This window comes from Bhargavaea cecembensis, assembly GCF_001619585.1.
Taxonomy (GTDB): domain Bacteria; phylum Bacillota; class Bacilli; order Bacillales_A; family Planococcaceae; genus Bhargavaea; species Bhargavaea cecembensis_A.
The window spans coordinates 921,017-1,036,359 of the sequence record NZ_LQNT01000009.1; the positions used below are offsets into that span (position 1 = coordinate 921,017).

The 115,343-nt window shown below is 48.9% G+C and carries 108 protein-coding genes and 1 riboswitch (2 of these 109 running past the window's edge); of the genes, 34 read left to right on the forward strand and 74 right to left on the reverse strand.

The annotated features are described in order from the left end of the window. The 3 genes from AV656_RS08075 to AV656_RS08085 form a co-directional block, all read right to left on the reverse strand. Positions 1-1,351, reverse strand: partial view of a sodium:solute symporter family protein gene (locus AV656_RS08075; RefSeq protein ID WP_063180665.1) — the 5' portion only. 164 nt of this gene lie to the left of the window's left edge; only the first 1,351 of its 1,515 coding nucleotides appear in the window; it begins with the start codon at positions 1,349-1,351; its stop codon lies beyond the left edge, outside the window. Further along, entirely contained in the window at positions 1,348-1,611 is a 264-nt protein-coding gene (locus tag AV656_RS08080) for a hypothetical protein (RefSeq protein WP_063180667.1), read from the reverse strand. Before AV656_RS08080 ends, AV656_RS08075 begins: the two co-directional genes overlap by 4 nt. Positions 1,612-1,695: 84 nt before the next feature. Beyond that, positions 1,696-2,934, reverse strand: a complete 1,239-nt coding sequence (locus AV656_RS08085; protein ID WP_063181317.1) for a CaiB/BaiF CoA transferase family protein — start codon at positions 2,932-2,934, stop codon at positions 1,696-1,698. Positions 2,935-3,181: 247 nt separating this feature from the next. Here AV656_RS08085 and AV656_RS08090 point away from each other — a divergent pair, with 247 nt between their 5' ends. Then, the gene (locus tag AV656_RS08090) at positions 3,182-3,841 is read left to right on the forward strand and encodes a GntR family transcriptional regulator (protein ID WP_063180669.1); all 660 of its coding nucleotides are present in this window, start codon (positions 3,182-3,184) and stop codon (positions 3,839-3,841) included. 83 nt (positions 3,842-3,924) lie between these two features. Here the strand turns inward: AV656_RS08090 and AV656_RS16340 are convergent, their stop codons facing one another. Continuing rightward, positions 3,925-4,152, reverse strand: coding sequence for a hypothetical protein (locus AV656_RS16340; protein WP_156484818.1), 228 nt, complete (start codon positions 4,150-4,152; stop codon positions 3,925-3,927). A gap of 621 nt (positions 4,153-4,773) precedes the next feature. On the opposite strand from AV656_RS16340, the gene AV656_RS08100 reads away from it, so the two are divergent. The 3 genes from AV656_RS08100 to AV656_RS08115 all read left to right on the forward strand — a co-directional run bounded on the left by AV656_RS08100 (position 4,774) and on the right by AV656_RS08115 (position 9,736). Next, positions 4,774-6,783 carry an N-acetylmuramoyl-L-alanine amidase gene (locus AV656_RS08100; RefSeq protein ID WP_063180673.1) on the forward strand — a complete coding sequence of 670 codons (2,010 nt, stop codon included), beginning with the start codon at positions 4,774-4,776 and terminating at the stop codon, positions 6,781-6,783. A 354-nt stretch (positions 6,784-7,137) separates the two neighbouring features. Continuing rightward, positions 7,138-8,265 carry a LysM peptidoglycan-binding domain-containing protein gene (locus AV656_RS08105; RefSeq protein ID WP_063180675.1) on the forward strand — a complete coding sequence of 376 codons (1,128 nt, stop codon included), beginning with the start codon at positions 7,138-7,140 and terminating at the stop codon, positions 8,263-8,265. A 214-nt stretch (positions 8,266-8,479) separates the two neighbouring features. Beyond that, on the forward strand, positions 8,480-9,736 hold the full coding sequence (locus AV656_RS08115; protein ID WP_063180679.1) for a cysteine desulfurase-like protein: 1,257 nt from the start codon (positions 8,480-8,482) through the stop codon (positions 9,734-9,736). A 194-nt stretch (positions 9,737-9,930) separates the two neighbouring features. Here the strand turns inward: AV656_RS08115 and AV656_RS08120 are convergent, their stop codons facing one another. From AV656_RS08120 to AV656_RS08130, 3 genes are read right to left on the reverse strand one after another with little or no spacing between them, the layout of a single operon-like run. Further along, positions 9,931-11,190: an exo-beta-N-acetylmuramidase NamZ domain-containing protein gene (locus AV656_RS08120; RefSeq protein WP_063180681.1), complete on the reverse strand. Its 1,260-nt coding sequence runs from the start codon at positions 11,188-11,190 to the stop codon at positions 9,931-9,933. Positions 11,191-11,203: 13 nt separating this feature from the next. Further along, positions 11,204-13,303, reverse strand: a complete 2,100-nt coding sequence (locus AV656_RS08125) for a glycoside hydrolase family 3 protein (RefSeq protein ID WP_063180683.1) — start codon at positions 13,301-13,303, stop codon at positions 11,204-11,206. A 16-nt stretch (positions 13,304-13,319) separates the two neighbouring features. Then, on the reverse strand, positions 13,320-14,963 hold the full coding sequence (locus AV656_RS08130; RefSeq protein WP_063180685.1) for a serine hydrolase: 1,644 nt from the start codon (positions 14,961-14,963) through the stop codon (positions 13,320-13,322). Positions 14,964-15,521: 558 nt separating this feature from the next. Between AV656_RS08130 and AV656_RS08135 the strand changes: the two genes are divergently transcribed. Together AV656_RS08135 and AV656_RS08140 are read left to right on the forward strand one after the other, a co-directional pair. Then, a complete protein-coding gene (locus AV656_RS08135) occupies positions 15,522-16,694 on the forward strand; it encodes a hypothetical protein (RefSeq protein WP_197462221.1) in 1,173 nt (390 codons plus the stop codon). A gap of 15 nt (positions 16,695-16,709) precedes the next feature. After that, a complete protein-coding gene (locus AV656_RS08140) occupies positions 16,710-17,945 on the forward strand; it encodes a metal-dependent hydrolase family protein (protein ID WP_063180686.1) in 1,236 nt (411 codons plus the stop codon). Positions 17,946-18,045: 100 nt separating this feature from the next. Here the strand turns inward: AV656_RS08140 and AV656_RS08145 are convergent, their stop codons facing one another. The 13 genes from AV656_RS08145 to AV656_RS08205 all read right to left on the reverse strand — a co-directional run bounded on the left by AV656_RS08145 (position 18,046) and on the right by AV656_RS08205 (position 31,252). Next, positions 18,046-18,411: a hypothetical protein gene (locus AV656_RS08145; RefSeq protein WP_156484819.1), complete on the reverse strand. Its 366-nt coding sequence runs from the start codon at positions 18,409-18,411 to the stop codon at positions 18,046-18,048. Between the two features lie 36 nt (positions 18,412-18,447). Further along, on the reverse strand, positions 18,448-18,990 hold the full coding sequence (locus AV656_RS08150; RefSeq protein WP_063180691.1) for a DUF1643 domain-containing protein: 543 nt from the start codon (positions 18,988-18,990) through the stop codon (positions 18,448-18,450). Between the two features lie 182 nt (positions 18,991-19,172). Beyond that, on the reverse strand, positions 19,173-20,069 hold the full coding sequence (locus AV656_RS08155) for a serine hydrolase (RefSeq protein ID WP_063180693.1): 897 nt from the start codon (positions 20,067-20,069) through the stop codon (positions 19,173-19,175). A 142-nt stretch (positions 20,070-20,211) separates the two neighbouring features. Further along, the gene (locus AV656_RS08160; RefSeq protein ID WP_063180695.1) at positions 20,212-21,393 is read right to left on the reverse strand and encodes a thiolase family protein; all 1,182 of its coding nucleotides are present in this window, start codon (positions 21,391-21,393) and stop codon (positions 20,212-20,214) included. A 43-nt stretch (positions 21,394-21,436) separates the two neighbouring features. After that, positions 21,437-21,979, reverse strand: coding sequence for a TRAP transporter small permease (locus AV656_RS08165; protein WP_063180697.1), 543 nt, complete (start codon positions 21,977-21,979; stop codon positions 21,437-21,439). Positions 21,980-22,004: 25 nt separating this feature from the next. Continuing rightward, entirely contained in the window at positions 22,005-23,324 is a 1,320-nt protein-coding gene (locus tag AV656_RS08170) for a TRAP transporter large permease (protein WP_063180699.1), read from the reverse strand. Positions 23,325-23,396: 72 nt separating this feature from the next. Then, positions 23,397-24,530, reverse strand: coding sequence for a TRAP transporter substrate-binding protein DctP (dctP, locus tag AV656_RS08175; protein WP_156484820.1), 1,134 nt, complete (start codon positions 24,528-24,530; stop codon positions 23,397-23,399). Positions 24,531-24,562: 32 nt separating this feature from the next. Continuing rightward, positions 24,563-26,059, reverse strand: a complete 1,497-nt coding sequence (locus AV656_RS08180; RefSeq protein ID WP_063180702.1) for a class I adenylate-forming enzyme family protein — start codon at positions 26,057-26,059, stop codon at positions 24,563-24,565. A 27-nt stretch (positions 26,060-26,086) separates the two neighbouring features. Then, complete coding sequence (locus tag AV656_RS08185; protein WP_063180703.1) at positions 26,087-26,863, reverse strand: enoyl-CoA hydratase/isomerase family protein; 777 nt, start codon at positions 26,861-26,863, stop codon at positions 26,087-26,089. Further along, the gene (locus AV656_RS08190) at positions 26,841-27,716 is read right to left on the reverse strand and encodes a 3-hydroxyacyl-CoA dehydrogenase family protein (RefSeq protein ID WP_063180704.1); all 876 of its coding nucleotides are present in this window, start codon (positions 27,714-27,716) and stop codon (positions 26,841-26,843) included. The genes AV656_RS08185 and AV656_RS08190 overlap by 23 nt, the downstream gene beginning before the upstream one ends. Before the next feature lie 31 nt (positions 27,717-27,747). Beyond that, on the reverse strand, positions 27,748-28,881 hold the full coding sequence (locus AV656_RS08195) for an acyl-CoA dehydrogenase family protein (RefSeq protein ID WP_063180705.1): 1,134 nt from the start codon (positions 28,879-28,881) through the stop codon (positions 27,748-27,750). Positions 28,882-28,897: 16 nt separating this feature from the next. Continuing rightward, entirely contained in the window at positions 28,898-29,686 is a 789-nt protein-coding gene (locus AV656_RS08200) for an enoyl-CoA hydratase/isomerase family protein (protein ID WP_063180707.1), read from the reverse strand. 204 nt (positions 29,687-29,890) lie between these two features. Continuing rightward, positions 29,891-31,252 (reverse strand): sigma-54 interaction domain-containing protein, encoded by a 1,362-nt coding sequence (locus tag AV656_RS08205; RefSeq protein ID WP_063180709.1) that lies wholly within the window; start codon positions 31,250-31,252, stop codon positions 29,891-29,893. A 140-nt stretch (positions 31,253-31,392) separates the two neighbouring features. Between AV656_RS08205 and rpoN the strand changes: the two genes are divergently transcribed. Beyond that, a complete protein-coding gene (gene rpoN, locus AV656_RS08210; protein WP_063180711.1) occupies positions 31,393-32,670 on the forward strand; it encodes an RNA polymerase factor sigma-54 in 1,278 nt (425 codons plus the stop codon). 67 nt (positions 32,671-32,737) lie between these two features. Here rpoN and AV656_RS08215 read toward each other — a convergent pair whose 3' ends face one another. Next, entirely contained in the window at positions 32,738-33,985 is a 1,248-nt protein-coding gene (locus tag AV656_RS08215) for an MFS transporter (RefSeq protein WP_063180713.1), read from the reverse strand. A 324-nt stretch (positions 33,986-34,309) separates the two neighbouring features. Here AV656_RS08215 and AV656_RS08220 point away from each other — a divergent pair, with 324 nt between their 5' ends. Further along, a complete protein-coding gene (locus tag AV656_RS08220; protein ID WP_063180715.1) occupies positions 34,310-34,555 on the forward strand; it encodes a hypothetical protein in 246 nt (81 codons plus the stop codon). Between the two features lie 79 nt (positions 34,556-34,634). Here the strand turns inward: AV656_RS08220 and AV656_RS08225 are convergent, their stop codons facing one another. From AV656_RS08225 to AV656_RS08285, 13 genes are all read right to left on the reverse strand, one after another. Then, positions 34,635-35,576 carry a hydroxymethylglutaryl-CoA lyase gene (locus AV656_RS08225; RefSeq protein WP_063180717.1) on the reverse strand — a complete coding sequence of 314 codons (942 nt, stop codon included), beginning with the start codon at positions 35,574-35,576 and terminating at the stop codon, positions 34,635-34,637. A 2-nt stretch (positions 35,577-35,578) separates the two neighbouring features. Then, positions 35,579-36,793, reverse strand: coding sequence for a CaiB/BaiF CoA transferase family protein (locus AV656_RS08230; RefSeq protein WP_063180719.1), 1,215 nt, complete (start codon positions 36,791-36,793; stop codon positions 35,579-35,581). Between the two features lie 62 nt (positions 36,794-36,855). Further along, the gene (locus AV656_RS08235) at positions 36,856-38,193 is read right to left on the reverse strand and encodes an MmgE/PrpD family protein (protein ID WP_063180721.1); all 1,338 of its coding nucleotides are present in this window, start codon (positions 38,191-38,193) and stop codon (positions 36,856-36,858) included. Positions 38,194-38,208: 15 nt separating this feature from the next. After that, positions 38,209-38,949 (reverse strand): IclR family transcriptional regulator, encoded by a 741-nt coding sequence (locus AV656_RS08240; protein ID WP_063180723.1) that lies wholly within the window; start codon positions 38,947-38,949, stop codon positions 38,209-38,211. A gap of 20 nt (positions 38,950-38,969) precedes the next feature. Then, the gene (locus AV656_RS08245; protein WP_063180725.1) at positions 38,970-39,680 is read right to left on the reverse strand and encodes an ABC transporter ATP-binding protein; all 711 of its coding nucleotides are present in this window, start codon (positions 39,678-39,680) and stop codon (positions 38,970-38,972) included. Beyond that, positions 39,677-40,396, reverse strand: a complete 720-nt coding sequence (locus AV656_RS08250; protein WP_063180727.1) for an ABC transporter ATP-binding protein — start codon at positions 40,394-40,396, stop codon at positions 39,677-39,679. Before AV656_RS08250 ends, AV656_RS08245 begins: the two co-directional genes overlap by 4 nt. Further along, positions 40,374-41,396, reverse strand: coding sequence for a branched-chain amino acid ABC transporter permease (locus tag AV656_RS08255; protein WP_063180729.1), 1,023 nt, complete (start codon positions 41,394-41,396; stop codon positions 40,374-40,376). Before AV656_RS08255 ends, AV656_RS08250 begins: the two co-directional genes overlap by 23 nt. Further along, positions 41,393-42,256: a branched-chain amino acid ABC transporter permease gene (locus tag AV656_RS08260; RefSeq protein WP_063180731.1), complete on the reverse strand. Its 864-nt coding sequence runs from the start codon at positions 42,254-42,256 to the stop codon at positions 41,393-41,395. Before AV656_RS08260 ends, AV656_RS08255 begins: the two co-directional genes overlap by 4 nt. A gap of 58 nt (positions 42,257-42,314) precedes the next feature. After that, positions 42,315-43,520, reverse strand: coding sequence for an ABC transporter substrate-binding protein (locus tag AV656_RS08265; protein ID WP_063180733.1), 1,206 nt, complete (start codon positions 43,518-43,520; stop codon positions 42,315-42,317). A 25-nt stretch (positions 43,521-43,545) separates the two neighbouring features. Continuing rightward, a complete protein-coding gene (locus AV656_RS08270; RefSeq protein WP_063180735.1) occupies positions 43,546-44,925 on the reverse strand; it encodes a dihydroorotase in 1,380 nt (459 codons plus the stop codon). Beyond that, the gene (locus AV656_RS08275; protein ID WP_063180737.1) at positions 44,900-45,616 is read right to left on the reverse strand and encodes an isochorismatase family protein; all 717 of its coding nucleotides are present in this window, start codon (positions 45,614-45,616) and stop codon (positions 44,900-44,902) included. Before AV656_RS08275 ends, AV656_RS08270 begins: the two co-directional genes overlap by 26 nt. Further along, positions 45,609-46,991: a flavocytochrome c gene (locus AV656_RS08280; RefSeq protein WP_063180740.1), complete on the reverse strand. Its 1,383-nt coding sequence runs from the start codon at positions 46,989-46,991 to the stop codon at positions 45,609-45,611. Before AV656_RS08280 ends, AV656_RS08275 begins: the two co-directional genes overlap by 8 nt. Then, positions 46,978-48,276, reverse strand: coding sequence for an MmgE/PrpD family protein (locus AV656_RS08285; RefSeq protein ID WP_063180742.1), 1,299 nt, complete (start codon positions 48,274-48,276; stop codon positions 46,978-46,980). The genes AV656_RS08280 and AV656_RS08285 overlap by 14 nt, the downstream gene beginning before the upstream one ends. Before the next feature lie 236 nt (positions 48,277-48,512). Between AV656_RS08285 and AV656_RS08290 the strand changes: the two genes are divergently transcribed. From AV656_RS08290 to AV656_RS08300, 3 genes are read left to right on the forward strand one after another with little or no spacing between them, the layout of a single operon-like run. Next, positions 48,513-49,235: an IclR family transcriptional regulator gene (locus tag AV656_RS08290; protein ID WP_063180744.1), complete on the forward strand. Its 723-nt coding sequence runs from the start codon at positions 48,513-48,515 to the stop codon at positions 49,233-49,235. 18 nt (positions 49,236-49,253) lie between these two features. Then, positions 49,254-50,504 carry a 3-isopropylmalate dehydratase large subunit gene (locus AV656_RS08295; protein WP_063180746.1) on the forward strand — a complete coding sequence of 417 codons (1,251 nt, stop codon included), beginning with the start codon at positions 49,254-49,256 and terminating at the stop codon, positions 50,502-50,504. Next, entirely contained in the window at positions 50,501-50,998 is a 498-nt protein-coding gene (locus tag AV656_RS08300; RefSeq protein ID WP_063180748.1) for a 3-isopropylmalate dehydratase small subunit, read from the forward strand. The genes AV656_RS08295 and AV656_RS08300 overlap by 4 nt, the downstream gene beginning before the upstream one ends. A gap of 376 nt (positions 50,999-51,374) precedes the next feature. Here the strand turns inward: AV656_RS08300 and AV656_RS16680 are convergent, their stop codons facing one another. From AV656_RS16680 to AV656_RS08315, 4 genes are all read right to left on the reverse strand, one after another. Continuing rightward, complete coding sequence (locus tag AV656_RS16680; RefSeq protein WP_269447382.1) at positions 51,375-51,497, reverse strand: hypothetical protein; 123 nt, start codon at positions 51,495-51,497, stop codon at positions 51,375-51,377. Positions 51,498-51,625: 128 nt separating this feature from the next. Then, entirely contained in the window at positions 51,626-52,621 is a 996-nt protein-coding gene (locus tag AV656_RS08305; RefSeq protein ID WP_063180751.1) for a DUF1672 family protein, read from the reverse strand. 201 nt (positions 52,622-52,822) lie between these two features. Continuing rightward, positions 52,823-54,811 (reverse strand): acetoacetate--CoA ligase, encoded by a 1,989-nt coding sequence (locus AV656_RS08310; protein ID WP_063180753.1) that lies wholly within the window; start codon positions 54,809-54,811, stop codon positions 52,823-52,825. After that, positions 54,808-56,148 carry an MFS transporter gene (locus tag AV656_RS08315; RefSeq protein ID WP_063180755.1) on the reverse strand — a complete coding sequence of 447 codons (1,341 nt, stop codon included), beginning with the start codon at positions 56,146-56,148 and terminating at the stop codon, positions 54,808-54,810. Before AV656_RS08315 ends, AV656_RS08310 begins: the two co-directional genes overlap by 4 nt. 212 nt (positions 56,149-56,360) lie before the next feature. Between AV656_RS08315 and AV656_RS08320 the strand changes: the two genes are divergently transcribed. The 10 genes from AV656_RS08320 to AV656_RS08365 all read left to right on the forward strand — a co-directional run bounded on the left by AV656_RS08320 (position 56,361) and on the right by AV656_RS08365 (position 66,410). Continuing rightward, the gene (locus AV656_RS08320) at positions 56,361-56,960 is read left to right on the forward strand and encodes a TetR/AcrR family transcriptional regulator (RefSeq protein ID WP_063180757.1); all 600 of its coding nucleotides are present in this window, start codon (positions 56,361-56,363) and stop codon (positions 56,958-56,960) included. A 177-nt stretch (positions 56,961-57,137) separates the two neighbouring features. Then, positions 57,138-57,791, forward strand: coding sequence for a GntR family transcriptional regulator (locus AV656_RS08325; RefSeq protein ID WP_063180759.1), 654 nt, complete (start codon positions 57,138-57,140; stop codon positions 57,789-57,791). Positions 57,792-57,796: 5 nt separating this feature from the next. Next, entirely contained in the window at positions 57,797-58,825 is a 1,029-nt protein-coding gene (locus AV656_RS08330; RefSeq protein ID WP_331711549.1) for a DctP family TRAP transporter solute-binding subunit, read from the forward strand. Between the two features lie 69 nt (positions 58,826-58,894). Then, a complete protein-coding gene (locus AV656_RS08335; RefSeq protein ID WP_063180763.1) occupies positions 58,895-59,389 on the forward strand; it encodes a TRAP transporter small permease in 495 nt (164 codons plus the stop codon). Continuing rightward, positions 59,386-60,669 carry a TRAP transporter large permease gene (locus AV656_RS08340; protein WP_063180766.1) on the forward strand — a complete coding sequence of 428 codons (1,284 nt, stop codon included), beginning with the start codon at positions 59,386-59,388 and terminating at the stop codon, positions 60,667-60,669. Before AV656_RS08335 ends, AV656_RS08340 begins: the two co-directional genes overlap by 4 nt. A 75-nt stretch (positions 60,670-60,744) precedes the next feature. Continuing rightward, a complete protein-coding gene (locus AV656_RS08345) occupies positions 60,745-61,914 on the forward strand; it encodes an aminotransferase class I/II-fold pyridoxal phosphate-dependent enzyme (protein ID WP_063180768.1) in 1,170 nt (389 codons plus the stop codon). Positions 61,915-62,118: 204 nt separating this feature from the next. Next, positions 62,119-62,850 carry a FadR/GntR family transcriptional regulator gene (locus AV656_RS08350; protein WP_156484821.1) on the forward strand — a complete coding sequence of 244 codons (732 nt, stop codon included), beginning with the start codon at positions 62,119-62,121 and terminating at the stop codon, positions 62,848-62,850. A 14-nt stretch (positions 62,851-62,864) separates the two neighbouring features. Then, a complete protein-coding gene (locus AV656_RS08355) occupies positions 62,865-63,848 on the forward strand; it encodes a fumarylacetoacetate hydrolase family protein (RefSeq protein WP_063180773.1) in 984 nt (327 codons plus the stop codon). 69 nt (positions 63,849-63,917) lie between these two features. Continuing rightward, positions 63,918-65,501, forward strand: coding sequence for a bifunctional 3-(3-hydroxy-phenyl)propionate/3-hydroxycinnamic acid hydroxylase (locus AV656_RS08360; RefSeq protein WP_063180775.1), 1,584 nt, complete (start codon positions 63,918-63,920; stop codon positions 65,499-65,501). A gap of 18 nt (positions 65,502-65,519) precedes the next feature. Then, entirely contained in the window at positions 65,520-66,410 is an 891-nt protein-coding gene (locus AV656_RS08365; RefSeq protein WP_063180777.1) for a VOC family protein, read from the forward strand. A 137-nt stretch (positions 66,411-66,547) separates the two neighbouring features. Here the strand turns inward: AV656_RS08365 and AV656_RS08370 are convergent, their stop codons facing one another. Further along, the gene (locus tag AV656_RS08370; RefSeq protein WP_082818663.1) at positions 66,548-67,177 is read right to left on the reverse strand and encodes a TetR/AcrR family transcriptional regulator; all 630 of its coding nucleotides are present in this window, start codon (positions 67,175-67,177) and stop codon (positions 66,548-66,550) included. 139 nt (positions 67,178-67,316) lie between these two features. Between AV656_RS08370 and AV656_RS08375 the strand changes: the two genes are divergently transcribed. Continuing rightward, on the forward strand, positions 67,317-68,873 hold the full coding sequence (locus AV656_RS08375) for an AMP-binding protein (protein WP_063180779.1): 1,557 nt from the start codon (positions 67,317-67,319) through the stop codon (positions 68,871-68,873). Between the two features lie 34 nt (positions 68,874-68,907). Continuing rightward, on the forward strand, positions 68,908-70,248 hold the full coding sequence (locus AV656_RS08380) for an MFS transporter (protein WP_063180784.1): 1,341 nt from the start codon (positions 68,908-68,910) through the stop codon (positions 70,246-70,248). Positions 70,249-70,306: 58 nt separating this feature from the next. Here AV656_RS08380 and AV656_RS08385 read toward each other — a convergent pair whose 3' ends face one another. From AV656_RS08385 to AV656_RS08440, 13 genes are all read right to left on the reverse strand, one after another. Next, positions 70,307-70,879: a hypothetical protein gene (locus AV656_RS08385; RefSeq protein ID WP_063180786.1), complete on the reverse strand. Its 573-nt coding sequence runs from the start codon at positions 70,877-70,879 to the stop codon at positions 70,307-70,309. A 133-nt stretch (positions 70,880-71,012) separates the two neighbouring features. Then, positions 71,013-71,366 carry a hypothetical protein gene (locus AV656_RS08390; protein WP_063180788.1) on the reverse strand — a complete coding sequence of 118 codons (354 nt, stop codon included), beginning with the start codon at positions 71,364-71,366 and terminating at the stop codon, positions 71,013-71,015. A 26-nt stretch (positions 71,367-71,392) separates the two neighbouring features. Continuing rightward, positions 71,393-71,734 (reverse strand): hypothetical protein, encoded by a 342-nt coding sequence (locus AV656_RS08395; protein ID WP_156484823.1) that lies wholly within the window; start codon positions 71,732-71,734, stop codon positions 71,393-71,395. 22 nt (positions 71,735-71,756) lie between these two features. Continuing rightward, complete coding sequence (locus tag AV656_RS08400; RefSeq protein ID WP_063180792.1) at positions 71,757-72,185, reverse strand: hypothetical protein; 429 nt, start codon at positions 72,183-72,185, stop codon at positions 71,757-71,759. Positions 72,186-72,230: 45 nt separating this feature from the next. Beyond that, positions 72,231-72,449 carry a hypothetical protein gene (locus AV656_RS16345; protein ID WP_156484824.1) on the reverse strand — a complete coding sequence of 73 codons (219 nt, stop codon included), beginning with the start codon at positions 72,447-72,449 and terminating at the stop codon, positions 72,231-72,233. Between the two features lie 310 nt (positions 72,450-72,759). Further along, positions 72,760-73,953, reverse strand: a complete 1,194-nt coding sequence (locus AV656_RS08405; protein ID WP_063180794.1) for an iron-containing alcohol dehydrogenase — start codon at positions 73,951-73,953, stop codon at positions 72,760-72,762. 207 nt (positions 73,954-74,160) lie between these two features. Continuing rightward, positions 74,161-74,379 (reverse strand): hypothetical protein, encoded by a 219-nt coding sequence (locus tag AV656_RS08410; RefSeq protein ID WP_063180796.1) that lies wholly within the window; start codon positions 74,377-74,379, stop codon positions 74,161-74,163. Beyond that, positions 74,372-75,364, reverse strand: a complete 993-nt coding sequence (locus tag AV656_RS08415; protein WP_063180798.1) for a TIR domain-containing protein — start codon at positions 75,362-75,364, stop codon at positions 74,372-74,374. The genes AV656_RS08410 and AV656_RS08415 overlap by 8 nt, the downstream gene beginning before the upstream one ends. A gap of 270 nt (positions 75,365-75,634) precedes the next feature. Then, positions 75,635-76,945: a TRAP transporter large permease gene (locus tag AV656_RS08420; RefSeq protein ID WP_082818664.1), complete on the reverse strand. Its 1,311-nt coding sequence runs from the start codon at positions 76,943-76,945 to the stop codon at positions 75,635-75,637. After that, positions 76,935-77,411, reverse strand: a complete 477-nt coding sequence (locus AV656_RS08425) for a TRAP transporter small permease (RefSeq protein ID WP_063180800.1) — start codon at positions 77,409-77,411, stop codon at positions 76,935-76,937. Before AV656_RS08425 ends, AV656_RS08420 begins: the two co-directional genes overlap by 11 nt. Before the next feature lie 34 nt (positions 77,412-77,445). Next, positions 77,446-78,504, reverse strand: a complete 1,059-nt coding sequence (dctP, locus tag AV656_RS08430; protein ID WP_063180802.1) for a TRAP transporter substrate-binding protein DctP — start codon at positions 78,502-78,504, stop codon at positions 77,446-77,448. A 13-nt stretch (positions 78,505-78,517) separates the two neighbouring features. Next, complete coding sequence (locus tag AV656_RS08435) at positions 78,518-79,297, reverse strand: enoyl-CoA hydratase/isomerase family protein (protein ID WP_063180804.1); 780 nt, start codon at positions 79,295-79,297, stop codon at positions 78,518-78,520. 182 nt (positions 79,298-79,479) lie between these two features. Continuing rightward, entirely contained in the window at positions 79,480-81,036 is a 1,557-nt protein-coding gene (locus AV656_RS08440; protein ID WP_063180806.1) for a long-chain-fatty-acid--CoA ligase, read from the reverse strand. 147 nt (positions 81,037-81,183) lie between these two features. On the opposite strand from AV656_RS08440, the gene AV656_RS08445 reads away from it, so the two are divergent. Continuing rightward, the gene (locus AV656_RS08445; protein ID WP_063180808.1) at positions 81,184-82,077 is read left to right on the forward strand and encodes a LysR family transcriptional regulator; all 894 of its coding nucleotides are present in this window, start codon (positions 81,184-81,186) and stop codon (positions 82,075-82,077) included. Positions 82,078-82,124: 47 nt separating this feature from the next. Beyond that, positions 82,125-82,231: riboswitch (SAM riboswitch) on the reverse strand. 229 nt (positions 82,232-82,460) lie between these two features. On the opposite strand, the gene AV656_RS08450 is transcribed toward AV656_RS08445, so the two are convergent. Continuing rightward, positions 82,461-82,913 carry an SMI1/KNR4 family protein gene (locus AV656_RS08450; protein WP_063180810.1) on the reverse strand — a complete coding sequence of 151 codons (453 nt, stop codon included), beginning with the start codon at positions 82,911-82,913 and terminating at the stop codon, positions 82,461-82,463. A 236-nt stretch (positions 82,914-83,149) separates the two neighbouring features. On the opposite strand from AV656_RS08450, the gene AV656_RS08455 reads away from it, so the two are divergent. Both AV656_RS08455 and AV656_RS08460 read left to right on the forward strand, forming a co-directional pair. Then, complete coding sequence (locus tag AV656_RS08455) at positions 83,150-83,734, forward strand: hypothetical protein (RefSeq protein ID WP_063180812.1); 585 nt, start codon at positions 83,150-83,152, stop codon at positions 83,732-83,734. 205 nt (positions 83,735-83,939) lie between these two features. After that, positions 83,940-84,215 carry a LysR substrate-binding domain-containing protein gene (locus AV656_RS08460; RefSeq protein WP_063180814.1) on the forward strand — a complete coding sequence of 92 codons (276 nt, stop codon included), beginning with the start codon at positions 83,940-83,942 and terminating at the stop codon, positions 84,213-84,215. A 762-nt stretch (positions 84,216-84,977) separates the two neighbouring features. On the opposite strand, the gene AV656_RS08470 is transcribed toward AV656_RS08460, so the two are convergent. From AV656_RS08470 to AV656_RS08480, 3 genes are all read right to left on the reverse strand, one after another. Beyond that, a complete protein-coding gene (locus AV656_RS08470) occupies positions 84,978-86,429 on the reverse strand; it encodes a lipase/acyltransferase domain-containing protein (protein ID WP_063180818.1) in 1,452 nt (483 codons plus the stop codon). A 404-nt stretch (positions 86,430-86,833) separates the two neighbouring features. After that, positions 86,834-88,438, reverse strand: a complete 1,605-nt coding sequence (locus AV656_RS08475; RefSeq protein ID WP_063180820.1) for an FAD-dependent monooxygenase — start codon at positions 88,436-88,438, stop codon at positions 86,834-86,836. Between the two features lie 25 nt (positions 88,439-88,463). After that, positions 88,464-89,123 (reverse strand): aspartate/glutamate racemase family protein, encoded by a 660-nt coding sequence (locus AV656_RS08480; protein WP_063180822.1) that lies wholly within the window; start codon positions 89,121-89,123, stop codon positions 88,464-88,466. A gap of 145 nt (positions 89,124-89,268) precedes the next feature. On the opposite strand from AV656_RS08480, the gene AV656_RS08485 reads away from it, so the two are divergent. From AV656_RS08485 to AV656_RS08510, 6 genes are read left to right on the forward strand one after another with little or no spacing between them, the layout of a single operon-like run. Next, positions 89,269-90,156, forward strand: a complete 888-nt coding sequence (locus AV656_RS08485; protein WP_063180824.1) for a fumarylacetoacetate hydrolase family protein — start codon at positions 89,269-89,271, stop codon at positions 90,154-90,156. Positions 90,157-90,186: 30 nt separating this feature from the next. Continuing rightward, positions 90,187-91,206 carry a TRAP transporter substrate-binding protein gene (locus AV656_RS08490; RefSeq protein ID WP_063180825.1) on the forward strand — a complete coding sequence of 340 codons (1,020 nt, stop codon included), beginning with the start codon at positions 90,187-90,189 and terminating at the stop codon, positions 91,204-91,206. A 22-nt stretch (positions 91,207-91,228) separates the two neighbouring features. Further along, positions 91,229-91,804: a TRAP transporter small permease gene (locus AV656_RS08495; RefSeq protein ID WP_063180826.1), complete on the forward strand. Its 576-nt coding sequence runs from the start codon at positions 91,229-91,231 to the stop codon at positions 91,802-91,804. Then, positions 91,801-93,108 carry a TRAP transporter large permease gene (locus AV656_RS08500; protein ID WP_063180827.1) on the forward strand — a complete coding sequence of 436 codons (1,308 nt, stop codon included), beginning with the start codon at positions 91,801-91,803 and terminating at the stop codon, positions 93,106-93,108. Before AV656_RS08495 ends, AV656_RS08500 begins: the two co-directional genes overlap by 4 nt. 28 nt (positions 93,109-93,136) lie before the next feature. Continuing rightward, complete coding sequence (locus tag AV656_RS08505; RefSeq protein WP_063180829.1) at positions 93,137-93,925, forward strand: IclR family transcriptional regulator; 789 nt, start codon at positions 93,137-93,139, stop codon at positions 93,923-93,925. Next, the gene (locus AV656_RS08510) at positions 93,918-94,823 is read left to right on the forward strand and encodes a VOC family protein (protein ID WP_063180831.1); all 906 of its coding nucleotides are present in this window, start codon (positions 93,918-93,920) and stop codon (positions 94,821-94,823) included. Before AV656_RS08505 ends, AV656_RS08510 begins: the two co-directional genes overlap by 8 nt. Positions 94,824-95,162: 339 nt before the next feature. On the opposite strand, the gene AV656_RS08515 is transcribed toward AV656_RS08510, so the two are convergent. The 8 genes from AV656_RS08515 to AV656_RS08545 all read right to left on the reverse strand — a co-directional run bounded on the left by AV656_RS08515 (position 95,163) and on the right by AV656_RS08545 (position 103,132). Next, a complete protein-coding gene (locus AV656_RS08515; protein ID WP_063180833.1) occupies positions 95,163-95,642 on the reverse strand; it encodes a hypothetical protein in 480 nt (159 codons plus the stop codon). Next, positions 95,642-95,791 carry a hypothetical protein gene (locus AV656_RS16350; RefSeq protein WP_156484826.1) on the reverse strand — a complete coding sequence of 50 codons (150 nt, stop codon included), beginning with the start codon at positions 95,789-95,791 and terminating at the stop codon, positions 95,642-95,644. The genes AV656_RS08515 and AV656_RS16350 overlap by 1 nt, the downstream gene beginning before the upstream one ends. Positions 95,792-95,985: 194 nt before the next feature. Continuing rightward, positions 95,986-97,353, reverse strand: a complete 1,368-nt coding sequence (locus AV656_RS08520; protein WP_063180835.1) for a YjiH family protein — start codon at positions 97,351-97,353, stop codon at positions 95,986-95,988. Positions 97,354-97,375: 22 nt separating this feature from the next. Beyond that, on the reverse strand, positions 97,376-98,701 hold the full coding sequence (locus tag AV656_RS08525) for an aspartate aminotransferase family protein (RefSeq protein ID WP_197462223.1): 1,326 nt from the start codon (positions 98,699-98,701) through the stop codon (positions 97,376-97,378). 70 nt (positions 98,702-98,771) lie between these two features. After that, positions 98,772-100,124 (reverse strand): sigma 54-interacting transcriptional regulator, encoded by a 1,353-nt coding sequence (locus AV656_RS08530; RefSeq protein ID WP_063180837.1) that lies wholly within the window; start codon positions 100,122-100,124, stop codon positions 98,772-98,774. Between the two features lie 258 nt (positions 100,125-100,382). After that, positions 100,383-100,955 (reverse strand): GGDEF domain-containing protein, encoded by a 573-nt coding sequence (locus AV656_RS08535; RefSeq protein ID WP_063180839.1) that lies wholly within the window; start codon positions 100,953-100,955, stop codon positions 100,383-100,385. A gap of 544 nt (positions 100,956-101,499) precedes the next feature. Next, positions 101,500-102,411, reverse strand: a complete 912-nt coding sequence (locus AV656_RS08540) for a fumarylacetoacetate hydrolase family protein (RefSeq protein ID WP_063180841.1) — start codon at positions 102,409-102,411, stop codon at positions 101,500-101,502. 244 nt (positions 102,412-102,655) lie between these two features. Continuing rightward, on the reverse strand, positions 102,656-103,132 hold the full coding sequence (locus AV656_RS08545; RefSeq protein ID WP_063180843.1) for a pyridoxamine 5'-phosphate oxidase family protein: 477 nt from the start codon (positions 103,130-103,132) through the stop codon (positions 102,656-102,658). A 157-nt stretch (positions 103,133-103,289) separates the two neighbouring features. Here AV656_RS08545 and AV656_RS08550 point away from each other — a divergent pair, with 157 nt between their 5' ends. Continuing rightward, positions 103,290-104,063, forward strand: a complete 774-nt coding sequence (locus AV656_RS08550; protein ID WP_063180845.1) for a DUF2935 domain-containing protein — start codon at positions 103,290-103,292, stop codon at positions 104,061-104,063. Positions 104,064-104,269: 206 nt separating this feature from the next. Here AV656_RS08550 and AV656_RS08555 read toward each other — a convergent pair whose 3' ends face one another. The 3 genes from AV656_RS08555 to AV656_RS08565 all read right to left on the reverse strand — a co-directional run bounded on the left by AV656_RS08555 (position 104,270) and on the right by AV656_RS08565 (position 105,745). Further along, positions 104,270-104,707 (reverse strand): hypothetical protein, encoded by a 438-nt coding sequence (locus tag AV656_RS08555; protein WP_156484827.1) that lies wholly within the window; start codon positions 104,705-104,707, stop codon positions 104,270-104,272. Between the two features lie 32 nt (positions 104,708-104,739). Further along, positions 104,740-105,180: a VanZ family protein gene (locus tag AV656_RS08560; RefSeq protein WP_156484828.1), complete on the reverse strand. Its 441-nt coding sequence runs from the start codon at positions 105,178-105,180 to the stop codon at positions 104,740-104,742. 277 nt (positions 105,181-105,457) lie between these two features. Beyond that, the gene (locus AV656_RS08565; protein WP_063180849.1) at positions 105,458-105,745 is read right to left on the reverse strand and encodes a hypothetical protein; all 288 of its coding nucleotides are present in this window, start codon (positions 105,743-105,745) and stop codon (positions 105,458-105,460) included. Between the two features lie 462 nt (positions 105,746-106,207). Between AV656_RS08565 and AV656_RS08570 the strand changes: the two genes are divergently transcribed. Beyond that, positions 106,208-106,747 carry a DUF6241 domain-containing protein gene (locus AV656_RS08570; protein WP_063180851.1) on the forward strand — a complete coding sequence of 180 codons (540 nt, stop codon included), beginning with the start codon at positions 106,208-106,210 and terminating at the stop codon, positions 106,745-106,747. Between the two features lie 841 nt (positions 106,748-107,588). Here the strand turns inward: AV656_RS08570 and AV656_RS08575 are convergent. The 7 genes from AV656_RS08575 to AV656_RS08610 all read right to left on the reverse strand — a co-directional run. Further along, the gene (locus tag AV656_RS08575; RefSeq protein WP_063180853.1) at positions 107,589-108,152 is read right to left on the reverse strand and encodes a serine O-acetyltransferase; all 564 of its coding nucleotides are present in this window, start codon (positions 108,150-108,152) and stop codon (positions 107,589-107,591) included. A 609-nt stretch (positions 108,153-108,761) separates the two neighbouring features. Beyond that, entirely contained in the window at positions 108,762-109,757 is a 996-nt protein-coding gene (gene galE / locus AV656_RS08585) for a UDP-glucose 4-epimerase GalE (protein WP_063180857.1), read from the reverse strand. Positions 109,758-109,837: 80 nt separating this feature from the next. Beyond that, the gene (locus AV656_RS08590; RefSeq protein ID WP_063180859.1) at positions 109,838-110,914 is read right to left on the reverse strand and encodes an N-acetylneuraminate synthase family protein; all 1,077 of its coding nucleotides are present in this window, start codon (positions 110,912-110,914) and stop codon (positions 109,838-109,840) included. 15 nt (positions 110,915-110,929) lie between these two features. After that, complete coding sequence (locus AV656_RS08595) at positions 110,930-112,564, reverse strand: cytidylyltransferase domain-containing protein (RefSeq protein ID WP_197462224.1); 1,635 nt, start codon at positions 112,562-112,564, stop codon at positions 110,930-110,932. Between the two features lie 14 nt (positions 112,565-112,578). Continuing rightward, positions 112,579-113,859, reverse strand: a complete 1,281-nt coding sequence (locus AV656_RS08600) for a flippase (RefSeq protein WP_063180864.1) — start codon at positions 113,857-113,859, stop codon at positions 112,579-112,581. A gap of 35 nt (positions 113,860-113,894) precedes the next feature. After that, on the reverse strand, positions 113,895-115,157 hold the full coding sequence (locus AV656_RS08605) for an O-antigen ligase family protein (RefSeq protein WP_063180866.1): 1,263 nt from the start codon (positions 115,155-115,157) through the stop codon (positions 113,895-113,897). A gap of 125 nt (positions 115,158-115,282) precedes the next feature. Further along, positions 115,283-115,343 carry the 3' end of a polysialyltransferase family glycosyltransferase gene (locus AV656_RS08610; RefSeq protein ID WP_063180868.1) on the reverse strand. 1,097 nt of this gene lie beyond the right edge of the window, so the window shows 61 of its 1,158 coding nt (coding positions 1,098-1,158); its start codon lies beyond the right edge, outside the window — the gene reads right to left on this strand; the stop codon is at positions 115,283-115,285.

Consider the following 115,343-nt stretch of genomic DNA (forward strand, 5'->3'; position numbering starts at 1 on the left):
TCATGAGTCCGGCGACGACCGCGCCGAGAAGCATCCCCCAGAACACGGGCTTCGCGGACATCTTCTTCCAATAGATGCCGAGAACAAATGCAGGGAAGACCTGTACGAGCAACTCGAACTTCAGAACGAATATTTCATAGAGAGTCCCCGGAGGATTCCAGGCAATCCAGAGAAGGAGCGAGATGACCGCTACCCCTGCGATTTTTCCGGCCATCAGCTTTTTCTTTTCAGGTGCATCCGGGTTTATATACTTTCCATATAAATCATTGGAAACGATGGATGAGAAGCTCAGGAGCACCGAGTCCGCCGTAGAGATAATGGCCGCGACAATCGCACCGAAGAAGATGATCATGACCCAATAGAAGAAACCATTGATTCCGGCAATCTCGTTTGCCAGAAGTCCGACCAACTGTTCAGACCCTGCTGTATCCAGACCAGGAATAACGACGATCCCGATCAGACCGATGAACAAGACGAGACCCGTTGTGATCGGCGGCATCCAGGCCATGCGGGCAAACGACTTCTTCAGTGTCCGCTCGCTCTTCGAAGCGAATATCCTCTGCACCGCATGCGGATAGATCGCCGCTCCAAACCCGACCAGAAGCAACATACTGAACCAGTTGATCGATGTAGTCAGATCCGGCACACCGACGAGCCCCGGATCAACGTCCGCAATGCTTTCAGTGATCGTCCCGATCTTGCCGCCGGCCAGATAAATGGCACCGATCAGGAAGATGACAATCCCGACCATGAGGACAATTCCCTGCATGACGTCGGTAAAGGCCACCGCACGCATGCCGCCCATCCACTCATAGGCCAGCATGACAAGGATGAAACCGACAACCGCCACCTGATAAGGAATCGTGCCGCCTGTCAGGCTGGTGACCGCATGGCCGATCGCGACAAGCTGTTCCAGGAGGTAGTTGCCCAGCCCCCACAGCATAAGGAAAATCGCGAGGATCGTGACCCTTTTGGACTTAAACCGATGGCTCAGCCAGTCGGAAGGCGTGATGAAATTATGCTTCTTGCCCAGTACATACATCCTGGGCGCAAAGAGGAGATAGATCCCGATGATGATGGTCATGAAGGAAATCGACTGCAGCCAGGTCAGCCCGGTCCGGTAAGCCGACGGGGCATAGCCGACAATCGTGTTACCGCTGTACTGCGTGGCATATAAGGTGAAGAACAACGCAACGAATCCGAGATTACGGCCGGCCAGATAGTAGTTGCTGAGACTGTTGTTGACCGTTTTATCCGAGCGTCCGGCTAACCAGCCGATTCCCAGCATAATGACCGCATAGGCAATGAGGATGATGACCCCGTCCAAACCTGCAAATTTGAGATCTGTCATTCTGCGGTCCCCCCTTCCCGCTGCTCCTGCTCTTCTTCCTCTTCAACAAGGTTCCACTGAGTAAGCGTGACCCAGTACAAATAACCGCTCAAGACAAGTGATGAAATTAGGATGATCAATGCCCAATATGGCAATCCGAACACCAACGGATAGATGTCCCCTTCCGGAAAATACCACGGAACATTCGCCAGAACGATCAGCACCAGGCCGATCCAGATCCATTTCTTCCGGATCGGCTCTTTAATAGTTTTGGAATTCATATTCTCTCCCCCATCAAAATTTTCCCCTGTGCATTCGGTCCATTTCATGATGCGGATCTGGCTGAAGATCGACCGATTGTGCGGTCAGATAATATTCTTTTGTTTTAGTTCATCCAGTTTCTCTTCGTCATACTCCAGAAGTTTTCCGTAGACGGCCAGATTGTCTTTGCCGACGGACTCGGCCCCGGCATGCTTGACTCCCCCAGGCGTGCGGCTAAGTTTCGGCACGATGCCAGGCATCGGGAACTCACCCAAGGTCGGGTGCTCGGTCTTGATGATCATCTCCCGCGCCGCGTAATGCGGATCTTCCACGATATCCTTCGCAGAATAAATCAGACCGGACGGAACACCGTGCTCTTCAAGAAGTGACAGGATCTCTTTGGCTTCAAGGCTCTTCGTCCATTCCTCGATCAGAGCATCCAGCTGCTTCTGGTTTTCACCGCGCGCCAAGTGGGTCGCGTATCGCTCGTCTCCCGCCAGCTCAGGCTGCCCCATCGCATCGCACAGACGCCTGAACACTCCATCCGCATTCGCCCCGATCACGACATAGGTCTTGTCTTTGGTGAAATAGATGTTGGACGGAGCCACTCCCGGCAGAACGTTCCCCATCCGCTCCCGGATATAGCCTGCCAGCAGATAATCAGGGATAAGACTTTCCATGACGGCAAATACAGATTCATAGATGGCCGTATCGACAACTTGCCCCTTGCCCGACTGATGACGCTCCTGGAGGGCGACGAGAGTTCCGATTGTGGCGAAAAGCGCTGCCAGCGTATCGCCGATGGAAATCCCGATCCGGGAAGGCGCCCTGTCTTCAAAGCCGGTTACATAACGGATCCCGCCCATCGCTTCCCCGACACTGCCGAAACCGGCTTTTTTGTGGTAGGGTCCCGTCTGCCCAAACCCTGAAGTCCGGGTCATGATCAGCTTCGGGTTGATCTCGGAAAGCGTTTCGTAGGAAAGTCCCCACTTTTCGAATGTCCCCGGCCTGAAGTTCTCGATCAGGATATCGGACTCCGCCACAAGCTCTTTCAAAATCTCCTGCCCTTCAGGCGTCCGGAGATTCAGCGTGATCGACTTTTTATTTCTGGATTGGATCGGCCACCAGAGGCCGACGCCTTCCTTTGACTTGCCCCAATTCCTCAGCGGATCGGAAACATCCGGTGCCTCAATCTTGATCACCTCTGCCCCAAAATCCCCGAGCAAACGCCCTGTAAATGGCCCGGCCAGCAAGGTGCCCAGTTCCAGGACACGGATTCCTTCAAGCGGCAGTTTCTGCTCCTCTGCAGTTGAACTTCCTTCCTGTGCGGAATCCGTGTTAATCGGTTTTTCTTGAAAATGAACCAAAATGCATCCCCCATTCAGATTTATTTAATTTATCAAAAAAATATCATACGGTATACAATAGGTCAATAACATCCGTAAAATTAAACAAATTAATCTGATAATAACTCGTACTGTATACAGTAAGGGGTGAGATCGGTTTTCAGGTCTTATTTCCTTTATGTTGAAGTTCAGCTAAACTGGTGGAAAGACATTCACCAAGAAAACACCATAGAAAGGAACCGCCATGAACCCTTACAAGTACATGAAAAACGCCATCATCGTCGGCCAGTATAAACCGGGAACGCGACTTACTGAAAAAGCGTTGGCAGATGAACTGCAGGTGAGCCGGACCCCGATTCGCGAAGCGATCAAGCAACTGGAAGTTGACGGGCTGATCACGCCATACAAAAAACGCGGGTATGTCGTCAAGTCCTTCTCGATAGAAGATATCCGCCAAATTTACAACGTCCGTGCACTCCTGGAAGGATACGCAACCGGGGAAGCTGCGGTCATGAGAACCGAAGAAGACCTTGAACGGATTGCCGCCAAGAACACGGCTTACCGCCAAGCCATCGAGGCGGTTGACCGTGAAAATATTGAAACCATTCAGTACATCCAACAAATCAACCAGCAATTCCACAGCGAAATTCTGTTCGCCGCGCGAAACGATCATTTAAAGGCTCTCATTGAACGGGTGGTCGTTGTGCCGATCATCTTCCGTTCCTTCTACTGGTATGACGAAAGACAACTGATGCGCTCACTCCAGGTACACGAAACCATACTGCAAGCCATCCGCCACCGGGAAAGCGACAGGGCCCGTGTTGCCATGCAGGAACACATCTACCAGGGACGGGATGATGTCATTGAGGCTCTGCAGAAGCAAAATATCCTTCAGGATGAATAACCGGAATAGAAAATCCCGCCTCTAAAATGAGGCGGGATGATTTTTTAATCCTTATATAGTGTGTGGCCATCTTCCCGGGATCCCTACTCCACGTCTTCCTCATAATCCTTTGGTTCCAGATCGTCAGGATTCGGATCGTATGGGTCGGATGGTTGGGTGTCGTGAGGGTCCTCGACATAGGTGCTCGGCCCGCCGGTCGGGTTAACTTCCTCGTCCGGTGTAATGCAGTCTGCACAGCGATCGGGTTCAGAAGATTGGGCGGGGTCAAACTCTTTTCCGCATTCGACGCAGACCTGATGTGGTTCGGTCATGAACTTCTCGCCTCCATCTTGTCATTCTGGCTTTATTATGCGGATTATTTGTTGTTTCCATCCGGATTTCTAAACAGAAAGCAAACCATTGTTTAACGGCGGAAAATAAAAAAGATCGTTCTAAAACGATCATTGTAAGGCGCTAATAGCGCGTTCCAGCAAGTCGATGTCCTCAGCAATCTGCAGTTGCATGTCTTTCTCCTTGCATTCTATTAAGTCTATGTATAAACGTAAGATCTCGTACGAAAACATTTGGTATTCGGCGGAATTCTCCAATCTTCGCGTTACCTCCATTGCGGTACTTTAACTATTTATTCCCAACTCCATATTAGTCGAAACTATGTTTTTTCCCTAATAACCGCAAAACCTCCAATAAACACAGGATGGAAAACTCCCTCAAAAACAGCGGCTTTCTATGATTTCAGGCTTCTCAAGGAAGAATCCTCCTTTTTTATGGATGACTATTACTGTGACACTAATTTTTATCAATAAAATTATGCTATAATATTCCGGAATTCTCCTCGTTGCAGATAATTCTCTGTTATTCGTCAAAACCCGCAGCAAGGAGAACGGATCGTCCATTATGGCACTGTCTCCAAAATCTATTCAAAGGTGGATGAAATGAAAAAAAACAAACTGTCCAAGAAAATCCTCGCCGTTACCGTTGCCCTCTCCCTGTCTGCTCCATTTGCCGTTCTGGCTGAATCACCTGCCAAGGTTGTCGTTGACCCTGGTCATGGCGGACATGACGCCGGGGCTCTCGGAAATGGGCTGCTGGAAAAGAATCTGAACCTGAAGCTATCACTGATGATTAACCAGAAACTCAATGCTTCTTACATAGTGAACACAAGGATGACCCGTGACTCGGACATTTTCCTCTCCCTTCGGGAAAGAACGGATCTGGCCAATGACTGGGGCGCCGATTTGCTTGTGTCTGTCCACCATAACGCTTCTGGTGGTTCCGGATATGAAGATTATATCCACTCCGGAAATGCCACAGCAAAAGACCGTGAAGTCCAGAATGAGATCAACAAAGAAGTTCAAAAGGTACTGAATCGCTACGGGCTGAATAACCGCGGAAAGAAAAGCGCCAATTTCCATGTACTTAGGGAATCCGGCATGACTTCCATCCTTCTCGAAATCCTGTTTGTCGATAACCCGACAGATGCAGCACATCTCCGGAACAACAACTTCATGAACGACATGGCTTCTGCCATAACACTCGGAATTGCTCAAGCAATGGATCTTCCGCTTAAAGAAAACGCATCTGCCCCTTCGACGGGAAGCGGAGGTGCTGAGCACGCTTCAGGAATCAATGTCCAGCAATTAAACGGCACGTTTGAATCAACGGCGAATAACCTGAATGTCAGAACCGGCAACACGACCCAATACCGGTCACTGGGAAAACTCAATCAAGGGGACAAGATTCAAGTCACCGGCGTAACGTCAAACGGCTGGTACCGATTCAGCTTCAATGGGACAACTGCTTATGTCAGCGGAGATTATCTGAAGCAAATTGCTGCGGCCCCGTCCACCCCGTCTAACGGCATGATTTACGGCAAGACGCTGTCGCTTGGCTCGACCGGTTCAGCCGTTAAAGACTGGCAGCGCGACATGAACACGGTCGGCTTCAAGATGGGCATCGATGGAAGCTTCGGCTATGGATCCCGTACAGCGGCCATCGCTTTCCAAAAAAAGTACGGACTCACGCCGGACGGCTACTTCGGACCGTCTTCCCAGCAGAAAATGGCGAGCCTGCTCAACGGCTCTTCCAAGCCGGCAAAGCCAGCCAAACCGGCTGAACCCGAAAAAACCGAGAAGCCCGCAACGTCAGGCGGCATGATCTACGGCAAGACGCTGTCGCTTGGCGCGACCGGATCAGCCGTTAAAGACTGGCAGCGCGATATGAACACGGTCGGTTTCAAGATGGCGATCGACGGAAGCTTCGGCTACGGCTCCCGTACAGCGGCCATCGCTTTCCAGAAAAAGTACGGACTCACGCCGGACGGCTACTTCGGTCCGTCTTCCCAGCAGAAAATGGCGAGCCTGCTCAACGGTTCTTCCAAGCCGGCAAAGCCAGCCAAACCGGCTGAACCCGAAAAAACTGAGAAACCGGCAACGTCCGGCGGCATGATCTACGGCAAAACGCTGTCGCTCGGCGCGACCGGATCAGCCGTTAAAGAATGGCAGCGCGACATGAACATGGTCGGCTTCAAGATGGCGATCGACGGAAGCTTCGGCTATGGATCCCGCACTGCGGCCATCGCTTTCCAGAAAAAGTATGGACTCACGCCGGACGGCTACTTTGGTCCGTCTTCCCAGCAGAAGATGGCGAGCCTGCTCAACGGTTCTTCCAAGTCGGCCAAACCGGCTGAACCCGAAAAAACCGAGAAGCCGGCAACGTCAGGCGGCATGATTTACGGCAAGACGCTGTCGCTTGGCGCGACCGGATCAGCCGTTAAAGATTGGCAACGCGATATGAACACCGTCGGCTTCAAGATGGCGATCGACGGAAGCTTTGGCTATGGCTCCCGCACAGCGGCCATCGCCTTCCAGAAGAAGCACGGACTCACGCCGGACGGTTATTTCGGACCGGCGTCCCAGCAGAAGATGGCAAGCCTCCTGAGATAATACATGACCCGACCTGTTCGGATAACTAAGCTCCCTCCCATACCACCTGCCTCTGGCGGTGACGGGAGGGAGTTTTGTCATATGCAAACCGCTTCTGTTGTCCAAAAGGTCCGTACTCTGTCTCCTCTCCGGAATCGAGCTTTTTCTCGCAAAAGCAATCTTTTATTAATACGTTTGTAAGATTTGGTAGCAATTATTACAAACGTGAAGCATTTTGTAATCTAACTGTAATCTATTAATCTCTATGACTCTGCTAAAATGAGCAATAGATTATATACACGGGTAGAAATCTCTAAACTTATGATTAATAACAGTGCCATATAAAAACAACTCTAAAACCAGGGGGAAATAACGTTGAAAAAAATCGTATTCTCGGCTTTGACCACTGCAGCACTTGCTACGTTTATCGCCACTGGCGACGCAGAAGCTTCATCTGACACATATCAAGTCAAATCCGGTGACACCCTTTGGAAAATCGCTTCCCAAAACAATGTCAGCGTTTCATCCCTGAAAAGCTATAACAACCTCAGCGGTGACCTAATCCTCCCGGGTCAGGTACTGAAACTTGCCGCTTCGAACAACGCTCAACCAACATCCTCCACCAAGGTTGCTTCCAAGCCCGTCAGCCAATCTTCGGCCTCAACCTACACCGTCAAGCGCGGTGATACACTGAGCAAGATTGCGTCTGTGCATAGGACAAGCGTATCCAATATTAAGTCGCTCAATGGCCTTCGCAGTGACCTGATCCTCGTCGGACAAGTTCTGAAAGTCAGCGGTACTGCAACTACTGCTTCTGCGCCATCGAAGACCACATCCACATCCACAACCAAGACCACGTCAGCTTCGACGACTTCTTCCAATACTTCGTCCTATACCGTTAAGTCGGGAGATACCCTTGGCGGAATCGCCAGAAAGCACGGCACCACTTATCGCAAGATTATGGACCTGAACGGCCTTAAGTCGACTATGATCTATCCGGGACAAAAGCTTAAGGTAAGCGGAACGCCTGTCAAGACAACACAAAAAGTATCCGGATCGTCGGATTCTTCAAAAGTCGTCCAGGCATCTGCTTCCAAAACTGAAGCTTCGACTTCCGCTTCCCCTTCACTCTCCAAGTTTGTTTCGATTGCCCAAGGTCTAAAGGGCATCCCATACAAGTGGGGCGGCACGACAACCGCCGGTTTTGACTGCAGCGGGTACATTTACTATGTACTGAAGCAAGCAGGCGTCAGCCATTCCCGTACATCGGCTGCCGGCTACTACGACCGTTCCTTCGACATCAGCAACCCGCAGCCAGGCGACTTCGTATTCTTCCGCGGTACTTACGGCGGTGCGAATCACGTCTCGCACATGGGCTTCTACCTGGGCAACGGCAAGTTCATCCACGCCAGCTCTTCACAGGGCATTACGGTCAGCAGCGTGAACGACAGCTACTGGGGCAAATTCAAGCGTGAGTACAAGCGTCACTACTCCGCACTATAAAATTTTCTCTAATCGGGTAAAACCCTTGGACTCTTCTTTCCGGAAGGTCCAAGGGTTTTTGTATTCTCTAATAACTTTATTACAGGACTTCCCCCTCCCCTTCTCGAAAAGAAACTGTAACCGGCAAGCGGTACGATCTGTCGCTTCACCATGACCCGCCTCTGCAACCGCGCCGCTCCTACCGGTCATCTCGTAACAAACAGGAGGCACAATCATGTCAGCATATCCGATTGATGAGATCCGAAAGCAGTTTCCGGCCCTTGGGCGCACGTATCACGGAAAGCCGGTCGTGTTCCTGGATGGGCCCGGCGGTTCCCAGGTGGTACAGGGCGCAATCGATGCGATGGTTGCGTATATGTCCAACGGCAATGCCAACCTGCACGGACAGTTCCCGACAAGCCGTGAGACAGAGGCGATGATCCGGGATAGCCGGGAGGCCGTGGCAGACCTGGTGAATGCGCACCCGGACGAGGTGGCTTTCGGGCAGAATGCGACGTCACTGGCCTTTTCAATTGCCCGTGCATTGAGCAGAGACTGGAAGCCAGGCGATGAAATCGTCCTGACCGAAATGGACCATCCGGCGAACATCGATCCGTGGCTATCGGCAGCGGAGGACAAAGGGGTCAAGGTGAACTGGATTCCGGTGGACAGCGGGACACTGACGCTGGATCTGTCCAATCTGGACAGCCTCATCAGCAGCCGTACACGCCTCGTGGCGGTAACACTTGCATCGAACGCCGTCGGAACCATTCCGGATCTCCGGCCAATCATCAGGAAGGCCCGGGAAGCTGGCGCGCTAACCGCGGTCGATGCCGTCCATGCGGTGCCGCACTTTGCGATCGACCGCGAGGAGCTGGACGCCGATTTTCTGCTGTTCTCCGCCTACAAGTTTTTCGGGCCGCATATCGGTATGGCGGTCATCCGCTCCTCTGTTTTCAAGGAGCTGAAGCCGTATAAGGTCGCGCCGTCCGATGCGGACTATCCGGATAATCTCCAGACCGGCACCCAGAACTTCGCCGGCATCGCCGGGGTCAAGGAATCGATCGGGTTTATTGAAAGTCTTGGGAATGGGGAGACCCGCCGCGAGCGCATCCTTGACGGTTATGGCAGAATTGAGGCGCATGAAAATGCTTTGGCCGATAAGATCCGGGCTGAGTTGGGTGCCATTGAGGGCATCCGCCTCTATCAGGCACCCCATACGATCGAAAAAACTCCGACGTTCGCGTTCACGGCAGACGGGCTATCCCCTGCAGAATTCAGCCGGCGGATGGCCGATGAGCATTCCATCTTTGTGGCAGACGGTCACTTTTACGCAACCCGTCTCGCCGAGCGGGCCGGCGTGCATGAGTCCGGTTGCTGGATCCGTGCGGGGCTTGCTCCGTACAACACCGAATTCGAAATCGACCGCTTCCTCGAGGCGACCAGGGAAATCGTCCGCACCCCCGCACTGCAGGCAGGAGGCCGTGTGTGATCGTGACCGGGGACACGAGCGTTTCAAGAGTTGATTGAGTGGCACCGATACCAGAGGGTCATTTGAATGAGAAAAGGGATTGGAGCCTGCGCTCCAATCCCTTTCTATTGGCTGAAATTCATCTCCCATGTTTGCTTCACATTCGGCTAGGCTTGCTTCACATTCGACAATCCGCTGCAGAAGCGCCATTCATTTTAATACAACAGGTAGTTCTCTCTGACTTCCTTAAACGCTTCCAGTTCCTCTTCCCACTGTGCTTTCATCTCTTCGACAGTCATGCCGTTCTCGATGCCCTGACGGATCCAGCCGTTTCCGATCAGGTTGTCGAAGAAGGACGTCAGGGTAACGTTTTCCGGATACAGGTCGTGGATCGTTTTGACGATGTGGAGTCCGGTTTCTACCGGCTGGTAGTCTTCACGGTCCGTGACGTGAACCTGGATGCCGTGGGACAGTTTGCCCGAATGCTTGGAGAACATCGGCGTAAAGGACGCCGCGCGGAAGGTGACGCCCGGGAGTTCCAGGGCGTTCAGTTCAGCCGCGAGTTCTGTGCTGTTGATGAACGGTGCGCCGATCAGTTCGAACGGCTTGGTCGTGCCTCTTCCTTCAGAGACGTTCGTCCCTTCAATGAGCGCGGTGCCCGGATAGACAAGGGCCGTGTCCAGTGTCGGCATATTCGGGGACGGCAGGACGAATGGAAGTCCGGTCTCGTCGAAGTACGATTTGCGTTTCCATTTCTTCATTTCCACGACAGTCAGGTCCGCACCGATGCCGAATTCTGCATTAAAGAGTTTGGCGAGCTCGCCTACGGTCATGCCGTGGCGGAGCGGGATGGCGTACTGTCCGACGAATGAGGCGAATTTCGGATCCAGCACCGGTCCTTCGACTTTCTCCCCGCCAAGCGGATTCGGACGGTCGAGGACGATGAACGGAATGCCCTTTTCTTCTGCCGCTTCCATCGCCAGCGCCATTGTGTAGATGTACGTGTAGAAGCGAGTGCCGACGTCCTGGATGTCAAAGACGAGGACATCGACATTCTCGAGCATCTCCGGTGTCGGCTTGCGCGTCTTGCCGTACAGGCTGTAGACCGGAAGGCCGGTCACTTCATCGATATAGTACTCGACATACTGGCCTGCCTGAGCGTCGCCGCGGACACCGTGCTCAGGGCCATACAGCGCCGTCAGTTCGACTTCCGGATCATTGTGGAGGAGGTCGACGATGCTGCTCAGATCCTTGTCGACGCCGGTCGGGTTCGTGATGAGCCCGACACGCTTGCCTTCAATCAGCTCTTTTTGTTCGTCCAGCAGCACATCCACCCCAAGGGAGATTTCATTCCCTTTCCGGTGTTTGTTATGGTCCTGTGACTTGCCGTTGCCCTTGTCATGGTCGGCGAATGCGACCGTCAGTGTGGACAGAACGAGCAGGGCGGTCAGCAGGGCGATCAGTCGTTTTTTCAATGAACTTCCCTCCTCAGTATGTCAATCCATGGCCGTAATCGTACAGGACACCGCCGTCAGCACCAGGAATGGTGATCGGGAGCTTCCCGGTTGGTGCAACTTCACCGAACAGGATCGAAGCAGTCGCCTTGAAGCTCGCGGTCCGGAAGCTATACTGCGCAAGGTAAGCATCCGTATTCGGGTAAGCCATGATGTCGTAAGGATTACGGATGCCGACACCGATCACCGGCGTTTCGGTTTCCGTGATCAGCTGGTTGACCATCCGCATCTGAGCGCTTGTCGCGGAGCGCTGCGAGACAGTGGAAGTGACTGTTCCCGCGATGACCGCCTTCGCTTCCCTCACCTGATCCAGCTGTGCCTTTGTCAAAGGAGCGCTGGCCTTGATCAGCACTGTATTGGCATGCTTGGCCTTCACTGCATTGTACAGGTCGTCAATATACGTGTTTCCGACGACGACAATCCGGTCATCTGCATTTGGAGCGAGCGGCAGGACATCTTCGTTTTTCACGAGTGTTACGGACCGCTCCGCCACTTCCCGTTCCACTGCCTTATGCTCTTCAGAGCCGACCACCTCAAGGGCGTTGGCGATCTTTTCTTCGACCGGTTGCGGGTTTTCTTCCTTGATGATGCCGCGTTTCAGTTTCAGCGTCAGGATCCGTTTGACGGAAGCTTCGATGCGTTCTTCGGAAATATCTCCGGAGCGGACCGCGCCGTACACCCCTTCCGCGACGGTTTCCAGACCTACCGGCATGAGCACGATGTCAGTGCCTGCCTGGATTGACTTGATGACTGCCTCGACCGGGCCGAAGTGGTCGGCGATCGCCTGCATGTTCAGGGCGTCTGTGAAGATGAGCCCGTCATACCCCATTTCCTCTCTCATGAGACCGGTCAGCACTTTGTGCGAAAGTGTAGCCGGAAGATGGATCTCCGTGCCGTCTTTTCGGGAAATCACTTTCGTGTCATCAATCTTCGGGAAAGTGACGTGAGCCGTCATGATGGCATCGATCCCGTGGTTCATCGCCTGCTGGAACGGATACAGTTCGACTTCCATCAGGCGTTCCTTGTCATATGGTACCTCCGGCAGTCCAAGGTGGGAATCGACCGCCGTGTCCCCGTGGCCCGGGAAATGCTTGGCTGTTGCCGCAGTTCCGGTGTCCTGGAGACCCTGCACATATGCGGTGCCAAGATTCGCGACCAGCTCAGGATCTTCCCCGAATGACCGGACGCCGATCACCGGGTTGTCCGGGTTGTTGTTCACGTCCAGCACCGGTGCCAGGTTGAAATTGATGCCGAGGGAAGCCAGCTCCTCGCCGATCACACGGCCGGTATCATAGGCCAGTTCCTCGGAACCGGTCGCACCGAGTGCCATATTGCCCGGCATGTCGGTTCCCGACTGCAGGCGCGTCACAATGCCGCCTTCCTGGTCGATCGTCAGGAACATCCCGTACTTTTCGGAGGCCGCCTGATAGGCGTCCGCGAGGCGCGTCGTCTGCTCGGTCGTCACGACGTTTTCACGGAACAGGATCACGCCGCCGAGATGATAGTCCTTCACGAGGCGCTCAATCTCCGGAAGCATCTCCGTCACGTTTTTCCCTTTCCAGTTGCGGAAGTCCGGCATGAGCATCTGCCCGACCTTTTCCTCCATCGTCATCTGGCCGATGGCGTTATCCACGATATGGTAGCGGTCGCCTTCTTCCTTCACGACCGTGACCTTTACAGGTGGCTTGCCTTTAGATTCTCTTGCATCCGGATCGGGCTTTGCCTGGATGGCAATTCGGTCGGAATACGTTCCGTCCGTTACGCTGATCCACGTTTTCCCCGGCTTTCCGGTGACGGTCACCTTGCCCGAAGCATCCACTGACGCCACTGTTTTATTGGAAGAAGACCATGTCTGGTCAGCCGTTTTCTTAAAATGTCCGTCCTGATACACATGGAGTGCCGTCAGCTGCAGCTCCCCGTTTTCCGCTTCATGGTCAATCTCCGGGACGTTCTGGAGAATCACCAGATCTTTGACATCCGGCCCCTCCGCAGCGCTTGCCCCCGACATGATTGGTGTCGCAATCAGTACCGCGATCAGAAACGGCAGCAGCAACACCTTCCGCATACTTGGCATTCCTCATTCCTCCCTTTTAATAGTCTCTCAAAGCCCAGCCGTCGGTATCTCCGGCAGGCTCGACAGATTCCCCATCTGCCAGCACGTTCCCTACATACCAGCCCCGGCCGTTCACCGATGCGTCAGTGTCATAGCGGAAGCGGACAAATTCGGTTCCTTCCGGCAGGTCCGCCCTCACCCGCTCCATATCCCCGCCGTTTCCGGTCAGAGCCGCGAGTTCCGTCCAATTCACCCCGTCTGATGAAACCTCCATCCGGCCATAGTCCGATCCGTCTTCCAGGCGGTGCCAGGAATCAAACGACAGCTCTGTTGCCGCTCCGTTCAGCTCAAACGTCATTGTCCGGTCAAGCCGGTCCCCGTAACCCGAGAACCACATCTCTTCATGTTTCGGGAGCGGTGCCGGAATGGCGTCCGCCACATGGCGCGCGACCGTCCGCCTGATTGTGTTCAGCGAAATCGTATTCCTGGAAGGATGGACCCGGTTCGTGAGCAGGATGGCAACCGTATGGTTTTTCTTGCTGACGGCGATGCTTGTACCCGTGTAGCCGGTATGTCCTGCAGTACCCGAGTCAGCCAGTGCATCCATATACCAGCCTTGGTTCAGCTCCCATCCAAGCCCGTGGTCATTGCCCGGGAATCCCGGAATCTGGTTTTCCTCAAGCAGCCGGACCGTTTCCGGCTTCAGGATCCGCTTGCCGCCGTAACGGCCATCGTTCAGGAACATGTGCGCGAACTTGGCGAGATCAGTTGCAGTCGAGAACACGCCCGCATGCCCTGCCACGCCGTCCAGCGACCAGGCATTTTCGTCATGGACACTGCCCCACACGATGCCCCGGCCCAATGCCGGCTGGTATTCAGTTGCGGCAATCCGGTGCTTCAGCTTTGCCGGCGGATTGTACATCGTATCCTTCATGCCGAGCGGCCCCGTGATTTCATCCTGGATGAACTGGTCCAGACGCTTTCCGGAAAGCCGTTCCACCAGGGAACCGAGCGTGATCATGTTCAGGTCGCTGTAGGTATACTTCGTACCCGGAGGATTGGCGAGCGGATAGCGGTGGGCAATGTCCAGACGGTCTTCCCGGCTCTCTCCCCGGCTGTAAAGCGGCACCCACGCAGTGAACCCGGACGTATGCGTCATCAGCTGGCGGATCGTCACGTCTTCCTTGCCGTTGTCGGCGAATTCCGGGATGTACTCGGCCACCGGATCATCCAGCGAGAAAAGCCCTTGCTCATACAGCTTCATCGCAGCGGTCGTCGTGAAGATCTTACTGATGGAAGCCAGGTCGAAAATCGTCTCCTCCGTCATGGCGACGGGCTCGTCCATTTTCGTGAACCGGTCATCGGTGTAAAGCGCCGAATGCCCGTATGCCTCATGCTTCACGACATGGCCGTTCCTCGCCACGAAAACCACGGCACCCGGGAAGGTCCGGTCCGCGATGCTTTGGCGGATTGCCCCATCAATTGAATCCAATGGCGCCTGGACCATTCCGGCCCCCTTCACAGAACCCGGATGCAGCACCGGCGACATCGGCCCCGGCCGGTCCCAATCTTTGTTGACCGCTCCCCCTGCTGCCATAACCGGCATTGCAAAGACGGTTCCGAGTGCCATTGTGCCCGCCAAGGCTGCGGCCACCCCAGCTTTTTTCGTTACTTTCAGCATGCTTTCCCCTTCTCCCCTTCTGAATTGACAGTACTTTCAAACAGTTTATCGGAGATGCCAAAATGTGCCTATCATACAGAAGTACTTGAACGGGAAAACGCTTTCCCGAAATCGGGGCGATAGCACCATTTCTTTTTAATCATTTTGTGGGCGGGAAGAATACGTCGGTAATGCAGGTAATCCCCTCGACATAAAAAATGGACCCCATTCGGTTATCCTTCACGGAGCAGAACGATCATCTATTCAGAAAAACAGAAAGGCCTTCCCCATCCATTTGAACACTCCAAAATTGGAATCTATTGTCACAACAATTCATTGGAAGCGCCTCCATTGAAACATAAGAAAAAGAACAATATTTTCCACAAATGACACCTCCAATTAGTGAATGGCCTTTATTTGCAAGGTTTCTCACTATCCAAAGGAAAAACTGAATATATAGAATCTGATATATTTCTAAAAATTCCATTGACTCTTCTTCTTTATTTTCTGTAGAATCAGTGCATTGCATCAGCTAACTTGGTTGCCGCAATGAATCAGCTTGGAAGGAAGGCCTCTATTATGTCAGAAATCATTCACAATCCTCTTGTTGCCACTGTGCTAGTTTTTGCACTGCTCGCATTCGGGGAATGGTTATCCATTGTGTCACGCGCCCGTGTTCCGATGCTTTTGACCGCCATGGTCGGCTTCATGATCCTTACCTGGACAGGCATCTTCCCGGACAATATTCTGGAAAGCTCGCAGTTCGCAGCGCTCGGGGCCATTCTGATCGGGCCTGCCATTGTCCATATGGGGACACTCATTCCGATGAAGGTGCTCCGGGAGCAGTATCGCGCAGTCATCATCTCGTTGGCCGGCGTTGTTGTAGCAGCCATCTTGATTTTCACGATCATTCCGTTTGTCTTTAATTTCGAAACGGCGGTAGCGGGCATGGGTCCGATCAGCGGCGGCGTGGTGGCGATGATCATCACGACCGAAAAACTGCAGGAATTGGATCTGGGTACGATTGCCCTGATCCCCGCACTGATTGTCGCGTTCCAGGGCCTGATCGGCATGCCGCTCGCCCTGAACTTCATGCGCTCCTATGCCAAGCGGTTGATCAGCAAAATCGATGCCGGCACCTTTACACCGATGAACAGCCAGCTTGCTGAAGAACTGGAGGAAACGAAGAAACTCGGGCCGGTGCGCTCCAGCATGACCATCCGGCTGTTCCTCGTCTTCGTTGTCGGTGCGCTCGGCGTCGTCCTCGGTTCTGTTACACCGATCAACTACAGCATCTGGTGCCTCGTATTCGGGATCATCGGTGCAAAAATCGGCTTCCTCGAGCAGGAATCCCTCGTGAAGGCGAACTCGTTCACACTGACCTTGGTCGGCATCATGTTCGTCGTCATCGGATCCATGGCAGGCGTCTCCCCTCAGGATGTCATGACGCAGCTTCCGGCCGTTGCCGCAATCATCATCCTTGGAACTGCGGGCATCGCGCTCGGCGGATACGTGGGAGCCAAACTCGTCAAATGGGATCCGCTGAAAGGGATGCCGGTCGCGCTCACCGCCCTGTTCGGCTTCCCGGCAGATTACCTGCTATGTGAAGAGGTGGCACGAAGCACGGCCCGTACAAAAGAAGAAGAAAAAACGATCTTCAACGAATTGCTGACTCCGATGCTGATCGGCGGATTTACGACGGTCACCATCGCTTCGGTCTTTATCGCAGGAATACTCGTTTCATTCTTGTAATTGGAGGAATTGCTGATGACCACGACCATCATTGAAAACGGACAGATCATCGACGGCACCGGCAGCGAACCGCGCCAGGGAATTGTCGTTGTAAAGGACAGCAAGATTGAATATATCGGGGACGATCCGGGCTATTCGAGAACCGGTAAAGAAGCCGTGATCGATGCGGGCGGAAACACGGTCCTCCCCGGATTCATCGACACGCATGTCCATATGATGTTTGAATACGCGCCGCTCCAGCAGCGGCTGACGACGCCGTTCAGCTACATGTATTATCAGGCGATGTCTTACATGAAAGCAACGCTTGACGCGGGTGTGACCTCTGTCCGGGACGCACTCGGAACCGACCTTGGCGTCAAGCGGGCCATTGAAGACGGGCTGATCCAGGGGCCGCGCATCCAGCTCAGCATCAATGCCCTCACCATCACCGGCGGCCACGGGGACGGAATGCAGATCAACGGAGATGTGTTCGACATCTCCCCTTCCGGATACCGCGGCATGCCGAACGGAATTGCGGACGGTGTGGATGAAGTCAGGAAGAAAACCCGTGAGATGCTTCGCGCAGGAGCGGAAGTCATCAAAGTCCACGCTACGGGCGGCGTCCTCAGCCCGACCGACCACCCTGAGTTCACCCAGTACTCGTTCGAAGAGCTATCGGCGATCGTGGAAGAAGCCCGTTTCCGCAAGGGCGTCAAAGTAATGGCACACGCCCAGGGCGCGGAAGGCATCAAGAACGCAGTCCGTGCGGGCGTCCACTCGATTGAACACGGCATCTACCTGGATGACGAAGCGATCGAACTGATGAAAGAAAACGGCACGTATCTGGTACCGACCCTCCTTGCGCCTGTTTCCGTCCTGGAAACCGCAGAAGAAGTCGGCATGCCCCAATCGGCTGTCGATAAATCCATCGAAGTCATCGAAGACCACAAAGCCAGCTTCACAAAGGCCTACCGGGCAGGCGTGAACATCGCGATGGGCACCGATGCCGGCGTATTCCGGCACGGCACCAACCTTCGCGAACTCGGCCTCATGGTCGACAGCGGCATGACCCCGATGGATGCGATCGTCGCCTCCACCAAGTCCGCCGCAGCATGCATGGGCTGGGAAGACAAAGTGGGGACGCTGGAACAAGGCAAGCTTGCAGATATCATCATCGTCAAAGGCAACCCGCTCGATGACATCCATTCCCTGGCGAATCCTGACCAGATCCTCACCGTCATCAAGGACGGAGAATTGGTAAAGGGACAGTAAGTTTCTGAATAAGAAATAAGCGCATCTTATGGGAGACGCGCTCCTGGCTGCAGATGAGGCGAAGAAATTCGCTTTGTCTGCGGTTTTTTCGATGTCCCGCTTACAACCACGCGTCCCCCTCCCACTCCTCATCCTCCACTTCCCGGATCACCGTGACTTTCCCCTCGTGCCTGTAATAAGTTGACCAGATGGAGACGGCCTGATCAATGTGGAGGTAAACGGATTCCTGGACGTGGTCGGCATCCGGGTCGCGCTTCCAGGAGATGATGAAGTCATGGCCATTTCTCCGTTTATAAATGTTGATGTAACAGATTCTGTAGAGCCGCTTAGCCTCGTCGCTGTCGACCCAGATCCAGTCTTCTTCCCAGTCATCCCCCTGGTTCACCCATTCGCCCATCTCACCGCGTGTGTACGATTGCTCACGCTTCCTCCGGGAAGACTGTTCAGCCATCAGTCCGATTTGCATCAGGAATCGAAAAACCGGATTGCGCCTCATGGCCGGTCAGCGTGTATATTCAACGAGCGGCGTATCGGATGGCAGGAAGAGCGGGTGGCGAGGCATTCCTTTTATCGTTGTTCCCAGGCAGTACGGTGTTTTTCCGGTTTCCCGGATCATTTCAAGGACCGCCTGATCCCGGCCATCCTTGCCGCCATGCTGCCCCCATGCAACGATGATTTGTTGGGCATTTCCGATTGCGTCGGCCAGGTGCCGGTCATTCGGGAAGTGATGGCGTTCTTCTGAAGCAAAGAGGTCCGTCGGTTTTGTCGCCCTGAAGGAGTAAAGGTTCACGACCTCAAGTGAACCGCAGCCTTGATGCCTGGCGATATTCATGCACTGTTTCAGCGTCGGATCCGGACTTCCGGCATCCGCCGTGCTTGGATTCAGCATCACGAACAGACACTCCGGTTTGCCCGTCTCCCAAGTTACGCTTAGCCGGTAGCGGTGCCTGTCCGTATGATCAAACATCACAAGAACACTCTCATCTTTTGGCCAGAAACCAGACTCGATCCGGACATTCTCTTCTCTCCAGACGACCATATTCATTCCCCTCTCCCCCTGTTCATTCCACCTATCACAATCGATTTTCACCATCTAAAAAAGCAGCCATAATAGCTGCTTTCCTCATTTATATGATGAAGGGTCTTCTCTAATGAGAATTCAATTCTTCCAAAAACGGTATTCTTTCACCCTACCATTCACACAATCGCCGCCCCTTTTGCTTTCTATCATGACTCCGTGAAATGCCGATAAGCGGTTTCGGCAATACGGGCGATGACCGCTTCCCCGCTCTCTGTGGTCGGATTGTCTGCGGAGAAGATACTGACGACCAGCGGGCCTTTACCGCCGGGCAGTCCGATGATGCCGGCATCGTTGATGGCGGAAGCAATCGTTCCAGTCTTATGGGCGACAGGCATTCCTGCGGGAAGTCTTCCAGGAATCCGGTCGTTGAGCTGCTGGCGGTAGAGGATGTCGAGGACAGCACCAGAAACAGCCGGATCGATAAACGCCCCTTCGGCCAACTTCGTCAGGATTGCCGTCATGTCATCCGGAGTACAGAGATTGTTCTCCAAGTCCGTCCTCATCACCAGATTTTCCTTGCCCGACTCCTCGTCCACATCCATCTCAAGCCGCTCGTTCAACTGCTTCCAGGATTCCTCGCTATACGGAACCGGATCCATTCCCACCGCCAGGCTCAGCAGTTCCCAGCAGGAATGTACGATGGAGATATTCTCCGCTCCGATCCTCTTCATCGTTTCCTGTACGTCTTCCTTCCCGAGCATCCCAAGCAGGACATCGGTCGCCATATTGTCGCTGACGATCGTCATGAGGGTGGCAAGGTCCTTGATCGTCACCGGCAGGCCGGGATCAAGCTCCTGCAAAATACCCGAGCCAGGCACCCGCTCCTCCTTCGTGAGTGCAACCCGCGTAGTGAGGTCGATCCTGCCTTCATGGACCTGTTCATACAGCGAAAGCAGAATAGGCACCTTAAATACGCTCGCCATCTGGAACCGTTCATCCGCGCGGATCCGCACTTCCTCACCTGACTGTAAGTGCCTGATGGATACGCCGAATCTGGCGCTGGTTTCCCCTAGTAGTTTCTCAATTTTCCCCTGAAGGCTCATGCCGCTCCCCCTTTCATGTTGGTTTAATTTTCCGATATTTTCTCTCATATTAAAAGAGACTCGGGCAAATTCTGCCGAGTCTCTTGGTTTACTGCATGTCTGCATTAAGTATAGTAGCCCCCAAAAATGACCGGACTCTCTATCAAACCTCAAGGTTCTCAATGATCATGGAAACCCCTTGGCCGCCTCCGCAGCAAAGGCTGGCCAGCCCGTAGCGCTTTCCTTGCTCTCTCAGTTCATAAGCGAGAGTTAGGAGCAGCCTGGCTCCGCTTGCACCGACCGGATGCCCCAGCGCGATGGCTCCGCCATTGACATTCAGCCGCTTCATTTCAAACCCAAGTTCTCTCTGGACGGCCAGCACTTGGGCTGCAAAGGCCTCATTAATCTCGATCAGATCGATATCAGACATTTCCAGCCCGGCGCGTTTCAGTGCCTGCCTGGTTGCGGGAACGGGACCGATCCCCATGATCTTGGGATCCACGCCGCTGATTCCCCAGGAGACGACTTTTGCAAGAGGCTTCTTTCCATGCCGTTCCGCAAGGGCATCATCGCCCATGACGAGCGCTGCCGCTCCGTCATTGATGCCGCTGGATGTGGCTGCCGTTACACTGCCATCCGCTTTGAATGCGGGCCGGAGTTTTTTCATCTTCTCCAGATTGGCTTCGGGTTTAATGTATTCATCTTCAGACAGCGCTACAGCGCCATCCTTTCCCGAAACCGCAATGATTTCTTTTTTGAAGCGTCCTTTACTCCGGGCTTCAGCCGCCCGCTGCTGGCTCATCAGGGCAAACTCTTCCTGTTCTCCTCGGCTGATTTCATATTTCTCTGCCAGGTTTTCAGCAGTGATGCCCATGCCAAGACCGATGTATGGGTCGGAGAGCGTACTGCTCAATACGTCCTCAAAATGCGGAACGCCCATCTTGATCGTTTTAAATCGGAGATCCCTCACGACATGGGGCGTCATCGACATATTCTCTGCGCCCCCGGCAATCACGCCGCTCGCTTCATCCAGGAGGATGGCCTGGGACGCATTGATCGCCGCCTGCAGTCCCGAGCCGCACAGCCTGTTCACCGTCAGCGCCGGCGACTCTTCGGGAACGCCAGACTTGAGTGCCACATGTCGCGCCAGGTACGGGGCGTTCTCGCTTGAGTGGATGACGTTTCCGAAAAAAGCTTGCTCAAGCTCATCCGACGGGATTCCCGAGCGTTCGATCGCGGTTGTTGCGGCGACCGCTCCCAGATCCGAAACTTCCATGTCTTTCAGACTGCCTCCGAATGAACCGAAGGGTGTTCGTGCACCATCCAGAATATAAACGTTTTTCATATTTTCCTCACTTCCTGAACGCAATTCATTCAAATTTTCGGCCTCAGGCCTCAACCTCTGTTGTCTCCAATTTCGTCTCCAGGACCGGCTCTTTCTGACCGAAGCTCTTGATGATCAGAAACAAAATCTCAATGGACAGCAGCAGGAATCCGAGCGGGATAAAATACAGAATCGGATAATAGGTCACTATCCCGCCCTTCATGCTGAAGCCCAGCTGCTCCCGCGTACCGGAAAGGGCATATTGCCATCCGTAAAAAGTCAGCAGGCTGAACAGGACAAGCTCAATGCCCATCATGAGAATGGCGATATTCCGCCGCATAACCGGTTTGAGGCGGTTCGTCAGCATCTCGAGCTTCGGCATGATGCCTGAACCGTACGCATAGGCAAGTGCCGGAAAGAACGCCAGCGGCATCAAAAAATATTGGGTGATTTCATAGCTTCCGAATACACTGGAGCCCATCAGGTTTCTGGTCACCACGTCAATGACGATAAAGGCCATCATGAAGAAGATCGTCGTTCCGCTCAGTAATAGCCCTGCAAATTTCACATAATGAAAGGCACGATACGCCTGGTCGACTGTGCGCATACTCTTCCTCCTCTCTCATTTAGCATCACATCAGGTTAGGCAGCCAGGTCACCAATCCCGGGAACGCAATCATCAGGCTGCACACCACCAGTGCCAGAACAACTGCGAATACCATCGACCTGGCAAAAAGGCGTTCTATTGAAATCCCCGTTACTCCGGAGACTGCGAATACACTCAGCCCGACCGGAGGTGTAAGCAGCCCGATTGTACAAATGACCGATACCAGAATGCCGAACCAGAGAATATCTACATTGATCTCCTGAACAATCGGCAGCAGCACAGGCGTCGCCATAATAATGACCGCTCCGCCCTCAATGAACATAAAGAGGATGAAGTAAATCAGGGACAGCAGAGCCAGGATGAGAACCGGGTATTCAATCAGCGGCCCCAGCGCATTGATCAGCTCTCTCGGCAGCTTGGATACCGTAATGAACCTCCCGAAAATCTGGGCAGTCACCATGATCAGCAAGACCATCGTTGTAATCTTGACAGTTTCCGTGATGGACTCGACATAGAACTTCTTGTTCACCTTACCAAGGAAAAGCGCAGTAAGGAGTCCGAGGAACGCGCCGACTGCCCCTGCCTCTGTTGGCGTAAAGACGCCCGAGTAAATTCCTCCGAAGATGACGGTTACAATAATCGTGCCGACCAAGACCACAAACAACGCACGAAGTGGTGTTAACGGGGCTATTTCCCCGGCTTCGATCTCTTCCTCGATGTCCGGCAACGCCTTTCTCTGATCCGCTTTATGCATATAGAGCATCACCCCGATAATCACGATTGTCATCATGATTCCCGGTACAATCGCTGCGATAAAAAGGGAGCCGATCGGGGTCTCCGTCACGACCCCATACAAGATGAGAATGATGCTCGGCGGGATGATTCCCGAAAGCGATCCGGCGGCTGCAATCGTCGATCCGGCAGTCACGTCCCGGAAGCCGTGTCTGCGAAGCTCCGGTACCGCAACCTGACCGAGCGCTGCCGATGAACCGGTCGTCGAACCGGACACGGCCCCGAGAAATGCGCCGATGATGACGGTCAACGTCCCGAGAAAGCCGGATTTTCCCTTTGAGAACTTATAGACCAGTGCATACATATCCCGGACAATCCCCGACTGAACAATGAACTGAGCCATCAATACAAACAAGGGAATCGTGGTCAGGGTGTAGCTTGCAACCACTTTATACGGGTTGCTCTGCATAAATGAAGTAATATATCCCGGACCTTCCAGCATGATGATTCCCAGGACTCCCATACTCAGCAGCACGGCATGAATATGCATGCCTGCGAACAGAAACACGAGGAAGAGAACCAGCATGATGACATAAAACACCCCAAGGCTCATCTGAACACCTCTTTTCCATTTTATTTAGAAAAAAGGGAGCCCCAGCTCCCCAAACTTCCCCCGGACCATTTTTTATTCCAGATTCATGATGGCTTCCGGAACGGATCCTCCCTGTTCAACGATCAGATCCCTCCAGAGAATCGCCATTTCCTTACCCGGCTGGCCATTCCCCTCCAGCTCTTCAATCCATTCAGTCCAGGTATCTTCGATTCCCTGAACGAGCAATTGCTGTGCTTCTTCATCGACATCATCCATTTTTTCAAACACGGCTCCATTTGCTTCTGCTTCCTCACGGATGACCTCAGCGCGGTCCATCCAGACCTGTGCACCTTTTGTGATCTGCTCATAAGAAGCTTCTTCCATGATCTGCTGGATGTCCTCAGGTATCGTGTTCCAGGTCTCTTCCGTCATCGCCCACATTCCTGAGAAATGCCCCAGGTTCACGCCTTCGAACGTGTAATTAAAGACTTCCTGCATCCCGTATCCTGTCCAGTCCGCAACACTGAAGAAGCTGCCGTGGAACGCTCCCCGGTTGATCGCATCGAACATTTCAGTGGACGGCATCGAGATGGAGCTGATGCCGACATTGTTTGCAAAGATTTCATGCACCCGTGTCGGAGATCGCAGGGAAAGTTTCTTCAAATCATCTGCGGTATCCAGCGTGACATCTTTGGTGGAGATGACATACTCAGCCGTTGTCGGAGTGGCGAACACCTTCAATCCGCGCTTTTTGAACTCCAGGTCAACGAAGGACTGGCCATCAACCAGTTCATGGTCGCCCTTGACCAGTTCGCCGTATGCCTTGGTTGCGATCATCGTATCGGATTCCAGCAGCGGCAGCATCGTCACTTCACTGAGCGGAAAACGCTGAGGGTCATACTGCGTCCAAAGAGGCGCTGCGATATCAATGGCCCCGTTCTCCAGTGCCTGAAGTTCTTCGTTGATCGGAATCAGTTCCTGGTTTGCATAATACTCGAATTCCACACGGCCATCCGTCCGTTCCTCCACTTCCTCCATCCATGGCTTGAAGTATCCTTCCCACCAGCCATTGGCCGTGCTGAGTCCCGATGATAAAGTCAGGACGATTTTTTCATCGCTGTCCGCTGATACGGAATCCGCTGAATCCGCTCCTCCTGACTGTTCCACACAACCGGCAGCTACAAGAGAAAACATGAGGAGAACGCCCCCGAGAGACCACTTTTTCAAATTTTCCACACCCCTTTTTATTAGTTAAGCGCTTACAAAATTTGTCTGACCGCTACTTTTTTTAATTTGGTTTTCATGATTTTTCCTGAGTTTGTTTTCGGAAATTCCTCAATGACCCGGAACTCCGATGGCACCTTGTAGGTAGCCAGGCGTTCCCTGCAAAACGGCTCCAATTCCTCAATCACCGATTCATCATAGCCATCCCGAAGTGTCAGCATGGCGACCACCATTTCTCCCTTTTCAGGATGCGGTGAACCAATAACCGCAGCTTCCAGAATCGCCGGATGCATATACAGCACTTCTTCCACTTCCCGCGGATAAATGTTGAAGCCTGAGCGGATGATCAGATCTTTTTTCCGATCGACGATATAGATGTAGCCCTCGTCATCCTTCATGGCGATATCGCCTGTCTTAAACCAGCCGTCCCGGAACGCTTTCCGGTTTTCCTCTTCACGCTCATAATAGCCCTTCATCACGTTCGGCCCTTTGACGACCAGTTCACCCGGTGTTCCCGGAGGCATTTCTTCAAACGCATCACTCATGATTTTGACTTCTACGTCCTCAATGGGAAGTCCGACACTCCTCAGCTTCTTTTCTCCCTCCACCGGATTCATGCAGACGACAGGCGAAGTTTCCGTGAGTCCGTAGCCTTCGATGATTTCAAACCCGAACAGCTTCGCCCACCGTTGAAAGATTTCTTCAGGCAATGGCGCCGCCCCGGTGTAGGTCAGCCTCAACTTCAGGTCATAATCTGTCAGGTTGGGTTCGTTCAACATATACGTGATCATCGTAGGAGGTCCGAAAAAGTAAGTGATGCGCTGTTCTTCCATTTTCCCGAGTGTTTCGGCAGTCGACTTCCAGCGTTTCATCAAGTAACAAAAACCGCCGCTGATGAGGGTCGTGTTCAGTTGATTGGTCTGGGCAGCGATATGTGTAAGCGGTGCGACGATCAGCGACCGGTCCCGGGCAGTGAGTCCGAGATTCCGGCCGAACACTTCCGCATTGACGTACAGATTGTCATGTGTCAGCACGGCCCCCTTGGGAACACCCGTCGTTCCCGATGTATACAGGATGGTGCACGCTTCCTGATAACGGCTGCCCCCGCCGGCTTCAACTGCCCCCTGATCGATATAGCGGTCGAAATCAGGCCCGGTCACCATCAGTTCCACCGGCCAATCCAGGCCGCTGTTTTTTACACGTTCGGCAATTTTACTTTCCGTAATGATGATCTCCGGCCTGCAGTCGTTCAAGATGATGCCAAACTCCCTGGATGTGAGCGCCGGATTGACTGTTACATTTATGGCGCCGGCCCGCATGCTGGCATAGTAACTGATCACCAATTCAGGGCTGTTCTCCAGGATAATCGCAATTTTGTCCCCGGAACGGATCCCTCGCTCCGTGAACCGGTTGGCCAGCTTCTGGACTTGTTCATTTAATTGCCGATAGGTGAGCTCTCCGGAATCCCATCCGATTGCAGGGTTTTCCGGACGGCTTTCAGCATGTTCCTGCAGTTTCAGATCCAGGTTCATTCTCATCACTCCTTCCGCTGAGCTTTCTTACCGGCCGGCAAAGCTCGGTTTCCGTTTCTCGATAAAGGCCCGGACGCCTTCTTTTGCATCATCGTTTTTGAACACATCCGAGAACAGCTCGATCTCATATCGGAGTCCTTCCGCCAATGGCAGGTTCTGGCCGTGCACCACGGCTTTCTTGATCTTTCCGATTGCGGCCTTCGGCTTTTTCGCGAGTGTTTCCGCCCAGCGGATCGCTTCTTCGTCCGACTCGCCGGCCGGCACCACCCGGTTGACCAATCCTGCCTGCAATGCTTCGTCCGCACCAATGGAATCGCCGAACATCATGATTTCCATCGCCTTCGAACTTCCGACCAGCCTTGGAAGGCGCTGTGTGCCCCCTGCCCCGGGGAAGATGCCCAGGTTGACTTCCGGCAGCCCGAGCTTGGTGTTCTCATCGCAGATTCTGAAGTCACAGGAAAGTGCCAGCTCCAGGCCTCCGCCCAGTACATGCCCTTTCAGAGCGGCAATCACAGGAATCGGAAGCTGGCTCAGCTTCTCGAATGCCTGATGGAAGGCTGCAGTCATCGACAGATCCCTGGAGCCAAGCTTTGAAACAAACTGTTGGATGTCTGCACCTGCAGAGAATGCCTTCTCGCCAGACCCCTTGATCACCAGTGCACGGATATCGTCATTACCGTAGATTTCGTCAAGGTAACCCGACATGGCCTCGATCACTTCCGGATTCAGAGGGTTGTACGGTGGCCGGTTGATCTCCATCACTGCGATATCCTGATGCACTTCAAACAACAACACGTTTTGCATCCTCTTTCACTCCCCCTTCATAGCTGTAGAAGCCTTTTCCGGTTTTCTTTCCGAGGTCCCCGGCTTCGACCATCTTCTTCAGAATCGGGCACGGGCGGTATTTCGGATCACCGAATCCTTCATAGAGTGATTCCATCGCCCAAAGGGTCGTATCGATCCCGGCCATGTCGATCGTTCTGAGCGGCCCCATCTTATGTCCGTATCCGTCGATAAAGCCCTGATCGATTTCCTCTGCCGTCCCGACCCCTTCCATCAGGGCAAAGCAGGCTTCATTGACCATCGGCAGCCAGATCCGGTTCATGAGGAAGCCCGGGTAATCCTTCTCGGCGGTGATCAGCCGTTTGCCGAGCTGTACACCCAGCTGCCTGGCTTTTTCAACAGTCTCTTCCGACGTCTGATAGCCTTTGACCAGTTCCAGCAGGGCCATCATCGGGACGGGGCTGAAAAAGTGCATCCCGATCACTTTCTCCGGGCGTGAAGTGGCGCCGGCAATGGCTGTAATGGAAAGGGTTGACGTATTGGAGGCCAGGAGGCAATCCTCTCCCGCAAGCCGGTCAAGCTTCTCAAACACCTGTTTTTTCAGCTCCAGTTTTTCAGGAACGGCTTCAATCACCGCATCCGCCTCTCCCACCGAAGACCAATCCGTGGAAAACTGGATTCTGTTTAAGACATCTGCAGCACTCTGAACTTTCTTCTTCGATTCAAATTTCTCCAATGAAGCAGCAATGCTCGTTTTCGCTTTGTCGAGTCCCGCTTCCGAAACATCCACGATGGTAACGTCAAGTCCCGCCTGTGCCGCCACCTGCCCGATTCCCGAGCCCATGATGCCTCCGCCGATTACCGTGATTTTCATTTGGTTCTCCCCCATCTATCCTGAATGTCGTTTAATCAGCCAGAATCTGTTTTGCAATGATGATCCGCTGAATCTGGTTGGTGCCTTCATAAATTTGTGTGATTTTCGCATCCCGCATCATCCGTTCCACCGGATAATCCTTGATGAAGCCGTTGCCTCCCAGAAGCTGGACGGCATCCGTCGTGACTTGCATCGCGGTATCCGATGCGAAGCACTTGGCCATGGACGCATAGGCGATGACATCCTCATCATTTTGGTCGAGCATCATAGCCGCCTTTTGGACAAGCAGTCGGGAGGCTTCTATTTTCATCGCCATGTCCGCCAGGGTGGACTGGACCATCTGGAAATGCTGGATCGGCTTTCCGAACTGTTTCCGTTCCTTGACGTACTCGAGGCAATATTCATAAGCCCCTTTCGCAATACCGGTCGCCTGCGCCCCGACAACCGGACGGGTGATGTTGAAGACATTCATCAGGATCTTAAATCCTTCACCTTCACCGCCAAGCAGATTCTCTTCCGGGACGAAGACATCTTCCAGGAACAGTTCACGGGTGACCGAGCCCCGGATGCCCATCTTGTCCTCTTTCTTGCCGAAGGAGAAACCGGGTGTGCCCTTCTCCACAATGAACAGCGAGATTCCTTTTGTCCGCTCCTCGGAGGTCCTGGCAACGATGACATAGATTTCGGAGTCACCGGCATTCGTAATAAAGATTTTGTGTCCATTCAATCGGTAGCCGGTTCCTTCTTTCACGGCTCTGGTCTGGATGCTGGACACGTCCGACCCCGCCCCGGGTTCTGTAATGCCGAACGATCCCAACACTGCACCGGTCGCAAGCGGAACGACGTATTTCTTCTTTTGTTCTTCAGTTCCTGCCAGCAGAAACGGTGTGATGGTCAGTGCCTGTGTCGAAAGCGCTACTGAAGTGGATGCACAAGCCGCAGCAATTTCCTCCACCACAGAAACATGGGCAGCCGAATCGGAACCGACACCGCCATACTCCTCCGGCACGTCGATGCCGAAAAATCCGTTCTCGGCGAGCAGCCTAATATTCTCCCAGGGTGTTTCGCCTTTTTCGTCAACTTCCTGTGCATTCGGGGCGATCCTCTCACGTGAAATTTTTCGGGCGAGATCTTTAATCATTTGTGTTTGTTCGGTCAGCAACATGATCCATTTCCTCCTTTTAAGTGCTTATCTCTCGTCTTTCCTTGAATACCGGTGCTCGCTGTTCCAGAAACGCACCGATTCCTTCGAGGGAGTCGGGGTAATCAAACATCATTGAAAACGCTCTCATTTCCTGGTTGATCAAAGCGCCCTCCTCCGACTCTTTCCGGTTGAACAACTGTTTGACTACCGAAAGGGCCAGGCTGCTTTTATTGATAAATGAACGGGCCAGCAGAAGCGCATCTTCCATTGGCCGGTCACTCACACTTCCTACCAGGCCGATCGACCGGGCCTCCTCGGGCCGAACCAGCTTTCCGGTAAAAATCAGCTCGGCTGCATGTGCCCTGCCTACCATCATCTGAAGTCTGGTGATGGCTCCTCCGCCGGGGATCAGGCCGAGATTGATTTCCGGCATTCCATAAACAGCATCCGGTCCTGAAATCCGAAAGTCACAGGTCAGAATCAGTTCCAGGCCGCTGCCCAGGCAATGTCCGTTGACAACTGCTATATAAGGCTTGCCCGAATGAATGATCAGGTCCTGCAGGGCCTTTGCCTTTTCAGCGAACCCATAAGCCTGAGAAACCGACAGTCCGGTGATTTCCTTCAGATCCGCTCCGGCCAGAAAGGAATGCCCTTCTGCCGTCAGGATCACGGCCCTCACTTCAGGATCCTGATTCAGTGAGCGAAAAGCAGACGATAGCTCAGCGGTCAGGCTTGAATCCAGAACATTGGTATCCGCCGACTGTCTGATTGTCACGATGCCGATCTGCCGGTCCCGTTCAATGACCAGATTTTCAAAAACCTCCATGACTGCACACCTCCCATATCCCGATTACCGCAGATTTGCCCGCTGCCTATTCTTATTGCAAGTCCCATGCCAACTTCATAACGCGCGTCACACCAGCATTCCGCTGTTCATCAGGCCGGCCATGGTGAAAAATTTCACAGAACCCGGTGAAACTTTTCACCAATGGGCCAAAACAAATAAAGACCGGTGAAGTTTTTCACCGGCCTACATTCCATACCTCTTTATTTTCTTCACTAGTGTTGAATGGTCCACACCGAGGTGCCTTGCCGCTTCCCGGATGGTTGTGTACCGGTCCAATGCCAGCCGGATCATTCGCTTTTCGGTCTGCTCCCTCAACTCAGGAAGCGGAATGATTTCGTCCGGGAAGTAATCCTCGACCTGATTTTTGAGAATTTCTCGGGGCAGGTCCTTGCCGCCGATCTCAAAACCCTCCGTCAGAATCACCAACTGCTCCATCGTGTTTTCTAGTTGCCTGACATTGCCCGGCCACGCATATTCCGAAAGCAACCGGTAGGCGCTGTCGGTCAGACGTTTGTCCACGGCATATTTTTTATTGTACTTCTCCAGGAAGTGTGTGCAGAGAACCGGTATGTCTTCCTTGCGGTCACGGAGCGGAGGAATCTTGATCGGGATGACATTCAGCCGGTAATACAGATCCTCTCTGAACTTCCCCTCCTGCACCATTTGTTTCAGGTCCCTGTTGGTGGCGGCCAGAAAGCGAATATCCAGCTTTCTCGGCTTTGTACCGCCTACCCGCGTGACTTCCCGGGTCTGGATCACCCTCAGCAGCTTGACCTGGAGGTGCAATGGAATCTCCCCGATTTCATCCAGAAGAACCGTTCCTTTATCGGCTGCTTCCAGCAAGCCCGGCTTTGCACTCACTGCTCCGGTGAAAGCCCCTTTTTCATGACCGAACAGTTCCGCTTCCATCAGCGTCTCGGGAATCGCTCCGCAGTTAATCTGGATAAAAGGGAACTCGCGCCGGTCGCTGACTTTGTGAATCGTCTTGGAGACGACTTCCTTTCCGACCCCGGACTCCCCGATGATCAGGATATTCGCCTCGGTCTTCGCGACTTTTGCGACTTTCTCTTTCAGTTTCTTTGTCTCGAATGAGGCGCCGATCCACTCATCGGTTTTCAGCATCTGGAGCCTGAGCTGCTGCAGCTCGGTATAATTGATGTCAACCTGGTTGTGGTGCTCCCGGTACAGGTCATCAATCCTTGAGAACCGGTGGTAATTCGCCACATAGCAGATAAACCGACCTTCTTTATCATAAATCGGCTTACTCGTAATGAAGACCTCAATTCCCGTTCGGAGCTTTTGGGAAATTGTCAGCGGGTCCTTCTTCAGGATCTTCATCGACTGGCTGATGATGATCCCGTCTTCCTCCATGTCTTTTGTGGTCTTCCCGACAATTTCAGTCGTGGGCACCCCCGAAATTTCCTCAACCGCTTTGTTTGCGTAAAAGATCCTCCCTCTCAGATCCGACAGCAAAAAGCCATCGAAGCTCTGATCGATTGCCTCCAGAAAAACCTGGTCGATGTCCAATGTGGTTTGGTGACTCATCGTTTCTCCCCCTGTCACTAGCCGGGCCCTGAAATCCATTTTCACCTATCATACCAAATTTTCAGACAACGGGTTGCCTATTGGAAAGCCATCACCCATAATAAATAGAACAAGGTTCTTGCTTAGTGAGGTGAAGCGATATGCAGATCCATTTAACCCAGCGCCAGGAGCAACAGCTGATCATGACAGCTGAGCTGAGGCAGTCCATCGAACTCCTGCAGATGACCCATATGGAGCTGAATGACTTTCTGCAGGAACAGGAGATGGAGAATCCGCTGATAGAACTTGAGTATCCAAATAACCGGAATTCCACTCAAAATCAACCTGCTAGCGCTCAAAGTCCTGAATGGATTGAACAATTTGGCTCGGAACTTCAGCTGGACCGCAGCGAATTGCTGCTTAACCTTCAATTCACATTCCGGAATCCCGATACGATCCGCTTTCTCGCTTACCTGATTGGTCAACTTGACGACAACGGTTACCTGCAGCTTTCCTCCGATGACCAGATTGGAGAAGAAGAACTGAGCCGAGGAATCCGGCTTCTCCAAAAAGTCGGCCCTCCCGGAATCGGTGCACGGAACCTTCAGGAGTGTTTGCTTCTTCAATTGGAAGACGGCGAGGACCACGCCTCCCGGCTGATCCATGACCATTTCGATCTGCTCTCCCAAAGAAAATGGAAGGACATCGCCCGCTCCATGGAGATTTCAATCGACGAGGTGAAAATTGCGGTTGACCGGATCCGATCACTGAACCCGAGACCCTGTGAACTGGATGCTGCTCCGGCTCCCCACTACATCATTCCGGACGTTTGGATCAGCCTGGATCCAAACGGAGCCCTGACTTACAGGCTCAACGACCAGGCCCTGCCCCGGATCAAACTGAACTCAGATTATTTGCCGCTGATGCATCAGTCGAACGAAGTTGGCCATTATCTTCAGGACCGCCATAAACAATACAATTGGCTGATCAAAAGCCTGGAACAGCGGCAACAGACACTGGCAAAAATCACTGCCTTCCTGATGGATCATCAATCCGAATTTCTCCAAAAAGGCGAGCTGTTTTTGAAACCGCTTACGATGGGAATCGTTGCACAAGCCCTGGATATACACGAATCCACCGTCAGCCGAACGGTCAAAAACAAATCCATGCAGACACCGGTCGGCCTCATTAACATGAACGACCTGTTTTCTTCGGCACTGGACGCTTCGGAATCGTCGGCAGCTTCGAGTACACAAGTGAAATCGCTGCTGAAGGACTATGTGTCAAAAGAAAACAAAGCGAAGCCCCTGTCGGACCAGAAGCTGGCCGATGTCATGAAGCAGGAACACGGCATCTCAGTCTCCAGGAGGACGATTGCAAAGTACCGGGAAGAGTTGAATATCCCGAGTTCGAGCTTGAGGAAAGAGATCGGAAGCTGATAGAAGCTATCATACAAAGAGAGACCTTGCGGACTGCCATGTCCGCAAGGTCTCTTTATTTTAATCCTTAATTTTGTTGCGTTTCTACAGGCTCCCCTGCCTTCACCAGATCCTGATTCCTCCCCATCAGGATCGCCAGTACTACAATCAGTACGCCCGTTCCAAGCAGGAGCCATTCGATCCGAATCACGTCTGCCAGCGGGCCAAATACCAGCATGCCGAGGGGCATCATCGAGGTGGAGATCATGCCGAGGACTCCGAAAACGCGCCCCAGATAGTTTTCCTCAATCTTTTCTTGCAGCAGTGTCATGGCCGGTGTGTTGAAGATCGGCATCACAATGCCGAAGAGGGCCATGAAGCCGAGATAAATCCAGAAGATCGGGACGAGGCCGAGACCAAATGTACAGATGCCCATGATCACACTGGCGAAGCCGAGCGTCTTGATTCGGTTCGGGAATCCGCCCCACGTGGCGATGATGCCCCCACCCGCCATCATGCCTACAGAGAAGGCGATTTCGATGGCCGTGAGTCTCCAGATGTCATCGCCGAAACTTCGCGTGACCTGGAGCGGCGTCAGGAACGCGGCCGGAGCCATCAGGACGAAGAAGACAGCAAAGAAGATGAAGAACTTCTTCAGAAAGGCATGTTGGCCGATGTAGCGAAGCCCTTCCTTGAAATCGCTGAGGTAGGTCGTCTCCTGTTTGGATGCCGCCTTTTCGTGGACGGCCACTTTTACGAAGAACAACAGCGTGAAGATCGCGATCGCCGCCGTCACCACATCGACGAAGAAGATGACTTCGATCGAGGCCATCGCGAGCAGGGCTGCGCTGACCATCGGTGAGACGAACATGATAATCGCCTGGATGCTCCCGTTGACCCCGTTCACCTGTGTCAGCTTCTCTTTCGGGACGATCTGCGGAAGAATCGCACCGACAGCAGGAGTTTGGATACCTGTACCGAATGCCCGTATTGCTGCCATGAGGAACAGCAGCCAGATCGCGTCATAGCCCATCAGGAAGAGAATGGCCAGAATCAGTGTCGACAGTGCAATCAGACCGTCCGCCACAATGATCAGGATCTTTCGGTTATACCGGTCCGCCCATACCCCTGCCACCGGCGACAGAAGGAACGTCGGGATGAACCCGCAAATGATGTACAGTGTCATCATCATCCCTGATTTCGTTTCCAGCGTGATATGCCACATGATCGCATACTGCACGAGCGACGAGCCGAACAGCGAGACCGTCTGGCTGCTTAAAAAGAGGATAATGTTTCTGAGCCAATTTTCCTTGGCATTGTTTGTGACCGAATTCATCGTTTTCCCACTCACTTCTATTCATTTTGTTTGGGAAGTCCGATCTGGCAGGCAACAAAAAAGAGGCGGCTTCGCCCCCTCTCTTTGCTTGAACCTCTATCAGGTTTCCAAAAGACAGACCGATCCCGTTTCCCTGCCAAAAAGCAGGGCTTCCATCATATTCAGTTGAATGGATAACGGAAACGCAATTTCATCGATGCGGTCATCATGGAAACCTCCTGTGTGTGTAGTGTCATAAGAATAACCGATGAGAATGGGATAGGCAATTGGTTTTGAAATAAAAAAGCAGCATCTATAAGTGCTCCTCTCTCACTGTTCTTCCACATGAACGACCAGTTCTCCTCAGCACTGGATGCTTCGGAATCGTCGGCTGCTTCGAGCACACAAGTAAAATCATTACTGAAGGACTACGTGCTAAATGAGAACAAAACGAAGCCCCTGTCGGACCAGAAACTGGCCGATGTCATCAAGAAGGTACACGGCATCTCCGTCTCCAGGAGGACGATTGCAAAGAATCGGGAAGATCTGAACATCCCGAGTTCGAGCAGGAGGAAGGAGATCGGAAGCTGAAACACCGTTTTAGTTTGTATGAAAGAGACCTTGCGGAATGCCGTATCCGCAAGGTCTCTTTGCCCAAATCAATATAGTATCAGCCTAGTTTAACCTGCTCTTTTGGAGCCAGATGCAGGTCACTACACTTTCCTGCTTTCAAAATAAAACTATCCGAGCTCTGAGGGAACTTCTTTTCCAAGTTCTTTCCTAGCTTAATGACACGATCAAGATCTATCCCTGTTTCGATACCCATCTCATGCAATGCATGAATCAAGTCCTCTGAAGAGATATTCCCGCTTGCATTTGGTGCATATGGGCAACCACCTAATCCAGCTACCGAACTATCAAAGTTCACTATGCCTTCTTCAAGGCCAACCAATGCATTGGCAAATGCCATCCCTCTCGTATTGTGGAGGTGCAGTGAGAAATCGAATTCTGGAAACTCTTTTTTTATGGCCCTTATTATCTTTCTGACCCTCACAGGATTCCCCATTCCGGTAGTGTCGGCAAGAGATATATTTGTCACTCCTAAGTCTGCATACTTCTCAGATATTTGGAGTATCCTGCTGACGGGCACATCACCTTCATACGGGCATCCAAAGACCACTGAAATGGATCCCGAAACCGGCATGCCGGCTTCATTTGCTCGATTAATAAGCGGCTTAAAATCTTCCATCGCATCGAATGTCGTTCTATTTGCATTGCTTAAACTATGTGAATCTGTTGCAGACAACATTAATTTCACCTTATCCACTTTAGCCTTAATTGCTCTTTCAAGACCAATTAAGTTTGGCACCAGTGCCCTTAGCTGAACACCATTTCTTCTATCGATTTTTTGCAAAAGTTCATCTGCATCTTTGAGCTGGGGAATGGCTTTCGGGTGAACAAAAGATGTAACTTCAATTTGCTTAAAACCGCAATAGATAATCTCATTAACGATTTCCACTTTTTCTTCTAATGGAATATTAGCGGGGAGACTTTGAAACCCGTCTCGCGGACAAACCTCGGTGACAGTAACCCTTTCAGGGATGACAGACATGCTTAAATCACTCCGCTCTTTTTAAGTTCCTCTAAGTCAGCACTTGTGTAATTTAGCAATTCAGTAAGAATTTCCTGGTTATGTTCTCCCAGGTCCGGTCCGACGTTTCGTATTTTGCCTGGGGTTTCCGAAAACTTTGGAACAACTCCTGGCATTTTGATGGTGCCCAAACGCGGATGCTCGACTTCAACAATATTTTCTCTGGCCCTGTAATGTTCATCTCTAAATATATCTTCAATACTATAAATCGGGCTGATCGGGACCCCGTGTTCATCCAGGTATTTTTGGATTTCATCACGGGTAAACTGCTTCACCCAATCTGCCACAATGCCATTTGTCAGATCGAAGTTTTTCAGCCGGACAGAATTCGTGTAAAACCGATCGTCGGCGAGCATATCTTCACGATCCATCGCCTTTGCAAGACGTTCGAAGGTCCTATCGGAACTGGTCACCAACACCATCCAATGCCCATCTTTAGTCTGGAAAGTACCGGCAGGACTAGAATGTCCGCTCAAGCCCGGAGACCGTTCTTTAATGATGCCATTTTGGTCATAATCAGCCACCAGAAACTCCATCATCCGGAAAACTGATTCATATAGACTGATATCAACGAATTGCCCCTTCTGCTCATCAGCGCGATTCCTGTGGAAAAGCGCCGAGACTGTTGCAAAGGCAACGTACACACCGGTTATATAATCTGTTAAAGAAAATGACGGACTAATGGGAGGCCGATCTGAATAGCCGTGCAGATAAGTGAATCCGCTGTACGCTGTTGCAGGCGTTCCAAAGCCGGCTTTGTGCGAATTTGGCCCAGTTTGTCCATATCCAGTCACTCGGATCATAATTAAGTCGTTGTTAACTTCTTTTAATACCTCGTACCCGACCCCCCATTTCTCCAGGGTTCCGGGACGGAAATTTTCAATCACCACGTCAGAAACTGCTACAAGTTCTTTTAGTATTTTCTTACCTTGTTCTGTATGTAAGTCTAAGGTAAGCGACTTTTTATTTCGAGCCAATGCTGGCCAACGAAGTGGCTCTTCTTCGTGAAACGGCCCCATGTCACGTAAAGAATCTCCCCTTTTTGGAATTTCTACTTTGATGACGTCTGCTCCAAAATCCCCCAGTAGAACTGCTCCATAAGGGGCTGCAATCATCGTCGATAAATCCAATACTCGAATCCCGGTCAATGGACCTTGGCTGCCAACCTTAATTTCCATCTGGCCTCTCCTCCTTTACTCCTCTCCCTGTCAACCTGACGGGAGATTAAGAGAACGAAGTGTCAAGCAGTAACGCTTGAACTACTCCGCATCAAACGATAAATAGCGCCTGCATCTTTTTCTTCTTCCAAATTCAGAATAAAATCTAGAACATGTTGTTGTTGTTCATCGGTAAGCTGATTGGCTGTTAAACGGATAAACTTATTTATAATAGCTTCTTGAGACATTTTTTCCGTCGGGCCACCGCTTGCCTGATCTTTTTCAACTGTAATCGTTTGACCAGAAGCTAATGTCATCACGACTTTTACAGGCATTGATTTAGGGTAATTTCTATCCATTTCTGTATCATGGTGAACAAATACCTTTTGAGTGAAGGCCGAAATTGCTTTATCCTTCAAATAACGATCTATAAAAGCTGATTCATCAGATATTCCGGTTACATACCATGAAGCTAAAGCATACGGAATACTAAACTTCGCAGAAAGTTCATTGATAATCTCCTGCCTGTTGAGAGTAGCGGCACGCTCGTAAGTGTAAACATCTACCCTATTAATTTCTTCGCCTGATTTTTTTAGATGGATTGCTTCTTTAAAAGCTTCCAACGGCGCATGAGAATAGCGACAGAATGCATGGTTTTTAAAATAATTCTTTTTTACATCCCACAAAATTTCTTGAGAAGGAAATTCGGCGCCAACACTGTTCCCAAACAAATTTCCGAAGACATGACTGATATTGTTTACAGGTGCATGGACGCCAGCCTTAACAAGTCTTTGTGCCTGAATACCCGAAGCAAGTGCCTTTCCTACATAAACATTACGTATAAAAGCACCTTCAAGCGCTGCATTCCAAGATGTTGGCAGCGCAAATGTCGCTGCCGTATTAAGTGCTTCATATAATTCATCTGTGGTTGAATTAGCAGCGAACATCGCGGCGGCAGTTGCACCGAGCACTCCCCAAGTACCATGGGCGTGCATCTCAGAGTGAAGGGAAGCATTTCTTCCAAAATAAGAGCAAGATTCATAGCTTTTTACAACATTCAGCAGAAACTCTTTCCCGCTCATTTTGTAGCCATCTTTCTGCGCCAAAATCCATAGAACAGGCAGACAATGTGCTGCAGGGTGCCCTTTGCTGTATTGATTGCCTTCATCCAGCTCAAGTGCAACCACTGCCGCTCCTGTGATTAGTGCCACATCTGCAAGAGTCAGCTTCGATCCATTTAGAAGCAGCTCTTCGTCTCCAGGTTCAGCTACATCTGAAATCAGCCGCCTAATGCCTTCTTTATCAACGGCCCCGACATAAGCCCCAAGTGTATCTAACAAAATGAGCTTCGATGATTTGATCGTATCCTCGTCCAGATCATCCCAATCTAACTGACTCAGCTTTTCAATGAATTGCTTCATACGTACCCCCTTATATCAAACTATTTGAAAGTTCCCCATCTTTTTGTTGATATTTCTGGCGGCGGACATCAATAGGTCTTTATAGAATATTTCTTGGGAGGCTGATAACCTTTGTATCGGCCCTGCGATGGTCAGGCTGGCGATTGATGTCCCTGTATAATCAATGATTGGAACGGCGATTGCGTAACTACCGGGAACACGCTCTCCTTTAGTTATTGCATAGCCATCCTTCCTGATTTGATCCAGATCTTTTGTAAATAGCGTCTTGTTGATGTCATGCTCTGTACCAATCTTATTGACGACATGTTTGCGTTCCTGATCTTCCAAAAACGCAATCAGTACTTTTCCGGAAGCGCCTAGATGGGCTTCCTTTCTTTCCCCTATTCTTACAAAATTCCGGACGTCTAATGGACTGTCGACCTTTTCAATACAAACCCTACTAGTCTCATCCAAGACATTTAGTTCAGCGGTCTCTTTTGTATGCCGGACAATTTCATTCATAAATGGTAGAGCAACTCTACGGACATCCAATTGATTTTGTACTATACTACCAAGCCTGAAGAAGTTGATTCCCAATGAGTATCTGTGATTGTCTTCGTTTCTGACGATATAATCTGCCTTCTCCATTGAATCTAAAATCCTGAAAACAGTACTCTTCGGATAACCGAGTTTTTCTTGTATCTCGGTAATCGACAAACTTGGAGTATCCATCGTAAACAGTTCCAAGATGCTGAACATTTTCTCGAAAGACTTCATTATTTTCCCTCATGTCTAAATTATGATGTAACCCCCAAGTAAGAGGCCTTAAGGTTAGTATCATTACTTAATTCAACTGCCGAACCTTCCATTACAATCTGGCCATTTTCTATGACATATCCACGGTCAGAAAGGTTTAAAGCTTGTGCGGCATTTTGCTCGACTAATAGCACTGTGACTCCTTGTTCCTTAATGGTATTGATGATGCTGAATACTTGTTTTGTAAGCAGGGGAGATAATCCGGTAGATGGCTCATCCAGCAACAGCAATTTTGGCTGTGACATCAGTGCTCGTCCAATTGCCAACATTTGTTGCTGTCCGCCACTCATGCTTCCGGCCAACTGTTTTTCCTTTTCCTTCAATATTGGAAACAGTTCAAAACACATTTCCAGATTATCTTTTGATTTTTTCTTAGCTTCTTTCGTAAAGGCTCCAAGTTCAAGATTTTCATAGACACTCATTGTAGAAAACAGCTTTCTTCCTTCAGGAACTTGGATTAATCCCCTTTTTACAATGTCATCCGGGCCGGCTTTTGAAATATCTTCACCTTGAAACTTGATAGTTCCTGACCAACTCTTTATCAGACCGGATATTGTACGAAGTAAAGTTGTCTTCCCTGCTCCGTTAGTCCCGAGAATACTGACGACTTCCCCTTCATTTACTTCAAAGGATATTTCACGAAGGATTTGGACATTTCCATAACCGGTATTCAGTTTCTCTACTTGTATCATGCGATATCCTCTCCTAGGTAAGCCTCGACAACCAACGGATCCCTCATCACTTCCTGCGGTTCTCCCTCTGCAATTTTCTCTCCCAAGTGCATGACTGCAAGTCGGTCGGAGAGAGCCATGACAGCTGACATAAGGTGCTCGATAAACACAATGGATACTCCTCTGTCTCTGATTGTTTTAACGAGTTCAATAAACTCATTTACTTCGGATGGATTCAAACCTGACATGACCTCATCCAGGAACAAGATTTTGGGTTTTGTTGCCAGTGCCCGTGCAACTTCTACTTTCTTTTGCTCTGGGAAGGTCAAATCTTTCATACGCTGTTGGGACAATTCTTTAAGTCCGAGAAAATCCAACTGCTCCATTGCCAAGGCTTCGGCATCATGAATTTTCTTTTCTCTGCTGAATGCACCCACAACCACATTTTCGAGAACAGTAAGATTTCCGAAGGGTTGTACAATCTGGAAGGTTCTCGCTATTCCTTTTTCACAAATAAATTCAGGTTTCTTCCTGGTAATTTCTTCACCATTTAATAGGACCAAGCCTTCTTCGGGTTTATGGAAACCGCAGATTGAATGAAATAACGTTGTTTTACCTGCTCCGTTTGGACCTATCAAACCGAGGATTTCCCCTTCATTCAGCTCCAGACTTACATTATTGACTGCGGTTAGGCCAGCAAATCTTTTCGTCAAACTATTTACTTCTAGCAGTTTCAACCAAACCAACGCCTTTCTTGTTTTTGAATCCTTTCGACTGCGATCTCGCGGCCTTTACTTTCCTGATTCGATTTTGGAACCAGCCAACAATGCCTTCCGGAAGGTATAGAATCACCAAAACTAAAATGAGTCCATAAACCATAAGGTTTGCCCCTGCCAGGTTCCCAAAGAAATGAGAAGTGATTTCTCCCAGAGGAACAATAATCATTGACCCGACCAATGGCCCTAAGACTGTTCCCGCCCCGCCGATGATGGCTGGCAGAAGAATGTTAATCGACACGTCATTGCCAAACGTTGTTGGCGGTTCAATGAATAAAAGATACTGCGCATAAAAGGTTCCGCCGATTGCTGTAAGACCTGCACTTAATGCAATAGCTATCATTTTGTTTTTGTAAGTGTTGACACCCAATGACTGCGCAGCTTCCTCGTTCTCCCGGATTGCAATCAGATTGTAACCGAGTCGCGAGCGGCTGATCTTATACACCAGCAAAAATACAAGAGCCGTGAGAATTAAGATTGTGTAGTAATAGCCCGTTCTCGATCCAAATTGGAACATCGCCGGATTTGCTTCCAACGGAATCAAAATTCCCATCGTCTTATTGAAGAATTCCGTATTCTGCACGATGATTCTCAGGATTTCTGCAAATGCCAATGTTCCAAGGGCGAAATATGCACCGCGCAGTTTATAACGGAACGCCAAAAATCCGATAAATAATCCCATCAAGGAAGCAATCACAAAGCCGATGACCAATCCAAGCCAAGGGGTTACTTGAAACTGGGTCAGCAAGATCGAGGAGGTGTAAGCACCAATACCAAAGAATGCTGCATGGCCAAATGAAAACTGCCCCGAATACCCACTAAGCAAGTTCCAGGCCTGGCTGACAAGAGCATAGTACAAGATCAGAATCGCAATATGCATCAGATACTGATCATTCGTGACTAATGGAAACAGAGCGAAAATGGATACACCTGCGATTAATAACCAGTGAGATTTCTTCAACTCGATTTCCCTCCAAACAGGCCATTAGGCTTGACAAGCAGGACCAAAATAAAGATTAGATATGTCATAAGCTCTTTAAGGCTTCCTGGCAGGAAAACCCCACCCAGCGATTCGGAAACACCGATAATTAGGCCTCCGACCAACGCACCAATAAAGTTACCCAAACCGCCGAGCACAACTACAACAAACCCTTTAAGAATAAAAGTTGCACCGACATCAGGCGACGTGTAAAAGAACGGAGTGATGAGACTGCCGGCAACCCCTGCCAGTGCCGCTCCAATGCCAAATGCAATGTAATTGATCCGGCTGGTATTGATTCCGACCAGGGAAGCTCCCTGCCGGTCAATTGATGTAGCCCTGATTGCTTTTCCTGTTAGTGTATTTCTCAAAAACCAGAACAAAAGTACAGTCAGACCGATTGCGAATGCAAAGGCGATCAGTTTAGGGGTATTTATACCAATTTCTCCAATGCGAAGAGTTTGGGTGATGCCGCCAAGTTCCACACTTCTGAAATCAGGGCTCCACATGATCAGCGCAAGGTTTTCGATGATTAGCATTATTCCAAGTGTGACCAGCAACTGATTGTGTTCAGGTGCATCCATCATTCTGGAAAGGACCGTCTTTTGTACAAACGCCCCAACCACAAATAGAACTGCAGCACTCAGAAAGATTGACAGATAAGGGTTGATTCCCATTAGCGTAAAAGCCCAGTAGCTTACATACATCCCCAACATGAGAAAAGCACCCTGTGCAAAGTTAATCACTTTCATTACGCCAAAAATCAGTGTCAGGCCTATAGCGACAAGTCCATAGATGCCACCCATCAGGATTCCGTCAATCATTGATTGAATTATTAACATGGGGGTTATTCCTTTCAGGTAAATTTAAAGGGCAGGATCTCTCCTGCCCTTTATGTTGTTATTGAGCTGGCACAGCAAAATCGGCACTCTTGTATTCCTCTGGATAAACGATATGCGACTCTCCATCCATGATTTGATTCAGGACGGCTTGTGCATTAACGTTTTGTCCTTTTTCATTAAATTCAATGGTTCCTTGCGGAAGAATATGTTCTTCCATTTTAGTCTCAGCGAGTGCTTTCCTGATTTCCTCTCGGTCTGTCGAACCCGCCCGCTCAATTGCATCAATCAACACTTTTGTAGCCATATAGGAGTAGGCTCCGTTGGGGCCTAAGTTTTTGTTGAACTTTTCCGAGTAGGCATCTTGTGCTGCTTTTGCAAGGTCACTATTTGTATTAATCGAGTAGTTTACATCTAGTACATACTGGTTCAGGTCAGTTTCTTCGGTTATGAACTTAGCGTTACTGAACGCTCCGTTTGCCACGCCAATGAGCGCTTTTGGTGTAACTCCCGCTTCTTTCAGCCCTTCGGTCAGCAATGTTCCGTCTCTAAGATAAGTCGTTGCGATGATGGCGTCCGGCTTTGAGGATTTAAGCTTATTGATTGTGGATGACAGGTCTGCTGCTGATGCAGCATGAGGAAGAACTGTGGTCACATCCAGATTCTTAGAAGGTGCTTGCTCTTTAATGATTTTCGCGATACTGGAACCGAAAACAGAATCCTCATGTACAAGGGCGATTGTCTGAATTGGTTCGTCAAGCTCACTGTTCAAGAAATCGATATAATCCAAGAAGTTTTCAGCCATGGCAGTGGAAGATGGCTGCAGTCTGAACGTGTACTTGAAATTACGTTCTGTAACTTCATCAGCCGAAGCGATATCTACGACAAATGGAATTCTGGCTTTTTCGGCCTCCTGGGTGGCAGGTAGTGTAACACCACTTGTATAAGCCCCGACTACGCCGGCAACACCCTCACGATCCAGGCGTTGCGTTTCAGAAACACCTTTCTCAGCAATTCCTTCTGAATCAGCCTCAATCAGCTCAACTTTTGCTCCATCCAAAGATTGAATCCCGCCAGCAGCATTCACTTCTTCAACCGCCAGACGAATCGCGTCACGCATTTCCTGCCCCTCGTTAGCCAATCCCCCACTAAGTGGATGTAGAGCCCCAATTTTTACTGCGCCATCTTCTCCCTCGGATGCATTTCCGTTGCTGCAACCTGCTGCAAGCAGGAGTAATGCCAGAGACAGTCCCAGAACTTTTTTCATAATAAGCTCCTTTAATTATCAGATTTTAGATCGAGCGCCGAATATACTTTCCTCTTCCCGACTCTTTTACAGGTTCGCCCTTTTCAACAATGACTTCTCCTCTGCTGATGGTATAAACCGGCCAGCCATAGGCTTCAATTCCTTCATATACGGTAAAATCGGATTCGGCATGCATTCGTTCAGGAGTAATCTCCTCTTTGGCATCGAGGTCTACGATAACCAGATCTGCATCTGCCCCCGCTTCAATGCGGCCTTTCGTCGGTAGATTAAACGACTCAGCCACATTGAATGATGTGATTTCTGCAATGCGTTCAAGGGGAAGGCCTCTTTTCTTATGGCCTTCTGTAAGCATCAGAGGAAGAAGCGATCCGGCTCCCGGAAAACCATATAACACATCAAACGTATGCCCGCTGTTCTGTTTTTTCTCAAGGGATGTAGGAACATGATCAGTCCCTATCGTGCTAATCAGCCCTTTTTCAATACCTTCCCAAAGCAGTTCCTGGTCTTCTTTGGAGTGAATTGGCGGTCCGACCTTGGCTTTCAAATCAACTTCGCTTTCTTCTGTCAGGACAAGGTAGTGTGGGCAGGTTTCCACAACAACCCCAGCCCCCTGCAACCAATCCGTATTTTTCAACACTTCTACACTGGCGCCAGAAGTTAAATGAACAATATAGACATTGCCGCCGGCGATTTTGTTCATATACAGAGTGCTAAGCAGTGATTCTGCTTCTGCATATCCCGGACTTGTCTTCGACCAGGTAACCAGTCCCTCGTCTTCTCCCTTTTCCTTGTATGACTTGATAAGACTACGGTTTATATCCATATTCTCGCAATGGACTGCTAACAGTAATTTCGGTGAGACCGACTTAAACTTCTCCAGAATTCTGAGCAAGTCGTGGGCAGACAAGTCAATTCCATCTTCAATCCTAAATTTGTCATTTAGCTGCCTTTCATAGTTTCTGAAAAACTTGAATGATGTCAGCCCATGCGTTTCCACTAATTCTTCAAGCTCATCCAGATGCTGTTCTTTCAAAATACCAAAGCTATATGAGAAATCGACATAACTATTTTCTTCACCGACTTTTTTTACCTTAGGAAAATACTCAAGATAGCTGACAGGTTGACGATCATAGTTGACGATTGTTGTGACTCCCCCTACCGCATGTTGCTTGGTATCCAAGAAGTCTTGCTCTAGTGGGTTGTAGATTCCAAGGTGCTGATGGGCGTCAATTACACCCGGCAGTATAAACTTGCCCTGAGCATCGATCACTTTTGAAGCTTCGACTGTTTCTCCTTCTTCCAGGATCGCGACTATCTTTTCGTCTTTGACAGCGATATTCGCTTTGCGGACTCCTGTCTTAGGAAAGACAACCTGACCGTTAGAGATTAATAAATCGGCTTTCACGGCCTTCACCCACTTTCTTGATGTATTCTTGAACCTTTTCAGAAGGGAGAACATCACAATATTTCATCCATAGATCAAGCAGCCCTGCTTTATGAGACAGCTCAATCCTGTCATAGACGCCATCTTCCACTACAGCTACGTTAAAATTATGAGTGACCGCATCAACTGCAGTGGCCCTCACACAGCCGCTTGTAGAACCGCCGACAATAATTAGTGAATCTATCCCCATCTTGATCAGGTAACTGATAAATGGTGTTCCAAAAAATGCACTGGCATAACTCTTATCAACAACCAGATCCGTTTCACGAGGGGCCAGCTCGTCTACAATTTGAGTTTCTGGACGACCGTCGATATATTTCGTGTTATCTCTTTTTGCTTTGACGGCGAATGAATCAAAATTAATGGTTTTCTTTTGAACATTTCGTGTATAAATCACAGGAATTTCATTCTCATAAGCCAGTTCCCGAAGCTCTTTAATCTTTTCAATCGCATCCCAGGCCTCTTGTCCGCCTCCACTTGGCCACTCATCCAGTTGGTCAGTGATCGGCTTCTTTGCCCCAACGTAGTTGTGCTGTGTATCAATGATGACAAGTGCAGGAGTATTTCCTAGCCCTCGCTCTGTTCCATATCCTCCCTTTTCAATTACCGTACGATCCGCTTCTGTTAATGCATCTTCCCAGACTCTACTCATTTGCCCCCACCCTTTCAGCCGTTATAGATTCTCTTGCGTGGTCTCCCGCAATCATTCCTAATCCTGTTGCTGCCAATAATCCATTTCCAGACATATATCCGTATGCATGTTTACCGGAAACTCCGACGGCAGCACCGCCACCTGCATAAAGATTTGGAATCACTTCTCCTGCTTTATTCAGCACTTGTGCAGATGAATTGATCAAGACACCGCCTTGTGTGTGGAACAGTGCAGGAGATACCTTTATCCCGTAAAAAGGGGCTTCCAATTGTGCAGCTGTATTTTCTCTGCCAAATCGGTCTTTCTTGCCGTTACTCTGATTAAAATCTCTTAACTCTTCTGTTAAAAGGGTTCCAGAAATCTTCAATGCATCGGCAAGCATTTCAATGGTTTCTTCTTTTTTAAAGGCGTCCATATCCGCAAGGTTTTTGAAGTCTTCAATTGATAGGAGAGCCTGATATATCTTTTCATCAAAAATGATATAGCCGGCTTGCCTAGGCTGGTTTAACACTTGAACCGCAAACTCTGAATATCCTTCCGCCTCATTTCCAAACCGATTGCCTTGCTCATTGACCATGAAGCCGCCCATCATAATAGTGCCCCAGGTGACTAATAATCCTTGTCCATCGGATACTGCAGAATGTCCTTGATAAGCACTCATATTGGATAATGCCGCTCCCAGCTCCTCAGTCATTCTGATGGCATCCCCTGTGTTGGCTTCATACCCAAAGTATTGAGCATTAGAGATTTCCGGTATGTAGCGTTTTACCAAATCTTTGTTGGCTCCGAATCCATTCGTAGCGAGAATGACTTTTTTTGCTTTGATTTTTTGTCTTCCATCAGGAGTGTCCACTTCTACACCGATCACGGCTCTATCATCGTCTGTGATAAGTTGTAGCACCTCTGACTTCTTCATGAGATAGATATTGTCTATCTGATCCACAGCTTTCTTCAAGTTTTTGACGAGTTCAAGGCCAGATCTTGTGGGAGGTGCATGCATTCTTTTAACAGAATGCCCTGGATATTTAAATTCGGTAACCACAGACATGGAGATTTTCAGTTCATCGTTTAACCAGTCAATCAATGGTCCAGAGGCCCGGCAAATTGCCTCTGTAAGCTCTGGTTCACTTTCATATTTGTTCTTTCGCAGGATATCTTCAGCCATCAGTTGGACGGAGTCCTCGATCCCCAACTCTTTCTGTAGCTTTGTTCCGGCTGCTGGTATCATCCCTGCACTTGCCGCGGTATTACCGAGGATGAACTCTGTTTTTTCAAATATGCCGACTTCTAATCCTTCCATGCCGGCCCGTAGTGCTGCTACCAGTCCGCAACCCCCTGCTCCTGCAATGACCACATCCAACTCAGCATCCCACATTTGTTTGCCCCACTCCCATCAAAGGTTCAATTACATTGGAGATGTCGCAGATACTCTCTAAATTCATGAAATGATTAATTACATTCGAAGCAATTTCATCGTCGAAGCTATCGGTAAAGATAACTCGACTTTTTTCTATCATTTTTTCTTTGAGCCGAGGATCATTGGCTTCACCCGAGGCATGATCGGAGTAGCCTTCGTAGCTGACGCCATTCTTGTCATGAAGGACAATCTTAGTCCTCCTGACCTTGGGATATTCCGCAGTAAAGGGCGGATATTCTTTCACTGTTATCGAGGTAGCTGAAATATTGAATCCCGAATTCTGATAGATGTAATCACTAATGGCTCGTGGGATGGAAAACTTTGCAGCAAACGAGTTAGAAGGTTCTTGATTATTTAAGCGTGCGGCTGCCGCATATGTTTTGATTTCAATTGATTCAATATTATCTGGGGCCAAGCGATGTTGTGACATAAGCTGATAGGTACCTTCCATTGGAGCATGGCAGAATCGGCAGTAACTGTGAAACTTGATATAAGACTGATTCAAATAAAAGGTTTCACCCAGTTCCGCAACAAGTTTTCTCTCGTCGAACGACTCTCCAAGAATTGAGGAGTAAATCACTTTTACATTTTCCGGAGAACTGGTTACTCCAGCTTTCGCCATTTTAGCTAGTAGTAATAAGTTCATATTCTGCATGCCGATCATTAGGTTTCTTGACTGATGACCTTCCAGAACCGGGTTCCACAAGGAAACCATCGGAAAAGAACTTGTAAGCGTTATCAAATTTTCGAGTTCTTGAGCATTGAAACCTAGTACTTTGCCTAAAGCAAAGCCTCCGCCAATCATTCCCCAACTGCCGTGAGGATGAATTTCTTTTTTTAATTGAATAGAAGATCCTGCTCTTGCATTAATTTCGTAGCCGACTATAAAGGCTTCCAAAAAGGTTTTGCCGTCTATTTTCTCCTCTATTGCAGTTGCCAATAGAGCCGGAAAGAAGTGGCATGACGGGTGTCCCTTAGCTAAGGCATTTCCTTCGTCTAGCTCTTCACTGACCATCGCCATCCCTTGTAGGACAGTGACAATATACGGATGGTTGACTAGCCCAGTCCCCAGAACACTTTGTCCCATATCTGCTGTAGAAAAGTGATGAATCACTTTCTCTATATCAGAGGTACGATTTCCAGATAAAACAGCTGCTAAGGAATCCAACAACAACATTTTTGCTTTTTCATTGGTCGACGTGTCAACATGATCCAAATTAAAATCCAGGGTGAAATCACTCAATATACCTACGGTAGAAATGTTATCACCTCAGTTGTTCCATAATACGGAACTAGTTTTATATTTGCGTCAATTTTAACACCGGGTTTCCGGGAAGGTCAATAGCGAATAAAGAAACTTCGAAATTATCTAAATCAGACTTATATTCCGACTTGACATCGCTTTCATTTTAATCTATTCTCAATGCACGTTCCGTATTTACTAGCTAATGTCCGTAATGCGGACACCGGAGGAAGAATATGAAAGATAAAGAACGTGTGATGTCCGTCGAAAAGGCCATAAGTCTCCTCTTTACATTTGGGCATGATCAAAGAAAGATGACCATTCAAGATTTCGCAAGACATACAGGATATAGCAGACCAACTTTATACCGATTATTAAATTCGCTGATGGTCACAGGTATGATCAGTAAAGATCATGATGGTTGTTACCATCTTGGCACTCCGATTCTTCAATTAAGCAGCATTATTAACGAAGACCTAGATATCAGAAAATCTGCTAGACCCGACATGGAGGAATTGTTCAACCAAACGGGAGAAACAATAACTTTGAATGTCTTAGAGAATGGAAGTCGCGTATGCATCGAAAAAATTGATAGCAGAAGTTTAATCCGTCAAGAAGTGATTATCGGTAAAGCTTACCCATTAGATAGAGGGGCTACCGGAAAAGTGTTATTGGCCTATACGACAGAGCATGCAGTTATAGATTCAAAGTCAGAAAATGATGGTGACCTAAATACTATTCGAAGGAATGGTTATGCTCACAGTTCAAATGAGCGGATAGATGGAGTTTTTTCCTTTTCAGCTCCTCTTTTTCACTCAGGCAATCATTTAGCCGGCTGCCTTTCGCTTTCCGGCTTGTCTTCAAACTTAACAGAAGAAAAGATGATGGATTATCCACGTCATTTGAAAAAAGCCGCAAATTCGGTGACTGAAAAACTTGGCGGCGGCACTATTCTATAAAAGGAATGGAGGATTATTTTGGGACAGACAATTATTGAAAAAATCATTTCTAAGCATGCTGGGAAGCCTGTTATAAAAAATGAGATTGCCATTGTATCCGTTGATGGCGTTATGGCATCTGATACGACTGCTCCGCTAGCGATCAAGGCTTTCAGGGAAATGGGAGGCAAAAAAGTCTGGGATTCGGATAAGGCTTTTCTGGTCATCGACCATGCATCCCCTGCGCCAAATGAGCGGATTGCAAATCTCCATTCTATGATGCGTGATTTTGCCAATGAACAAGGGATTAAACTTTATGATGTCGGAGAAGGAATTTGTCATCAGTTGATGGTTGAAAATGGCCATGTAAAGCCCGGCCAGCTTTTTCTTGGGGCAGACTCGCACACCTGCACTTATGGAGCTCTAGGGGCTTTTGCTACAGGTGTCGGGTCAACTGATTTAGCCGGAACAATGCTGACCGGAAAAACGTGGCTGAAAGTACCGGCGACAATCAAAATTATTTTTGAAGGCCGTTTCCCGCAAGGTACATCCGCAAAAGATCTAATCCTACATGTCGTGGGAATGGTCGGGATCGAAGGTGCAACATATAAAGCAGTTGAATTTACCGGTCCAGCACTGGAAGACTTATCTTTATCCAGCAGGATGACAATAGCCAACATGACAATCGAGATGGGGGGAAAAGCCGGTTTTGTAGATACGACAGGCTTGGAGCTCCCATATAGTTTTGAAGATATTAAGCCTGATGCCGATGCTGTGTATGAAAAGGTTATTACAGTGGATGTATCTGCTTTACAACCGACAGTCGCAGTCCCCCATTCTCCTGATAATGTCGCTCCAATCCAAGATGTTGTCGGCACCCCAATTCACCAAGCCTTTATAGGAAGTTGTACGAATGGCCGGCTAGAGGATCTACATGCCGCGGCTGAAATTTTAAAAGGAAAGAAAATTCATGAGCAGGTCCGATTTATTATCGGACCTGCCTCTCAAGAAGTCTTTAATGAAGCCCTGTCTGATGGAACTGTTGAGATTCTTTCAAAAGCCGGTGTTAAGTTTATCCCCTCAGGCTGTGGTCCTTGTGTAGGCACCCACCAAGGCATCCCTGGTAAGGGTGAGAATGTTATTTCTGCAACTAACCGCAACTTCCAAGGGCGTATGGGCAATCGGGATTCACAAATCTATTTGGGGTCGCCGGCCACTGTAGCACTTTCAGCCTTACATGGGAAGATAACGGATCCTTCCACACTCCATAAGGAGGAGATTTTAATATGATTGTTAAGGGCAGAACCCATCTATACGGAGATAATATTGATACAGATCGAATCATTCCAGGCAAATACACAAAAACACTGGATATGTCTGATTTGGCAAATCATGTTCTGGAAGATTTGGACCCTGAATTCAGAACTAAAGTGAAACAGGGAGATATTCTTGTAGCCGGTGACAACTTTGGTTGCGGCTCTTCTAGAGAACAGGCCCCCCTGGCTCTACAGGCTGCTGGCATATCAGCTGTTGTCGCACAATCATTTGCAAGGATATTTTTTAGGAATGCTATCAATATTGGTCTGCCTGTAATTGAGGCTCCTGACCACACAATTGCAGACGGAGACGACATTGAGATCGATTTTTCTGAGGGAAATATCACAAACGCCTCTCGGCAAGAACAGTATCAGGGAACTCAAATGCCTGATGTTATGATCAATATTCTTGCCGCTGATGGACTGGTTAATTTTCTTAAAGAGAATGGAAAATATGAGTTATCATAAATAGTACATTTATAGCATCCAATCAACGTAGCCCCTATTCAGCCATTACAGCTGCATAGGGGCATTTGTTTTGGAGTTTATTAATCCAACCCTCAATTTACTATTCAAAAGTACTAAATGGTTTCTCCAACATTCTTCGCTTCTTTCGCACTTCATAGCCCGCTTCACCAAGAGCAAAAAGGGCTGCCCCATGTTTCCTTCCCGGCTTTCCACGTGCATATCAAGCATGCGATTCACATGCTTTAAATCCTCGTTTAAATCAGGATCCGGTGCAACCCTATATAATTCCCTAGCTACTTCAAGGATCTGCAAATTCGACCATACAAAAAAGCAGATCCCGGCATTTGAATATGCACGGAATCCACCTTCCACACTTCTACTGCTGTTCAATTGTTGCATCGGATAGTTTCAGGTATTGGCCATCCTGGACGGTAAACTGGAAACGGCCGGAGAAGATTGCATTGTCGACAATATCACTGTTGCCAACCGGTCCGGACATTCTTCAGGACCGCCATAAACAATACAATTGGCTGATCTAAAGTCTGGAACAGCGGCAACAGACTCTAGCAAAAATTACTGCCTTCCAGATGGAACATCAATCCGAATTTCTCCTAAAAGGCGAGCTGTTCATTCTTTAATGATTTCATCAGGCCAAGTGAGATCTATACTATTTTCTTTGTTACCGCTGGCTCTCCGCTTGTCGATATAGTTGTCATTAAGATTCAGCGAGTATGCACCAATAGGAATTCCGGTTAATTCATTGACCCCTGATGAAAGTGATTTAATTATATCTGGATCCGGTGCCGCTTCTTCTTCCATATACAAGGTAATACCAAATGATACATGCTTCGCATCATAACCTGTTTTTTCTAATACTTGCCGGATTTGCTCTCCAGACACTTGCGGATTTTTCAAATAGAGTTTCAATGCATCTTCAAAAGCTGGCCCAAAGGGGCTGACGAGATAATAAACATTCGAGAAGCCGCTCCCCTTTACCTTTGAAACGGCTTCAGCAGTCAAACCGGTCACAGGATTAGAGTTAACAAACCCTTCAAGAAATTGATTCAGCTTGGTGAATTGTTCCGGGTATGCTTTTGCATAAAGCCAACCATATAGTGCAATTTCCACTTGACCTTCCTGGGTCCATACGTCATCCGTTCTCATTGTCCCGGTTGAAAAGTCATAAGGAACGATGGCATATGTATAGAAATGCGGGTCCGCCACCGATTCTACATAAACAGTTGCAGCATCCCGTGCACCGACAATGTTCATAACGGTTATTTCCGTTTTGTATTTTTTCATAAAGAAAGCGGAAACTGCGTCTTCAATTTCTTCGGATGCAGCCCTTGCCGTCTTTTGAATCTCTTGATTGGCATCCCGTAATTCGTAGCCCTCGCCAGTATAATCCTGTACCCTCACGAAGTTTTCTTTTTCATAGCCATTCTGCTTATCGCTGTTTGTATTTGAAGATGTCAGGTCTTCTTCTTCTCCGCCTGCTTCTAGGCCGGACCTTGAATCTGCATCTTTAACAACTTCGTCTTTTCCAGATGCAAAGTGACTGCACCCGCCAATAATCAAGGCGGCACCAACCAGTCCGGCCAGAAACCTTTTATTAATCCCCATAGTTGAACCTCCTGTCGGACTAACGCAGATACTTCCCTATCGGACAAGTGAAGTAGTCCTTCAACTATATCATCCCAAAGACTGTAATCAGTCAATCTAGTAACCACTCACCCTCCCAAGGTAACTGCTCCTATCCCAAACGCAAAGACCGCCCGGAGAGTCTTCCCTCCAGACGGTCTTCGATTTAGAGACAGATTTTCCTTATCCAAACAGAGTCTCTGTACTGTTCTCCTTCAATTCCCCCGCCAACTCCATAAAGAACGGCAACGAATCTGGGTTACTCATAGAGTCTGGATTGATCACCTTTTCAGGGTCAAACCCAAGCAGAAGCTTCCGGATCGGGACTTCGAGCTTCTTGCCGTTCAGGGTTTTCGGGATGTCTGACACTTCGTAGATCTGATCCGGGATGAATCGTGGCGACAATTCTTCGCGAATCTGTTTCTTGATCTGGCCGGCCAGGTTCTCGTCGAGCTGGGCGCCTTCTTTCAGAACGACAAACAGCAGCAGAGACGCAGTCTTCCCGATCATCTCCAAGTCAATGACCAAGCTGTCGAACACGTCGTCCACACCCGCGATGACCCGGTACAGGTCGCTTGTGCCCATCCGGACGCCGGAACGGTTGATCGTGGAGTCGGAGCGGCCGTAGATGATACACCGGCCCTCTCCGTCGACTTTAATCCAGTCGCCATGTTTCCAGATACCCGGATAAGTGTCAAAGTAGCTTTCGTGGTAGCGCTCGTTGTTTTGGTCGCCCCAGAAGTAGATCGGCATGCTCGGCATCGGTTTGGTGATGACGAGTTCACCCACTTCATCGGTCAGGGCGTTGCCTTGTTCGTCAAACGCTTCGGCAGCCACAGCCAGGCACCGTCCCTGGATTTCCCCGATGCGTACCGGGTCGATTGGAACTCCGCCCACAAAGCCTCCGGCGATATCGGTACCGCCGCTGACCGACACGAGCCAGACATCGGATTTCACATGGTCATATACCCACCGGTAGCCTTCCGCCGTCAGCGGGGCGCCCGTGGAAAAAACGGATTTCAGTTTGCTGAGGTCGTGCTTGTCTTGCGGGCTGACGCCCATTTTCATGGAATTTAAAATAAACGGTGCGCTCGTGCCGAAGAAGGTGATTCCCGTTTCCTCCGCCAGTTCCCAAAGGACATTCATGTCCGGATTGGAGGGGCTGCCGTCATAAAGGACGATTGTCGAGCCGGCCTGCCAGCTGCCGACGAGCAGGTTCCACATGATCCAGCCGGTCGAGGAAAACCAGAAGACAACATCCTCGGGCCCGAGATCATGCTGGATCGTCATCAATTTCTTGGTTTCCAGTACGATTCCGCCGTGGCTGTGGACGATCGGTTTCGGCAGGCCTGTTGTACCGGACGAATAGACGATCCAGAGCGGATGGCTGAATGGGAGCCTATCCGCGGCTAGCGGGACATCCTCACCGAGCAAGTTCTCCCAGGCCGTGCAGTCCTCCGGCACGTCTTCCTGGATATACGGAACGAAGATGGTGTGCCGGACGGTCGGCAGCTGCTTCCGGATGTCCTCCACATCACCGCGCTTGTCAAATTTTTTTCCATTGTAGGAGTAGCCGTCCACTGCGATCAGGACGACGGGTTCAATCTGGCCGAACCGGGTGACCACGCTGTCCGAGCCGAAATCAGGCGCGCAGATCGACCATACGGCACCGATGCTTGCCGTTGCCAGGAAGGCGATCGCCGCTTCCGGAATGTTCGGCAGGTAAGCGGCGACCCGGTCCCCCGGTTTCACGCCCAGATCGCGGAGGTTATTGGCGACGGACGCCACCTGCTTCTCCAGCTCCCCCCAGCTGATGGAACGGGTCGGAATAAACTCGGAACGGGCATGCAGCGCAGGCCTTCCCGCATCCCTGTTCGAGAAGACATTCTCCGTGAAGTTCAGCGACGCCCCCTGGAACCATTTGCATTCCATCATGGAACCGCCTTCCAATACATTCGTATAGGACGGTTCGCCGACCACGCCGGTATACTCCCAAATGCTTTCCCAGAACGCCTCCAGCTCATCCACCGACCATTTCCACAGCTCCGGATAATTCTCGACGTCAACCCCCTTTTCTTTCTTGAGCCAGGCCATGTAATCCCGCATGACCGACTGTTCAACCCTCTGTTCGGAAGGTGTCCAGATAACCTCCCCCTGTGTGGCAGCTGTCATTTCATTTCCCCCTCAATCGCAAGTTCTGTCTCAACTTCTTCAAGCGCATCTTTTTTCGCGATGTTCTTCTGGAGTTTCAGTCTCATCAGGGTAATGATCCCGACTGTGAGCATGCCGGAAAGGATGAACATGCCCTGCTGCAGCGTGACCAGGCCGAGGATCATCGGGCCGACAAACCCGCCCAGTGCGGCAAACGAGTTGACGAGCGCAATGCCGACCGGCGCCGTGTTTTCCGTGAAAAAGAATGTCATGTAGGCAAAGAAGCAGCCTGTGAACCCGTAAAGTCCGAAAGATGTGATGGTCAGCATCAGGACAACCGGGACAACCGAACTGGAAAGTCCGCAGCCGATGAATCCGACAATGGCAACGAGGAAGCAGAGCAGCAGGTGGGTTTTATGGGCCCCAGTGCGGTCCGCGCTCCACCCCATCAGCAGGATGGCCGGAATCCCGACCAGGGACGGGATCATCGCGAGCCAGCCGATCTCCATGTTCGTCGTCGTGCTCACAGATAGCGACTTGATGATCGTCGGCAACCAGAACGACAGGCCGTAGATTGCGCTGTATCCCGTGAAGTAAAGCAGGGACAGCTTCCATACCCGAGAGTCTTTGATCATGTCGAGCTTCGATACTTTATTGATGGAAGACGAGATGTTCCGCTCTTCTTCCAGTTCACTTTCCAGCCAGGTTTTCTCCTCGTCGGTCAGCCACTTAGCATCCTTCGGGCGGTTCGTCATCCAGAACAGGACGGCCACACCAAGCAGGAGAGCCGGGATCCCTTCCAGGATGAACATCCAGCGCCAGCCCTGCATTCCCGCCCACGAAATGTTATCGATGATCCACGTGGATACCGGCGCACCAATGATGCCGCCGATCGGCAACGCCAAAAGCAGCACAGCCGTCGCTCGACCCCGCTCCGAAGCGCGGAACCAGTACGTCAGGTAAAGAATGACCCCCGGGAAAAATCCGGCTTCCGCCACCCCGAGAAGAAAGCGAAGAATATAAAGATGTGTCGCTGACTGGGCAAAACCGGTCAGGACGACGACGATTCCCCAGGTGATCATGATGCGCGCGATCCACAGCTTCGCGCCCACCTTGCTCATGATCATATTGCTCGGTACTTCAAAGAAGAAATAACCGATAAAGAAGATTCCCGATAGAAGCCCAAACACTTCCGCGGACAAAGCAAGATCGGCATTCATCTCCAACGCCGCGTAGCCCAGGTTGACCCGGTCCAGATAAGCGATGACATAAAGGACTAGGATAAATGGCAAGATTCGTTTCATCGTCTTGGAAATGGTGCTTTTCTCAATTCCCCTGATTACTTCCGCCTGGTTCATCTCAATTTCCCCCTCTTTGGATTAAACCTGAATGGCTGCGACAGGTTGCATGTTCGTCTTTTCCGCTCCTCTTTTTGAATGCGCTTTCATAATACTTTACAACCATCCCCCGTTCCGAAATAATGAAGAGACTACGGTCTGTATCTAATAAATTGACAGACTAAAGTCTACTTGTCAATAAGTATTATCAAAATTCTGAAAGGGTTGATTATATGAACGTCAGACAGAAACAGGGCCAGAAAACCAAACAGAAAATCATAGAAGCCGCCATCGCCCTCTTTCACGAACGCGGCTTCAATAATGTTACGGTTGATGAAATCGTGGCCGTGACCAACACCTCGAAAGGCGCCTTCTACAATCACTTCACGAGCAAGCACGAAGTCTTCGCAGAACAATTCAAGCAGATTGACCAGTTCTACGTTGAGCATCTGGTGCCCCAGCTCGACGCCGATCAACCGGTCATGGAGCGGCTCACCCTCTTTCTCGAACTCCAGATGACTTACCTCCAAAACAAAATCGGCTGGGATGTCACCCGAACCATCTACGAACAGGAACTTAGCACAGAGCGTTCCTCGTATTTTCTCGACCCGGACCGGCCGCTCTACGATATTTTGTTCAGCCTGTGCCAGGAAGGCATTGAAAAGAGTGAATTCAAGGAAGGATACAGGGCGCATAACATCGTAACGGTACTGATTCACGGGATGCGCGGGGTGCTGTACAACTGGAGCCTGAACCGCGGGAGGACTTCGCTGGTGGATGAGCAGCGGATGGTGTTCAGGGCGTTGTTGGATGGGTTGAAGACTGGTGATTAACAGACGATGAAATACTAAACAAAAGACGGAGAACGCATTCCTGCGTTCTCCGCTTTTTCATTCACAAAATTATAGCACTAAAGTTTTCTAAAAAGTTAAAATAGTTATTGACGAACTAGTCCTACTTTTCTATTATTGCTGTATACAGTATACATATCTGCAAAGGTGGGTGATCGATTGCGACGAATTGCACCTAGAGAAACACTCGCTCAACAAGCTTATCGTCAATTAAAAGAAGAAATTGTTTCCGGACGACTTGAACCCAATGAAGAGCTGCCGGAAGAAAGATTGTCTGCCCAATTGGGGATCAGCCGTACCCCTCTCCGGGAAGCATTGATGAGGCTTTCAATGGAAGGGTTAGTGATTCTTAAAAAAGGAAGTCCCGCTACCGTTGCAACGTTCACCAAAGAAGAATCCAGGCATCTGATGGAAATTCGGCGAGTTCTGGAAGTCCACAATCTGGAAAAGATTTCAGATGACCTGAATGACAGCGTTTTCGATAAGTTGGATTCCAATCTGGCAAGCCAGGCGGAAGCTGTCGGCAGCGATGACTTTCACAACTTCATCGAATATGACCGGGAGTTCCACCTGATCCTCTCATCCCTGAACGAAAATCCGAAAACGAGAGAACTCCTCAACCAGATGAACACCGGGGTGAACAGGGCATTCCTGATCCTCTCCAACACCCTTCCCATCAGCGCAAAGGATGCTTATGAAGAGCACCGCAAAATCGTCGAGTCGCTGAAAGCCGGGGACATCGACCGCGCCAAGCAATTGATGACAGAACATCTGATGAATGTGGAAAAACGCTTCCTAAAATACTATCAGTAAGGATGATGACGTTGAAAAAACTAGTATTAATGCTTGCGATGGCAGCCTTGGTTGCCTCAGGATGTGGCCGTCCGACAGACAGTTCACCGTCTGCGGAAGGCAGCGAGAACTCCGAACAGTACACAATCCGGATCGCCCACCTCGTATCTGAAGAACAGTCCAGCCACATCGCAGCCGAAAAGTTCAAGGAACGTCTTGAAGAAGAATCAGATGGCCGACTGAAAGTTGAAATCTACCCGAACGGTCAGCTGTACCCTTCCGACCGGGAAGCGATTGAAGCCGTTCAGCTCGGAAACGTCGAGATGACAATCCCGGCACTTGCGCCTATGGCATCATTCAACGACAAATTCCTCGTCTTTGACCTTCCGTTCCTGTTTGAAGATCATGAGTCCGCCTATGCCGCGCTTGACGGCGAACTTGGCCAGGAACTGCTCAAAGAGCTCGAAGCAGATAAGCTGAAAGGTCTGGCATTCGGGGAAAACGGCTTCCGCCACATCTCCAACAATGAAGGCCCGGTTGAATCTCCGGAAGATCTGGCCGGCCAGAAGTTCCGGACGCTTGAAAATCCGCTCCATACCGATACGTTCAAGTCGTTCGGCACAAATGCTTCCCCGTTTGCATTCGGCGAACTCTATACTGCACTCCAGCAGAAAACATATGACGCCATGGAGGCACCGATCTCCCTTTACTACACGAACAAATTCTATGAAGTCCAGGATTACCTGACGATGTCCGGCCACGTCTATGCGGCCACACTCCTTCTCATGAACAACGACTTCTACAACGGCCTGCCTGAAGACCTCCAGGAACTGCTCATGGAAAAAGCCATTGAGTTCCGAGATGAACAGCGTGAACTGGCCCAGAAACAAGACAAAGAATTCCTCGAGAAGCTGAAGGAAAGCGGAATGCAAGTCAACGAACTTTCCGCAGAGCAGAAAAAGGCATTCCGCGAAGCGGCACAACCTGTTTATGACAAGTACGTTCCTCAGATCGGGGAAGACATCGTTGATAAAGCAATGAATGCGAAGAAATAAATAGAACTCACAAAAGATGGGGAATCCGGGCAGTACACGGATTCCCCATTCGCAAAAGGACGTGACCCTATGGCAAAGAAGCTTGCCAGATTCGAAGAAATCATTCTTGTATCCACGCTTGTCCTGATGGTCCTCCTGATCTTTTCACAGGTGGTCGGTCGCTACCTCTTCCAATCCGCTCCAAGCTGGACAGAGGAACTGGCCCGGTATATCCATATTTTCCAGGTATGGATCGGCGCCAGCTATGCAGTGAAGCTAAGGCAGCATATCCGGGTGGAAGCCTTTATCACCCGCCTTAGCGGTACACCACGAAAAATCCTGGAGACCATCAGCACACTGATCTGGTTTTTGCTGGCCCTGTTTCTCGCGGTCATGGGCACCAAGCTCGTGATGATGAGCATTGAATTCGGCCAGGTGAGTCCGGCGATGCAGCTGCCGATCTGGATTCCTTTTCTGGCCATCCCGCTCGGTTCAGCCGGAATGGTCTTCCGCCTGGCACAGCGGTTTATCGAAATCTGGCGAGGAGACTATGAGGATCCCCCAATCGAGGAGACGATGATATGACAGTCGCATTATTGTTCGGAACACTGTTTATCTGCCTGCTGATCGGCGTGCCGATCGCCATCTCTCTAGGGGTTGCCGCACTTGTTGCCATCTATTTCGGATCGACCTTGCCCCTTGAGATTATTTCGCAAAAAGCTTTCACGTCACTGGACTCATTTCCGCTGCTCGCCATTCCATTCTTTATGCTCGCAGGTATCCTGATGGGCAAAGGCGGTGTGTCCAAGCGACTGCTTAACCTGGCGACGACGATCGTCGGGTGGATCACCGGCGGACTCTCGGCCGTGACCATCGTTGCCAGTATGTTCTTTGCTGCCATATCGGGTTCGGGCCCTGCAACGGTGGCGGCAATCGGCGGATTCATGATTCCCGAAATGATCCGGAAACGATACGACAGCGGCTTCGCCGCTGCGGTTTCCGCCTCTGCCGGTTCCATCGGCGTCATCATCCCGCCCAGTATCCCGTTTGTCCTTTTCGGAGTCATCGGAAGCGTCTCCGTCGGCAGCCTTTTCCTCGCCGGAGTGATCCCGGGGCTTCTGATCGGGATTGGCCTGATCATCACTTCCTACATCATTGCCAAGAAAAAGGGGTATGTGGCGCAAGATATCGACGGCTTCTCCATGAAGGATGTCCTGAAAGCCACCTTTGACGCCAAATGGGCGCTTCTCATTCCGGTCATTATTTTGGGAGGCATCTACGGAGGTATCTTCTCCCCTACTGAAGCAGCCGTAGTCGCAGCTGTGTACGCCTTCTTCGTCGGGAAATTTGTCTACAAGGAATTGAGCTGGGAGGACGTCTTTGAAAGCTTCCGCGAATCGGTGGTCATCAATGCCACGACGATGATCATTATCGGATTGTCGGTGTCGTTCGCCTACTTCATGACGCTCGAACAGATTCCGGGCCAGCTAGCCCAGATTCTTACCGACTTGTCGTCGAACCCTCTTGTTATTCTGCTGTTGATCAACATCCTGCTGCTGATTGTCGGAATGTTTATCGACACCATCTCTGCACTCGTCGTGCTGACGCCAATTTTGCTGCCGATCGTTACAGAGGTCGGCGTGGACCCTGTGCATTTTGGCGTCATCCTCGTCGCCAACCTCGCCATCGGGTTTATCACGCCTCCGCTCGGGGTCAACCTGTTTGTTGCTTCCAGCGTCGGCAATGTGAAGTTTGAAAAGATTGTAGTTGGTGTGATTCCGTTCCTGCTTACGATGATCATCTGCCTGCTTCTAATTACGTATGTTCCTGCCCTGTCCACATGGCTCCCAGGATTATTTGGCTGAAACAGTCAAATAATCCTTTCCCAAAAATACAGCTGTATACAGTATACAGAGTGATCGTGAAGGACGTGAAACTGCATGAATTCGTTGATAACGCAGATTAACGAGAATGCCGCAGGAATCTCCATACCGGGCATCCGCGTGTTTGCAAACAAAGTCAACCTGCTTCCCGACGGCATCAATCTGACCATCGGTGAACCTGACTTCCCGACTCCGGAGCCGATCAAACAGGCCGCGGTCGCAGCCATTACGAACAACCTGACCGGCTACTCCCATAATGCTGGCCTGCTCTCTCTCCGAAAAAGTGTTTCCAGGCATTTTCATCAATCATATGGATTCGCTTATGACCCGGAACACGAAATCCTGATCACAAACGGCGCAAGCAGCGGAATCGATGCCGCCCTGCGGACGATTCTGAGAGAAGGAGATGAAGTCATCCTCCCCGCTCCGATCTACTCGGGCTATGATCCGGTCATTAGGCTTGCCGGCGGTGTCCCGGTTTACCTGGATACATCGGACACTGGTTTTAAACCCGACCCTGTACGGCTTGAGGCGCTCGTCACGCTCCGGACAAAAGCGGTGATCCTCAACTATCCGTCCAATCCGACCGGCGCCACTCTTGACCGTGACACGACCGACCGGCTTGCCGATGTGTTGAGCCGGCATGACCTGTTTGTCATTTCAGATGAAATCTACAGCGAGAATGTGTACAGCGGACCACACATTTCCTTGGCTTCCTATCCATCTTTGCGGAATCAGCTCATTCTGATTCACGGGCTGTCCAAGTCCCACTCGATGACGGGCTGGAGAGTCGGGTTTGTTCTCGCTCCGCGATTTCTGACCGAACAGATTCTGAAAGTTCATATGTCCAACTCAATCTGTGCTTCCTTGCCTAGTCAGTACGCGGCGATTGAGGCTCTTGAAACCTGCCGGGACATCCCGAAAGAGATGAACAAGGCGTATATCAGACGGCGTGATTATGCACACCGCAGGCTAACTGAAATGGGGCTGGACGTTGAGCTGCCCACTGGCGCCTTCTACCTGTTCCCTTCGATCACCAGAACCAGGCTTGGATCATGGGAATTTGCAGAAAAGCTTTTGGACAGCCAACATGTCGCAGTTGTTCCGGGTGGCTCGTTCACTTCATACGGTGAAGGCTTTATCCGGATTTCCTACGCCACTTCCATGGACACCTTAGTGAAAGGTCTGGATCGGATGGAGACATTCCTCCATGAACTTCAACCGTGAACATTAACCATGAAAAGCAGCCGACCGGCTGTTTTTTCTTTTGCCAAAAAACTTCAAAGTACCCCCTTGACACCCATGCTCATACTCGTTTATCATTCCATTAAATAATATTTATCTGAAAACATAGTAAATATTATTTTATTCATGAGTGCTCCTTGGAGGCGATATACTGGTACCGACTATTTCAGACTGTAGGTGATTGAAATGCGGGTTAGAAGTCGCAGCGAGGAAGTCGTCAATGCCCTCGGAAGAGACATTGTCAACGGGGTCATCTCCCCTGGAGAGCGTCTTCCCAAGGTGGAGGAACTCAGTGAGAATTATGGTGTGAGCCGGACGGTGATGCGGGAGGCGCTGCAAGGTTTGGCGGCACGGAAAATCATCCGGGCCAACCAGCGCTCCGGCACGGTTGTGCTACCCCGCGAGGAGTGGCAGCTTTGGGATCTGAGTGTCATGTCGTGGCTGAGCGAGTCCGAACAGCGGAAAGACAAGTTCCTCCTGGACCTGACGGAAGTGAGGCTCGGACTCGAACCTGACGCTGCCGCACTGGCAGCCAAACATGCAACGGAAGACGAGAAAGCCAAAATTACCGCCTGCTTTGAACGCCTGGAACAGACATTGGATGATCCGAAGGCATGGGCAGCGGCAGACTTTGACTTCCACTTGAGCATCATCGAGGCGTCCCACAATCAGCTCATGGCCGGCCTGCTGAGACTGCTGCACAAAGGCCTGATCCTAAGCCGTGAAAAAACGGTCTCTTCTTTGAACGAGCACACCGAACTGCAGCAGGAAAAGCCGACGACCGAGATTCTGAACCGGCACCGGAACCTGTATGAAGCGGTGATGTCAGGCGATGCCGACCGGGCAAAAGCCGTGATGACCGACATGATTCTGAGAGTACGGCAACTGATTGAAGCATCACAAAAACAAGACAACTGAAGGGAGTTTTGAAGATGGGGATTCAATTGGTACGTTTTGAAGATCAGGGGACAAACAAATGGGGCGTTGTGGACGGGGAGAACGTGAAGGTTCTAGACAACAGCTCCAAGACGCTGGCTGATTTCCTTGAGACTGGACAAGCAGAAGCAAAAGAGGCCATCGGCAACGATACCCTCCAAACAGTGGCACTTTCGGAGATCACACTCCTGAGCCCGGTCACCAAGCCGGCCAAAATCATCTGCCAGGGGGCCAACTATTCCACGCACCGTGAAGAAGCGGGCATGGAGGCGAAACGGCCGCCGTTCAACATGATCTTCGACAAAGCGAACAGCTCCCTCACCGGTGCGTATTCGACCGTGGTCAGCCCCGAACATGTCAAACTCCTCGATTATGAAATCGAGCTTGGTCTCGTAATCGGCAAAGATATTACTGAAGAAACAGCGGTCACAGACGACAACCTGCATGAATACCTGGCAGGAATCGTCATTGCCAACGATGTTTCCGCGCGGGACGTCCAGCTTATCCAGGGTCAATGGCTAAAAGGCAAAAGCTACCGCACGTTCTGCCCGGTTGGCCCCTACCTTTACCTGCTGGATCAGGAAGACGTTCCGCTCATCCACAACCTGGAACTCAAGCTTTGGGTGAACGACGAGATCCGACAGGAAGCCAACACGGAACAGCTTCTGTTCAAGCCAGCCGAAACGATCGCTGAACTGTCCGGGGTCATGGACTTCGATAAAGGCGACTTGATCTTGTCCGGCACGACCGGCGGCGTGGCGCTGAACCTGACTCCGGATCTGCTCGTGACTGTCTCTAACCCGACCATCGCCGCCGACCACCGGCTTGAAGTGCTCGTTGAAGCCCAAAGCAAAAGCGGCCGCTACCTGAAAGACGGCGACGTCATTCGCGCCAGCATCAAAAGCGCTGACGGTAAAATCGATCTGGGCGAACAGAAAAACAAGGTACAGGCACCCGCTCTCGTCTCTTCCAAGGCATAAATTGACCGGGTGCCCTGCACCCACGGACAAATTGTATGCGCTTACACTAATAAATACTGGAGGTCAGACATGACGAAGACACACGCTTATGACGTGATCGTGATCGGCTACGGCCCTGTCGGCAAGATGGTGTCCGCCCTGCTTGGGCAGAAAGGTTGGAACGTAGGCGTTTTTGAACGGTATGACCGTCCCTACGGACTCCCCCGTGCGGTGAAATATGACCACGAGATCACACGGCTGCTGCAGAAGATCTGTCCTGTCGAAGATATTAAAAGAATTTCAGTGAAGGTTCCCGACAACTATGTCTGGTGCAATGCAGACCGTGTCCCCCTCCTCGAAATAGACTGGTCGCAGGACGGGATCTCCGGATGGCCGGCTGACATGCTGTTCAACCAAGCCGAACTGGAAACGATCATGAATAAAGCCTGTGAAAGTCAGCCTTCAGTGACGATCAACCTCGGCTACAACGCGATTCATCTCAATGAGTATGAAGACCAGGTCAACGTCCTGTTCAAATCCGTCAACGGTGAAGTCATCAACACCGCCGCCAAATATGTCATCGGCTGTGACGGGGCAAACAGCTTTGTCCGGGACAACATGGAGCACACCGTGAACGATCTCGGCTTCTATAATGATTTCCTCATCGTGGACATCATCCCGACAGAGGAAATGGAATTCACGCCGATGAACCTGCAAGTCTGTGATCCAAAGCGGCCGACCACCTGTGTGTCCGGCGGGCCGGGCAGGAGACGCTGGGAGTTCATGCTGCTTCCCGGTGAAACCAAGGAAGAGTTTAAAAGCCAAGAAGTCGCATGGAAGTTTCTTGAGCCATGGGGCATCCATCCTGGAAATGCAAAAATGGAGCGCCATGCGGTCTATACATTCAAAGCCAAATGGGTGGACGAATGGCGCAAAAACCGGCTGATGCTGGCAGGAGACGCTGCGCACTTGACCCCGCCGTTCATGGGACAAGGCATGTCATCCGGCATCCGGGACGCTGCCAGCCTGGCTTGGAAGCTGGATCTGCTGCTGAAAGGCATCACGGATGAATCGATCCTGGACACGTACACAGAAGAACGCAAACCCCATATGGAGAAGCTGATAGAAGCCGCAATTTACCTCGGAAAAATCATCTGCATCACAGACGCGGAACGCGCGAAACAGCGGGACGAACAGTTCCTGAGCGGTAACTTCCCTCCATTCCCTGCTTTCCCGACCCTTACGGAAGGTGTATTCGACCAAGGCGGAAGCGAAAAAGAGGCCGGATTGACCGGGCATCTTTCCCCTCAAGGAATGGTCGAATATAACGGCAAGAGCGGACTGTTCGATAACGTCGTCGGCCAGGGCTGGGTTCTCCTGGGAAGGAACCACGATCCGAGAGAGTTGCTGAATGAACAGCAGATCCAGATCTTAGAGGACATCAGTGCGGTGTTTGCCAAAGTCGTCCCTCCAGGACAGCCTGAATCGGATGCCGTCATCGATACAGAAGGAACGTATGAAGCATTCTTCCGCACAAACAATGTTGAAGTCGCCCTGTTCCGTCCGGATTTCTACATTTACGGTGTCCGCAGCCAAAAGGAAGACCTGCCAACTTTGGTAGAAGGACTCTCCGCTCAGCTTATTGAACAAACCGACATGGCAAATGCACGATAAATCAGGAGGTAGATGACAATGGCAAACGTAAAGGCATTCCGGCTGGTGTATGTGAATTTCGCTTCCCCCAACGCTGAAAAGATGAAGGATTACTATATCCGCACGATGGGATACGTCCTGACGAAGGAAGAAAGCGGCGTCATTTATCTGAGCAACGGCTTCGACCATCACAACATCGTGATCACCCCCGCCCTGGAGAAAAAAGTCCTGAGCTACGGCTACCAGCTGGACGGGAAGCTCACACATGAAGAAGTCCAGGCCAAACTCAAAGATATCGGGATCTCCTCCGTCCTGAAAACAGATGCCATTCCGGGGGTTTCCGAACTTGTCGAACTTCATGATCCGGACGGCAACACTGTCCATATCTTCAACGATATCGAACATACCGCGCCGGGCTTTGCCCAATCCGGCATCGTCCCGCAGAAACTCGGCCACCTCGCCTTCTATGCCAAAGACTTTAAAAACGTCATCAAGTTCTATGAGGAAGCTCTCGGATTCATGTTCAGTGACCAGATCGGCGAAGACTTTGCCAACTTCCTCACCTGCAACACCGATCACCACGTCATCAACATTGTTGCGTCCCCAACCAAAAGCCAGACGCTGCACCACATCGCCTTCCAACTGAAAGACGCCAGCCACCACACCATCAGCAGCGACCTGCTGGCCAAGCACGGCCACCCGGTCATCTGGGGACCGTCCCGTCACACCTCCGGCCATAACATCGCCACCTACCACTATGACCCGGACGGCAACGTCGTCGAACTGTTTACGGATATGGATGTCTACGTCCCGGAACTCGGAATCTACGAACCCCGCCCATGGCACGAATTCCTTCCGCTCAAACCACGCGTGTGGGATGGTCTCAGCGCCTGGGGGACTGAGTTCGAAGTCGACTTGGCGAATGTATGAATGAAGCCGGCACCCACTACTAGGGTTGCCGGCTTTTTTGTTTGGTTAGAACTCAAGTGGCGTTCGTTGTGACTCACGCTTGGATGGTGGGGATTCGGAGGGGGCTTAGTGGGAACTGGTGCGAGATTGATCGCGATTCACTTTCTATTCCCGCTCCGTTCGCCCCCATACCTCCCCATGACCCCATCCATGAACACTTCGATATATTCCCTGCTCTCTTTCTGAAGATCAAACGTCTCTCCGAACGCATGCCAATCATACAATGTGCCGCGCATGCAGCGGGTGATCTGCCAGGTGAGCCGTTGGATGTCGACATCCTTCTGCAGTTCTCCCCGTTCAATCGCTTCCTTGATCATTCCTCTGACAATCCTGTATAGGCTCCGCTCGGAGTTGGCAAAGAAGTTTTCGTCGGTGTCGTTGAGGCCGCTGATGTAGACGGTCCGCATCAGGTCTTTGCCGAGGATGTTTGCAAGGTAGTCCATCTGCCCTTCGAACAGGAGCAGAATCTTTTCATTAAAGGAGGCTTCCTCCGGGATGGTGCGGACGAATTCTTCGTAGAAGGAGTCGATCTCCTTGAATTTCTCGATGAAGATCCCGTACTTGGATTTGAAGTGGCCGTAGAAAGCGCCTTTGGAGCTGTTGCTCTGTTTCACGATTTCATCGACACTGACGTTGTCGAAGCCCTTTTTATTGAACAGTTCCAATGCCGTATCGAACAGCCGCTGCTTGGTCTGTTCTGCCTGGGTTTGCCGGTTTGTAGTGGTCATGATGGTCCCCTTTCAAGACTTTATATTAATTATTCTAAATATTGTTGACATACCAATTCACGATTGCTTATATTATAGACTATAGTCTAAGACCGCGGTCTACGAAAGTTGTAAGCGCTTTAATAAGGGAGGCCACAACATGGATATCATCGGAAACCGGACACTGCGCACGGTGTTGAAGGAAAAGGCAGAGCAGTACGGGGACAAGGAGTTTATTACATTTGAAGACGCGAAGGGCGACCAAACGCGCAAGACTTACAGAGAGTTTCACGAGGAAGTGTATGCATTCAGCCGCTCTCTTCTCCACCTCGGCATCAAAAAAGGGGATCACTTCACCGTCCACCTGCCGAACAACACGGAATTCCTGACCATCTGGTTTGCGGCAGCAGAGATCGGTGCCGTCATGGTGCCGACCAACGTCCTGTCAACCGCAGACGAGATGAACTATCTGATCAATCACTCGGATTCTGTTTTGCTCATCACCGAAGAAGACTACCTTGAGAAGTTTGCCAGCATTAACGACGAGATTCCGAATATCCGGCACACGATCCTGACCCGCTCCGAAGGTCATGAGGGAGCCTATTCCTTCGATCAACTTGTCGAAGTAGGAAAACAACTCGACATCGAACTTCCTGAAGTTCACACGGAAGATGTCGTCGGCATGCTGTACACTTCCGGAACGACGTCCAAGCCTAAAGGCGTCCAGGTGACGAATGCGAACTACATCTTCACCGGCGAGCTGATGTCCAAAACGATTGGGCTCACGCCGGATGACCGGACATTCACGGTACTCCCCCTCTTCCACGGCAACGGACAGTACTACACCTGCATGCCGGCACTGATGGCGGGCGGAAGCATCGCCCTTACCGAGCGGTTCAGTGCTACCCGCTATTTCAAGCAGGCCAAGGCGCTCGGTGGGACGGTCGGTTCCCTGTTCGCCGCTCCGATCCGCATGATTCTTTCAAAGGAGTACGACCCGGCAGACCGGGACAACCCGCTCCGGCTCATCCTGTTCGCCCAGTCGGTGGGACAGCAGGAACTCGACCAGTTCGAAGATCAGTTCGATACCCGCCTTTATCAGCTGTACGGCATGACCGAAACTGTCGGGATTCCGCTAATGAACCAGCCACACGGAACACCCAACAACCTGAGTATCGGACGGCCGACTCTCGGATATGAAGTGAAGCTGATCGATGAGGAAGGCAACGAGGTTCCTGCAGGACAGACCGGGCAGATTGCAGTGAGAGGTGTCCCTGGCAGGACGATCATGAAAGGCTATTTCAAGAACCCCGAAGCCACTGCCGCCACCGTCCAAAACGGCTGGCTGATGACCGGCGACAATGCCAGGCTTGGAGAAGACGGCCGCTTTTACTTTGTCGACCGCCTGAAGGACATGATCAAACGTTCCGGCGAGAACGTTGCGGCCGGTGAAGTGGAAAGCGTGCTGACCGATCATGGAGCCGTATACGAAGCAGCGGTGATCGGCGTCCCTGATCCAATCAAAGATGAAGCGATCAAGGCGTTTGTCATCTTGCACGATGGCGCTCAGGCTTCTTCGGAAGAACTGCTGGCCTACTGCCGGGAACGTCTCGCCAACTTCAAGGTGCCGGATACCATCGATGTGGTTCAAGACTTCCCGAGAACCGCCGTCGGAAAAATCCAGAAGCATCTGATCCGCCGATCCGTCCTCGCATGAGGATACACACTATTAACAGGAAGAAGGCATCCATATGACGAAGAAGAAAAAAGGAAAAGTCCTACTCGCCAGCCTCTCCGGCTCTGTGATTGAATGGTACGATTTCTATCTGTACGGGACGGCGACCGCGCTGGTGTTCTCGACCCTGTTCTTCCCTAACCATGACCCGGCCATCTCCATTCTGATCGCCTTCGCCACATTCGGCGCCGGGTATGCGGCACGGCCGATCGGCAGTATCATCTTCGGGCATATCGGGGACAGGATCGGGCGGAAAGCCTCGCTCATGCTGACCCTGATCGGGATGGGCGGAAGTTCCTTCTTAATTGGGTTGCTCCCCACCTACGCCCAGGTCGGTGTGCTGGCCCCTGTCCTCCTCGTCATCTTGCGCCTGATCCAAGGCATCGCACTCGGCGGTGAATGGGGCGGAGCGGTCCTTCTGGCAACGGAATCCGCGCGTAAAGGGCTTCGCGGCCTGTTCGGTTCCATCCCGCAGCTGGGCGTGCCGATCGGGCTTGTCCTCGGAACGTTCAGCTTCACCGCCATCAGCGCCTTCACGACCGAAGCGCAGTTTATGGCCTGGGGCTGGCGCATCCCGTTCCTGTTCAGTGCGGTACTGATTGTACTTGCCATCTGGATCCGGAGCACGATTGAAGAAACACCGGAATTCCAGAAGAAGAAAGAATCCGGACAGATTGCGAAAATCCCGGTGGCTGACCTGTTCCGCAACAATAAAAAGGACCTGTTCCGTGTCATCGGTCTGAAGCTTGGTGATGGATTCTTCAACGTCTTCCTCATGTCATTCGTCCTTGTCTACGCGACCACCTATGTCGGATATTCGCGTGACCAGGCACTCCTTGCCCTGACACTCAGCTGTGCCACGATGGTCATCACGATTCCAATCGTCGGCTACATCTCCGACTTTATCGGCCGTAAAACGATCTACATCGCTGGACTTGTCGCCATGATTGCCCTGGCCATCCCGTACTTCCTGGCAGTCCCTGCAGGCACCGGCTGGTTCTTCACGATGCAGATCCTTCTGCTCGGCGTCGTATGGGCATCGATCTTCGCCACACAGGGAACGTTCTTCTCCGAACTGTTCCCGGCCAACGTCCGCTACACCGGACTCTCGCTCGGCTACCAGGTGGCCGCTGCCATCGTCGGCTTCGGCCCAATGCTCTGGGCCACCATGGGCGACCGGTTCGGCGCTGCCCCGTACCTGTTCGGCGGCTTCATGATCGGCGGACTTCTGATCTCCCTGATCCTGTCCATCTTCTCGCCGGATACACGCACGTTCACCCAGTACGAAGAGCATGCGGAACTTGGGGATCTTGAAGAACCTGAACTGAAGCTCGCGCCCTCGGGGAGCAATAGTTGAATCATTGAGGAATGAAGAAAAGCAGCCGACTGGCTGCTTTTCTCTTTGCCTTTAAGCACTACTTATCGAGGTGGTGATCCGCTACGAGCGGTCCTATCCGAATGACAGTAAGTGAGGCAAGACGGTAGTTCACCTCTCCGACGATCCCTGTCGGAACAACAGACAAATTATCTCCTGCATGTAAGCCAATCTGAATGGTCTTTCCTGTGTTGAGAACTAAACTAGCATTTCCATTAACGGCAGCTTCGAATGCGACATCAGGAGTAAAGAAAGCGTCATTGACTCTTATGAAGAAAAATGCCTGCTGAGCAGATGGGCTGTCCGGAAATAAAACAGAAAGTGATGCCGTTACTTCATATACCCCGCTATTCTGTACGGTGATTGTATTTGTTGCAGGATCAAAATCGGTATTTAAAAGGGGTCCATGAGCATCAAATTCTATAGGAACCTCGTCTATTGCAGGGCTGCTCTCAGCATTTCCATATAGTGAGCCGAATGCAGGCGCAGTCAGCTTAAACATCAATATCGAAACCGTCAAAATAAGTCCGACCAGTACGGAGACATTCCTGGCCCTTTGCCGGTTGCGTTTATGTGTTTGAGACTCCGCCCCATTCCCCTCTTCAATCTGCAAGTAAAAGCCTCCTACAATCATCTGTTTAACCGTTAGCGTATGCCCGGACAAATAATCGAGGACGGCTTAAGGCTCAGTTTCTCCAGGGTTTTGGAGGGTTACGATCTGTTCACAAGTGTATCTCCAATTAACTCTAAACCAGCTCAATCATCACTTCACCATCTGCCCTCTCAAGGAACTTGATCATATCCTCAACCAATTCTACCGCCACTTCTTTTAAACTTTCCATCCGACCAGATTTCCTTACGTCGAATGCCTTTAACTGCCGGATGGTTAATGGGATGTCCTCAATCGGTTGGGGTTCATCGTACCAGCCCTCCAGATAAAAGTAATCCTTAACGATGCCTTCCTTTTCGATTCCGCTGTCAAAGAGGACATCCATGATCGTGTCGAAATAACCGTCCCATATAATTAGTTGGTCTTCGCCATTAATTAAAGTGATCTGATGCTCGCCTTCAAAGCCATCGTAGTATGTTGTGTTGATCACATCAGTCCCCCTTAGCCTACAACAAGTCACTCGTACTCGATGAATACCTGTCCTTCTGCATTCTCAAGAAATTCGATGAGTTCAGGTAATACTTCCATTAGCGTTTCTGTCCCTTCAGTTTTATCCAAATCAAATGCCCTAAGTTGATTAATGGTTAGCGGGATATCCTCAATAGGCCATGGTTCGTCGTACCAGCCTTCCTGTTTGGAATACACTTCGGGCATTCCTCCCTTTTCAACTTCTGTTTTTAGGATGGAATTAAGGATGATGACGAAATAGCCATTCCATATAATCATTTCTCTGTTTTCGTCTCTAATCAGGAGTTCGGGTTCGCCTTCGAAGCCATCGTAGTATGTTGTATTAATCAAACTCGTGGTCAATCCTTTCACTTTATTCCTTCATTCCCCAATAAGGATCTGAGATGTTGTCTCCCGCCTCCTTAATGGCTTGCTCGATTTCCAGTCTGATTTCTGGAGACATTTGATCCTCGTCCAACGACTTTTTGATCTTTTCAAAACAGTTTTCGAGGCCCAGCATTAAAACAATGGATAAATTCGCATCGACTTCGTCATAGGTTTCGGTGTTCCACAGTTCACAAAGTTCCTTATCGATTTCAGATTTAATTTCAGGGGCTAATATTTCGTAGGTCAGGGCTTGCCTACTCGCCAATTCGAATAAAATCTCTAGGAATTCATGACTCTTATATACTTTTTGTTGATACAACTCAAGAACTTCCTTAAACAGCTTGTTCAACTCAGCGGTGGATATGATATCCGGTAACTTCTCATAGTCAATTAATTTTGAACGCGCGGGTGACATTAAGCCTTCCCCCTTCCAAATGACTTTTCTATTCTCCTCATCTTCTCAAATTTGCAGAGGATCAACACCATTCAAACGGCTTAAATACCCCAGAATGAATGCCCAAACTCCGCTGATTTTCCAATGGGCCATTGAGCGCGACGGCAATCCCCCTTCAGAACGCTTCAGCATATGATGATGGGACCCATCAATAAGGGAGTGATGATCAAGTGACATTTTACATGAACCAGCAACCCCCATCTCCCCCACCGCCATACGCTCCACCTAGACCGTTTCCTTCACACTATCTCGTCGACTGTTTATACAATTACACGTATGTTTGGCTGGTGACCGGGGAGAGCTTCTGGTTTTACCCCACCTACCTCCAATACGGGGAGGTTGCAGGTTATCGGTGGACCGGACGGACCTGGACGTTTGATGGTTTCGATGAGCGATTGGTTGAGACGGTTTCCTGTAATCCGATTCCGACTCTCTATTAATGCCACGTGATTATTCAAGCCTTCTCTTTAACAACTCGTTCCTTCATGCAAAAACCCGACAGGCAGCCGCCAGTCGGGTCTCTTCATTTTTACACTTACTGATTTACACGCTCAACCGCCTGGTAATGATAGACGGTCTGATAAAGCGCAATGATCTCTTCACTTGTCGGCACCTTCGGATTGTTCGCAGGGCTGCCGCTTTCCAGAGCGTCTTTGGCCATTTTTTCTCTGGCATTCATGAATTCCTGCTCGTCGATGCCCCATTCTTTCAGGTTCGGGATGTTCAATGAGTGGCAGAGTTCCTTGACCGATTGGACGGTCCGTTCTGCGGCTTCTTCATCCGACATCTCTTCATCCGGGGAGAAGATCCGGCCGATGTCCGCCAGCCGCTCCACGCAGGCATCTTTGCTGTACTCCAGGACTGCGGGAAGCAGCATGGCATTGGAGAAGCCGTGCGGGACATGGAACAGCGCGCCTATTGGCCGGGACATGCCGTGGACCAGACAGACGGAAGCGTTCGAAAAGGCCATTCCCGCCTGCAACGCCCCGAGTGACATCGCTTCTTTCGCTTCGAGGTCTTCCGCATTGTCATAAGATCGCTGTAGATTGGCCGCGATCAGCCGGATCGCGGAAAGGGCCAGCATGTCCGTCATCGGGTGTGCTTTCCTGGAGATGTACGCCTCAATGGCATGGCTGAGCGCATCGACGCCTGTTGCAGCGGTCACATTCGCCGGCGTGGAGAGCGTCAGCAGCGGATCGACTATCGCGGCCTCCGGCATGAGTGCAGGCTGCTTGATCATCATCTTCACCTGGGTAGTGGTGTTGGTAATGACAGTCGCGTCCGTTGCTTCTGCTCCTGTTCCGGCAGTAGTTGGGACTGCAATATGCGGCACCGGCCGCTGATCGGCCATTTTCCGGCCGCCCATGTAGTCCCCGATATAGCCCCCGTTCGTCGCCAAGATCGACACCGCCTTTGCCGTATCGATGCAGCTCCCGCCCCCCAGCGAGATGATCAGGTCGCAGCGCTCCTCCCCGAAGATGCGGAGTGCCTCAGCCACATAGTCATCGGTCGGCTCCGATGCAACACCCAAATAGACAGCGCTTTCAATTTGTTCGTTTTGAAGCAGTTTCCGGCACTCGTCCACATAGCCAAGCTTATTCATGATGGCATCACTGATGATCAGCGCCTTGCTCCCCTTTAAGTTCAGCACCTGCTTGCTCACCTGCTGAAACGCCCCTTGTAAATAAACGATGGACGGTGGTGTCAGGAACCCCTTACTTGCATTCATGATGTTTCCCCCTTTTGTTTGAACGGTGTTCTGAAAAAAGCGTAGCTTACCAGAAGATAGAATGTCAATATATTGTGCCTTATCTGTCTCTTTTGACTTTATAAGGTTCTCTGGAATCATCTGCCTTACTCGTAAACGCCTTACCAAAATAAAAGCCTCACTTGAATGGTCGTTCAAGTGAGGTGTTTGTTCTATGTTGTCTGATCGTTAATGAATATGCTTCGCTCTTAACCCCTGAATTTTTTTCCTCCAGAAGTCTTCATCCTCCAAGAAGTCAGGTTTGGAGTAATCGGCAGTACGTTTAATGATGACCTGTCCGACTTTCTCATTCCCATCAGATGTAAAAGCGATCACTTGACTGCCATTAACCTTTGGTGAAACGACAGCCTTTTGACCCTTCTTTTTAATCACGACTTTTTTATTCATTGGGCACCTCTCTTAAGACTTCTTCAACGCTTCTGATAAGCTCTGCGTTAGCATCGAGCATTTCTGTCAATTGTTCAGGAGATAGATGGGCCCTGCCTTCAAGGTTTACGGAAATCACATGCTTGCTGATTGGAAAACACGCTAAGTACGTATTTGCAATGGAGCTTTGCAACTTCACTACTTGTTCCTTTGAGGTTAAGTAGCTGTCCACTACAAGAATTTTGTCCTTATCCTTCTTACCGTCATTTATGGAGAACGGGTAAAACCGGTCAATGCCAACGTCACCGGAGAGATACTGCATCCCCTCTTCTGTTGCTTCCCAAACCCCTACGCCAACCACAGAAAAATCGGTCGGGCAATGATAAGAGTCACGGATCGCTTCGTACAAACAATCATATAGAGGGCTCTGGCCCCGCAATAATAACTTGGTGAATCGTAAATAAAAACGACGAATTTTAAGCAATAAAGTTAAATCTTTCTCCATTTCCCTTAGCAGGTCGAATGGATCCGTATAGAGCTTTAAGTCGGCAATACGTCTTTTAATTTGACTGCATGCCCGACTAACCGCAGCTTCATAATTTTGATCGTGCCTGACTTCGTATTCAAGTGCCCCGAGTCCACTAAAGTCAGAAGGTAATGTAAAAACATCATTTTCCGTCACCTGGTTTGGGACCAAAAAGAACACTCTTTCCCTTTTTAGCTTTCCCCAAAACATTCCCATCTCAAACACTGTGTTATCCCTTGCCCTATATGTGCTTTCTCCCCTTGAAATCACAAGATCATCCGGGGCGAATACAAACACAGCAAAGTCATTGCTGGCCAATTGCTCGTCCAGATCTTCCAGAGTGTAACGGCTCGCTCCAAAAACTCCAGCCGTCCAAGGAGTAACTTCTGCTACATAGCTTAGCTGTTCATGGATGGCTTCGACATACACTTGGGCTTCTCTTGATGAACCGATAAAAACCCTTGGCTTTCTGTTATCCATAGGGCCTCCTTAGACTCAGAGTTTATAAAGAGATTGAGAACGTTAGTTCCCTCTATTATACTCCATATTTCTGAATATTCAATTCCATAATGGTTGGTTGTAATTCATTAGGGGCTTGGTAGGAACTCAGATTCCCCTTGGTTGTAACTCGGGGGTACCTTGGTGGGAACTCAGCTGGTGGTCGGTAATCACTCACTCCCCCAAGGAAACCACTCACCCGCAACAAAAAAGCCACCCGGAGAGTCATTCTCTCCAGGCAGCTCCATTCCCCTATCCTGCCATCTGCTGCGGGAGATACAAGGCGATTTCAGGGAAGATATAGATTAGGATGATCAACGTGAGTATCGGAATCATGAACAGGAAGGCACCTTTAAAGATGTCGGTGAGTTCCAGTTCTTTGGTGACGCCCTTCAATACAAAGACGTTCATGCCGATCGGTGGTGAGATCAGGGCCATCTCGACAACCAGCACGATGATGACGCCGAACCAGACCAGGTCAAACTCCAACGCCGCCAAAACGGGCATGAGGATCGGGATGGTGACGACCATCATGGCGAGGGAGTCCATGAGTGCGCCCAGGATGATGAAGAGCAGGACGATCAGGGCAAAGATCATCGCTTCGGACAGGTTCGCGGACAGCAGTGCATCGGCGAGCATGTTCGGGAACCTGGTCAGTACGAGTACATAGTTCAGGATAAAGGCGCCGATGATGATGGCGAAGATGAAGCCGGTGGTCTGCAGGGTGCTGACCATGGCTTCTTTGAATTTCGCCAGGGTCAGTGTCCGCTTAATTAAACCAATCAGCATGGCACCGAGCGCGCCCACACCGGCGGCTTCCGTCGCGGTGAACCAGCCCAGATAAATGCCGCCCATGACGACGATAAACAGTAATGCGACCAATAGATTACTCGGCAGCGAGGCGAACCGCTGTTTCCACGAGGATTTCTCCATCTGTTCGGTCTGCGCGAGTTTCGGGTTGATCAGGACAGCCGCCCAGATGGTGATCATGAAGAACAGCGTGAGCAAAATCCCCGGGATGATGCCGGCGGTGAAGAGCGCCCCGACGGATTGTTCGGTGATCATGGCGTAGACGATGAACGTCGTGCTCGGCGGAATCAGGATTCCCAGGGCGCCGCCTGCGACAATCGTGCCGCCGGTCAGGCTTTTGCTGTAGCCGCCTCTTCGCATTTCGTCGGTCGCGATGACGCCCATCGTTCCGGTCGTCGCGACGCTGGATCCGGCGGCGGTGGCGAACAGCGCGGAGGCGCCGATCGTGGAGATGCCGAGGCCGCCTTTCAGGTGGCCGAACCAGTGCTTGCACGTTTCAAACAGGCTGTTCGTAACGCCTGAGGCAAACAGCAATTGCCCCATCAAAACAAACAACGGAATTGTGCTCAGTGTATAGCTGAAGCTCTGGCTCCAGACAATGCTGTTGACGGCAGCCAATAGCGTATCGATTCCCCGGAGATAGATGATACCGATCGCGGCCGGGACGACCATGGAGATGGCGATCGGAATCCGGAGGAACATGAGGAAGAGGACACCTAGGATGACGATGAGTCCAACGATTTCAGTCGGCAACGGTCTTCTCCCCCTTCAGGTCCGCGACCAGCTTGAGTAGTGCCTCAAGCCCCCAGGAAAGGAAGCCAAAGATGACGAACAGCTTGAACGGGACATATGAGATGCCGAGCAGATCGGATTCCTGGGTTTTCAGGTGGGACAGGAATGCCCAGCAGACGAGCAGGCAGAACGCCAGTGTAAGAAGATGGGCAATAAAGTCCATCACGCGCTGCATTGAGGGCGAAAACTTGTCCACAAAAAGCCCGATCGAGATATGGGTGTTGGTGGCTTCGCTGAGGGACAGCGAGCCCATGATCAGGACGACCATCACGAACTGGACAAGTTCGATATCGCCGATGATCGGGTTGCCCGTCGTCCGTGCGACGGCGAAGACGAACACGGCCGGGAACATCAGGCCGAGTGCGATCAGGCCGATCCATTTATTGATGTTCGTCAGAAGACGGACCGGTTTCTGCAGGAGCTCCATGCTTTCCCCCTCTTTCTTTTCTATCATTCACGATTTAATCTACCGGGTTATCGATGCCCTCTTTTTCTAGGGTTTCTGCGAAGAAGTCCATCATTTCCTGGGCGTTGTCGTAGCCCCGCTTCTCCGCATGCTTCACCCAGTCTTCCCAGATCTGACCGGCAGGGGCGCGGAATTCTGCGAGTGTTTCGCCTTCAGGTACGATGACGCGGCCGCCCTTGTCCGCCACTTCTTTTTCAAACTGGACCAGGGCTTCGGCGGTACCTTCGGAGTACATTTTCGAGTTGAGTTCGCTCAGCTTCGGCCCGAAGTCGTCCTCGAACTGCTTCTGAAGGTCGGCCGGCAGCTTGTCGAATGCCCGCTCGTTCATGAGGAACAGGAGGGTCGTGGCGCCGATATCGACTTTCGTCAGGTACGGCGCCGCTTCGAACAGGCGGAAGCCGTTCGCGCCGATTGCGGTATACGTCGTTTGGTCGACGGTGCCGCGGTCGAGCGCCTGGTAGTTTTCCTCAATCCCGAGAGTGACGGGCACTCCGCCCCACAGGTTGACGAGTTCGATGCGCTCTTTCCCCGAGACAATGACTTTCTTGTTTTTCACGTCATCAACGGTCTCGACCGGTTCCGTCGTGATCAGCTGGTAAGCATCAGTCGCGGAGATGGCGAGCGGGATGCTGTCTTCAAACTCGTCCTGCATGAATTCATCGATAAATGGTTGAAGGACTTTCGGGCTGTCCATCGGATCGAGGATCGCAAATGGCAGGTCGCCGAGCGTCAGCGGATAAGCCGGCGTGCTTGTCGAAGCACTCGGGCTCACGTAGCCGATGTCGTACAGGCCGCCTTCGATGTCCTCATAGGCGCTGGCCAGGTTGCCGAGCGCGCCGCTGTTGTAGATTTCAATCTTGACGCGGCCGTCTGTCTGTTCTTCCACGTATTCCGCCCACGGGGCGACGACATCGGTATGGAACTTGTGAGTCGATGCCGGCTGGATATTAAATGAATATACATATTCCGCCTTGCCGCTCCCGCTTGCCGAAGCACATCCGGAGAGGACGGCAAGCAAGACAAGCAGCATGACGCCGAGGAGGCTTTTTTTCATCTTCCGTTCCCCCTTATTTCTTCGCTTTTTCGAATCCGGCCATCTGGTCGGCGGTACCGCCGGCCGTCATGACGGCTTCCTGAAGTTCCGCGTCATAGTATAAAAGCGGATCAATTGCAGGAACAGCAGCGTTGACGATTTTCTTCGAGATGCGGAGCGGAGCAAACGACTTCGCTGTGAGCTTGCTGACGAGTTCGTCGGTCGCTGTTTCCAGCTCTTCGAGTGGAACGACCTTATTTACAAGTCCCATCTTTTCCGCTTCTTCTGCGGTAAACGTTTCTCCGAGCATGATGAGTTCTTTTGCTTTCAGCGGGCCAACGAGGTTGACCAGACGCGGCGTGCCGCCTCCGGAGAAGAACAGTCCGCGCTCGATTTCCGGCAGCCCGCCGTCCGCTTCTTCCGCCATGATGCGGAAGTCGCACACCATCGCGAGCGCCATGCCGGCGCCGCGCATTGGGCCGTTGATGGCCGCGACAGTGATCTGGTCGAGCGTGTCGAACTTGCGCAGGAACTCATGCCGCTGCAGCTGGTCTTCGCGGATCCAAGTCGTGTCGTTCGGATTGTCTTTCAGGAGCCCGCTCAGTTCTTTCATATCCGCTCCGGCCGAGAACACCCGGCCGTTCCCCGTGAAGACGATGACCCGGTAGTCGTGATTCTGGCGCACGTGGGTGATGACATCGTCGAGTTCACGGTTCATCTGAGCGTTCATGGCATTGGCTTTTTCCGGCCGGTTGAGGTTCACCCGTAGCACCGGCTTTTCGTCGATGACTTGAATGGTTTCGTAGTTGAACATGTTGCAATCCCCCTCTTCTCTGATTAAACGCTGTGGATAGAGCTTGTTGATTTCCACTTCAGGCGGACGCTTTCCGCGGGCATGGCCTTAGCTTCCTCGTCGCTACGCTCCTGCGGGATCTTCGGCTCATGCTATTCCCGCAGGAGTCGCCGCCTTCTGCTTCAATCAACTTCATTACAAACTTAGATTTGCCGTTCTTTCACTTTCCAGAAAGGTTCACGCAATGCTTTTTTGTCGACTTTGCCGTAGTTGGTGAGCGGGAATTCGTCGACGATATGGAAAGCTTTCGGAACTTTGTATTTGGACATGTTGTCTTTTGAGAAGCGGACGAGTTCTTCGTCGGTGATGGAGTCCTTCAGGATGACGAACGCATGGACCGCTTCGCCCCAGTCTTCGTCCGGCACGCCGATGACGGCGACCTGGCGGATGGCCGGGTGCAGCTGGAGGGCGTTTTCGACTTCCGACGAGTAGACGTTCATGCCGCCGCTGATGATCATGTCTTTCTTGCGGTCAAGCAGATAGATGTAGCCGTCCTCGTCCTTCGAGCCGACGTCGCCCGTATGGAGCCAGCCGTCTTCCGTTAGTGCTTCCCGTGTCTTATCAGGCTTGTTCAGATAGCCGGTCATGTTCGTAACCGCCTTGACCAGGATCTCGCCCGGCTCCCCTGCCGGCACTTCGTTCCCCTCGTCATCAACGATCTTCACCGCACTGAAGTACGCGGGCTTTCCGCAGCTCCGGAGCAGCTTGCCGCCTTTTACGTGGTCATCTTTTCGAAGCCATGTCGCGGCGCTCTGCGTTTCGCTCAGCCCGTAGATCTGGGTGAAGACGGGACCGAACCGCTCCAGTCCCTGCTTGAGCCGCTCCGCGGTAATCGGAGCGGTGCCGTACTGGATTGTGCGGATCGAGCTGACGTCAATGTCCTTGCCCTCCAGGTAATCCAGTAGACGGTAGATAATCGTCGGTACCAGGCTCAGGAACGTGATCCGGTTTTCCTCGATATGGCGGACGACCGTTTCCAGGTCGAACTTTTCTTCAATGAAGATCTCCGCGCCCATGATCAGTCCGGAATACGTATAGAGCCAGGCCGCATGCGGAAGCGGTGTCGTGACCAGAATCTTCTCGTCGTGATGCACGTCCGCATCAATAATGATCGATGACAGTGTGAGCAGTGTCCGTTCGCGTGTGTAGATGACGCCCTTCGGCTCACCTGTCGTCCCGCCCGTGTACTGGATGGTCGTCATGTCGTCCGAATCATTGCCCACTTCCGGGAAGATGGAAGACTCGCTGTCCTTAAACGCGTGCCAGTCCACATATTCTTCCGGCTGATTTTCCGGACCGTTCAGGACGACAATCTGGCGCACCGTCGTGAGCTTGTTCTTTACATTTTCGATGATCGGCAAGTACTGGTGGTCCACGACCATGATTTCCGCACTCGAGTCATTCAGGATGTACTCGATATCCGATTCCCTGAGCATCGTGTTGAGCGCAACCTTCGTCCCCCCCGAGAAATAGATGGCGAGTTCCGTGACTACGTATTCGATGCTGTTCGGAATAAGCATCCCGATCCGTGTATTGCGGCGGATTCCCGCACGGATGAACGCATTCGCAAGGCGGCTGGATTCCGCAAGCAAATCCTCATAATTCATTGACTTTCCGTCAGCGTAAAGCGCGGTTCTTTTTCCGTGGGTGGTAAAGCGGTTTTTCAGGAATGTATTAAAATCATTTGCAGGAGCAAACATTGTCCTTCCTCCCTATATAAATATTCCGACATTAAATCTTTTGAAATATACTACCATTCCGATCCCGAGCGGGATAATATGTATTGAAGATGAAATGATATGTACAACCTATCAATCAACCATTAACTTCCACCGGAGGAGTTCGCCATGGAATTGAGACATCTGAGGTACTTTATCGCCGTCGCCGAGCACCTGCATTTCGGGCGCGCCGCCCGGGAACTGAATATGAGCCAGCCGCCCCTCTCCCAGCAGATCGCCCAGTTCGAAGAGGAGATCGGTGCGCAGCTTTTCTACCGGACCAACCGCTCCGTCCGGCTGACCCCCGCTGGTGAACATCTCTTCCGCGAGGCGAAGGCCATCATGGGCAGCCTCGAGCGGGCGACCACCCAGGCCCGGAAGATCCATATCGGCGAAGCCGGCAAGCTTGCCGTCGGCTATACGGGGATGCTGAGCAGCAGCCTGATCCGAATCCTCCGCTCGTTCAAGGACCGGCACCCGGACGTTGAACTCATCCTCCACCGGATGTCGAGCGCCATGCAAAACGAAGCGCTGGCGGAACGCCGGATCGACATCGGATTCCTCTGTCCGCCGATCAATGGGGACACACTCGAATTCTTTCACCTGTACGACTATCCGTTCGTCGTCGCCCTGCCTTCCTCCCATCCGCTAGCAGGCGACGCCTCCCCGATCCGGCTGTCCGAACTGAAAGGCGAACCGTTCATCATGCCGCCGAGGGGCGAGGAAGCCGGCTACTTCGACCAGATCATCGCCCTCTGCAACCGTGCGGGCATCAGCCCCGACATCCGCCAGGAAGCGGAAGGCGTCACGACCATCCTCTCCCTCGTCGCTGCCGGCATCGGCATCTCGATCGTCTCGACTGCCGCGGCGGAGACCCAACGGAAGGAGATCGTCTACCGGGAGATTGAAGGCGCCGATGACGCCATTGGCCTGTACCTGGCGTGGAACCGGCAGGATGCCTCCCCCCTGGCGGAACGGTTCGCCCAGGCGGCGAAAGCATTGATCCAAAACCAGGACAATTAAAAAACGCACTCCATAAGAAGAGTGCGTTACGATTTATCGGCGGACTCTTCTCATCTTCAGGGATCACTCCCTCAGGAATTAGCACCGCTACAAGCATTCGCCTGCCGGTTGCCGGGCATCGTCGGGCCAGTCCCTCCGCCGCTCTGGATAAGAAGTATAAAAGTTTTAAGTTGTTAGTTAGTCGAACTATTTAGTAGTTTAACACCTTGAAGTGGATGGGTCAATGAGGTCCAGGCTGGATCAATTTCTTTATCCTTAAGTCCCAACCCGCCCTTCTGCCCTTAGAACTAGTTCGTTTCCTGTTTTTGTTCAGATTAGATTTTTTAAGTGGGTGTTTCACGCTATCCTTACAGTGAATGCAGCAGTCCCTATATGAATCTTTATTATTGCTCCCATTCTTCCTTCGCGTCCATAAAACTGTTCTCCAAAAATTCTCCGAAGTGATCTGCCCGCTTGCCGCTAAATCCTGCGGCCCGGTCCCAGGCAACTACCGGGCATTCATCATCCACCAGCTCTGTAGTATCCAAGCAGTAGTAAAATTCATCTACATCCTCAACGACCACAAACTTGGTGGGAAGATTATCCGTCTTCCGTAGCCTTTCCGTATTTGTAACTACATTTGGGATCGGCAGTTTTCCCGCACCCAAGATATCCACTCCGTAGATTCCCCCGGAGCCATAGTTTCTTAAAAACCATTTGTAGCTCGTGGGAAGGGTCGCGGCCAGTGCCTTTTCAATTTCACCAATCTTTGATTCAGAGATACCTCCGGTAAAATCAGTAGTATCTGCGTGTTCCTCAATGAGTTCTTGGAGTTCTTGGAGTTCTTCAAGTTTCATTTTTATCCCCTCTTATTATTATTCTTTTGTTTCATTTGTAAACTATAGCCAACAAGATACCGCCCCCTAAGGTCATTGAGCATCAACGCGAAATGGGTGTTTTTGAAGAAACCTGGCCTCTTCAGGACAACTATCTTAAATTAATTTTGATGAGTATTTAACTAACATTTGTCATTAATCCATAACCTTTCGCATATATACAATGCAAGAATAATATATTTTGGGAGGCAACTTGTTTGAAAGGATCAATTTGTTTAATTAGAGTTTCTAACGAAAAAACCGTGCCTGCCATATGCCTGGATGATTCAAGTGAAAAGCTATTATTTGCACAAATAAGATCAGCTAGGGAAGAAGAAATTCCAATTAAAAAAAGGGATAACCCACAAAGCAGACCACTACAGAATAAAAAGTCACAAACAAAGAAGCCAAGGTTATCGAAATCTCTTTATATTGGACAGCCAGAAGGCGTGAAAAGCAAATCGGTAGTTATGGTCACAAAGCAATACCAAATATCGCCTTCTGCAGTGATAAAAATAATCTTCAAAGGTGAATACACAAACGCTGATATGTGTTTGAAGCTTCTAAAAAGAATTGAGCGGGAAAATGAGTTGCACAAGGAATTAAAAATATTAAAGAAAAAACTCAATCTAGCTTCAATAAACAATGAGCGAGGTAGAGATTACGAAGCAAGAATTGATGAAATCCTTAAAGAGCTAGGTTACTTTAAGCCGGGAAGGAAAAAGAAGAACAATAAAGCATTCCGGAATTTCCGAGAAGTACCGAACAAAGGTTACATTAAAGTGTACCTTGGTGGGCGTTAATAACAGTACTATTTATGAAAAGGCGGGTGGGAAAAAACGGTTTCCACCCGGCCTTTTCTGCTAATAAACAAATTAAATACGTGGTCGCATAAAACTGACAGTCATCTTATCAAAAAAGGTGTTCCCGAGCTGTCCGCTCTTTGCAGAACTGACATCTCCGATACTATCGTTTCCTTGTATTAATTGTTCGCATGCACCTGTCTAGGTGTGCAGCTCTTCCTCCTGCAACCGGGTAGGCATCAACCCTGACATCCGCGCCAGGAAGCGGAAGGCGTCACCCCTCGTCGCCGCCGGCAGTGGCATCTCCATCGTGTTGACCGCAGCTGCTGAGTGCCAAAGGGAGGAGATTGTCTACCGGAAGATTGAAGATGCGGATGAAGCCATGGGACTGTACCTGGCATGGAACCGGCAAGATGCCTCTCCCCTCGTAGAACGATTCGCTCGGACGGCGAAAGCATTGTTCAAAAACCGGGACAAATAAAAAAGGCACTACATAAAGAGAGTGCGTTATATGATCAGCGGACACTTCTCATCTTTCTGGAATAACTCCCTCAGTAATTAGCACCGATGCAAGCTTTCGCCTGCCAATTTAATAGGAATAGAATTAAACTAGTTCTTTTTTTCAGTCAAAATCCTCACTATTAGAAGCAAGTTCACGTTCTTTCTAATTTGCTGTTGTACATAATCCTCAAAATAACTTAAGCATTTTTTATTATGATCCTCTGATTTAATTCTTATATCTAAACGTTTTTTGTTAAATTCTTTGTAATAAGTTAGATTTATATCTTCTTTAGAAACATAAAACCTTTGGTTGTTTAACTCTGTAATTAACCAAGGGAACATTGTTTTTTCGATTTTTTTATATTCCTTATATCTCTTTTTCTCTTTTATCCACCTGAATGCCGTCTCTATGACCGGTATCATGAGATAGATCCCTGAAAGCCAATATAACTCTGATTGAATCAGAAACAAAAGAACTAAATTAAAAATGAAAAGTATAGAGGGAGAAAGAAAGATGAGGTAAAAGTGTTTCCATTCGATATTTGAGATAAAGGATTTCGAGGATTTGTTATCGATAAAGTAATAAACGAGAGATAACACCCCTACAAGAAAGATATTCACAATAAACACCCACACCTTCTCTCCTCCTCTCTATTTATTCTTTCCTAATTGTTATCTCTTTTGTTCTAACTACATGATCTTGCTTCACAAATAACGTATGTTTTGGAGCACGCACTTCATTCTAAAGCACTCTCGGTTCTTTAAAGGATTCTTGATTCCCCTCCCTTAACAACAATAGCGAATCTGTTATAAGTTGGTTCACCTTTAGTTTTGCTTGCGCTGAGGGGGTAATGACGAATGTTTCAAAGGCAACGGTTTGTTTCGGTTGATCTTCACCATACTGTTCGATCGTTATGCTGATCTCGCCTTCATCATAAGCTTCAATTACAATTTCGCCTTGTTCTAATCCCTCTCCATTCTCATCAATTAAATACGTCGTGTTATCTAGCGTAAAGATTCTTAGTTCGTTAGCAAGTTCTCCGTCAGGATATTCATAGCTGTCACTAAAGCCATAAATCGGATGTCCATTTTTTAATATCGTTACAACTATTGGACCAGCAATTCTTACGACTTTAGATTTTAATCCGGTTTTTCTTAACTCTTCCTCATTCGATGGGATCGTTTCTGTCTTTATTACTTCAGTTCCCTTTATTAGCTGCTCAATAATTTCGAGAGCACCACTATTTTTCACCAGCTTACCGTGCTTTGCATTTTTAACGTAATACCTCTTATTCGCAAATTCTGATTCGGCGCTAAACACAGGAACGATTCCATCACCACTCTTAAAGTGTGCACTGGCCTCATTTCTATTATTAATATGAATGGAAGACAAAGTGGTGACTCCTACACCGATAATTTCATGATGTTCAATGCGGTTAGTCCGTTGAGCAGGAGAATTAACTACTTCCTTGAAATCCTCTATTAATGACTCATAAGTAACACCCATACGCACAAATTGAGAAGCAATTTCTTCCCTATTAAAAATCTCATTAATCGTCACATCTTTATTGCCTTCATTTAAAATTGGTAAATCATACTCGTTTCGAAGCCTTTCTTCATATTTAGTATCCGGGAATAACTGATAGGTACTCGGGAACTGCTTAGCCAATCTTTTGGATTGTTCTCTTGTCAGTACAATGGAATGCGGGAATGTATCCGGAATACTTTTTCCATACCTTAAGGTTTTATAAGCATCCAGGGATCCACACCAAGGTGTGCCCAAAGTGATTAATTTCTTTATTTTCCCCATGTAAACTTCATCATAATAAACATTCAGTAAAATTCTAGATAATAACCCTCCCATACTATGAGCCACTAGGTAAATTTCATCATAGTTATGATGGATTCTTTCTAACTGTTCATGCAGGCGTTCAACAGTTGAAAGATTATCTTTTCTCCAGTCGTAAGCAAATGATTCAACTTGTACTTCCTCAATTTCGGACAAATAATCATATGCTTTTCTATATGTAAAGCTAAGTAATCCGGCAGGTTGAATATTGTCGTCTTCCCTAATAGGCAAGTATTTATCATACACACCGATATTTGTCGGGAAAAAGCGTGGCCATACCTTATAGGATTTATAGGCTAATTCACTGCCCATGATACCGGGGATTAATACTACTAATTTATTCATAATATTTATCCTCCAAGACAAGCTCATTTATTTTGGATTCTCATCTGTTGCCAGTCGCTTGTGATTTCCCCATTGATACGCTCGATTTTTTAACTACTTCGCTCAAAGTAAGAACTTCTCCTTTCTCCTCATTAGCTGTGTCGATTTAACAATCCTTAATTGAGATTCAACTCATCTGCTTTTTCAATAAAAAAGAGCAACCGTAGGGGCTGCTCAGAAATAGAGGGAGTGTAATACTCCTTCATCTATGTTTTTTATTTATCGGGAAAATCTTAGTTTTCGAGCTGCTGATGCTCGCTTCCGTTGACGTTGCCTCAGCCTCCTCGAACTCCGCTCTGTGGGTTTTTGGCTTACGCTTTTCCCGCAGGTTCATGGCCCCTCCGCTTCAATTGGTAGAGAAGATTTTATAATGCAACACGATAGCTCTCCTCCATTACCATCTTCGGTTCCAGAACATCCTGCAGTTTCTCTGTAAGTGAATCGAATTCCTCAGCACTAAAAACACCCATTACATAAAAATCAGGACGAATTAAAACGAATTTATTCCTGTACATACTCAGGACATTATTGACGTCAGTCAGCGGGGTGCTATCTTCCATTTCCCTCGTCACAAAATGCTCCGGATAGATCGAGATTTTATTTGGATTGATTGCTTTCCAAACAAGTCCGTCCATGTTCGGAAATGAAATTTCATCGGGCGCACCGATTTTCAGCAAGTTAAAGCCACTTTCCATATACCGATCAATAGGCACCATCTCGGCCTCGCTGTTCATATAGGTAGCCTGTTTGAACATCTCACCGACCAATGGCTTTTCGATATCAATAAAGAGGCCTTTTGAGCAGATTGGTTTCGGTTTAAAACGCATCTCTGTGACATAACGCTTTATTGGCGGGACCATCTTCATTACACCAAAGGCCGCGTCACGGAGCAGTTTTCTTTTTTTGCTTGTTGTCAAAATGAAGTTGCCCATCCTCACGGAAAGACGGATCATCGCTTCCACATGTTCTTTGCGTTCCTTTTCATAACTCTCAATAATTGAATGGGCTGCTTTCCCCTCTATCACCAACTTTATCTTCCAAACAATGTTAAATGCATCCCGCACGCCTGAGTTGAGGCCTTGGCCTGCAAATGGAGGGGTTAAATGTGCGGAATCCCCGACGAGGAAAACACGCCCCTCTCCAAACTTTTCTGCTACAAGTGCATTAAAGACGACGACTGCCTTTTTTACTAGATTTTCCGGCTTGTACTGCGTATAAGGAGCGATCAACTCAGCGAGTTTTTCATCCCTCAACATTTCCTCTGGATCTTCCCCATCCAACAACATGAATTCATAACGCCGCTGCCCGAACGCGGTATATGCATGCATGGCAGGCCGTGGCGGATCACAGAAAAATGAGGTGTGTCGAGTTTTCACATCATCGTTTTTCAAATCAACAATGACCCACGGCTCCTCAAAACTTGAGCCGTTCTTCTTGCTTCCCACCTCTTTCAGTTTGATACCCAGTTGCTTGCGCACAGTGCTTCTTCCACCGTCACATCCCAATAGATACAAGGCTTCTAACGTCATTTCCCCGCTGCCATCCTGAATTTTCACCTTAACTTGTTCCTCGTTCTGGTCAAAGCTGATCAGTTCGGTTGTATAACGGATTTCAACATTTGAGTACCGCCGGACTCCTTCTAGTAGCACCTTTTCAAAAATAGGCTGTACAATCTTATTACGCTTCGGGTAGCCAAACGACATTTCAGTCGGCCGTACACTTGCAAACGGTTTCATTTTATTAGAGAAGTAATCGGCTCCCCCTCCCGGTGTAATCACCTGCCTCACTTTCGGATACAGGCCGATTCGGTCAATCACACGGAGTGTTTCGTCATCAACCAGGATGGCCTTTGGAATTTCACTTATTCCAGCATTGCGTTCAATCAATAATGTCTTCATCCCGTAGAGCCCACACAAATTCGCAGCAATGAGTCCAGACGGTCCCGCTCCTACTATGATGACGTCATACATTCCAATCCCCTCCATCTTTCACCGATCACGTTCTGGTCAAGTGATGTCGCTCTTTCTCTTCCAAATACTCCCGAACGTGTTGTGCCGTCGCGGATGCCGCCCCCAATATCGGCACCTCAGACTGAACCAGTTCGGTAATATGTTCAATGCTATATTGAGATAACACGATGACGTCGACACGGCTTTCAATTTTGCGGATCAGTCGGATCACCTTTTGGTCGTGCTCCTCTTTCAGTCCCTCCGAAAGCAGATGAATGGCTCCGTCTTCCACTTCGCTAATTATCTGGACATCCGGGTTTTTCTCTTTCAAATAACTGCTGAGCGCGATTGGTGTTGCAGAAACAGTCGACACAAGGCCAACACGCTCATACTTCAGTGCACGGTCTAACACAGCCTGGTCAGAACGGAAAATCCGGACCTTAGTCAATTCCTGAAGATAGGGTACCAAGCCGTTAAATGCTGAACAGGTCAGTTGGATCAGGTCGGCACCAGACTGTTCAGCCAGCCGGACAAGGTCCACAAAACGATTCCTGATTAAAGAAGTCATTTCTCCCGCACGTTCTAGTTGAAACAGAAGATCCGAGTCAAGCAGATGAACATATTCAACATCAGGGGCATGCCTCCTGAAGGCTTCTTCGATCGGTGCCAATGAATTTGCCGTTGCTGATATCAATACAACTTTCAATTACACCCCTACTTTCACCATATGATAATAACGATTTAAATTACATGATAAATGATTTTTCTAATAAATCAATAATCAAGTATTGATAATTTTAAAGTTTTAGAATACAATGACTTCAATCAATGAACACAAGGGGGTCTTTAAGTTGAAATATGTCAGCTATCAAGTGAACGGTGCAGAGAGTTATGGTGTCCGGGTCGGTGAAGGGATTGTAGACCTAAAATCAAAATACGGGGAAACGTATCCGACATTGAAAGAGTTCCTCTCTTCAAAGGAGTTTTCCGAAGGTTTTCAGGTTGATCATGAAAGCGTTACCTATTCTGCAGATGAAGTTCAGCTCCTCCCTGTAATCAGCAACCCGGACAAAATCTTCTGTATCGGGATCAATTATGAGACGCACCGCATTGAAACCAACCGCGAGAAGGTCGGTTACCCTGTCGTCTTTCACAGATTTGCCGAATCTCAAGTAGGTCATAATGAACCGATTCTCTTGCCGGAAGAGTCCGCACAACTGGACTTTGAAGGAGAACTGGCAGTGGTCATCGGAAAGCCGGGCAGAAGAATTGCCAAGGAAGATGCTTATGACCATATTGCCGGTTATGCCTGCTATAACGATGGCAGCATTCGCGACTGGCAGCGCCATACCCATCAATGGGGACCGGGTAAAAACTTTGATGCAACCGGCGGCTTCGGACCGGATCTTGTCACGCGTGATGAAATCGGGGACGGGGAGGCACTGCGACTGCAAACTCGCTTAAATGGTCAGGTCATGCAGGACACAACAACAGATTTGATGATCTTCTCTATTCCCGAGCTCATCGAATATGTTTCTTCCTATACGACACTACAGACAGGTGACGTCATCGTGTCAGGTACGCCTGGAGGTGTCGGGGCAAAACGCAATCCGCCAGTATTCATGAAAGAGGGCGACGTTGTAGAGATTGAAATCGAGAAAGTAGGCGTGCTCCGAAATCCGATTACCTCCGATGTCAGACAAAAGCAGCAAAGCAAAACGGCAGCCCAATCTGTTTAACCACCGGAAACTAATAAGAGGGGGATTATCATGCTAATCAAGAAAAAAGGGGTTATAGCAGCTGCTGCTCTTCTCGGGGCGTCCGTACTCTTGGGAGCTTGCGGCTCTGCTTCTACTGAAGGGTCCACATCACTGAAGCTTTCTCACTTTTGGCCAAGCCACCATATCGTCCACACTCAAGTATTGGAGAAGTTCGGAAGTGATCTGGAATCCGAAACAAACGGCGCCGTTACACTTGAGCTTTATCCGGGCGGTTCTCTCGGAACGCCTCCAGAACAGTATGACCTTGCAACAACCGGCACCGCTGATATTGCACTAAGTGTTCACGGATATACATCGGGGAAGTTTCCTCTGGTCGAAGTCATGGACCTTCCGTTTGTTGTGACCAGCTCCGAAGAGGGGTCGAAAAAGCTCTGGGAATTGTATAAGGAGTTCCCGGAACTTCAGGAAGAACATGGAGACACTCATCCTCTGGCACTCTTCACCGGTGAACCCAATCAGATCCTGAGCAAGGATAAACCGATTGAGCGTCTGGAAGACCTGCGTGGCCTTAAAGTCCGATCTCCTTCCACGCTTGGCAATGAAATCCTTGAGGCTGTGGGTGCCGTACCGGTTTCCATGCCAGTCAATGATATTTACGAGTCCCTGAACAAGGGCGTCATCGATGCTGCCCTTGCCGGGGTTTCCACAGTCAATGACTTGAACCTTCATGAAGTCGTAGACCATGTCACCATTGCAAATCTTTCTGCTTCTTCTATGTTCATCACGATGAACAAGGATCAGTATGATCAACTACCGGAAGAAGAGAAGGAAAAGTTTGATGCCCTCTCCGATAAGCTTTCCCAACACGCCGGTGCCGCTCTCGACCAAGGTGGACAAGACGGACTGGACAAAGCCGCGGAAGTCGGCATCAACGTTATCGAACTCTCCTCTGAAGAACAGGAAAACTTCGAGAAATCTCTGCAGCCCGTCATCGATAAATGGATCAAAGACAAAGAAGCTGACGGCCTTCCTGGACAATCAATCTATGATGCAGCCACCGCAAAGTGATTGCTGAAAAGAGGTGGATTATATGAAAAAAGGCTCTCTGGTGATGGTCAAGAATGCCTCGTCCCTTGAAAACACTTCAGGGGATGGGTCACTTTTTAACAAATTCTCTTCTAAGCTAAATAAACTCGCAAAAGGCTATAACCGGATATTGCATGGTCTTTCCTGCATTCTTCTATTCGCAATGATGTTTTTGACAGTCTTCGACGTTCTTGGGAGAAACCTGTTCAACAGCCCGATTGTAGGAACATATGAACTGACCGGATTTGCATTGGCAATCACCATCTTCTTCAGCCTTGGTGCGGCCCAGCTTAAAGGGGATCACATCGAAGTTGATTTCTTGTTCAAAAAGCTGCCGGAACGTGCTCAACACATATGTAATGCAGGAATTTATCTAATTCTGACTTTCGTCGTTATGCTGACAAGTTGGCAACTATGGGTATATGCCCAGAGGCTGATGCAAGGTCACAACGTCAGCGGCGACCTTGGCATACCCATTTATGTAATCGCTTTCCTGACAACTTTCGGGGCAATCGGGTTTTTCCTCACCCTCCTGAATAGCTTTGTGCAAAGTCTGATGAAGGCGGTGGAAGCAAAATGACATCAGAAATGATAGGCCTGATTGGCGTCATCGTACTCTTGGCACTGATTTTGGCAAAGTTCTCAGTTGGGTTGTCGCTTTTTTTGGTTGGCGTCCTCGGCGTCACATACCTTTCAGGTGTGGATGTGGGCTTATCACAACTGGGATTATCGGCTTTCAATACCGCAAACAATTATTCGCTGAGTGTCATACCACTTTTCATATTAATGGGGACATTCATCGCCAATACGGGGATCGGCAAAGACTTATTTGACTCTGTCGACAAATGGATGGGCCACTTCCGCGGCGGATTGGCAATTGCCTCCGTCGGGGCAGCCTCCATCTTTTCTGCCATCTCAGGATCAGGTAATGCGACTACGGCTACTCTGGCCAAAATTTGCATTCCGGAGATGCGTAAACATGGCTACTCCCCTTCATTTTCGAGTGCGGCAGTTGCTGCGGGTGGTACACTCGGTGCGCTGATCCCTCCGAGCGTTCTCCTGATTATTTATGGGGCACTCACATCCGAACCAATCGGTCCGCTCCTGATCGCCGGTATTGTTCCCGGAGTTCTAATGACTCTATTTTTCTTTATCATGATCTATCTGCAGGTCCGTAAGAATCCGCAATTAGCCCCACAAAAGACTGAACGCTATACGGTGAAAGATAAAGTAACCTCTTTAAAAAGTATTTGGCCGTTTCTTGTCCTCTTTTTAATGAGTATTGGCGGAATCTATTTCGGTATCTTTACACCAAGTGAAGCCGGCGGAATCGGTGCGGCAGGTGCTTTTTTGATTACGCTCTTCACCAAGAGACTGAACTTCAAAATGCTGAAGGATTCTCTCGACCAAACGCTAAGACTTACTGTAATGATCTTCCTGATTCTAATTGGGGCCACTCTATTCGGGAAGTTCTTGGCGCTTAGCCGGATTCCGACTTACCTGACTTCACTCGTGGGTGGCCTGGACACTTCACCCTATGTGGTCCTGACTTTAATTCTATTGGTGTATTTCGTATTGGGAATGTTCCTTGAAGGGATTGCAATCATGGTCCTCACCCTTCCTATCGTTTACCCGATTATCACTCAATTGGGCTTTGATGGATTATGGTTTGGTGTCATCATGATCATGATTGTAAACTTGGGGGTGTTGACACCTCCGCTGGGTCTCAACATATACATCATCAGTGGGGTCATTAAAGATGTTCCGATTGAGAAGTTGTTCAAGGGGGTCATTCCGGCTATTATCACGATGGTTGTCTTCATCATCGTCCTTGTAATCTTCCCGGACATCGTCACGTTCCTGCCTGAACTGATCAAAACATAAGGGCCCTTACATCAAAGGAGCAAATTCAATGTCCAGCATAAAAAAAGTGTTGCAGATTTTAGATCTGTTTACAGCCGACAAACCGATTTGGACAGCCGATGAAGTCATCCAGTTTTTCGAACTTAGCCAGCCGACCGGTTACCGATATTTAAGAGAACTGACACACGCCGGATTACTGGTGAGCGACAATGGACAGTACTCGGTCGGCCCCAAGATCATCAAGCTTGACTGCCACATCCGACAGACCGATCCGGTGATTTCAGCCGGTATTCCCGTGATGAAACAACTCTGCAATCTGACTCAATGTGAGGTTTTGCTCAGCAATATTTATAACGATGAAGTCCTGATTGCGCACATTGAAACACCTGAAGGCCATCCGTCAAATGTTATCTATGAGCGTGGCCAGCCGCATCCCCTCTTTTATGGTTCCACCTCAAAAGCGATTATCGCCAACCTGCCCCGAGCCCATGTTGCCAAGCTTTATGAATCGTACGCCGAAGAGATTCGTGAAGCAAAAATGGGCGACACTTTCGAAGAATTTAAATCAAGCCTGGCGGCAATCAGAAAGAAGGGGTATTACCTCTCCCACGGGGAACTGGATGATGGCGTGACCGGTATTGCAGTCCCGGTCTTTAAGGACAACACGTTAAAGGGAAGTCTGTCCCTTGTATACAAGACATCGATGCATGAAATCTATAACACGGAAAAGCTCATTGAGCTAACAATCCGCGCGGCACAGGACATTAGTGAATTCTGTTCAACGGAAGAGCAAACGATGAACACCCGAGAACTTGAAAGGATTGGTAATTATGATTAAGCCATTTAAACTGGGTTATGCAGAGTTCAATTGTCTGGATGTCGAAAGAATAGAAAATTACTATTCGAATGTCATGGGGATGACAGTAACGGATAAAACTAAGGACACCGCCTACATCAGCAGCGGAACAGACCACCATACGGTTGTCCTGAAACATTCCAACGAAAGTTCACTGGATGTAATCGGGTACCAAATTGAACGCAATGCGGAGCTGAAAGATGTGGTGAAAATCCTTGGTGAGAAAGGAATCTCTGCTGAAGTAAGGACAGATGCACGTCCAGGTGTTCATCAACTTGTGGAACTCCAAGATCCCGACGGCTTCACACTTCAACTCTTCCACGAGATTGAAACCCCTGCCCCCGGCTACAAAGAAAATGGTATCAGCCCATTCAAACTGGGCCATATCGCAATTGGTTCAATGGATGCCAAGAAATCTACTGATTTCTATATGAATGTCCTGAACTTTAGTTACACCGACACCATTGGAACCCGTGCTTCTTTCCTGACCTGTAACACGGATCACCATGTTTTGAATGTTTCCTCATTCGGTCATAAGATGATGCATCACATCGCATTTGAACTGAAGGATACGAGTCACCATGTACGAGCCGCTGACATTCTTGCAAAAAATGAAATGCCAATCGTCTGGGGCCCTTCTCGCCACACCGCTGGACACAATATGGCAACCTACCATCATGACCCTGAGCTGAACCTCGTCGAACTATACATCGATATGGATCAATACATCAAGCCGCTGGGCCACTTCGACCCGCGCCCATGGCATGAAGAACTCCCTCTAAGACCACGGATTTGGGAAGATAACTGTGCATGGTACACCAAGTATGAAACTACCATTCTGGATGCTGTGCTGAAGAAAACTGAACTTCAACCGATTTAAAAGCTATTTTGAATAAAGTTAAAGCATCCGGCTGAAGTGCCAGATGCTTTTTTGTATTGAGAGTTGCTGGGCATCATCGCAAAATGAACGTGAAGACTTCAGTGAGGACTTCTTCATTGATTGGGCCCCTGCCATTTTGGAACTGATTGGTAACTACTAATTCCTTTGCAACGGATATACTTTCACTCCTAGATTGACCACTGTTTCTTACCTTACTATATTTTCTGCTTCTCTCTTCTGTTGAAATCTAATAAACCGTTTGAGAGCAAGAATATACTCTCTATTAGATTTGGGGTATTCCCTGATAATTACCGTTTCCATTTCAGGAGAAAACTCATCTTATCCCTTGTAAATTTCTCTCTTCAATATGCCATTTATCCGACCGACAGCGTCTTTTGCGGATGTCTCGGCAAGTGAATACTCGTTCATCAAAAACTTAATAAATTGTTCACTCGCTTCCTGATTAAACAAGACATCTGTCTGACGTTTGTCAGGCGAGAATATCTGCGCCAGATTGTTTTGATTAGGCGCCTCTACCTTAACCGTCCCATCTTCCTGAACCCACATGCAAATGAACCCAAGCTTTTCAATCATGCGCCGCACCCGCAAATATTCCTTTCTGATGCGACCGATGTCTGGATTAGCCAGTACGAAGACATTCTCATCCCCTTCGTTTTGGGTGGCGTATTTTAATAAGGCATGAATCTGCATAGCAAGGTGAGTGACGATTTGACTATTATCAAATACTTCATCAGGATCAGCGCCATTCTTCTGCGAACCCTTTGTTTCGACGAAGATGTTAATATCCCCTTTTACCACTAAAACATTAATGCTGGCTGCTTGCCTTTTAGAGGAACATCACATTCAAAACCATTGCTTAAAAAGAAGTTAGCAACCGCCTCATTCAAAGTGTCTTTATCCATTACAAATGGATCAGGATTTTTCATTATGCTGAGCTTAGTAGGCATAAATTACCCTCCATTTAATTAATCTTGCCTTCATTTGGCATTTTAGTGTTAATAATATACTAACAGAAAACTTGAGCGAAATCCTTTAAATTTCAGACTATTCATAGATAGAGAGTCCTCACACTTGATCACTATTTCTCCCCCCAACACGAAAAAAGCAGCCGCTTCGGCTGCTTTTTTCCATTCTCCACTATTCAAAACACAAACAAATGCGCAATGACCACAATGATCGGCAGCGTAATAATCGTTCGCTGGATGAAGATCACGACGAGATCCAGGAAGCTGACCGGGATGTTGGAACGGAGAATCAATATACCAATCTCCGACATGTAGATCAGCTGTGTCAGCGACAGCGTACCGACGACGAATCGTGTCAGTTCGCTTTCAATCCCGCTCCCGATGACGGACGGGAGGAACATGTCGGCGAATCCGACGAGCATGGTCGGGGCAGCTGCTGCGGCTTCCGGGAGGCCCATCCATGTGAGGATCGGAACGAGCGGGTAGGAGATCCAGTTAAAGATCGGTGTGAACTCGGCGATGATCAGTGCCAGTGCGCCGAGGCTCATGACGAGCGGAATCAGCCCTAGCCAGATATCCAGTACCGTGCCGACGCCGTCTTTGACGAGTTGCTTTGGACCTTTTGTAGCTCCAGCTTTGGCGAGCGCCAGTTTCCAGCCCCAGCTCACAGCGGTTTCGCCATCCGGAATCGCTTCATCATTTTCCTGCCGCCCGCTGCCGTCAAAGTATGTGTCAGGTTTCCGCGAGAGCGGCGGAATCCTCGGCATGATGATGGCGGCGGCGATGCTTGCGACGCTGATGGTCAGGTAAAACGGAACAAACAGATGGCCGAGTCCGATGACGTTGGCGACGACGAGAGAAAACGCGACAGAAGCGATCGAGAAGGTCGTCGCGATGACCGCGGCTTCCCGGCCCGTGTAGTTCCCTTCATCGTACTGCTTCATCGTGATGACGACGCCAACCGGTGCCGCGCCCATCCAGGAAGCGAGCGTGTCGATCGAGGAGCGTCCCGGCAGCGTGAAGATCGGACGCATGAACCGCGTCAGCAGCGCCCCGAAGAATTCCATCAGTCCGAACTCGACCAACAAAGGCAACATGACGCCTGCGAACAGGAACCAGGTAAGCAGCACCGGCGCGAGGTCGAATAACACGACCCCTCCTGTCGCGCGCGAAGAAATAAATGCAGGGCCCACTTCAAAGTAGGCCATGACCCCTACGGCAAACCCGAACAGTCGTGTAATGATGCCGAACGTCCCGACGACGAACAGGTTTTTGAGAAACGGCCGGTCCATGACAAAAGCCGGTTTCACCAACACCGCAAAGAGCGTCATAACCGCGGTGAATCCGAGCATCCCGAGAAGGAACGCGGGAATCCAGTCGCTCCCCCACCCAAGCAGGGCGGACGCCATGACTCCGATTCCGATCGTGATTTCCCCGTTCCACTTGATCGGCACGAGGAACAGAAGCACCCCGATCAAAGACGGGATCAGAAACTTCCAGGCAGATCCCCTTGCGAGCGCCTGTTCTCCCTTAATGACTGTCATCGATTTTCCCCCTCTTCCTCTGTCAGTTTCCGCGTTCCTGGAGCGCTTCTTCAAGCACTCCGAGCCCGTCGTCGATTTGTTGTTTCGTCACCGTGAGCGGCGGGATCATCCGGATGACCTCGCCGGCGTTGCCGCACAGATAAAACAGGACGCCTTTCTCCAGGCAGCGGTCCAGCACGTCCATGACCGCCGCTCCGTCCGGCTCACCCGTCTCCGGATCGCAGAGCTCGATGCCGATCATGAGCCCAAGTCCACGAATATCCCGGATCACCGGATAACGGTCCTTCATTTCATTCAAACGCTCCATCGCGTACGCCCCGACTTCACGGGCGTTCTCAAGCAATTTCTCTTCCTTCATGACTTCCAGTGACGCAAGCGCCGCCGAGCAGGCGATCGGATTTCCGCCGAACGTCGTCCCGTGCGACCCGAGCGGCCACTGGTCCATCAGTTCCTTCGACGCAACAGTTGCACTCAAAGGCAAGCCAGCCGCAATTCCCTTCGCGATCGCCATGATGTCCGGCGCCACGCCGAATGTCTGTGCCGCGAACCAGTTCCCCGTCCGGCCGAATCCGGTCTGGACCTCGTCAAAGATCAGGAGAATCCCGTGCCGGTCACAGATCTCGCGGATTTTCCGAAGCCATGCCTTCGGAGGGATGATATAGCCGCCCTCGCCCATCACCGGTTCGATGATCATGCACGCCACTTCTTCCGGATCGACCTGGTGGCTGAACAGCCGGCGGGCATCCTTTTCCAGCTTTTCCGGGAAGAACACTTCCGGGTCTGCCCCTTCCGGCAGATCCTCCGGCAACGCATACGGCAGCTGGTACGTCAGCCAGGACGGCTGCTGGTATTTGCGGTATTTGCTTTTCGATGTCGTCACACTCAATGCACCGATCGAGCGGCCATGGAAACATCCCGTGAACGACACGGCATACGGCCGCTTCGTCACATGCTTCGCAAGTTTCAGTGCCCCCTCGATCGCCTCCGTCCCGCTGTTTGCAAAGAAGAAGTTATCGAGTTTCGGAGGAAGTACCTGCTGGAGTTCATGCGCCAGCTTCAGAATGGACTCATAGATGATCACGCCGGACGGCCCGTGCACGAGATGATCCGCAGTGTCCTTGATCGCCTGCACTACCTTCGGATGCCGGTGCCCCACGTTCTCCACTGCAATCCCGGACGTAAAGTCCAAGTACTTCTTGCCGTCTGTTCCGTAGTAATAGCACCCTTCCGCCTTCACCACCGGAAGGTTCGGATGGTCCTTCGCCATGCTCGGGGCGAGGAAATTGCCGATGTTTGCCACCATCTGTGTCCACTCCGGCTGCTTCGCCTGCTCAAGTTGTTTTGTCATGATGTCGTCCTCCTCGTTCTTTATTGGAAGAAAAGCGGAGCAGGTTTGCTCCCGGCGGGTTCGTTTCCCGTCACTCTCCCTCATACTTCTTCAGCTTCCGGACGACCGACGGCTGGCTGATGCCCAGCCGTTTCGCAATCTCGGTCGTCGTCCCGTATTTTTGCTTGGCTGCCATCAGCACCCGTTTTTCAACACTCTCCAGGATGCTCGGCAACGGTCTGCCGTCCATCTCAATCTCCGACAGGGAATCGCCCGCCGGAACGCGGTACTCCATCGGCAGGTCTTCTGCCGTAAGCACGTTGTTCCTGCCGCCGATGACTAGCCGCTCTATCACATTCGCCAGTTCATCGATATTGCCCGGCCATGGACACTCAAGCAGATAGTCAAACAGCCCTTGAGAAAGCTCCTTCCTGACACCGTGCTTTTCGCAGAACCGATCCAGGAAAAGCGGGATGAGCGAGGACAAGTCCTCTTTCCGATCCATAAGCGGGCGCAGTTCGATCGGCACAAGATGGATCAGATAAAACAGCTCCCGGCTAAATGCCCCGTCCTGTACCGCGCCGGACAGATCGCCCTCCGCGGAAGCCATGATCCGCACATCAAACGGAACTTCTGCCCCTTCCGCCGTCTGGTACTTCCTGTCTTTCAACCAGCCGGCCAGCCGGTTCTGCAGATACGGCGACAGCCGGTCGATGCCCTCAAGATACAGCGTGCCGCCTTCCGCAATCGGCAGCATTCCGATCTTCCCGTCCGAATCGCCTGTCAATTCCCGTTCAAACAGCGCTTCCGGAACCGTCCGGCAATCCAGTGTCAGGAACGCCTTTTCACTGCGGCGGCTGCGGGCATGGATTTCACGCGCAAGGGTCGCCTTTCCGGTCCCGTGTTCCCCGTACAGGAGGATCGGCACATCCATCTCCGCAGCTTCCAGCCCTCCCGCAAACGCTTCTGAAGTCGACCTGGATGCGAGCACCAGACCTTCCGGCACAGTCGCCTCCCGACGAAGCAGGTTCAGCTCCTCTTTCATCTTGGCCATCTCCGACTCAAGTTCGTTCAGGTAATCCTGGATGACGACCAGCTCCGACCACTCGCACGAATAGCTGATGACATGCGCCACCTCACCCGCTTCATCAAACAGCGGAAATCCGATGATCAGTTCTCGGGTTCCATTGGGCGTATCCTGTACCAGCACTACCTTCTTCTTTTCTTTCAGGACAAGCGGCGTAATCGCCGGCACAAACACCTTCTCCCGCTCCAGGTCATACACCGACCGGCCAAGCAGCGACTCCGGCGTCACCCCATAATGTCGCCCGCTGATCCGTGACGCCTGCACAATCACCCCGTCCCGGTTCGTTACGATCAGATCTTCATCAGTCGAATCAATGATTTCAAATTGGGTATCCGGATTGATGGAAAAGATGGACATGCGGCACCTCCTGGTAGATAAGTATTCGTAATTGAATAAGACTATACAGAGTGGTAATGATAAACGCAAGGAATATTTTGATAATTTATAATGATTCACACTGGTACTATATAAAGGTCGATCTTGATTTGCTTGCAGACCCACTATTCATATTTGACTCTTTATTCAATAATGAATATAACTATACAACGAGATGCATAATATTACAATACGGAATTGCAGATTAATTCCGGGTTCTGCACAACAAAAAACGACACCTCAACAGGTGTCGCCAGCAAATGAGTATGAAGGTTCTTCCTTTCGACGCGCCTTCTCGGTATACATCCTACGGTCCGCCGCATTGAGCAACTCGACATAGGTACGGCCGTCTTGCGGGAATCGGGCTGAGCCCATCGAAGCACCCACAGCAACAGACCCGATCCGGACCCGCTTGGCAATGTCCAATTCCCTTCGAAGCGTCACTGCAGCAATGCCTGTCTCCTCCACCGCAGGAACAATCAATGCAAACTCATCCCCGCCCAGGCGATAGGCACGCGCATCGGAAAATGCTTCATTTTCCAGTACAGCGGCCACTTCCCGTAGGACCCGGTCACCCGCCAGGTGGCCAAATGTATCATTTACCTTCTTGAACCGGTCAAGATCCAGATAGAGAATCCCGAACGGCTTTCCAGACTTGATCCGGCTGACCGCCTCTTCCCGAAAGGCCCGCAAATTCCCGACTCCCGTCAGCTCATCCTCATAAGCAAGCCGGCGCAGCCTCTCCCACTCCCTGAACCGTCTGGCGCGCTGCTGTCCTCGCAGATCCAGCAGGCTCTTCATTAATTTCTTCATCCCCACGCCCCCCTTGCATCAAACAACCCAAGACCCTGTCACACCTGTCGCGGCGACAGCACTTGTATTACAAAAGACCGAAGACTCTGCGGTCTTCAGCCGCTTCCCGGTCTGTCCCCAAGCTCCACCGGCCCATCACGAAGCGTCAGGGTGCGCAACCCTCCCACAACTACCAAGGAAACACAAAATAAGACTATGTACCCGATTTCATAGGATTGAAATGACCTTTCAAGAAAAATGAAACGCAAGAGTGGGTCCTATCTTCTATTCCCTCTTTATTTCCTTAAGAATATATTACCAGTGAGTCCCATTATTAACAATGCTTTATTCAAGGAATTGTTCGATAAATGTGAATATAGGATGGAATTTGACGGTCTGCAAGAAAATTGTCGTCACCAGAAGCGGGGTCGTCACACCACTCGCTTACTAGAGAAGAGCAAATGCAAAAAGCCGGAGGGAAACGGTAGCGTCTCCCATCCGGCTCTTCATCGTGCTCTTGCATTTCTTCCGACTTACAAAGGGATTTTCGGCTTCCTCAATTCCATCAAACTCCCGTTTCCTCTGCTATCTCTTCCTTCGCCACTACTTTCAGGTCCCGCACATGGTTCACGAGCGGTTCAAAGCCTTCAATCCGGCATTCCACTACATCACCGTCATTGATGACGACTGCTCCCGGTGTTCCGGTTGAGATGATATCCCCCGGCAGTAGTGTCATGACCTTCGAGTGGAACGACACCAAGTTCAGAGGGTTAAATGTCATATGATCGACGGTGTTCTTCCGGTGGAGTTCACCGTTGATCATTGTGGAAACTTCCAGTTTCATGAGGTCTTCAACTTCGTCCGGAGTGACAAACTGCGGGCCGAAGCTGAAGAACGTGTCAAAGCTCTTTGACCGGGTCAGGTACCGCGGATTTCTCTGGAGGATATCTTCTGCCGTCATGTCGATGATCGTCGTGTAGCCGGCGATATAATTCAATGCATCTGCTTCTTCAACATCTTTGCAGGCCTTACCGATGATGACCCCGAGTTCTGCTTCAGCGGTCGTCCGCTCGGACTGGTGGGGAATGCGGATGGTCTCACCCGCTCCGATGATGGACGTCGTCGGTTTCATGAAACTTGCCGGCTCTGTATTCGGAGCAATTTCACCCAGATCCGAAGCGTGGTCCACATAGTTCAATCCAATCCCCCAGATTTTCGATGGATTGCGGTAAAGCGGCTTGTAGTCAAGAGTAGCTGCGTCTATTCCTGGAATCGTCCCATCCAGGATTTTCTCTTTCCCCTCCCGGTTGTACCAGTCGGTCATTTCATTAAGCTGGCCGGAATCAATGATCTCAAACAGTGCGGTGGCCCACTTCTTCCCCTCAGCCTTGTTCACCTCTTCAACCGTCACTGCTTTCTCTCCCGCAATGACGACCGCTGTTTCATTCCCCTCAAGTTTCACTGTTGCCAGTCGCATGTTTATTCCCCCTTTTGATATCTCTTTAACTAGTTCTCTACAGATAGGACTTCTCCTTTCTCTAAGTTCATCCAATCTGGTGTGATCATTCCCCTTAACTCCACTTCGTTATCATTCAGCACCACTTAGTAGGAACTCAGGTACCCCTTGGTAGGGATTCAGGTACCTGTAGGTGGGGACTCGCACCACTTGCTTTCACACCAAAAAGAAAAAGCAGCCGCGTGGGCTGCTTCAATTCAAATAATCACTTATCCAATTCCAACGTCTCATTTATATTCGCCGACTCCGCATCCTTCTCGGTCATCCGCTTGTACATGAACGCAATGTTCTTGACGAGGCTGCCACTCTCCCAGTATTCTGCGGCCTCGGCTTTGACTTTGATCAGGATGACGTCGGGGTCATCGTAGGTGGTCTGCATGATTTTCTCGTAGGATTTGCTCCAGAGTTCTTTTTTCTTGGACATGTCCTCGACGATTTCGGCTCGTCCACGGACGGAGACGTAGGATTTGCCGGCGTAGGCGACGTTGACTTCTTTGTCGTGGAGGATTTCTTGATATTTGTTGGTTTCTTTCTTGGTGAAGAACCAGAGGTCGCCGTCGAATTCGACTTCCTGCGTTTTCATCGGGCGGGAGACGAGTCCTTCGTCTGATACGGTCGTCAGCATCGCGGTGTCGACGCCTTTGATCAGGTCTCTGAGTGTTTCCATTTCTTCTTGTTTCATCGGATCACCTCGTTTGGGATATACAGGTATTTTACCCTTTCAGCGCGAGGGTAACCCTTTACGGCCCTGAACTGACTTTTATCCGGACATAGGCCGTCCACCTATTGAATACAATGCATAAGGCTGTGCCATAACCGGGAAGGAAGGAGTCAGGTAAATGGGGTATACGGATCGTTACGAAAGGGATGCCTACGGGATCATCGCCTTTTGGCTGCAGAATGATTATGATCACGGCAGGTTTTTTGACCGAGAGATCAGCCATTATGAAACGGAGCTGGCCCGTGCAAACCTGAACAATATCCAGCGTTTGGGGAAGGTGTATGAAAAGGCGGTTAAGAAGCAGGGCGATGTTGGGAAACTGATTGAAGAGGCAAACCATGCGACGAAGGAATTCCATAGTCTGCTTGCGTACACGATGGATAAGTCGCTGCATTGTGAGGTCATCATTTCCACGCCGGTATCTCTCCTGGACCATATGGTCAGGGAATCTGAGGAGTCCCAGAGGGTTTATAAATTGATTCAAAGCGGCGCCGAGATTTCCCCGTCAGATGCCATCGTCCATGAATGTGTCTTTTGGTTAAGGCAGATGGCCGATCACCTGGGCTACATCCGCCATTATTTAGATGTATCGAATTACGAGTTGAATTATCGGGTCACTGAAATGATGCAGAAGTTTGAGCGGCTGATGATGCAGGCAAATGCCTTGCAGACCATGATCCGGACACCGAGAAATGAAACCCTGCCGGTCCTGACACAATTCAAGAATATGATTATTAAAGAGGCCAAAAGCTTAGAGGAGTTCAAATTGGAGCTGGATGATTTGGTCAAACAATGCGCAGCCGTGACCACGTCGCCTCCTGATTTGCTGGAACACATCGCCCGGGAAGCCCACCATCTGTGGAGAAACCTCGAGGAAGAGATCATCACGTGAATTTGGTGAAAGCGGCTGCCGACAAACCAGCGTGGATTCAACCTTCTTCTCAACTTGCCAAGCCCATACAAGACAAAGACCATCCCGAACCTCTACGGGATTGCAGTCAATGCCCTGCGGCAGACCTGTGTCCTGCAGCCAAAGTCAATCAGGATAACTAGAAAAAACCCACCTTGCCGAAAGGTGGGTTTCATGTTGCTGTTCAATTAGTACTGGAACCCTTGCCACGGGGAATAGCCACAGTGCGAACAACAGGGCATCGGCATTTGAGGATAATGCCCGTATTGGTGCCCTTGTCCGCTCCCTGCCCCGTAACTGTCCCCCTGTTGCCATGGGAAATGCGGTACGGCGTAGACTGGACCCATGTGACCTTGATTGTATAGGGCCGGGTGTTCATCACTCCACTGCTGTTGCCACCCACTTTCCTCTGAACCTGGTCCATGCTGCGGAAAAGGCGGCACGGCATAAACCGGACCCATGTGATCCCTCAATTGATTCTCACCAAAAAGACCCGGTTGTTCTTCATACATCGAGCTTTGACCACGTTCAAAACGTCCGGATTCATACGGAATGGAATTATCCGGTCCCACGTGCCACTTAACATCGTCGTACTCCCCCAACCACTGACCGTAATTACTGGTCACCTTCATTCCCCCTTCCTAAACCTCCCCTCATCTTATTCATCTGAGGGGCGTTCGGTTATCGGATCACGGGGGCCGCTGCTTCGCGAACGTTCCAATGCCTCATCCGATGTCCTTTGACTATTTATATAGGTGCATATTAGATAAGCCGTAATAATGCCCAGCAGATCAATGCCGACATCAAAAAGCCGGCCACTGCGATGGAAGAACAGTTGTAGGATCTCTGTAAACAATGCGAATAACACACACAGAACAAACGCCTTATGTGGTCGTTTCATCCATGCAACGAGTAGATAATACAAAAACCCAAACGATAAGAAGTGTCCTATCTTTTGGAGCAAGTAAAAGCTACTGTTTAGGTCGATATCACTCATAATGAGAAGGTTATAAAAGTTTGGCGCGAATTCAATATGATAACTCAACTTGCCTTCATATAAAAACGCTCGCGGGTCGCTTGTGCACATCACAAAGATCATGACAGCACCCCACAACAAAGCAATTATAGGTAAGCCGTTCTTTCTTTCCTCATTCATAAATCTCCGGATTTTAAACACCCCATATTAAACGGTATCGCCACGCACGTTTATTCTATCCTCCACAACCGTACGTCAACCCACTTACAGAACAACAACAACTGGCGGCTATAGAGAGGTAACCACTCAACCGGCCCACTCCCTATAAATCCAAAAAGCCTGTCACAGATCTCTGTGACAGGCTTTAATCATGAATGATTTGGCAAGTGTGTTTGTAACTTTATGCCCGTCCGGCTTTTTGTTCTGCTCGGCTAAAGCAGAACATCCGCTGGTACGGGAACTTCCCGTTTCCTGATTCCACTTGTTCAGCAGTCACCGGAATGCCATGACGTCTGCGGCCTGCCACCATGCGTGCATAGTTGTGCGCATCGCTGCTCTCCAGAAGAGCACGCCCCTCAGCTCCCAAGATCACAACAAACAGTCCGTCTGTCCTCCAACCGGTATCAATGATTTCATATTGTCCCACTGGCTTCACGTCATCATCTTCTACATGGATGAGATTCGTCACGGCTCTTCCCCTTCCGATACTTAATTCTCTCTCTATCTAGGCTGCATATCGGTCTTTCCAACCAGTTTCGTCTTGCGAATAACGTTTAACATAACGCGAAACCAGTATTAATGACCTGTCTTTCGATGATTGATAAGTATATTTTACCTGCTCTGAGCTTGATTAACAAGCCTTACTTCGAGGTAAACACCATGTTATTACCAATTTTTGTGTCGAATTTAGTCGATTGGTTCTAGTTTCAAGGAAAATTAATGATTGATCACGGCTTCAGGCTAGACTTTCTTCCTTCACTCGTTAAAGCACCTGAATGACAATTCAGGCAAAATGCTGAGCTCGGCATTTTGAGAGGTTACCGACCACCCAGAAAAACGAGATATTTCCATGCTAATGGAAATGCTATACTCTATAAATAGAGAAAAATTCGATTTCAAGACACCACACCCTGAACATTGGAGTGATCGAATGAAAAAGAAGGCTATTATCGGTTCCGCACTGGCACTCCTGGCCATTGCCGCATATATCATCTACCAGAACCAGTTTGCCTACTCCGAGCCGGATGAAGTGCTGACGCAGGATGAGTTTGTGGAGACCTTCGAGGAAACCGAGGCATTGGAGGAAGTCGACGGTCTAGACCGTGTGGGCGTTAACGGCAACTCCCCCGAAGAGAAGATCCTGGATGTCATGCACCAGATGACTCACCAGAAAATCGTGGCCAATCAGAAATGGGGGGCAATACCGATGACCACCCGAAACATCGAACAAATCGACTTGATCGTCTCCAGTTCCCCCAACATCCGGACACCCGAAGTGAAAAAACAGCTGCTCCAGATCATCGCCAAATGGGAACGAGGAGACTTCAGCGAAGCCGACAAGGACCACAACTACATCTGGGATCTACAGAACGGGACACTCGGAAAAGCGAGAGGCCTCCTAAGCAAAGAGGAAGAGTTGTATTTTATTGATGAATGGTTCATTGAGGGGAAAGCTGAAGAAGAAAAATGAACAAGCGGGATGGGAAACGGTATTGTTTTCCATCCCGCTTGTCTGGTATATGAGTAATTACTCACTTCCATGAGGTACCAAGCCCACAGCTGAATATGACACTTCTAAAGCCTTAGGGATGCATCTAAAATAATTAGAATTGTTATCTTTACTAAAAGAGGCAAATCGGGCTTAGCGGATTCTGTTTTAAAAGACGGGCGGATAAAGGAGCAAGCTTAAGAGACTGTTCATAAGGTGGCCCTCCCCGGAATTTGGAGTAATAAGCTCAGGGAATTCTTATTAATCTTCGGTGTGGCCATCGGATTCGCCCTTTCCGCCATTTCCCTGGGCTGGGCGTGAAGGATACTGTGATGAAGTAGATGAGCGGCCACGGAGCGGAACAGATCATGGTCATGCCCGGGCGTGTGCTAAAGGACGGCGGCGGGGTTCCTAACTTCCTGAACGGTGTGTCCAGCCTACCGGTCCATGGAAACAGTCGGCCGCATCCAATATACTAATGAGAATGAAGAACCCACCAGCGTAGAGGGCATGCTGGTGGGTTCGAGCGCATTCCTATCAGGGAGTATTCCATATGACCCTAAAAGAAGGTCGGTTCTTTACAGAGGAAGAAGAAACAAACAAAAACACAGTGTTGTGCTAGGGAGCGGAATTTATGCATCACCTTTATCAATTGCACCTGATTGGCCAGTATCAAATGAAAGAAGCGGACCGAAATCATTGCTGATTCGGGGTCTAATTCCACTGTTATTTCTTGTTTTGCACCACTCAACTGAACGGGTTAGAGTGATCCAACCGCTCTTTTCTTATGACGTTATGGATTACCAATAATTTGAGTTAATTATTAATTACGTGAGGCGACTGCATATCCATCGATAATGCTCACGGTAGGATAATCTTTTATAATTTTTGCCGGTACACCAGCAACAGTAACATTGTCAGGAACATCTTTGTTTACTACTGAATTAGCTCCTATTGTCACATTATCACCAATAATAACATCACCAAAAATCTTTACACCAGGACCAATATAAACATTGTCCCCAATTCTTGCAGAACCAGCAATATTCACCGCCGAATGAATTCTGCAATTTTTTCCAACTTTCGCATTACCGTTAACAACTATGCTACCGTAGTGGGCGATACTCAACCCTGCATCAAAAACGTTTGGTGGTATGGTAAACCCTAAATGTACAGATTCTTTTATGAATCTTAACTTTAAAATCTTTAAATACAACTGGCTCGTCACATCCTTCCTGCAATTTTGATAATATTCAATTCTCCGCAAGTTTCTTTGAAATTGTAAAATTGGGTGGCTGTATTTGTGATGCCTTTCAAACTTCTTTTTGTTGAGTGAGGCTAAGTCAGCACAAAGAAAAAATCTATAATCCTCTTTGTTTTTAATCAAACGTAATTACTCCTTTGTATCCTCCAAAAGGAGGCTTTTTATTTTTCATTTATAAATTACCCTACTCACCGATATTTTTTTGGGGGTTCTATTGACGTGCAAACCCATCCACTTAGTAGAGTCACTTGTCGAATAATTCAGGCAAGTCTATCAAAATTAGATATAATTCTGTTGTTGGCGGTACAGTTCCATCTATGGTTAGTATTACATTGTCTAACTTGTAACGGGGTTACACACTCAGGAATACAAGAATAAGAACTCTAAATTGGAAGAGCGACAGGGCAAAATTGTCGTCGTTAAGCAGAAAATAGCCCAGGTTAAACGAATTGCACGGGAGCGGATCATCAAAGATTTCTACCTCAAATTGTGTCTTAAGGTTAATGTCAGAGTAGGGGCACCGGTGACGAACAGGTCTGACTCACTAATGTGCACTAAACAAACACACCGTGCCGTCTTGCTTATCAAGAACCTCAATGCGGAAAAGCTAGCCATGTGATGGGTAATATCTACCAGGTGCTCACATCAGAATTGACAAAATAAGTGTAAACAGAATTATGAAGCGTAAAATCACCCGTCGGCAAATTAGGCAACGGGTGATTTTCTCACTGCTTATTCCATATTATTTTTTTCAAATCGCCATGCATCCCTGCACATAGTTACTATATCTCGTTTAGCTGACCAACCAAGTTCTCTCTTTGCTTTTGATGTCTCGGCATAGCATGAAGCGATATCACCAGGTCTCCGATCTACAATTTCAAAAGGAACTTCAATATCGTTAGCTTCTTCAAAAGCTTTTACTAATTCTAATACACTAGTACCTTTCCCTGTTCCTAAGTTATAAACATGAACACCTTCTGTTTGATTTTCCAGTGCAGCAACATGGCCCTCAGCTAGATCTAATACATGAATATAATCTCGAATACCAGTACCATCGATTGTAGGATAATCATTTCCGAATACTCTCAAATTATGAAGTTTACCTTTTGCCACTTGGGTAACATAAGGCATTAGGTTATTAGGGATACCATTAGGCGATTCCCCTATTAACCCACTCTCATGAGCACCAACTGGGTTAAAATATCGAAGTAGTGATACTGAAAAACTTGGATTTACATTCGCAAAATCGGTTAAAATTCGTTCACTCATTGCCTTTGTTTCACCATAAGGATTTGTTGTAGGTAGTAGACTCATCGTCTCTACAAATGGCACTGTATTATCTCCATATACTGTGGCTGATGAACTAAAGACAAATCTATTAACACCATATGTTTGACATGCTTTGGTTAATACCATTGTACTCACGACATTATTATAATAGTACTCAAGCGGTTTTTCTACAGATTCACCCACTGCCTTTAGACCGGCAAAATGAATAACTCCATCAATTTCATGATTTCTGAAAATATGATCTACAGCTTCTTCATCCGTTACATCAATTTCAAAAAAAGTCACTTCTTTTTTAGATATATCAATAATTTTTTTAATAGACTCGCTCTTACTGTTAGAAAGATTATCAGCAATGATGACTGAATGTCCTGATTCCAGAAGAGCTATACAAGTATGTGATCCAATATATCCAGTCCCGCCAGTGACTAGAATGTTCATAATGGTACACCTCTCTTTATAAAGAAATTGCTGGCATATAAGAATTAACTCCCCATCTAAATTAAATGGTGACGGCTTATTTATGAACCACTTAGCATTTTATAGTTCAAAATTGTATCTTCAGCAATGTCTTCAATGGCTATTTTACCAATAATGCATTCTATTTCTGCTGGTGAAATACCAGTTCCCGGTCTCTTAAATGTTAACATTTCTCTAGTTATTTCTTCCCCTTTCTTTATATCACAACTCGTAACCAATGACCTTCTAGCATTCTGTCTAGAGGTAATTTCAGATTCTAAGAATTTAATGTCATAAGAACCTCTTATAGAATCAATGAACTTAATGCCATCAACAATCTTTTTTGCATCTTCAGGATCCATTGCATGGTAATGGTCATTTCCTGGTAAAGATTTGTCTAATGTGAAGTGCTTTTCAATAACCAAAGCCCCAAGATTATACGCCGTCTTTACAACATCAACATGATAGTCTGGTTTCGTATGATCTGAATATCCAATAATTAAGTCAGGATACTTTTCCTTCAATGAAACAATTCTATTAAGATTAGCATGATCAAATGGGGTTGGGTATTCAAGTACACAATGTAATAACACTATAGGCTGGTTATTATTTTTCTTTATTACATCAATTGTTCTATTAATTTCTTGTTCACTAGATGCACCAATTGAAAGCAGAATAGACTTCCCTTTTTTTGCCTGGTACTCTACAAAAGGAAGATTGGTAAGGTCAGATGAAGATATCTTATATACGTCCATTAATTCATATAAATAATCAGCTGATTCTAAGTCAAAAGCAGTTGATAAAAACTCAATGCCCAGTTCATTCGAGAAATTAGCCAATTCTTTATACTCATTGAAAGAGAAACTATCGAACTTCTTGAACAGCTCGAATTGAGATCTAGTGGCCTCTTCATTAGTATCCCAATAAGACGGAGAATCCTTTGCTGCCAGTGTATCAGCTTTATAAGATTGAAACTTAACTGCATGAATACCGGAATCGTGCGCCTCTTTAATCATCAATTTAGCTGCTTCCATAGGGGTAATCTCATATTTATTTGCAATATCATAGTAGTTAACGCCAATTTCAGCAATTAATACAAATTCTCCTGATAAAGCTCTTTCGATAACTCTACTTTTCATAATAAGTACCCTCCATTAAATATGTTTATTAAGAATAATGTTTTTAACACGTTCAATGCCTAGCCTTAGATCTTTTTTCTCCATTTGTTCTTTCATTTGTTTTCTAATTTGAGGACTATTTATAAGCCATAGTAGAGTTTCTCGTATTGTATTGTTATCCACATTTTTTCCCAGTCCTAAATTAATAAACCCATTTTTCAAGTAACCAAACTCATGATGCTGCTCCCGTTCATTCTGTGCTAATAAAATTGTCGGTACAGACATTGAAGCTAATTCTAGCATTGTACGTCCTTGCGATGAAATCGCAATGTCTGCATTAGCCATATATTCACTCATCAACTTTACATCTTTTACAAAATCAACATTAAGATTATCTTTTTGAGCGCTATTTATGAGTTCATCGGCTTTTGCATATCCCATTCCTAAGATAAATGTATAATGAATATCACTCTTATTTATTGACTCAACAATATTTAGTACTCTTTGAGTTAGATTAGAAGGATCTGTTCCTCCAAATATCACCAAAACTTCCTTTACTTCTTCCTTGAATTTTGATGGTTCTGCTATAAGGAATTCATCCCTTATACAATAATAATCGCTACCCCAATAATGATTATTTCTATCATTCTTTTTATCGTACAAATCATTAATGACTGCATCAGCTAACGCTGCCCCTGCTCCCAAATCTTCAAAATTAACAACGCGGCCGCACATTTCTTTGCATTTTTTAATATATTCACTATTAGTATCAAGCATGTCATTGACTAAAATGTCATAATTGCCCAACTTCAGTAATTCGTATAACTCATTATTATTGTCAATAACCTTATACTGAAAATGACTTTGCTTTATTTTTTCTATCCCTAAGTCTGACTGCGATGATAATACAAAGCAAACATTGTGATCAATAAAATTATAGGCTAACAATAAACCCCTATAGATATGTCCTAAGCCAATTTCTGCATAACCCTCAACTCTTATTAAAATCTTCTTTTTAGATAGTTCCTTTTCTGCCACCCACCAATCTTGTGAGCTGTCTATATCAATTGATTCATTTTCCGGAACGTCAAATACAGAAATTTCCGGACCAAATCTATTGTTTTTATCTATAAATTTTCTTTTAGAAATGAAAAACGCTCCAGTTTCCAATAAGTTCTTTGGTAAGTACTGTCTGTTAAGTCTTTTCTGATATAACGGTATAACCTTCCCGTCTTTTTCAGTCCAAGCTAAATGCGGCTTATTAACACCACTTAAAACTGTATCAAAATCATTTTTAATAAAGTATTCAATTGCAGAATCTAAAGTTTTCGTTGTCAATAATGGAGAAGTTGGCTGCATTGTAATTACAATATCGTAAGTCTTATTTCTTTTTTGTTCAAACGTTTTTACCGCATGATATATAACTGGATCAAGTGTCACATCATCACTTGCTAGGTCAGTCGGTCGAATTAACACCGAGGCACCATATTGATTCGAAATCCTCTCAATTTCTTCATCATCAGTTGACACTACTACGTCTAAACTATATTTACTGTTTAATGCGTTTTGAATGCTATAACTAATGAGTGGTTTCCCAACTAGTAACCTAACATTTTTTCTCGGTATACCTTTTGATCCGCCCCGGGCTGGTATTATAGCTAGAATATCCATTTTACCCTCCATAATTATGGTCTAGATTTATTAAACACTTTTCGCCATGGCATGTTATGAACTTTAGCTGATATTATCCATACCATTAAAAACTTTAATATAAAAACAATTGTTGTTGCTTGGGCAGCTCCAATAGCGCCATATGTTTTTATTAATGAATAATTTAATGCGATATTGATTAATGAAGTAATAAATGTTATTATCGCTAGATATTTTGTTCTTTGAGAGTAGAAAATATAATTCACTACCATTAGATACATCCCGTTAAATGCATAACCTAACGCTATCCATAATACATATTGACTTGAATCAATAAACGATTTACCCAAAAACCAATTTAATAAATACGGTGAAAATAAACCTATTATTACCGAAAACACTATTATTGCCACAAAATATAAATAAGTGAATTTAACTATTTTAATTTTTTCATGATAGTCATCTTTTTTCAGCTTTTCATATAACCAAGGTATATAGGCGTTATTAAAAGAAAGTGCAAGTACGTTAATAATTGAACCTACTTGATATCCCACTGTATAAATTCCTGTTGCTGATAAACCCACCATATTTGTAATGAATATTCTGTCTGTCATTGAAATTATTGCTCCAGATAAAGCGTGTGGTATTAACGGAATTCCAAAAGCTAAAGCATGAGACAAATAGCTTCTATTAAATTTAAAATCGATCCATCCATTTTTCAACATTATATAAACCGCAATGCCAGCAAACAATACTACACCTATTGCTTGACCATATATACTTCCTTTCCACCCATAACCAAGCAAAACAACAAATACAATAGATAATATTACAATCAATAGTGTTTGCAAATTCATGAACAAGCCATATGAGAAAGCCTTTTTTTGTACTTGCCACAATGTAAGATTAATGTTTATGAGGAATTGACATAATGAAAAAACTATAACGAGCCATAAATATCTACCGGGAAATGATGTTATTTTTACGATAAAATCTGAGAATAAATAAAACAATCCCCCCACCAACAATGTACTCGAAGTTAAAATAAGTATTGAATTAAATACATAAGCCCAAATATTAGTATTTTCTTGGTTATAATATTTTCTAGTAATCGCGCCATTTACACTTAAACCAATGAAGGGAGATGTAAAGGTAACGAGTAAAGCAAACATTGATATTAATCCATATTCTTCTGGTGAAAGGTACCGAGTTAGAATAGGAAGAAAAAGGAATGGTATAGCCTTATTGACAACGCTTGTAATAGTATAGATACCAGTATTATTTAGTAAACTATTACTTTTAAACTTCTTAAGCATTTTATCACCTAACTAACCTGAACATAGTGTAGGTCTTAATTAAAATTATATCTTTCTTTCGCTTTTACCTTTCTCCCTTTTATAGAATTTGGTTTAATTATTAAATTGTTATTTTCAATGCGGTAATATATATCAAACAAAATTATCGTCACTAAGAATTCCCATCTTATCATAGAGATTAATTGGTATGTAAGCCAAATTGCAATCATAAAACAACACATTCCCAGTGCCAATTTACTATGTTTATTAAGCTTTATAATTTTCTTAATTCCATTGAAAAACACAACAAACATTAATACAAATCCGACTAAACCATTTTCGGTGAGTTGGCCAAAGAAAATGTTATGTGCACTCATAGGTATCCCAGAGTAACTCGCTAAAACAGTCGCATACTCAGTTCCATATCCGAATACAACTTGAAAAATACTACCATCCAGGAACGCTTCTGTAGCTGCCTCCCATTGCTGAGTTCTATCATTTATACTGCTTGTTTCTTTTTGGCTAAACAAATGTTGAACATCGTTGGAATAAATAAATTGCATAATGTTTTCATAATAAACAGATAATAGAAAGGTGCCTAACAATAAAACCCAAAATATTCTTATCCAACTTTTAACCGTAGTTTTCTTTTTGTATAAAATTATTACCAATAATGCTACAGCTGTCGCAGCAATAGCACCTCTAGAGAATGTTAATAGTATGCAAATTACAGAAATTATTGCGCTTATATAGTATAAAAGCTTATACTTATCACTAGAATTTGATAATATTAAAGCCGTGAAAAAGGATACTTGCATAGTTAACGCACCGTAATTTACATTGCTTTGTTGAGCATTAAATATCTTATAGTCGACATAGGATGAGTTTTCTGAAGCTGGAACTGGAAACAAAAAGTCCCCTGTAGCCATTTGGTATATTCCAATGATGGGTCCACCTATAAAAGTAGTAATGAAAACTATCTTAATGAGATTTTTAAAATCATTTATATTTCCACAATATTTATCTAAAGAAATATACATAAAGATTAATAACATAAGATTTACAATGCCGGATTGATAGTTCCCGTTCGAATAAATATTTGTAAGCACAGCAAATGCATATAACAGTATTATATATCTTGTAGCATCTCCCCTATTCCTCCTAATACTTAAACTTTTATTTAAATTAATTAATATCGATATTATAATTATTCCAAATAAAAGTATAGACCTAAAAGGAACAGAAGCGGTAGTACAAAATAATAATACAAAGAATAAGAAATATAATACTTCAGTAATTCTCTTTCTAGTAATTATCATTTAATAAACCCTTCCCTTTTCATTTGTTCACCCCTACTTCAAAAGAATTTGCCAAAGGTTCTAAAACATTTCCGAAAAGCCTATATGGGTACACTCTTCAAACAAATCATCATTCTTAAGATTGATTACTCTTTCCTAAGAGTGTTTATTAAATTCATAATCTCAAAATCACTCTTTGGAAAATGA

What these genes read in the sequence shown, in the direction of transcription:
- AV656_RS08080 (WP_063180667.1), bottom strand. Translation starts at nt 1,611, where the DNA reads ATGAATTCCAAAACTATTAAAGAGCCGATCCGGAAGAAATGGATCTGG.
- AV656_RS08090 (WP_063180669.1), top strand. Translation starts at nt 3,182, where the DNA reads ATGAACCCTTACAAGTACATGAAAAACGCCATCATCGTCGGCCAGTAT.
- AV656_RS16340 (WP_156484818.1), bottom strand. Translation starts at nt 4,152, where the DNA reads ATGACCGAACCACATCAGGTCTGCGTCGAATGCGGAAAAGAGTTTGAC.
- AV656_RS08100 (WP_063180673.1), top strand. Translation starts at nt 4,774, where the DNA reads ATGAAAAAAAACAAACTGTCCAAGAAAATCCTCGCCGTTACCGTTGCC.
- AV656_RS08115 (WP_063180679.1), top strand. Translation starts at nt 8,480, where the DNA reads ATGTCAGCATATCCGATTGATGAGATCCGAAAGCAGTTTCCGGCCCTT.
- AV656_RS08125 (WP_063180683.1), bottom strand. Translation starts at nt 13,303, where the DNA reads ATGCCAAGTATGCGGAAGGTGTTGCTGCTGCCGTTTCTGATCGCGGTA.
- AV656_RS08130 (WP_063180685.1), bottom strand. Translation starts at nt 14,963, where the DNA reads ATGCTGAAAGTAACGAAAAAAGCTGGGGTGGCCGCAGCCTTGGCGGGC.
- AV656_RS08135 (WP_197462221.1), top strand. Translation starts at nt 15,522, where the DNA reads ATGTCAGAAATCATTCACAATCCTCTTGTTGCCACTGTGCTAGTTTTT.
- AV656_RS08140 (WP_063180686.1), top strand. Translation starts at nt 16,710, where the DNA reads ATGACCACGACCATCATTGAAAACGGACAGATCATCGACGGCACCGGC.
- AV656_RS08145 (WP_156484819.1), bottom strand. Translation starts at nt 18,411, where the DNA reads ATGCAAATCGGACTGATGGCTGAACAGTCTTCCCGGAGGAAGCGTGAG.
- AV656_RS08150 (WP_063180691.1), bottom strand. Translation starts at nt 18,990, where the DNA reads ATGAATATGGTCGTCTGGAGAGAAGAGAATGTCCGGATCGAGTCTGGT.
- AV656_RS08155 (WP_063180693.1), bottom strand. Translation starts at nt 20,069, where the DNA reads ATGAGCCTTCAGGGGAAAATTGAGAAACTACTAGGGGAAACCAGCGCC.
- AV656_RS08160 (WP_063180695.1), bottom strand. Translation starts at nt 21,393, where the DNA reads ATGAAAAACGTTTATATTCTGGATGGTGCACGAACACCCTTCGGTTCA.
- AV656_RS08165 (WP_063180697.1), bottom strand. Translation starts at nt 21,979, where the DNA reads ATGCGCACAGTCGACCAGGCGTATCGTGCCTTTCATTATGTGAAATTT.
- AV656_RS08170 (WP_063180699.1), bottom strand. Translation starts at nt 23,324, where the DNA reads ATGAGCCTTGGGGTGTTTTATGTCATCATGCTGGTTCTCTTCCTCGTG.
- AV656_RS08180 (WP_063180702.1), bottom strand. Translation starts at nt 26,059, where the DNA reads ATGAACCTGGATCTGAAACTGCAGGAACATGCTGAAAGCCGTCCGGAA.
- AV656_RS08185 (WP_063180703.1), bottom strand. Translation starts at nt 26,863, where the DNA reads ATGCAAAACGTGTTGTTGTTTGAAGTGCATCAGGATATCGCAGTGATG.
- AV656_RS08190 (WP_063180704.1), bottom strand. Translation starts at nt 27,716, where the DNA reads ATGAAAATCACGGTAATCGGCGGAGGCATCATGGGCTCGGGAATCGGG.
- AV656_RS08195 (WP_063180705.1), bottom strand. Translation starts at nt 28,881, where the DNA reads ATGTTGCTGACCGAACAAACACAAATGATTAAAGATCTCGCCCGAAAA.
- AV656_RS08200 (WP_063180707.1), bottom strand. Translation starts at nt 29,686, where the DNA reads ATGGAGGTTTTTGAAAATCTGGTCATTGAACGGGACCGGCAGATCGGC.
- AV656_RS08205 (WP_063180709.1), bottom strand. Translation starts at nt 31,252, where the DNA reads ATGAGTCACCAAACCACATTGGACATCGACCAGGTTTTTCTGGAGGCA.
- rpoN (WP_063180711.1), top strand. Translation starts at nt 31,393, where the DNA reads ATGCAGATCCATTTAACCCAGCGCCAGGAGCAACAGCTGATCATGACA.
- AV656_RS08215 (WP_063180713.1), bottom strand. Translation starts at nt 33,985, where the DNA reads ATGAATTCGGTCACAAACAATGCCAAGGAAAATTGGCTCAGAAACATT.
- AV656_RS08220 (WP_063180715.1), top strand. Translation starts at nt 34,310, where the DNA reads ATGAACGACCAGTTCTCCTCAGCACTGGATGCTTCGGAATCGTCGGCT.
- AV656_RS08225 (WP_063180717.1), bottom strand. Translation starts at nt 35,576, where the DNA reads ATGTCTGTCATCCCTGAAAGGGTTACTGTCACCGAGGTTTGTCCGCGA.
- AV656_RS08230 (WP_063180719.1), bottom strand. Translation starts at nt 36,793, where the DNA reads ATGGAAATTAAGGTTGGCAGCCAAGGTCCATTGACCGGGATTCGAGTA.
- AV656_RS08235 (WP_063180721.1), bottom strand. Translation starts at nt 38,193, where the DNA reads ATGAAGCAATTCATTGAAAAGCTGAGTCAGTTAGATTGGGATGATCTG.
- AV656_RS08240 (WP_063180723.1), bottom strand. Translation starts at nt 38,949, where the DNA reads ATGAAGTCTTTCGAGAAAATGTTCAGCATCTTGGAACTGTTTACGATG.
- AV656_RS08245 (WP_063180725.1), bottom strand. Translation starts at nt 39,680, where the DNA reads ATGATACAAGTAGAGAAACTGAATACCGGTTATGGAAATGTCCAAATC.
- AV656_RS08260 (WP_063180731.1), bottom strand. Translation starts at nt 42,256, where the DNA reads ATGTTAATAATTCAATCAATGATTGACGGAATCCTGATGGGTGGCATC.
- AV656_RS08265 (WP_063180733.1), bottom strand. Translation starts at nt 43,520, where the DNA reads ATGAAAAAAGTTCTGGGACTGTCTCTGGCATTACTCCTGCTTGCAGCA.
- AV656_RS08275 (WP_063180737.1), bottom strand. Translation starts at nt 45,616, where the DNA reads ATGAGTAGAGTCTGGGAAGATGCATTAACAGAAGCGGATCGTACGGTA.
- AV656_RS08280 (WP_063180740.1), bottom strand. Translation starts at nt 46,991, where the DNA reads ATGTGGGATGCTGAGTTGGATGTGGTCATTGCAGGAGCAGGGGGTTGC.
- AV656_RS08290 (WP_063180744.1), top strand. Translation starts at nt 48,513, where the DNA reads ATGAAAGATAAAGAACGTGTGATGTCCGTCGAAAAGGCCATAAGTCTC.
- AV656_RS08300 (WP_063180748.1), top strand. Translation starts at nt 50,501, where the DNA reads ATGATTGTTAAGGGCAGAACCCATCTATACGGAGATAATATTGATACA.
- AV656_RS16680 (WP_269447382.1), bottom strand. Translation starts at nt 51,497, where the DNA reads ATGTCCGGACCGGTTGGCAACAGTGATATTGTCGACAATGCAATCTTC.
- AV656_RS08305 (WP_063180751.1), bottom strand. Translation starts at nt 52,621, where the DNA reads ATGGGGATTAATAAAAGGTTTCTGGCCGGACTGGTTGGTGCCGCCTTG.
- AV656_RS08310 (WP_063180753.1), bottom strand. Translation starts at nt 54,811, where the DNA reads ATGACAGCTGCCACACAGGGGGAGGTTATCTGGACACCTTCCGAACAG.
- AV656_RS08315 (WP_063180755.1), bottom strand. Translation starts at nt 56,148, where the DNA reads ATGAACCAGGCGGAAGTAATCAGGGGAATTGAGAAAAGCACCATTTCC.
- AV656_RS08320 (WP_063180757.1), top strand. Translation starts at nt 56,361, where the DNA reads ATGAACGTCAGACAGAAACAGGGCCAGAAAACCAAACAGAAAATCATA.
- AV656_RS08330 (WP_331711549.1), top strand. Translation starts at nt 57,797, where the DNA reads ATGACGTTGAAAAAACTAGTATTAATGCTTGCGATGGCAGCCTTGGTT.
- AV656_RS08335 (WP_063180763.1), top strand. Translation starts at nt 58,895, where the DNA reads ATGGCAAAGAAGCTTGCCAGATTCGAAGAAATCATTCTTGTATCCACG.
- AV656_RS08340 (WP_063180766.1), top strand. Translation starts at nt 59,386, where the DNA reads ATGACAGTCGCATTATTGTTCGGAACACTGTTTATCTGCCTGCTGATC.
- AV656_RS08345 (WP_063180768.1), top strand. Translation starts at nt 60,745, where the DNA reads ATGAATTCGTTGATAACGCAGATTAACGAGAATGCCGCAGGAATCTCC.
- AV656_RS08350 (WP_156484821.1), top strand. Translation starts at nt 62,119, where the DNA reads ATGCGGGTTAGAAGTCGCAGCGAGGAAGTCGTCAATGCCCTCGGAAGA.
- AV656_RS08355 (WP_063180773.1), top strand. Translation starts at nt 62,865, where the DNA reads ATGGGGATTCAATTGGTACGTTTTGAAGATCAGGGGACAAACAAATGG.
- AV656_RS08360 (WP_063180775.1), top strand. Translation starts at nt 63,918, where the DNA reads ATGACGAAGACACACGCTTATGACGTGATCGTGATCGGCTACGGCCCT.
- AV656_RS08365 (WP_063180777.1), top strand. Translation starts at nt 65,520, where the DNA reads ATGGCAAACGTAAAGGCATTCCGGCTGGTGTATGTGAATTTCGCTTCC.
- AV656_RS08370 (WP_082818663.1), bottom strand. Translation starts at nt 67,177, where the DNA reads ATGACCACTACAAACCGGCAAACCCAGGCAGAACAGACCAAGCAGCGG.
- AV656_RS08375 (WP_063180779.1), top strand. Translation starts at nt 67,317, where the DNA reads ATGGATATCATCGGAAACCGGACACTGCGCACGGTGTTGAAGGAAAAG.
- AV656_RS08380 (WP_063180784.1), top strand. Translation starts at nt 68,908, where the DNA reads ATGACGAAGAAGAAAAAAGGAAAAGTCCTACTCGCCAGCCTCTCCGGC.
- AV656_RS08400 (WP_063180792.1), bottom strand. Translation starts at nt 72,185, where the DNA reads ATGTCACCCGCGCGTTCAAAATTAATTGACTATGAGAAGTTACCGGAT.
- AV656_RS08405 (WP_063180794.1), bottom strand. Translation starts at nt 73,953, where the DNA reads ATGAATGCAAGTAAGGGGTTCCTGACACCACCGTCCATCGTTTATTTA.
- AV656_RS08410 (WP_063180796.1), bottom strand. Translation starts at nt 74,379, where the DNA reads ATGAATAAAAAAGTCGTGATTAAAAAGAAGGGTCAAAAGGCTGTCGTT.
- AV656_RS08415 (WP_063180798.1), bottom strand. Translation starts at nt 75,364, where the DNA reads ATGGATAACAGAAAGCCAAGGGTTTTTATCGGTTCATCAAGAGAAGCC.
- AV656_RS08425 (WP_063180800.1), bottom strand. Translation starts at nt 77,411, where the DNA reads ATGGAGCTCCTGCAGAAACCGGTCCGTCTTCTGACGAACATCAATAAA.
- dctP (WP_063180802.1), bottom strand. Translation starts at nt 78,504, where the DNA reads ATGAAAAAAAGCCTCCTCGGCGTCATGCTGCTTGTCTTGCTTGCCGTC.
- AV656_RS08435 (WP_063180804.1), bottom strand. Translation starts at nt 79,297, where the DNA reads ATGTTCAACTACGAAACCATTCAAGTCATCGACGAAAAGCCGGTGCTA.
- AV656_RS08440 (WP_063180806.1), bottom strand. Translation starts at nt 81,036, where the DNA reads ATGTTTGCTCCTGCAAATGATTTTAATACATTCCTGAAAAACCGCTTT.
- AV656_RS08445 (WP_063180808.1), top strand. Translation starts at nt 81,184, where the DNA reads ATGGAATTGAGACATCTGAGGTACTTTATCGCCGTCGCCGAGCACCTG.
- AV656_RS08450 (WP_063180810.1), bottom strand. Translation starts at nt 82,913, where the DNA reads ATGAAACTTGAAGAACTCCAAGAACTCCAAGAACTCATTGAGGAACAC.
- AV656_RS08470 (WP_063180818.1), bottom strand. Translation starts at nt 86,429, where the DNA reads ATGAATAAATTAGTAGTATTAATCCCCGGTATCATGGGCAGTGAATTA.
- AV656_RS08475 (WP_063180820.1), bottom strand. Translation starts at nt 88,438, where the DNA reads ATGTATGACGTCATCATAGTAGGAGCGGGACCGTCTGGACTCATTGCT.
- AV656_RS08490 (WP_063180825.1), top strand. Translation starts at nt 90,187, where the DNA reads ATGCTAATCAAGAAAAAAGGGGTTATAGCAGCTGCTGCTCTTCTCGGG.
- AV656_RS08495 (WP_063180826.1), top strand. Translation starts at nt 91,229, where the DNA reads ATGAAAAAAGGCTCTCTGGTGATGGTCAAGAATGCCTCGTCCCTTGAA.
- AV656_RS08500 (WP_063180827.1), top strand. Translation starts at nt 91,801, where the DNA reads ATGACATCAGAAATGATAGGCCTGATTGGCGTCATCGTACTCTTGGCA.
- AV656_RS08505 (WP_063180829.1), top strand. Translation starts at nt 93,137, where the DNA reads ATGTCCAGCATAAAAAAAGTGTTGCAGATTTTAGATCTGTTTACAGCC.
- AV656_RS08510 (WP_063180831.1), top strand. Translation starts at nt 93,918, where the DNA reads ATGATTAAGCCATTTAAACTGGGTTATGCAGAGTTCAATTGTCTGGAT.
- AV656_RS16350 (WP_156484826.1), bottom strand. Translation starts at nt 95,791, where the DNA reads ATGCCTACTAAGCTCAGCATAATGAAAAATCCTGATCCATTTGTAATG.
- AV656_RS08520 (WP_063180835.1), bottom strand. Translation starts at nt 97,353, where the DNA reads ATGACAGTCATTAAGGGAGAACAGGCGCTCGCAAGGGGATCTGCCTGG.
- AV656_RS08525 (WP_197462223.1), bottom strand. Translation starts at nt 98,701, where the DNA reads ATGACAAAACAACTTGAGCAGGCGAAGCAGCCGGAGTGGACACAGATG.
- AV656_RS08530 (WP_063180837.1), bottom strand. Translation starts at nt 100,124, where the DNA reads ATGTCCATCTTTTCCATCAATCCGGATACCCAATTTGAAATCATTGAT.
- AV656_RS08535 (WP_063180839.1), bottom strand. Translation starts at nt 100,955, where the DNA reads ATGAAGAAATTAATGAAGAGCCTGCTGGATCTGCGAGGACAGCAGCGC.
- AV656_RS08540 (WP_063180841.1), bottom strand. Translation starts at nt 102,411, where the DNA reads ATGCGACTGGCAACAGTGAAACTTGAGGGGAATGAAACAGCGGTCGTC.
- AV656_RS08545 (WP_063180843.1), bottom strand. Translation starts at nt 103,132, where the DNA reads ATGAAACAAGAAGAAATGGAAACACTCAGAGACCTGATCAAAGGCGTC.
- AV656_RS08550 (WP_063180845.1), top strand. Translation starts at nt 103,290, where the DNA reads ATGGGGTATACGGATCGTTACGAAAGGGATGCCTACGGGATCATCGCC.
- AV656_RS08560 (WP_156484828.1), bottom strand. Translation starts at nt 105,180, where the DNA reads ATGATCTTTGTGATGTGCACAAGCGACCCGCGAGCGTTTTTATATGAA.
- AV656_RS08570 (WP_063180851.1), top strand. Translation starts at nt 106,208, where the DNA reads ATGAAAAAGAAGGCTATTATCGGTTCCGCACTGGCACTCCTGGCCATT.
- galE (WP_063180857.1), bottom strand. Translation starts at nt 109,757, where the DNA reads ATGAACATTCTAGTCACTGGCGGGACTGGATATATTGGATCACATACT.
- AV656_RS08590 (WP_063180859.1), bottom strand. Translation starts at nt 110,914, where the DNA reads ATGAAAAGTAGAGTTATCGAAAGAGCTTTATCAGGAGAATTTGTATTA.
- AV656_RS08595 (WP_197462224.1), bottom strand. Translation starts at nt 112,564, where the DNA reads ATGGATATTCTAGCTATAATACCAGCCCGGGGCGGATCAAAAGGTATA.
- AV656_RS08600 (WP_063180864.1), bottom strand. Translation starts at nt 113,859, where the DNA reads ATGCTTAAGAAGTTTAAAAGTAATAGTTTACTAAATAATACTGGTATC.
- AV656_RS08605 (WP_063180866.1), bottom strand. Translation starts at nt 115,157, where the DNA reads ATGATAATTACTAGAAAGAGAATTACTGAAGTATTATATTTCTTATTC.